The 114077-nt window shown below is 62.0% G+C and carries 108 protein-coding genes and 15 pseudogenes (2 of these 123 running past the window's edge); 71 read left to right on the top strand and 52 right to left on the bottom strand.

Going from position 1 to position 114077, the window contains the following annotated elements; translation table 11 throughout:
- Positions 1–739 carry the start of a glucose/sorbosone family PQQ-dependent dehydrogenase gene (locus G5575_RS04980; protein WP_164533334.1) on the bottom strand. Its footprint begins 1178 nt before the window's first position, so 739 of the gene's 1917 nt are visible here — the first part of the coding sequence; its start codon is at positions 737–739; its stop codon lies off the left edge, out of view.
- 657 nt (positions 740–1396) lie between these two features.
- On the opposite strand from G5575_RS04980, the gene G5575_RS04975 reads away from it, so the two are divergent.
- Genes G5575_RS04975 through G5575_RS04965 form a run of 3 tightly spaced genes read left to right on the top strand, consistent with a single transcriptional unit; the run spans position 1397 to position 4358 of the window.
- Positions 1397–1948: a molybdopterin-dependent oxidoreductase gene (locus G5575_RS04975; RefSeq protein ID WP_164533333.1), complete on the top strand. Its 552-nt coding sequence runs from the start codon at positions 1397–1399 to the stop codon at positions 1946–1948.
- Between the two features lie 14 nt (positions 1949–1962).
- Entirely contained in the window at positions 1963–3327 is a 1365-nt protein-coding gene (locus G5575_RS04970; protein WP_164533332.1) for a sensor histidine kinase, read from the top strand.
- Positions 3324–4358, top strand: a complete 1035-nt coding sequence (locus G5575_RS04965) for a response regulator (RefSeq protein WP_164533331.1) — start codon at positions 3324–3326, stop codon at positions 4356–4358. Before G5575_RS04970 ends, G5575_RS04965 begins: the two co-directional genes overlap by 4 nt.
- Here G5575_RS04965 and G5575_RS04960 read toward each other — a convergent pair.
- On the bottom strand, positions 4355–4540 hold the full coding sequence (locus tag G5575_RS04960) for a hypothetical protein (protein WP_164533330.1): 186 nt from the start codon (positions 4538–4540) through the stop codon (positions 4355–4357). The genes G5575_RS04965 and G5575_RS04960 overlap by 4 nt on opposite strands.
- 326 nt (positions 4541–4866) lie before the next feature.
- Here G5575_RS04960 and G5575_RS04955 point away from each other — a divergent pair, with 326 nt between their 5' ends.
- Positions 4867–5019, top strand: a complete 153-nt coding sequence (locus tag G5575_RS04955; protein WP_164533329.1) for a DUF1127 domain-containing protein — start codon at positions 4867–4869, stop codon at positions 5017–5019.
- A gap of 7 nt (positions 5020–5026) precedes the next feature.
- Positions 5027–5167 (top strand): hypothetical protein, encoded by a 141-nt coding sequence (locus G5575_RS04950; RefSeq protein WP_164533328.1) that lies wholly within the window; start codon positions 5027–5029, stop codon positions 5165–5167.
- Between the two features lie 47 nt (positions 5168–5214).
- Here G5575_RS04950 and G5575_RS04945 read toward each other — a convergent pair whose 3' ends face one another.
- A complete protein-coding gene (locus tag G5575_RS04945; RefSeq protein WP_164533327.1) occupies positions 5215–6966 on the bottom strand; it encodes a hypothetical protein in 1752 nt (583 codons plus the stop codon).
- 132 nt (positions 6967–7098) lie between these two features.
- Between G5575_RS04945 and G5575_RS04940 the strand changes: the two genes are divergently transcribed.
- Together G5575_RS04940 and G5575_RS04935 are read left to right on the top strand one after the other, a co-directional pair.
- Entirely contained in the window at positions 7099–7731 is a 633-nt protein-coding gene (locus G5575_RS04940; RefSeq protein ID WP_164533326.1) for a class I SAM-dependent methyltransferase, read from the top strand.
- A 90-nt stretch (positions 7732–7821) separates the two neighbouring features.
- Positions 7822–8391, top strand: coding sequence for a transglycosylase SLT domain-containing protein (locus G5575_RS04935; RefSeq protein WP_164533325.1), 570 nt, complete (start codon positions 7822–7824; stop codon positions 8389–8391).
- 3 nt (positions 8392–8394) lie between these two features.
- Here G5575_RS04935 and G5575_RS04930 read toward each other — a convergent pair whose 3' ends face one another.
- The gene (locus tag G5575_RS04930) at positions 8395–8784 is read right to left on the bottom strand and encodes a response regulator (RefSeq protein WP_328765850.1); all 390 of its coding nucleotides are present in this window, start codon (positions 8782–8784) and stop codon (positions 8395–8397) included.
- Positions 8785–8994: 210 nt separating this feature from the next.
- Between G5575_RS04930 and G5575_RS22125 the strand changes: the two genes are divergently transcribed.
- From G5575_RS22125 to G5575_RS04915, 4 genes are all read left to right on the top strand, one after another.
- Positions 8995–9921: a 5'-3' exonuclease gene (locus G5575_RS22125; RefSeq protein WP_407924842.1), complete on the top strand. Its 927-nt coding sequence runs from the start codon at positions 8995–8997 to the stop codon at positions 9919–9921.
- The gene (polA, locus tag G5575_RS04925) at positions 9840–11912 is read left to right on the top strand and encodes a DNA polymerase I (protein WP_407924841.1); all 2073 of its coding nucleotides are present in this window, start codon (positions 9840–9842) and stop codon (positions 11910–11912) included. The genes G5575_RS22125 and polA overlap by 82 nt, the downstream gene beginning before the upstream one ends.
- A 59-nt stretch (positions 11913–11971) precedes the next feature.
- Positions 11972–12682 (top strand): DUF5343 domain-containing protein, encoded by a 711-nt coding sequence (locus G5575_RS04920; RefSeq protein ID WP_164533324.1) that lies wholly within the window; start codon positions 11972–11974, stop codon positions 12680–12682.
- 167 nt (positions 12683–12849) lie between these two features.
- On the top strand, positions 12850–13260 hold the full coding sequence (locus G5575_RS04915; RefSeq protein ID WP_235935595.1) for a Swt1 family HEPN domain-containing protein: 411 nt from the start codon (positions 12850–12852) through the stop codon (positions 13258–13260).
- Positions 13261–13409: 149 nt separating this feature from the next.
- On the opposite strand, the gene G5575_RS04910 is transcribed toward G5575_RS04915, so the two are convergent.
- Positions 13410–13703: a GIY-YIG nuclease family protein gene (locus G5575_RS04910; protein ID WP_328765849.1), complete on the bottom strand. Its 294-nt coding sequence runs from the start codon at positions 13701–13703 to the stop codon at positions 13410–13412.
- A gap of 500 nt (positions 13704–14203) precedes the next feature.
- Positions 14204–14530 carry a hypothetical protein gene (locus tag G5575_RS04905; RefSeq protein ID WP_164533322.1) on the bottom strand — a complete coding sequence of 109 codons (327 nt, stop codon included), beginning with the start codon at positions 14528–14530 and terminating at the stop codon, positions 14204–14206.
- A gap of 446 nt (positions 14531–14976) precedes the next feature.
- Here G5575_RS04905 and G5575_RS04900 point away from each other — a divergent pair, with 446 nt between their 5' ends.
- Positions 14977–15135 carry a hypothetical protein gene (locus G5575_RS04900; protein WP_164533321.1) on the top strand — a complete coding sequence of 53 codons (159 nt, stop codon included), beginning with the start codon at positions 14977–14979 and terminating at the stop codon, positions 15133–15135.
- Complete coding sequence (locus G5575_RS04895) at positions 15119–15571, top strand: DUF1810 domain-containing protein (RefSeq protein ID WP_164533320.1); 453 nt, start codon at positions 15119–15121, stop codon at positions 15569–15571. Before G5575_RS04900 ends, G5575_RS04895 begins: the two co-directional genes overlap by 17 nt.
- Here G5575_RS04895 and G5575_RS04890 read toward each other — a convergent pair whose 3' ends face one another.
- The 4 genes from G5575_RS04890 to G5575_RS04875 all read right to left on the bottom strand — a co-directional run bounded on the left by G5575_RS04890 (position 15572) and on the right by G5575_RS04875 (position 19550).
- Positions 15572–15790, bottom strand: coding sequence for a hypothetical protein (locus tag G5575_RS04890; RefSeq protein ID WP_164533319.1), 219 nt, complete (start codon positions 15788–15790; stop codon positions 15572–15574).
- 45 nt (positions 15791–15835) lie between these two features.
- Complete coding sequence (gene tsaE / locus G5575_RS04885; protein ID WP_235935593.1) at positions 15836–16264, bottom strand: tRNA (adenosine(37)-N6)-threonylcarbamoyltransferase complex ATPase subunit type 1 TsaE; 429 nt, start codon at positions 16262–16264, stop codon at positions 15836–15838.
- A gap of 146 nt (positions 16265–16410) precedes the next feature.
- Positions 16411–18792 (bottom strand): sensor histidine kinase, encoded by a 2382-nt coding sequence (locus tag G5575_RS04880; RefSeq protein ID WP_235935806.1) that lies wholly within the window; start codon positions 18790–18792, stop codon positions 16411–16413.
- Positions 18793–19175: 383 nt separating this feature from the next.
- On the bottom strand, positions 19176–19550 hold the full coding sequence (locus G5575_RS04875; RefSeq protein ID WP_164533316.1) for a hypothetical protein: 375 nt from the start codon (positions 19548–19550) through the stop codon (positions 19176–19178).
- 307 nt (positions 19551–19857) lie between these two features.
- Between G5575_RS04875 and G5575_RS21515 the strand changes: the two genes are divergently transcribed.
- The gene (locus tag G5575_RS21515; protein WP_164533741.1) at positions 19858–20349 is read left to right on the top strand and encodes a DUF1236 domain-containing protein; all 492 of its coding nucleotides are present in this window, start codon (positions 19858–19860) and stop codon (positions 20347–20349) included.
- A 33-nt stretch (positions 20350–20382) separates the two neighbouring features.
- Here the strand turns inward: G5575_RS21515 and G5575_RS04865 are convergent, their stop codons facing one another.
- The 9 genes and pseudogenes from G5575_RS04865 to G5575_RS04840 form a co-directional block, all read right to left on the bottom strand.
- Positions 20383–20718, bottom strand: coding sequence for an MgtC/SapB family protein (locus G5575_RS04865; protein ID WP_235935591.1), 336 nt, complete (start codon positions 20716–20718; stop codon positions 20383–20385).
- 213 nt (positions 20719–20931) lie between these two features.
- The gene (locus G5575_RS04860; RefSeq protein WP_164533315.1) at positions 20932–21744 is read right to left on the bottom strand and encodes a glycosyl hydrolase 53 family protein; all 813 of its coding nucleotides are present in this window, start codon (positions 21742–21744) and stop codon (positions 20932–20934) included.
- A gap of 192 nt (positions 21745–21936) precedes the next feature.
- A complete protein-coding gene (locus tag G5575_RS04855) occupies positions 21937–24213 on the bottom strand; it encodes a glycosyltransferase family 4 protein (protein ID WP_164533314.1) in 2277 nt (758 codons plus the stop codon).
- Positions 24210–25304: a zinc-dependent alcohol dehydrogenase gene (locus G5575_RS21510; RefSeq protein WP_328765848.1), complete on the bottom strand. Its 1095-nt coding sequence runs from the start codon at positions 25302–25304 to the stop codon at positions 24210–24212. The genes G5575_RS04855 and G5575_RS21510 overlap by 4 nt, the downstream gene beginning before the upstream one ends.
- A 6-nt stretch (positions 25305–25310) precedes the next feature.
- Complete coding sequence (locus G5575_RS21505) at positions 25311–25955, bottom strand: Gfo/Idh/MocA family protein (RefSeq protein WP_328765847.1); 645 nt, start codon at positions 25953–25955, stop codon at positions 25311–25313.
- A gap of 122 nt (positions 25956–26077) precedes the next feature.
- Positions 26078–26284 (bottom strand): annotated as a pseudogene (locus G5575_RS21500) (Gfo/Idh/MocA family protein); the annotation flags it as partial.
- Positions 26281–27384 carry a glycosyltransferase family 4 protein gene (locus G5575_RS21495; protein ID WP_328765845.1) on the bottom strand — a complete coding sequence of 368 codons (1104 nt, stop codon included), beginning with the start codon at positions 27382–27384 and terminating at the stop codon, positions 26281–26283. The pseudogene G5575_RS21500 and the gene G5575_RS21495, both read right to left, overlap by 4 nt.
- On the bottom strand, positions 27381–29594 hold the full coding sequence (gene glf / locus G5575_RS04845) for a UDP-galactopyranose mutase (RefSeq protein WP_207633043.1): 2214 nt from the start codon (positions 29592–29594) through the stop codon (positions 27381–27383). The genes G5575_RS21495 and glf overlap by 4 nt, the downstream gene beginning before the upstream one ends.
- Positions 29595–29709: 115 nt before the next feature.
- Positions 29710–30726 carry a glycosyltransferase family 4 protein gene (locus G5575_RS04840; RefSeq protein ID WP_235935589.1) on the bottom strand — a complete coding sequence of 339 codons (1017 nt, stop codon included), beginning with the start codon at positions 30724–30726 and terminating at the stop codon, positions 29710–29712.
- Between the two features lie 160 nt (positions 30727–30886).
- On the opposite strand from G5575_RS04840, the gene G5575_RS04835 reads away from it, so the two are divergent.
- The 4 genes from G5575_RS04835 to G5575_RS22110 all read left to right on the top strand — a co-directional run bounded on the left by G5575_RS04835 (position 30887) and on the right by G5575_RS22110 (position 34941).
- A complete protein-coding gene (locus G5575_RS04835; protein WP_164533311.1) occupies positions 30887–31387 on the top strand; it encodes a response regulator in 501 nt (166 codons plus the stop codon).
- Between the two features lie 124 nt (positions 31388–31511).
- Positions 31512–33020: a PAS domain-containing protein gene (locus G5575_RS22120; protein ID WP_407924840.1), complete on the top strand. Its 1509-nt coding sequence runs from the start codon at positions 31512–31514 to the stop codon at positions 33018–33020.
- A complete protein-coding gene (locus G5575_RS22115) occupies positions 33017–33379 on the top strand; it encodes a PAS domain S-box protein (RefSeq protein WP_164533310.1) in 363 nt (120 codons plus the stop codon). The genes G5575_RS22120 and G5575_RS22115 overlap by 4 nt, the downstream gene beginning before the upstream one ends.
- Positions 33280–34941, top strand: coding sequence for a response regulator (locus tag G5575_RS22110; RefSeq protein ID WP_407924839.1), 1662 nt, complete (start codon positions 33280–33282; stop codon positions 34939–34941). Before G5575_RS22115 ends, G5575_RS22110 begins: the two co-directional genes overlap by 100 nt.
- Here G5575_RS22110 and ahcY read toward each other — a convergent pair.
- From ahcY to G5575_RS04780, 9 genes are all read right to left on the bottom strand, one after another.
- Positions 34916–36316 carry an adenosylhomocysteinase gene (gene ahcY, locus G5575_RS04815; protein WP_164533309.1) on the bottom strand — a complete coding sequence of 467 codons (1401 nt, stop codon included), beginning with the start codon at positions 36314–36316 and terminating at the stop codon, positions 34916–34918. The two genes, G5575_RS22110 and ahcY, sit on opposite strands and share 26 nt — an antisense overlap.
- 172 nt (positions 36317–36488) lie before the next feature.
- The gene (locus tag G5575_RS04810; protein WP_164533308.1) at positions 36489–37004 is read right to left on the bottom strand and encodes a DUF2937 family protein; all 516 of its coding nucleotides are present in this window, start codon (positions 37002–37004) and stop codon (positions 36489–36491) included.
- A 16-nt stretch (positions 37005–37020) separates the two neighbouring features.
- Complete coding sequence (locus G5575_RS04805; RefSeq protein WP_164533307.1) at positions 37021–37395, bottom strand: VOC family protein; 375 nt, start codon at positions 37393–37395, stop codon at positions 37021–37023.
- A 40-nt stretch (positions 37396–37435) separates the two neighbouring features.
- Positions 37436–37744, bottom strand: a complete 309-nt coding sequence (locus G5575_RS04800; RefSeq protein ID WP_164533306.1) for an HPr family phosphocarrier protein — start codon at positions 37742–37744, stop codon at positions 37436–37438.
- A gap of 3 nt (positions 37745–37747) precedes the next feature.
- The gene (locus G5575_RS04795; RefSeq protein WP_164533305.1) at positions 37748–38146 is read right to left on the bottom strand and encodes a PTS sugar transporter subunit IIA; all 399 of its coding nucleotides are present in this window, start codon (positions 38144–38146) and stop codon (positions 37748–37750) included.
- 142 nt (positions 38147–38288) lie between these two features.
- A complete protein-coding gene (locus G5575_RS04790; protein ID WP_164533304.1) occupies positions 38289–38756 on the bottom strand; it encodes an HPr kinase/phosphorylase in 468 nt (155 codons plus the stop codon).
- A gap of 9 nt (positions 38757–38765) precedes the next feature.
- Complete coding sequence (locus G5575_RS20060; RefSeq protein WP_235935587.1) at positions 38766–39476, bottom strand: sensor histidine kinase; 711 nt, start codon at positions 39474–39476, stop codon at positions 38766–38768.
- Positions 39473–40543, bottom strand: coding sequence for a stimulus-sensing domain-containing protein (locus tag G5575_RS20055; protein ID WP_328765844.1), 1071 nt, complete (start codon positions 40541–40543; stop codon positions 39473–39475). Before G5575_RS20055 ends, G5575_RS20060 begins: the two co-directional genes overlap by 4 nt.
- A 5-nt stretch (positions 40544–40548) precedes the next feature.
- Positions 40549–41259, bottom strand: coding sequence for a response regulator transcription factor (locus G5575_RS04780; RefSeq protein WP_164533303.1), 711 nt, complete (start codon positions 41257–41259; stop codon positions 40549–40551).
- Positions 41260–41501: 242 nt separating this feature from the next.
- On the opposite strand from G5575_RS04780, the gene G5575_RS20050 reads away from it, so the two are divergent.
- Positions 41502–42251 (top strand): phosphoenolpyruvate carboxykinase (ATP), encoded by a 750-nt coding sequence (locus G5575_RS20050; RefSeq protein WP_235935585.1) that lies wholly within the window; start codon positions 41502–41504, stop codon positions 42249–42251.
- Positions 42146–43093 carry a phosphoenolpyruvate carboxykinase (ATP) gene (locus G5575_RS20045; RefSeq protein ID WP_235935583.1) on the top strand — a complete coding sequence of 316 codons (948 nt, stop codon included), beginning with the start codon at positions 42146–42148 and terminating at the stop codon, positions 43091–43093. Before G5575_RS20050 ends, G5575_RS20045 begins: the two co-directional genes overlap by 106 nt.
- A gap of 184 nt (positions 43094–43277) precedes the next feature.
- On the opposite strand, the gene G5575_RS04770 is transcribed toward G5575_RS20045, so the two are convergent.
- Both G5575_RS04770 and G5575_RS04765 read right to left on the bottom strand, forming a co-directional pair.
- On the bottom strand, positions 43278–44177 hold the full coding sequence (locus G5575_RS04770) for a cell wall hydrolase (RefSeq protein ID WP_164533302.1): 900 nt from the start codon (positions 44175–44177) through the stop codon (positions 43278–43280).
- 455 nt (positions 44178–44632) lie between these two features.
- A pseudogene (locus tag G5575_RS04765) lies at positions 44633–45102 on the bottom strand (HAD family hydrolase); the annotation flags it as partial.
- Positions 45103–45255: 153 nt separating this feature from the next.
- On the opposite strand from G5575_RS04765, the gene G5575_RS04760 reads away from it, so the two are divergent.
- The 8 genes and pseudogenes from G5575_RS04760 to G5575_RS04725 all read left to right on the top strand — a co-directional run bounded on the left by G5575_RS04760 (position 45256) and on the right by G5575_RS04725 (position 55537).
- The gene (locus G5575_RS04760; RefSeq protein ID WP_164533301.1) at positions 45256–46665 is read left to right on the top strand and encodes a protein adenylyltransferase SelO; all 1410 of its coding nucleotides are present in this window, start codon (positions 45256–45258) and stop codon (positions 46663–46665) included.
- Between the two features lie 9 nt (positions 46666–46674).
- A pseudogene (locus G5575_RS04755) lies at positions 46675–47225 on the top strand (gamma carbonic anhydrase family protein).
- 163 nt (positions 47226–47388) lie between these two features.
- A pseudogene (locus tag G5575_RS04750) lies at positions 47389–49994 on the top strand (bifunctional diguanylate cyclase/phosphodiesterase).
- Between the two features lie 178 nt (positions 49995–50172).
- Complete coding sequence (locus G5575_RS04745) at positions 50173–51768, top strand: ABC transporter substrate-binding protein (RefSeq protein ID WP_164533300.1); 1596 nt, start codon at positions 50173–50175, stop codon at positions 51766–51768.
- A gap of 175 nt (positions 51769–51943) precedes the next feature.
- Positions 51944–52951, top strand: a complete 1008-nt coding sequence (locus G5575_RS04740) for an ABC transporter permease subunit (protein ID WP_164533299.1) — start codon at positions 51944–51946, stop codon at positions 52949–52951.
- Position 52952: 1 nt separating this feature from the next.
- The gene (locus tag G5575_RS04735; protein WP_164533298.1) at positions 52953–53855 is read left to right on the top strand and encodes an ABC transporter permease subunit; all 903 of its coding nucleotides are present in this window, start codon (positions 52953–52955) and stop codon (positions 53853–53855) included.
- A 3-nt stretch (positions 53856–53858) separates the two neighbouring features.
- A complete protein-coding gene (locus tag G5575_RS04730) occupies positions 53859–54704 on the top strand; it encodes an ABC transporter ATP-binding protein (protein ID WP_164533297.1) in 846 nt (281 codons plus the stop codon).
- Positions 54704–55537: a dipeptide ABC transporter ATP-binding protein gene (locus tag G5575_RS04725; RefSeq protein WP_164533296.1), complete on the top strand. Its 834-nt coding sequence runs from the start codon at positions 54704–54706 to the stop codon at positions 55535–55537. Before G5575_RS04730 ends, G5575_RS04725 begins: the two co-directional genes overlap by 1 nt.
- Here G5575_RS04725 and G5575_RS04720 read toward each other — a convergent pair.
- Positions 55534–56568 (bottom strand): Gfo/Idh/MocA family protein, encoded by a 1035-nt coding sequence (locus G5575_RS04720; protein WP_164533295.1) that lies wholly within the window; start codon positions 56566–56568, stop codon positions 55534–55536. The two genes, G5575_RS04725 and G5575_RS04720, sit on opposite strands and share 4 nt — an antisense overlap.
- Before the next feature lie 77 nt (positions 56569–56645).
- Here G5575_RS04720 and G5575_RS04715 point away from each other — a divergent pair, with 77 nt between their 5' ends.
- From G5575_RS04715 to G5575_RS04700, 4 genes and pseudogenes are all read left to right on the top strand, one after another.
- Entirely contained in the window at positions 56646–57371 is a 726-nt protein-coding gene (locus G5575_RS04715; protein WP_164533294.1) for an SIMPL domain-containing protein, read from the top strand.
- 32 nt (positions 57372–57403) lie between these two features.
- Positions 57404–57955 (top strand): hypothetical protein, encoded by a 552-nt coding sequence (locus G5575_RS04710; RefSeq protein WP_164533293.1) that lies wholly within the window; start codon positions 57404–57406, stop codon positions 57953–57955.
- A pseudogene (locus tag G5575_RS04705) lies at positions 57927–58866 on the top strand (aldo/keto reductase). The gene G5575_RS04710 and the pseudogene G5575_RS04705 overlap by 29 nt, the downstream one beginning before the upstream one ends.
- Positions 58867–59023: 157 nt before the next feature.
- Entirely contained in the window at positions 59024–60175 is a 1152-nt protein-coding gene (locus G5575_RS04700; RefSeq protein ID WP_164533292.1) for an ROK family transcriptional regulator, read from the top strand.
- Here G5575_RS04700 and G5575_RS04695 read toward each other — a convergent pair.
- On the bottom strand, positions 60166–60480 hold the full coding sequence (locus tag G5575_RS04695; RefSeq protein WP_164533291.1) for an HU family DNA-binding protein: 315 nt from the start codon (positions 60478–60480) through the stop codon (positions 60166–60168). The genes G5575_RS04700 and G5575_RS04695 overlap by 10 nt on opposite strands.
- Positions 60481–60656: 176 nt before the next feature.
- Here G5575_RS04695 and rirA point away from each other — a divergent pair, with 176 nt between their 5' ends.
- Both rirA and G5575_RS04685 read left to right on the top strand, forming a co-directional pair.
- Complete coding sequence (rirA, locus tag G5575_RS04690) at positions 60657–61148, top strand: iron-responsive transcriptional regulator RirA (RefSeq protein WP_164533290.1); 492 nt, start codon at positions 60657–60659, stop codon at positions 61146–61148.
- A gap of 233 nt (positions 61149–61381) precedes the next feature.
- Positions 61382–63192, top strand: a pseudogene (locus G5575_RS04685) (ABC-F family ATP-binding cassette domain-containing protein).
- A 68-nt stretch (positions 63193–63260) separates the two neighbouring features.
- Here G5575_RS04685 and G5575_RS04680 read toward each other — a convergent pair.
- Both G5575_RS04680 and G5575_RS04675 read right to left on the bottom strand, forming a co-directional pair.
- Entirely contained in the window at positions 63261–64229 is a 969-nt protein-coding gene (locus tag G5575_RS04680; protein ID WP_328765906.1) for a LacI family transcriptional regulator, read from the bottom strand.
- 114 nt (positions 64230–64343) lie between these two features.
- Complete coding sequence (locus G5575_RS04675) at positions 64344–64598, bottom strand: hypothetical protein (RefSeq protein WP_164533288.1); 255 nt, start codon at positions 64596–64598, stop codon at positions 64344–64346.
- Positions 64599–64802: 204 nt separating this feature from the next.
- Between G5575_RS04675 and G5575_RS04670 the strand changes: the two genes are divergently transcribed.
- A complete protein-coding gene (locus G5575_RS04670; RefSeq protein ID WP_164533287.1) occupies positions 64803–65015 on the top strand; it encodes a hypothetical protein in 213 nt (70 codons plus the stop codon).
- 36 nt (positions 65016–65051) lie between these two features.
- Here G5575_RS04670 and G5575_RS04665 read toward each other — a convergent pair whose 3' ends face one another.
- From G5575_RS04665 to G5575_RS04650, 4 genes and pseudogenes are all read right to left on the bottom strand, one after another.
- The gene (locus G5575_RS04665) at positions 65052–65249 is read right to left on the bottom strand and encodes a hypothetical protein (RefSeq protein WP_164533286.1); all 198 of its coding nucleotides are present in this window, start codon (positions 65247–65249) and stop codon (positions 65052–65054) included.
- A gap of 77 nt (positions 65250–65326) precedes the next feature.
- Positions 65327–65893: a phosphonate metabolism protein/1,5-bisphosphokinase (PRPP-forming) PhnN gene (gene phnN / locus G5575_RS04660; protein WP_164533285.1), complete on the bottom strand. Its 567-nt coding sequence runs from the start codon at positions 65891–65893 to the stop codon at positions 65327–65329.
- Positions 65890–66995: pseudogene (locus G5575_RS04655) on the bottom strand (alpha-D-ribose 1-methylphosphonate 5-triphosphate diphosphatase). The gene phnN and the pseudogene G5575_RS04655 overlap by 4 nt, the downstream one beginning before the upstream one ends.
- Positions 66996–67013: 18 nt before the next feature.
- Positions 67014–67703, bottom strand: a complete 690-nt coding sequence (locus G5575_RS04650) for a DUF1045 domain-containing protein (protein WP_164533284.1) — start codon at positions 67701–67703, stop codon at positions 67014–67016.
- 121 nt (positions 67704–67824) lie between these two features.
- Between G5575_RS04650 and G5575_RS04645 the strand changes: the two genes are divergently transcribed.
- Both G5575_RS04645 and G5575_RS04640 read left to right on the top strand, forming a co-directional pair.
- Positions 67825–68184 carry a VOC family protein gene (locus G5575_RS04645; protein WP_164533283.1) on the top strand — a complete coding sequence of 120 codons (360 nt, stop codon included), beginning with the start codon at positions 67825–67827 and terminating at the stop codon, positions 68182–68184.
- Between the two features lie 70 nt (positions 68185–68254).
- Positions 68255–69193 (top strand): Gfo/Idh/MocA family protein, encoded by a 939-nt coding sequence (locus G5575_RS04640; protein ID WP_164533282.1) that lies wholly within the window; start codon positions 68255–68257, stop codon positions 69191–69193.
- Positions 69194–69298: 105 nt separating this feature from the next.
- Here G5575_RS04640 and G5575_RS22105 read toward each other — a convergent pair.
- From G5575_RS22105 to G5575_RS21480, 3 genes and pseudogenes are all read right to left on the bottom strand, one after another.
- A pseudogene (locus G5575_RS22105) lies at positions 69299–69919 on the bottom strand (DUF1365 domain-containing protein); the annotation flags it as partial.
- Entirely contained in the window at positions 69916–70869 is a 954-nt protein-coding gene (locus tag G5575_RS04630; RefSeq protein WP_328765841.1) for an NAD(P)/FAD-dependent oxidoreductase, read from the bottom strand. The gene G5575_RS04630 and the pseudogene G5575_RS22105, both read right to left, overlap by 4 nt.
- Before the next feature lie 127 nt (positions 70870–70996).
- Complete coding sequence (locus tag G5575_RS21480) at positions 70997–71263, bottom strand: FAD-dependent oxidoreductase (RefSeq protein WP_328765840.1); 267 nt, start codon at positions 71261–71263, stop codon at positions 70997–70999.
- A 143-nt stretch (positions 71264–71406) separates the two neighbouring features.
- Between G5575_RS21480 and G5575_RS04625 the strand changes: the two genes are divergently transcribed.
- Genes G5575_RS04625 through G5575_RS04615 form a run of 3 tightly spaced genes read left to right on the top strand, consistent with a single transcriptional unit; the run spans position 71407 to position 73146 of the window.
- A complete protein-coding gene (locus tag G5575_RS04625; protein WP_235935580.1) occupies positions 71407–72075 on the top strand; it encodes an RNA polymerase sigma factor in 669 nt (222 codons plus the stop codon).
- Positions 72072–72719 carry a ChrR family anti-sigma-E factor gene (locus tag G5575_RS04620; protein ID WP_164533281.1) on the top strand — a complete coding sequence of 216 codons (648 nt, stop codon included), beginning with the start codon at positions 72072–72074 and terminating at the stop codon, positions 72717–72719. Before G5575_RS04625 ends, G5575_RS04620 begins: the two co-directional genes overlap by 4 nt.
- A 7-nt stretch (positions 72720–72726) precedes the next feature.
- Complete coding sequence (locus G5575_RS04615) at positions 72727–73146, top strand: DUF2177 family protein (protein WP_164533280.1); 420 nt, start codon at positions 72727–72729, stop codon at positions 73144–73146.
- On the opposite strand, the pseudogene G5575_RS04610 reads toward G5575_RS04615, so the two are convergent.
- Positions 73132–74170, bottom strand: a pseudogene (locus tag G5575_RS04610) (Ldh family oxidoreductase). The gene G5575_RS04615 and the pseudogene G5575_RS04610 sit on opposite strands and share 15 nt — an antisense overlap.
- Before the next feature lie 124 nt (positions 74171–74294).
- On the opposite strand from G5575_RS04610, the gene G5575_RS04605 reads away from it, so the two are divergent.
- The 8 genes from G5575_RS04605 to G5575_RS20030 all read left to right on the top strand — a co-directional run bounded on the left by G5575_RS04605 (position 74295) and on the right by G5575_RS20030 (position 81780).
- Positions 74295–75761: an MFS transporter gene (locus G5575_RS04605; protein WP_235935576.1), complete on the top strand. Its 1467-nt coding sequence runs from the start codon at positions 74295–74297 to the stop codon at positions 75759–75761.
- A 142-nt stretch (positions 75762–75903) separates the two neighbouring features.
- Entirely contained in the window at positions 75904–77397 is a 1494-nt protein-coding gene (locus tag G5575_RS04600; protein ID WP_164533278.1) for an ABC transporter substrate-binding protein, read from the top strand.
- A 246-nt stretch (positions 77398–77643) separates the two neighbouring features.
- On the top strand, positions 77644–78591 hold the full coding sequence (locus G5575_RS04595) for an ABC transporter permease (RefSeq protein ID WP_328765905.1): 948 nt from the start codon (positions 77644–77646) through the stop codon (positions 78589–78591).
- Positions 78588–79436, top strand: a complete 849-nt coding sequence (locus G5575_RS04590; RefSeq protein WP_164533277.1) for an ABC transporter permease — start codon at positions 78588–78590, stop codon at positions 79434–79436. Before G5575_RS04595 ends, G5575_RS04590 begins: the two co-directional genes overlap by 4 nt.
- Positions 79433–80134, top strand: coding sequence for an ABC transporter ATP-binding protein (locus G5575_RS04585; protein WP_328765839.1), 702 nt, complete (start codon positions 79433–79435; stop codon positions 80132–80134). The genes G5575_RS04590 and G5575_RS04585 overlap by 4 nt, the downstream gene beginning before the upstream one ends.
- Positions 80135–80237: 103 nt before the next feature.
- Complete coding sequence (locus tag G5575_RS04580; protein ID WP_164533276.1) at positions 80238–80999, top strand: ABC transporter ATP-binding protein; 762 nt, start codon at positions 80238–80240, stop codon at positions 80997–80999.
- The gene (locus tag G5575_RS20035; protein WP_235935575.1) at positions 80996–81298 is read left to right on the top strand and encodes a hypothetical protein; all 303 of its coding nucleotides are present in this window, start codon (positions 80996–80998) and stop codon (positions 81296–81298) included. The genes G5575_RS04580 and G5575_RS20035 overlap by 4 nt, the downstream gene beginning before the upstream one ends.
- Positions 81295–81780 carry a DUF1684 domain-containing protein gene (locus tag G5575_RS20030; protein WP_328765838.1) on the top strand — a complete coding sequence of 162 codons (486 nt, stop codon included), beginning with the start codon at positions 81295–81297 and terminating at the stop codon, positions 81778–81780. Before G5575_RS20035 ends, G5575_RS20030 begins: the two co-directional genes overlap by 4 nt.
- 5 nt (positions 81781–81785) lie before the next feature.
- On the opposite strand, the pseudogene G5575_RS04570 reads toward G5575_RS20030, so the two are convergent.
- From G5575_RS04570 to G5575_RS04535, 8 genes and pseudogenes are all read right to left on the bottom strand, one after another.
- Positions 81786–83683, bottom strand: a pseudogene (locus tag G5575_RS04570) (glycoside hydrolase family 127 protein); the annotation flags it as partial.
- A 21-nt stretch (positions 83684–83704) separates the two neighbouring features.
- Complete coding sequence (locus G5575_RS04565; protein WP_164533275.1) at positions 83705–84760, bottom strand: ABC transporter ATP-binding protein; 1056 nt, start codon at positions 84758–84760, stop codon at positions 83705–83707.
- Positions 84757–85583 (bottom strand): annotated as a pseudogene (locus tag G5575_RS04560) (carbohydrate ABC transporter permease). Before G5575_RS04560 ends, G5575_RS04565 begins: the two are co-directional and overlap by 4 nt.
- A complete protein-coding gene (locus G5575_RS04555; RefSeq protein ID WP_164533274.1) occupies positions 85580–86482 on the bottom strand; it encodes a carbohydrate ABC transporter permease in 903 nt (300 codons plus the stop codon). Before G5575_RS04555 ends, G5575_RS04560 begins: the two are co-directional and overlap by 4 nt.
- A 72-nt stretch (positions 86483–86554) precedes the next feature.
- Positions 86555–87784, bottom strand: a complete 1230-nt coding sequence (locus G5575_RS04550) for an ABC transporter substrate-binding protein (protein ID WP_164533273.1) — start codon at positions 87782–87784, stop codon at positions 86555–86557.
- 111 nt (positions 87785–87895) lie between these two features.
- Positions 87896–88947 (bottom strand): annotated as a pseudogene (locus tag G5575_RS04545) (LacI family DNA-binding transcriptional regulator).
- 60 nt (positions 88948–89007) lie between these two features.
- Positions 89008–89904: a sugar phosphate isomerase/epimerase family protein gene (locus G5575_RS04540; RefSeq protein WP_164533272.1), complete on the bottom strand. Its 897-nt coding sequence runs from the start codon at positions 89902–89904 to the stop codon at positions 89008–89010.
- On the bottom strand, positions 89901–90947 hold the full coding sequence (locus G5575_RS04535) for a Gfo/Idh/MocA family protein (protein ID WP_164533271.1): 1047 nt from the start codon (positions 90945–90947) through the stop codon (positions 89901–89903). Before G5575_RS04535 ends, G5575_RS04540 begins: the two co-directional genes overlap by 4 nt.
- A 157-nt stretch (positions 90948–91104) precedes the next feature.
- Here G5575_RS04535 and G5575_RS04530 point away from each other — a divergent pair, with 157 nt between their 5' ends.
- From G5575_RS04530 to G5575_RS04490, 9 genes and pseudogenes are all read left to right on the top strand, one after another.
- Positions 91105–92160 (top strand): LacI family DNA-binding transcriptional regulator, encoded by a 1056-nt coding sequence (locus tag G5575_RS04530; protein WP_164533270.1) that lies wholly within the window; start codon positions 91105–91107, stop codon positions 92158–92160.
- Between the two features lie 14 nt (positions 92161–92174).
- Complete coding sequence (locus G5575_RS04525; RefSeq protein WP_164533269.1) at positions 92175–93134, top strand: NAD-dependent epimerase/dehydratase family protein; 960 nt, start codon at positions 92175–92177, stop codon at positions 93132–93134.
- Between the two features lie 97 nt (positions 93135–93231).
- Complete coding sequence (locus tag G5575_RS04520) at positions 93232–93726, top strand: GAF domain-containing protein (protein ID WP_164533268.1); 495 nt, start codon at positions 93232–93234, stop codon at positions 93724–93726.
- Positions 93727–93785: 59 nt separating this feature from the next.
- Entirely contained in the window at positions 93786–95396 is a 1611-nt protein-coding gene (locus G5575_RS04515) for an ABC transporter substrate-binding protein (protein ID WP_164533267.1), read from the top strand.
- Between the two features lie 174 nt (positions 95397–95570).
- The gene (locus G5575_RS04510; protein WP_207632991.1) at positions 95571–96617 is read left to right on the top strand and encodes an ABC transporter permease; all 1047 of its coding nucleotides are present in this window, start codon (positions 95571–95573) and stop codon (positions 96615–96617) included.
- On the top strand, positions 96614–97510 hold the full coding sequence (locus G5575_RS04505; RefSeq protein ID WP_164533266.1) for an ABC transporter permease: 897 nt from the start codon (positions 96614–96616) through the stop codon (positions 97508–97510). Before G5575_RS04510 ends, G5575_RS04505 begins: the two co-directional genes overlap by 4 nt.
- A pseudogene (locus G5575_RS04500) lies at positions 97507–98342 on the top strand (ABC transporter ATP-binding protein). Before G5575_RS04505 ends, G5575_RS04500 begins: the two are co-directional and overlap by 4 nt.
- A gap of 2 nt (positions 98343–98344) precedes the next feature.
- Complete coding sequence (locus tag G5575_RS04495) at positions 98345–99064, top strand: ABC transporter ATP-binding protein (RefSeq protein ID WP_207633038.1); 720 nt, start codon at positions 98345–98347, stop codon at positions 99062–99064.
- An 83-nt stretch (positions 99065–99147) separates the two neighbouring features.
- Positions 99148–99447 carry a hypothetical protein gene (locus tag G5575_RS04490; RefSeq protein ID WP_164533264.1) on the top strand — a complete coding sequence of 100 codons (300 nt, stop codon included), beginning with the start codon at positions 99148–99150 and terminating at the stop codon, positions 99445–99447.
- 99 nt (positions 99448–99546) lie between these two features.
- Here the strand turns inward: G5575_RS04490 and G5575_RS04485 are convergent, their stop codons facing one another.
- Positions 99547–100479 (bottom strand): phytanoyl-CoA dioxygenase family protein, encoded by a 933-nt coding sequence (locus G5575_RS04485; RefSeq protein WP_164533734.1) that lies wholly within the window; start codon positions 100477–100479, stop codon positions 99547–99549.
- Positions 100480–100670: 191 nt separating this feature from the next.
- Between G5575_RS04485 and G5575_RS21475 the strand changes: the two genes are divergently transcribed.
- From G5575_RS21475 to G5575_RS04435, 12 genes and pseudogenes are all read left to right on the top strand, one after another.
- Positions 100671–101114, top strand: coding sequence for a cupin domain-containing protein (locus G5575_RS21475; RefSeq protein WP_328765835.1), 444 nt, complete (start codon positions 100671–100673; stop codon positions 101112–101114).
- Complete coding sequence (locus G5575_RS21470) at positions 101078–101479, top strand: AraC family transcriptional regulator (RefSeq protein WP_328765834.1); 402 nt, start codon at positions 101078–101080, stop codon at positions 101477–101479. The genes G5575_RS21475 and G5575_RS21470 overlap by 37 nt, the downstream gene beginning before the upstream one ends.
- A gap of 104 nt (positions 101480–101583) precedes the next feature.
- The gene (locus tag G5575_RS04475) at positions 101584–103644 is read left to right on the top strand and encodes an ATP-dependent helicase (RefSeq protein ID WP_164533263.1); all 2061 of its coding nucleotides are present in this window, start codon (positions 101584–101586) and stop codon (positions 103642–103644) included.
- 664 nt (positions 103645–104308) lie between these two features.
- Positions 104309–106287 (top strand): annotated as a pseudogene (locus tag G5575_RS22100) (N,N-dimethylformamidase beta subunit family domain-containing protein).
- A 62-nt stretch (positions 106288–106349) separates the two neighbouring features.
- Positions 106350–106517 carry a hypothetical protein gene (locus tag G5575_RS04465; RefSeq protein WP_164533262.1) on the top strand — a complete coding sequence of 56 codons (168 nt, stop codon included), beginning with the start codon at positions 106350–106352 and terminating at the stop codon, positions 106515–106517.
- Complete coding sequence (locus tag G5575_RS04460; RefSeq protein WP_164533261.1) at positions 106463–107314, top strand: ABC transporter substrate-binding protein; 852 nt, start codon at positions 106463–106465, stop codon at positions 107312–107314. Before G5575_RS04465 ends, G5575_RS04460 begins: the two co-directional genes overlap by 55 nt.
- A gap of 203 nt (positions 107315–107517) precedes the next feature.
- On the top strand, positions 107518–108225 hold the full coding sequence (locus tag G5575_RS04455) for an ABC transporter permease (RefSeq protein ID WP_328765832.1): 708 nt from the start codon (positions 107518–107520) through the stop codon (positions 108223–108225).
- Positions 108222–108488 (top strand): annotated as a pseudogene (locus G5575_RS20015) (ATP-binding cassette domain-containing protein); the annotation flags it as partial. The gene G5575_RS04455 and the pseudogene G5575_RS20015, both read left to right, overlap by 4 nt.
- 53 nt (positions 108489–108541) lie before the next feature.
- Positions 108542–109012, top strand: coding sequence for an ABC transporter ATP-binding protein (locus G5575_RS20010; protein ID WP_235935569.1), 471 nt, complete (start codon positions 108542–108544; stop codon positions 109010–109012).
- A 92-nt stretch (positions 109013–109104) separates the two neighbouring features.
- On the top strand, positions 109105–109434 hold the full coding sequence (locus G5575_RS04445) for an ArsR/SmtB family transcription factor (protein ID WP_164533259.1): 330 nt from the start codon (positions 109105–109107) through the stop codon (positions 109432–109434).
- The gene (locus G5575_RS04440; protein WP_164533258.1) at positions 109431–109910 is read left to right on the top strand and encodes an SRPBCC family protein; all 480 of its coding nucleotides are present in this window, start codon (positions 109431–109433) and stop codon (positions 109908–109910) included. Before G5575_RS04445 ends, G5575_RS04440 begins: the two co-directional genes overlap by 4 nt.
- A gap of 18 nt (positions 109911–109928) precedes the next feature.
- The gene (locus G5575_RS04435) at positions 109929–110339 is read left to right on the top strand and encodes a GFA family protein (RefSeq protein WP_164533257.1); all 411 of its coding nucleotides are present in this window, start codon (positions 109929–109931) and stop codon (positions 110337–110339) included.
- 13 nt (positions 110340–110352) lie between these two features.
- On the opposite strand, the gene G5575_RS04430 is transcribed toward G5575_RS04435, so the two are convergent.
- A complete protein-coding gene (locus tag G5575_RS04430) occupies positions 110353–111648 on the bottom strand; it encodes a cation:proton antiporter (RefSeq protein WP_164533256.1) in 1296 nt (431 codons plus the stop codon).
- 178 nt (positions 111649–111826) lie between these two features.
- Here G5575_RS04430 and G5575_RS04425 point away from each other — a divergent pair, with 178 nt between their 5' ends.
- Both G5575_RS04425 and G5575_RS04420 read left to right on the top strand, forming a co-directional pair.
- Positions 111827–113962 carry a M48 family metallopeptidase gene (locus G5575_RS04425; protein ID WP_164533255.1) on the top strand — a complete coding sequence of 712 codons (2136 nt, stop codon included), beginning with the start codon at positions 111827–111829 and terminating at the stop codon, positions 113960–113962.
- A gap of 14 nt (positions 113963–113976) precedes the next feature.
- Positions 113977–114077, top strand: partial view of a hypothetical protein gene (locus G5575_RS04420; RefSeq protein ID WP_164533254.1) — the start only. It continues 709 nt past the right edge of the window; only the first 101 of its 810 coding nucleotides appear in the window; the start codon lies at positions 113977–113979; its stop codon lies beyond the right edge, outside the window.

Below are 114077 nucleotides of genomic sequence, written 5' to 3'. Positions count from 1 at the left end.
TGTGGCTCTTGACGCCATCGATCTCAGGATTGTCTTCCGGGATCGAGCCGTCGAGCTCGAGCCGCAGGATCTTGCCGGCATAGGTGTGCCAGTCTTCCGCGGCAACCTCTTCCGCTGTCGGCAAGGCCTGCGCGAGGTTTGGCAGGCGGAAGTTGCGGCCGAAATTGGCGCCCTGCTCGCCGATCGAATAATAAAGCTTCATATCCGGGCCGATGACAACACGCCCGGCATTGTGGTCATTGCCGCCCGGCAGACCCTCGATCAGGATTTCGGGCGAGCCGAGCTGGCCGGTCGCTTCGTCATAGGTATAGCGCACGATTTGCGCTGAAGCGTCGGGCTCGGTTTCGGTGCCGATATTGATCGTATAGCCAATGTAGACGAAGTCGTTGCCGGTGCCTTGGCCGATCTCAGGATGCAGCGCCATGCCCAGAAGGCCCTCATGCTGCGGGCCGGTATAAACGTCATCGAGCGTCAGGATCACCTGCTGCGCGCCGGTCTCGGGGTCGACCTTGGTAACTTCCCCGCTTGTGCGCTCGGTCAGCCAAATCTGGCCATCCGGACCCCAGCGCATGGCCCAGGGATTGCTCAGAGCCGTCGTCAAAACACGCGACGAAAACAGATCGTTCTGCCCGCGCTCGATCTCGACCGGCGTTTCCTGCGCAAAGCTTGCGGGGATCGCCAGCAACAGGGACGCGGCGGCAACGCCCGCCAAGAGCCCGGTCCTCGTGACATGTGCCATCTGCTCATCCTAACAGTTTTATAAAAATAACAGTGCCGCCCGAAGACGCGCTTCTCCTCAGCGAACGGCTCTCGGCGACAATGGTTTCAGCACTTTGCAAAGCTGTGACGACGGTGATGCAACGACAAAAAAGCCGCCCGGCAGAAGCACGGGCGGCAAGTTCTGGAGGTCAGGGCGCCGTGGCAAAACGGCGCTGATAACCCTTCCTTAATGGACGTTAACGCGCTCTTCCCCACCCGTTTGAGGGGTTGGAGAACAATTTCCCTTTCGGCGCCAGGACTGCAGCAGCAGAACGGCGATCGAGAGCGGAAGCATTGCGGCCAGAATGGCAAATCCCAAGACCATCGTGGTCTTCAAACCGACGATTTCACGCCCGACAAAAAAGAACGCGATGAGCCCATAGGTGGGAAGCGACAAATCTTTTTGGCAGCAGGGTATGATTGGGCTCCTTTCGATAACGAAGCCCCGGTTTCCCCCAGCCCATCCTGTTCGTCGCCACCCGTTTGTGTGGGTGGGAGCATAGCGCATTGCCCAAGTTCTCCCTTGCGCGCAGATTCACCACTTTTGATCGGATTTGTGTTGCGCAAGCGCTGGACCTAAGCAACACCGCACAGCAATATGGTTTTCGTGCTCCAGCCTGCTCTGGACCATGGGGGAATGCTTTACGATGTTTGCGAGCACTTTGCGGTTTGCTGGATGGAAAGCTTTGGCGCGGCTCCTGTTGATTGCCACCGCCACTCTAGGCGGCCTCGGCCAGGCTCTGGCGCTCGACCCCTGCCCGAGCCGACCGGTCCGATCATTCTCACCGTTTCTGGCGCAGTCGAGATCACCAACAGCGACGATGGCGCCGATTTCGACCGCGAAATGCTTTACTCGCTCGGCCTCACCGATCTGGTCACCACCACCGCCTGGACCGATGGCCCGCAGACTTTCCGCGGCGTGCTGCTGAAGACCGTGATGGAACGCGTCGGCGCAAAAGGGACGACCATCAAGGCGACTGCGCTCAACGACTTCACGACCTCTATTCCTGCGGAGGAAGTAAGCAAGTACAACATCCTCCTCGCCTCCGAAATGAACGGCGCCGAAATGAGCCGACGCGATCGCGGCCCGCTCTGGATCGTTTATCCACGCTCCGATTTTCCCGAACTGCAGGCGCCCGAATATAACGATCGCTGGGCCTGGCAATTGCGGACGCTTGAAATCCAATGAGCCTTCGGCCGTGGATGACGAGGCGGTTTCTCGTGGCGCTGGTCGCCATGGGGATCCTTTTCGCCCTGTTGATCGCGGCGAGCGTCCGCCTGTTGCAGAGCGAAACCCGCACCGTCCATTATATCAGTGAAGACATGGTCTGGCTCTCGAGCCAGGGCCAGTATGAAGCCATCCGCTATGCCGATGCCCTTTCGAGCTTTGCCCGCGGCCAGGCCACGATCGACGAACCACAGTTGCGGCTCGACCTGTTGAGCAGCCGCATCACCGTGCTCGAAGATGGCGAAACTTATCGGCAGATGGAGGCCCTCGGCTATGCCGATGAGCTGGTCGAATTTCGCACCATTGTCGACGACGCAGTCGGCCGCATGGTCGGCCTCCAGCCCAGCCACGTCGCCGAAATCAGCGCCCTCCATCGCGAGGCGCAGGCGCTTGCCGCCGACCTTCGCGACGTCGCCAATGCGGCCATGTTTGCCAAGCGCGATCGCGACCGTGAAACCCGCGACGAGCGCCGCCACACCCTGTTCGAAGTGCTCGGCACCCTGGTGGCCACCATGGCCGCCGGCCTCCTCATGGCCGCAGTGCTGGTGCGCGACCACCGCAACATGGTCAGCGCCGAATCCGCCCTCGAACGCGAGCGGCAGGTGTCGCGCCTCCATCGCGCCTTCATTTCCGTCGTCTCGCACCAGTTCCGCACACCGCTTGCCATTATCGATGCCAGCGCCCAGCGCATGATCCGCCGCGGTGCGCAGATGGATGTCGCCGAAATCGTCCAGCGCGCCGACAAGATCCGTGCCGCCTGCCTCCGCCTCACCCGGCTCATGGAGTCAACGCTCAACGCTGCCCGGCTTGAAGAGGGCGAAATCACCCTCAACATCCGCGGCTGCGATCCGGTGGCGCTCCTGCGCAATGTCATCGACGGCCAGCCCGAGCAGGACCAGAAGCGCATCGAGCTGCGCATGGAAAATGTGCCCGGCTGGATCGAGGCGGACCTCACCCTTATCGAACAGGCGGTGCAGAACCTCGTTTCCAACGCCCTAAAATATTCGACCGATGGCCAGCCCGTCGTGATCATGGCCCGCCGCCAGGGCAGCGACATCCTGATCAGCGTCACCGACAAGGGCGTCGGCATCCCGGCGGACGAAATGGAACAGTTGTTCCGGCGCTTTTTCCGCGCCCGGACCTCGGAAGGCATTCCCGGCACCGGCATCGGCCTCAGCTTTGTAAGCCAGATCATGGAGCTCCACCACGGCAAGGTGGAGGTCCGCAGCGTCGAGGGCCAGGGCTCGACCTTCACCCTGCGCATGCCGATCACCCAGCCGGTGCCCGAAACCGGCACCAAGCTTTCCTTCCTTCCTGCAGCAGCCACGGCACCATCATGACCGCCTCCATCCTTTGTGTCGAAGACGAAGCCGACCTGCGCAGCGACATTGTCGAGGAACTGGTCGCCGCCGGCTACGAAGTGGACGAAGCCGGCAATGGCCTCGAAGCGCTCGAGCACCTCAAAAAGCAGCGTTACGACCTGGTCCTGTGCGACATCACCATGCCGCGCATGTCCGGGCTCGAGCTTCTGGCGCATGTGCGCAAGCAGGCGGAACTCGCCGACCTGCCCTTCATCTTCCTCACCGCCCTGGCCGGCCGCCGCGACATCATTGCTGGCAAGGAAGCGGGAGTCGACGACTACCTCACCAAGCCCATCGACTTCGATCTGATGCTGATCACCATTGCCGCCCGGCTCGATCAGGTGCGCCGCATTAAAGGCGCCAAGCCCGCGGAAGACGAAGGCGAAAGCCAGTCGCTGCGCGCCGCTCTCCTCGGCGCCGACGAAGCGCTCAATCGCATCGCCGTGGGCGTCTTTCTGCTCGACAGCGACCGCAAGGTCATTTCCCGCAATCGCCGCGCCGACGAGTTGCTCGACGAAGCCGACGGCATCAGCCTCTCGCGAGAAGGCCTGTTGCGCGGGGAAAAGCCGCAGCAGACCCAAGCACTGCGCGACATCGTCGACATCGCCATTGCCCGCGTTGCCGAAGGCAATCGGCAGGGCAGCGAAGCCGTAGGCCTTACGCGCGACAGCGGCAAGCGCCCCCTGATCGCCGTGGCCTGCCCCCTGGGCAAAGGCCCTGCCGCTCCGGGCGAGCCGGTGGTCGGCCTTTTCGTTACCGATCCGGAATGGCGGTCCTCGGACGCGGCTAGTGCCGTCGCCCAGCTTTATGGCCTTTCGCCCGCCGAAACGCGGCTGGCTTTGGCCCTGGTGCGCGGCCTGAGGCTCGACGAGGTGGCCGATGAATTCGGTCTTTCGCGCAATACGGTGAGCTACACGCTCAAGAACCTCTTCCGCAAAACCGAAACCGACCGGCAGGCCGATCTCATCAGTCTGTTCTTGTCCAACCCGGTTTCGCTGGAACGAAGTTAAGCTGCCCGCCGCCGCGTCGCGGTCCAATCCGAGCGCGCCGGACACTTGCGCGCCGATTTTGGCCGAAAGGCCGGATCGGCCGCAACAAGCGAGGCGATCGCCAGATCGAGCCCGCGGAACACGCCGCCGAGTTCGGGAAAATCGGCTTCGTTGAAGCCGGCGCCGTCGGGCAGGTGTGTCATCGCTTCTCTCCTCGTCGGTCTTACTGCATCAGCCCATAGGGCAGGATCAGCATGGCAAGGCTGACCGCATAAAGGCTCGAAATCATCAGGGTGCGCCGCATGGCGGGCCTCCGCATCTGGTGTGAAAGGATCAAGGCAATTGCATCGCCATTTACCGGCTTTCAACATGCCCGAGCCCTGCGCCGCACCCTCCGTTTGAGTGGGCATCCTCCCAATTCTCGTGACCTTCGGTTGACACCCGGAAAAAATATTGGGCCCACCCAAACAAGGGGTTCGGCCGGGTTTCGCCGCCCCTAGAGAGAGCCCACCAAACAAGGAGAGCTTTCATGAACATCATCGACACCTGGCTGGAAAAGCGCCGCAACCGTTCCACCTACCGCCAGCTCGCAACCCTCAGCGACCAGATGCTGGGCGACATCGGCATCACCCGCTACGACCTCGACAAGCTGCGTCGCGGCCGCCCGGCAAACGATCGGTGATCGGGCAATGTATATGCAAACTCGCGTCCGCCGACGCCTTAAACGTAGCGGCGAAGTCTTCACCGTCCTCCTCGCCGCCTTCGTCGTCCTCGCCCCGCGCCTCGACCAATGGGGTATGCTCGAGCAGCTGGTAAACAGCTTTGTCTGATCGCGCTCGTCCGGCAATGTGGTGCAAGTCTTGCCGGACGCTTGCGGTTACGACGATCGGCTCAAATCGATCGCATAGATTTGGAGTGGCGCTTCGGGATCACTGATCCGCGTTAGCCACGGCCAGGTGGGCTCGTTAAAATCGGGCAGGCCTGCCAAGCCGTCGGTGGCGGGAATGCCCCGGCAGAACACTAGGTAATCGAGCCCGCGCTCATGCACCACGGCTTGCGCCTCTGCCTCTCCGTCCCGATAAAACCGCACCATATCGCGCAAGCCTTGCTCGTTGCGATGATAGCCGGCAGACACGACCTGATGCGGCGTTTGCAACAGCAGTGACGGACCGATCAGAAGATAGCTCATGACCCTGCCCGGCGGCAGTGCGGCCAAGGGTTCATAGGCTTGAGGCTCAAGACAAGCCGTCCAGCTTAGCGACGATTGCGCTGGCGGGCCAGCGGGCGGAGACAGCAGCCCAAGCACAGAAACATGCGCTGCACCCGAAAAAGCCATTAGAGTAAAGCCAGCCACAGCGGCGGTAGCAATGGTTTGTCTTGCCCTGAACCACGCCCACGCCTCCGCAATGATCCAGGCCGCGCCTGGGATCACAGCTACCGTCAGCAGCCTGAAGCCACGGATCTGGAGACAGAACACAAGGAAAAGGGCAAACGAGAAGCCGCTCAGCACCAGCCAGCGCCAGCGTTGCTGTTTTGGCGCCAGGACCGTGGCAAGGAAGACCGCCAGCAATCCTAGCGTGGGGGTCAAGATTAGCGAAAGCTCGCTACGCATCTGAGCATTCCAGTCCCAGATCGGTTGCGCCTCGCCTATCGTGGACAACAGGATCACCGCAAGATCGGCATCGAGATCGCCATAGGGCCCCGCTCGGCAGGCTGGGAACATTGAAAGCAGCCCCAGGAGGACCCCACTCCCGAGCACCGCCAGTACAGCCAGGCGCAGCGCTGGATGTTTGAGCCAGGCCGTAAGCGATACCGCGATCAATATCGCAGCAGCATACCCGACTGCCGCCACGCCATAGGTAGCGGAAAGAGCATCGCAGGCAGGAACCAACCAGGCGTTCGGATCGGTCGTCGTCAGCAAAAGCAGCAGCACCGCCATGGCAAAGCTTGCCGCGAATGCGAGCACCGCTGCTCTGCTGCGCTGCGGATCGACTACCCAGTAAAGCGCAAAACAGATCAGCACCGTGATGACGGAGACCAAGGCTTCGGTACCGATCGCGAGGCCCGTCGCTGCCGCCGCAGCCGCGACAACAGCCCATTTCGGGTCGGCGCGTCCTTCAATGCTCGTCAGCATCATCAGAAGCGTAAGCGCGATCTGAACGTTGTGGTGATCGACGCGGCCGGGGATAAACTCAGTGTATACGGCGAGGCACATTGCCAGAAGCGCCAGCGCCGGCAGACGTGCCCCTTCGCCGGCTACGCGTTCGGTCACCGCAGCGACAAGCACGACGACGGCCAGGAGCACGAGAAGAGGCCAGACGAAAGCTGCCCAGAGCGGCGCCGATGCTCCCACGAGAGGTGTAAATAGGGCCATTAGTGCAACCAATGGTGCGTCGATCAGCCGGGACCAGTGCATCGGCGCCCCAAAAGGCGTGTTGTCACGGTGTTGCATGGTGTCAAACCATGACTGACCGTTGAAAAGGTCGATCGCCCCAACCAGTCGCATGGCGTCGTCGCCGGTAACTCTGGGCGCATTGCCGAGCCGGACCGCCGCGATCGATAGAGCTGCCACAAGCACAAGCCAGATCAGGCCGATCTGCACCCACTTCCGCTCCAACCAGCCCATCACGTCTACCCCGCCCCGTTGGTAAACATCTATCGCGACGAGCTTAATTAGCCCTGAAAGGCGAGGCTCAGCAGCTTGGTTGGCGACGCGTTAACTAAGATTGGCTAGAATAGATCCAACGAAATGGGGTTCCCGATGCATCTGGCCAAAGCCGCCCTCAATGCCGCGCATGACACGGTAGTGTTCCGGCGGCGCGTCACGGTGCTTTCCAGCCAGCTTGCGCGTGTTTTGCCCGAGAGCGGCACGGTGCTCGATGTAGGTTGCGGCAATGGCGAGATTGCGCAGGCGATCATGGCCATCAAGCCTGGTCTGCGGTTAGAGGGCATCGATGTCTTCTTGCGGCCGCAGGTCGCTATCCCGGCCCAATGCTATGACGGCGTGACTTTTCCCTATGCCGACCAGTCGGTCGATTGGGTTACCATCGTCGATGTTCTCCATCACACCGACGATCCCGCCTTGGTTCTGCGCGAGGCGGCGCGCGTTGCCCGAGCAGGCATCGTCATCAAGGATCACCTGCGCGAAGGCCTGGCTGCCCGCGAGACCCTGCGGCTGATGGATTGGGTCGGCAATCGCGGGCACGGTGTGCGTCTGCCCTATAATTACTTGGCCCGTGCCGAGTGGACCAAGATTTTCGAAGACGTGGGACTGCGCACCTCCTCCTGGCAGGAGGAGCTCGGGCTTTATCCGTTTCCGGCCAGTGCCATCTTCGAGCGCAAGCTTCACTTCATCGCAACGCTCAGCCTGGCGGGACAGCCTGCCCATGCCTGATGACTTGCAACCCAGCCCCAATTCCGCCATCGTCGTGCCGCGATTGACGGTTAACTCCCGCAAATACGGGGTTTCCAGAGAGGAAAACGCATGACAGCTCGGCCGCTTTCCATTGCCGGTTCGCTGGCCCTTGCCCTTGTGGTTTCCGGCTGCACCGTTGCCGGCATCAAGCCTTTGCCCGGCAATCGTACGGGCGAAGCCGCTACCGCGGCAATCGCGTCCCTGGCCCCCACGCCGGCCGGTCACGTTCCGGACGCTGCCGCCGTGCCGGCCGCAGCCAGCGGGCTCCTTGCCTATGCCGGTAGCGATGGCAGCCAATATGATGGGCTGATCGCCCATTATTCGCAGGCCTACAATGTCCCGGAAGCCCTGGTCCGTCGTGTCATCGTGCGCGAAAGCGGCTATAATGCCGGCGCCCGCAACGGACCCTATTACGGCCTCATGCAGATCAGCCACGCGACCGCGCGCGGTATGGGTTTTTCCGGCAGTGCTTCAGGCCTGCTCGATGCGGAAACCAACCTGCGCTACGCCGTGCGTTACCTCGCCGGCGCCTATGTCACCGCTGGTGGCAATGCGGACCGCGCCATGCAGTATTACGCCCGCGGCTATTACTACGATGCCAAAAAGCTCGGCCTGCTCGACCAGAGCGGCTTGCGCTAGTCGCTAGTCGGTTCCACCGACATTGAAGAGGCTCGCGATCCGCTGGGCCAATTCTTCCTGCCGAAACGGCTTTTCGAGCCGCGGCAGGTCGGTCGGTGCATCGTCCGGCAATTCCGCATAGCCAGTTGCCAAAAGGATCGGCAGGCCGGGGCGCAGAGCGCGCGCGGCTTCCGCCAGCTGCACGCCATTCATGCCAGGCATGGAATAGTCGGTGATCAGCGCGCCGATATCGTCACGCTGCTTGAGGATCGACAGCGCCTCGGCTGCCGAAAAGGCCTCGACCGGCGAATGACCGAGATCGGCCAGCTGGTCCACGGTATTGAGCGTGATCAGCGCATCGTCGTCGACCACCAGAATGGTGACGCCTGAACCCTGGGTCGGACGGACTTCCACAGATCGATCCTTTGGCGCTACGGCCCTTAGCAGGTGCTCGCATTATCGCCGCTTACCCACTTTTCCCGATACCGGCCAACTGTGGCAAAACAAGGTCAGGTCCTTGATCCTGCGACCGAAATCAGTGCTGACAGGCTCTGGCAAAATGGGGTGCCATCCTGGCGCTCTAGGCGATAAAGTCGCCCGGCACGAACTTTGGGAATCGTCCTCATGCATTTGCTGCTCGTCGATGGCTCGGGCTATATTTTCCGCGCCTTCCACGCCCTGCCCCCGCTTAATCGCAAGTCCGACGGCCTGCCCGTCGGCTGCGTCCAGGGGTTTTGCAACATGCTGTTCAAGCTGACGCAGGACATGGATATCGACGAGCCGCCCACCCATGTGGCGGTGATCTTCGATCACTCCAGCAAAACCTTCCGCGACAATATCTATTCCGAATACAAGGCGCATCGCCCGCCCGCGCCCGAAGAACTCGTGCCGCAGTTCCCGCTCACCCGTCACGCCACCCGCGCCTTTTCCATCGCCTCGATCGAGCTGGAAGGATGGGAGGCCGACGACATCATGGCGACCTATGCCTGCCAGGCTAAGTCGCGCGGCTGGAAGGTCACCATCGCTTCCTCCGACAAGGACCTGATGCAACTGGTCGAAATGGACGGCTCGATCCGCCTCCTCGACACCATTCCCCGTCCGGGCCAGCCGCCGCTGCGCTGGATCGGGCCGGACGAGGTCTTCACCAAGTTCGGCGTCACGCCCGATAAGGTCATCGACGTGCAGGCGCTTTGCGGCGACAGCGTCGACAATGTTCCCGGCGTCCCCGGCATCGGCGTCAAAACCGCGGCCGAGCTCATCAACCAGTATGGCGATCTCGAAACGTTGCTGGCCCGCGCCGAAGAGATCAAGCAGCCGGCCCGCCGCCAGAAGCTTGTCGACAATGCCGAGCTTGCGCGCATTTCGAAGCAATTGGTGACGCTGGAACAGGCCGTGCCGCTCGAGATCGATCTCGATGGCCTCGCGCGCCAGCCAATGGCGCCGTCGGCGCTGTTTCCTTTCTCAAGGCGATGGAATTTGCCACCATCACCAAGCGCCTCGCCGGCATTCTCGACGCCAACCCGGATGATTTCGAGCCCGATCCGGATCTGAAGGCCGGCGGCAACAAGGATATCGGCGCGCCGAAAAAATCTGCCGACCTCTCCGTCGCCAAGGCCAAGCTCGCCGCCAATGTCGTGCCCGGCACCGGCCCCGCCCGCTTCGCCGCCAGCGAACACGCGCGCATCAAGGCGATCCCGATCGACTACGACGCCTATCGTACGGTCACCACGGCCGAAGATCTGAGCGCCATCATTGCGCGCATCTACGCCCGCGGCCACGTCGCCATCGACACCGAAACCACCGGGCTCGATCCGCAGCAGGCCGATATCGTCGGCATCTGCCTTTCCACCGAGATCGGGGAAGGCTTTTACGTGCCCGTCGGCCACGCCAAGGCGGGCGACCTTCTTGCCGGTGGCGGGCTCGTTGAAGGCCAGCTGCCGATCCGCGACGTGCTCGACGCGCTCAAGCCCGTGCTCGAAGACCCTTCGATCCTCAAGATCGGACAAAACAGCAAATATGACATGGAAGTGTTCGAGCGCTACGGCATCGCCATGGCGCCGATCGACGACACCATGCTCATGAGCTACGCCCTCGATGGCCCGCAGTACAACGGCCTCGACGTCCTCGCCAAACATTGGCTCGACCACAAGACCATCACCTTCGGCGAGCTGGCCGGCACCGGCAAGGGGCAGAAGACCTTCGACCAGCTCGACATCGCTCCCGCCGCCCGCTATGCGGCCGAAGATGCCGATGTCACCATCCGCCTTTGGCATGTGCTCAAGCCGCGCCTTGCCGCCGAAAACGCCACCGCGCTTTATGAAACGCTGGAGCGCCCGTTGGCCCCGGTCCTGGCCCGCATGGAAGCGCGCGGCATCACCGTCGACCGGCAGATCCTCAATCGCCTTTCCGGCGATTTCGCCCAGCGCGCCGCCGCGCTCGAGGCCGAAGCCTATGAGCTGGCCGGACAGAGTTTCAACCTCGGCTCGCCCAAGCAGCTGGGCGAAATCCTCTTCGACAAGATGGGGCTCGAAGGCGGCACCAAGACCAAGACCGGTGCCTGGTCGACCGGCGCCGACGTGCTCGAAGATCTTGCGCTCAAGGGCGTGCCGCTCGCCCGCACCATCGTCGATTGGCGCCAGCTCACCAAGCTCATGGGCACCTATACCGATGCCCTCCCCACCTATATCAATCCGCGCACCGGTCGCGTCCACACCTCCTATTCGCAGGCCTCGGTGCTCACCGGGCGCCTGTCCTCGAACGAACCGAACCTTCAGAACATTCCGGTGCGCACCGGCGATGGCCGCAAGATCCGCACCGCCTTTGTCGCGGCGCCGGGCAAAATACTGATTTCGGCCGACTATTCCCAGATCGAGCTGCGCCTCCTCGCCCATATCGCCGATATCGGCGCGCTCAAGGACGCCTTCGAGGAAGGCCTCGACATTCACGCCATGACGGCCTCGGAAATGTTCAACGTCCCGGTCAAGGACATGCCGTCGGAGGTCCGCCGGCGCGCCAAGGCCATCAATTTCGGCATCATCTACGGCATTTCCGCCTTCGGCCTTTCCAACCAGCTCGGCATCGAGCGCTCGGTCGCCGGCGAGTATATCAAAACCTATTTCGAGCGCTTTCCGGGCATCAAGGACTACATGGACAGCCAGCGCGCCCGTGTCAAAGTCGATGGCCACGTCACCACGATCTTCGGCCGCAAGATCCAGTTCCCCAACGCTAATTCCGGCAACCCTTCGGAACGCAGCTTCGTCGAACGCGCCTCCATCAACGCCCCCATCCAGGGCTCTGCCGCCGACATCATCCGCCGCGCCATGATCCGCATGGAACCCGAACTCAAGCGCCTCGGCGTCGAAGCCGACATGCTGTTGCAGGTGCATGACGAGTTGATCTTCGAGGTCCCGGAAGGGACGGAAGAGACGGCCATGGCGGCGATCAAGACGGTGATGGAAGGCGCATCGGAGCCGGCCGTGCGGCTAACCGTGCCGATCCAGGTGGACGCGCATGCGGCGAAGAATTGGGATGAGGCTCACTAACAGGCTAGACTTTTAAGAACTTCTGAGAAGTATTCTTGTGCAGCAACAGGGGGACTTCTATGACAGCGGCAGCTGAAAATCCACAAACGACTGATGAAGGCAAAAGGGAGACTTCGACAGAACAAGCCGCGTCTCCACGCAAAATACCTGGAAATCTTCCCTATATCTCAACGCCGGGAACTCTTAAACGCGTCTTGGAGAAGCTGGTCGAAGCGCAGCGCCCAGATAAGTTCACCGCAGACTTTCTAGCTAATGTTCTAAAGATGTCAGGCGGCGGCGCTAGATCTACGATACCAATGCTAAAGAAGATGGGGTTTCTGAGCTCGGAGGGCGTACCAACCGACCTCTACGGCAAATTCCGAACGGAGGCAGGCCAAGGTGCTGCAGCCTTACAAGGGCTACGGTCTGCCTATGCTGAGATTTTCAAGCGCAGCGATTATGCTCACGCTGCCGACGAAGCAAAGATCAAAGACATCATCGTTGAAATTACCGGCTTAAAGAGCAACGATGCCGTCGCGGGCCTCATACGCAGTACATTCAACGCTATCAAGAGTTTCGTTCCTCAGGATATAGACGTTGCAAAATCGACTGCTGGCCCTGACGAAAGAGAGGTGCCGGACCGCGCGCCTCCTCCAACACCAGAACTGGATAGATTGGATACCGCCCCACTCCGTCTAGCGTACAATATAAACATAGTTCTTCCAGAGACGTCTGATCTTAATGTTTTGAACGCGATTTTCAAAAGCATCAAAGAAAACCTGATGCGATGATATATGTTGATCGGATTGAGCTATTCATTCTAAAGTGTGCCTCTGTTAAATTAGCTCTCGACGAGCGCATACCTCAACCCGCGCGCAAGATTGACTTAGCGCATGAACCTGTCACACGCAGTTCAATCGAGCAGTTCTCGAGTAACCTGCGCGAGCAAGCCGACCGAATGGCAGAGTACTACCGGCTGTTCTACATGCTGGAGAATGACATCCGTCGATTAATCGACGACACCCTAACAGAAGCACATGGCGTAGGGTGGTGGGCAGCGCATGCACCAAACTCTGCAAAAGAAGAGTGCAGGCAAAATCAGCAGCGTGAGCGTGAAGCTGGGGTAACTAGTAGATCAGATAATGAACTGGATTTTATTTCGTTTGGGCAACTAGGGGACGTCATCAGACATAACTGGGTTTTGTTTGGAGGCATGTTGAGCAATGAGAAAGCCTTAGGTCGTGTCATGTTTGCTCTGAATACGCTTAGGGGCCCTATCGCTCATTGTGGTGTGCTAGCTGAGGACGAAGTCGATCGACTGAAGCTGGCAGTCAAAGACTGGTTCAGATTGTTGGAAGGTCCCAAGTAGCAGATCGTTTGACACTCACCAGCGGTCACAAGCCTACTTTGAGGTACCTGTTCAAAGCATCGACGTTGCGGCTCCTTTCCGAGCTGGGCCCCGGGTCAAGCCCGGGGTGACATGCGGTGGATGCGATAAGCGGAGTGCTTCAACCACCCTCACTCGCGCTGCCCCGTGATTTCCCACCAGAGATCGTTCCAGTCGGGGTTTTGCTCTTCGATCAGCCGCACCTTCCACGCTCGCAACCACCGCTTGATGCGCTTTTCCCGAAGAATGGCCTCGCTTATGTCATCGTGCGTCTCGTACCAGACCAGCCGCTTGCAGCCATTGGTCTTGGTGAAGCCGGGCGCTAGCCCCTCTCGATGTTCATAGGTGCGGCGCACAAGGTCATTGGTGACGCCGGTATAGTCCGTACCGTTCTTGCGATTGACCATAATGTAGACGAAGTACACCGGCGCTCCCGCAGTGCTTCAACCGAGGCACAATGCAATAAAACCCACCGGCTGTCACCCCGGCGAAGGCCGGGGCCCATCCTGAGGTGGTTGTGCGGGGCATAGAGGTTGCGGCGCGCTCCGTAGCTGGGCCCCGGGTCAAGCCCGGGGTGACAGCTGGTGGTTGTGGGATCATCTAGCGAACACCCTCTTTATTCGCCCAACTTCACCCACTTCCAAGTCTGGCTTGCGATTGACCATGATGTAGACGAAGCCCCCGCAGTGCTTCAACCTAGGCACAATGCAACAACACCCACCGGCTGTTACCCGGCGAAGGCCGGGGCCTATCTTGAGGTGATTGTTTAGGGCATAGAGGTTGCGGCGCGCTCCGTAGCTGGGCCCCGGGTCAAGCCCGGGGTGACAGCTGGTGGTTGTGACACCCTCCCGCCCTGCGAGCGCAGCTCTCCGGGCCTAGCCTGCTAAAATCGCTCCACTGGAGCGATTTTGCGTGCCGCCGCAGGCTAGTCACCCAGCTTCACCCACTTCCACGTCTGGATCTGCCGTACCTCGCCCGGTCGCCGCACCATGAGCACGCCATAGTCCCAGGTCGTTGGATAGGTCAGCGTCACGCGGACCCAGCCGTCCGGGCCGCAATTGGCGCAGCCGAAGGGTGGGTCGAGGGCGTCGCGGCTGGGGGCGAAGAACTGGATGAGGTCGGTTGCCAGGTACCGCACCTCGCGCTTGCACAGGCCGCATTTGCAGATGACGATCTGCCCGTCATCGGCCGCATGCTTGAGCGTCCATTCCTTGCCCGGATAGGGCCGTTCTCCGCGATAGGGTTGGGGCATGAATCAGTCTCCGTCGCGACACAGTAGCACGAGAACGAAACAAGAACGATCACACCTCTTTTTCCTCCCCCGCCTGCGGGAGAGGAAAGGTTTGTCCCGCTTATCCCCGTGCCAAAAACCCGCGCTATTCTCCCCGCATCAGCCGGGTGGAGATGGGGTTGCAACGATCAACCGTCCGGCGACAGTCGGGAGGGCTCTGAATCGTTCCGGAGTCTGGGTCCGCGGACGGGGAGGCGTAATCCTCCCCTAAGACGCTGCCTGCCAGAAAACCCGGCGCCTCGAGACGGTCTTTGTCTCAACACAAAACTACTCAAGAGGCGAAAACCGTCTCGGGGCACCATCATCTGCCGCACACCCGGAGGCGTCCCGCCGTCCGGCGCGTCTGCTCGCCTCCGCGCAACCGCCGCCCGCTTGCGCCGTTCCCCAAACACACAAGGAGATGCGCCATGCCCCGAACCGAAAAGCCCGGCAATGCCAAGCAGGACGACGACACCAAGTCGCTCAACGATACGCGCGAAGACACCGAACAGCCGGCCGGCGAGTTCGCGAAAGAGGACGACGCCGACAAGATCGGCAAGAAGGATCCTCATGGCAATCGCCGCTGAGCCCCAAGGCGCGCTGGTCGCAAAATTCCTTAGGGCGCAGGACCGGGTCTACCCCGAAGCCGTGGGCGAGCTGCGCGCTGGCCAGAAACAGAGCCATTGGATGTGGTTCATCTTTCCCCAGCTCGCCGGGCTCGGCCACAGCGAGATGGCGCGTAACTATGCGCTCCAAAGCCTCGACGAAGCCCGCACCTTTGCCGCCCATCCGGTGCTCGGCGCGCGCCTGCGCGAATGCACCGAAGCGGTGCTGCTGCATGCGCCCGATGGGGCCGCGCCGCGCGATCTCACTACCATCTTCGGCACGCCGGACGACAAGAAGTTCATTTCCTCGATGACGCTCTTTGCCCGCGCCCTTCCCGACGAGTCTCTCTTTCCGAGAGCCCTCGGCGCTTTCAACCGTGGCGAAGAGGACCAGCGCACGCTGGCCCTCCTCGGCTGATCACTGGCTTTGCGGATGGTCGGCCGGCGGCTCGACATTATCGGGGAAGGACTTTTGGCCCGGCGGGAAATCCGGCGCCTTGCCGGGGCTGTCGGGCTCGAGCGGAAAGTCTTCGTTGTCGGGCCGCGCCGTCCCCGGACCCATCGGCGGCACGGCGCCGGGCTGGGTGTCGTCGGGCAGGGTCGGAATGGTCGGCTGGGTCGGGTTGTCGATGCTCATGAAACTTGTCTCCTTGTCGCTGGAAGCAACAGGAGAGCGCCCCGATCAGTTCCGCCGCACCGCGGCCAGCCGCCCTTCCCCGCCAGGTGGAATGCCGAGCGTGACCGTCACGGTCACCGCCGCCACCACCTGTGGCGCCCGGTTCGCCCACTCGACCAGGACGATGGCGTCGGGATCATCGAGCAGCCCCAGTTCATCGGCTTCCGAGGCATCGGCCAGCCGATAAAGATCGGCATGCAGCACGGCGCCGCCGGTCGTCTCATAGGGCTGGATGATGGCAAAGGTCGGCGACGGCACTTCGAGCGCCGGATCTTTTGCCAGCGCCTGGATAATCGCCCGCGCCAGCGCCGTCTTCCCGGCGCCGAGATCGCCCTCGAGGCTGACGATGTCGCCGGGAACGAGGGTCGGGGCTAAGCTGGCGCCAAAGCTCGCGGTGGCGTCGTCGTCGGAGAGGAAGGTTTGGGTATCGGTCATCATCGGCGCCTGTTGCTTCTACCCCCACCCGGCCTCCCCCTTCAGGAGGGGAGGAGCCATCTGGTGCTTTTGACACGATCTAGTCAGGAACCCCGGCCGAACTCCTCCCCCTCCTCAAGGGGGAGGCGGGGTGGGGGCCTTAGGCTCTACTCCGCCACCCCGGCCATGGCGCTGTCGCGCGGCAGGTTGACGATGATCCGCGATCCTTTGGGTTCGCGGCGTTCGGCGGAAATGGTGCCGCCATGGAGGTTGACGAAGGTGCGCACGATGGAAAGCGCCAGCCCTGCCCCGCGCTGCCGCCCGCCCGATTGCGGACCGTCGAGCCGCGTGAGGATGGCCGATTTCATTTCATCGGTGAGGCCTGGGCCCTCGTCCTCGATGATAAACAGCATGCGATCGGCGCGATGCGACACCGAGAGCCGGATTTCCCCACCCGGCGGCGAGAAGCGCGCGGCGTTGGAGAGGAGATTGTAGAGCACCTGCACGATGCGGGTACCGTCGGCGATAAAGGGCGGCAGGTCCGGCTCGAGCGCAACCACGAGGTTCGGCGGCTCGCCCGAAACTTCTGGGAAAGTCGCAGTGATGCCGGCGCGGGCCTTGTCCACCAGCGTCGCAATATCCTGCGGCTCGGGATTGAGCTCGGCAATGCCGGCATCGACCGAGGCGAGGTCGAGGATGTTGTCGATCAGAACGCCCAGCGTCACCGATGAGGCGCGGATGTAGTCGATATATTCGCTCTGCCGCTCGTTGAGGCTGCCGCCTTCGGTGCCGGCCAGAAGATCGGCAAAGCCGATGATATTGGTCAGCGGCGAGCGCAGTTCGTAGGAAACGTTTTCGACGAAGGCGTCCTTGAGCCGGTCGGCGGCCACCAGCGCATCGTTGCGTTCCTTGAGCACCTTGGAATAGCTAGCGCTTTCGGTGACATCCAGGAAAGTCATCATCGTCTGCCCGTCCGGCAGGCGGGTGATGGCATAATCCACCAGCCGCCCGTCGGAGCGGTTGATGCGCCCGGTCTGGTCGGTGCGCGTGGGATTGAGATCGATGATGCCGCGCTTCAAATCGCGCCAGATGGTCGACCCATCCTCGGGGATCGCCCGGCCCGAGGCTTCGGCCAGCTGGTCGATATGCGGATTGGTCTCGAGGAAATTGGTGGGCACTTTCCAGAGCTTGGAAAGCTGCGGATTGGACAGCGTCAGCCGCCCATTGGTGCCGAACACGGCAACGGCTTCGGAAAGCGCGTTGATGGTTTCGCGCATGACATTGGTGAAGGCCTTGTTGGCACTCTCCAATTCGAGCCGCTCGGTCATGTCCTCGAAGACATAGATGACCCCGCCTTGCGCCCCGGACGGCGCCGAGATTACCTTGATGGTGCGGCCATCAGGCAGGTGCCACGGGTCGGCTTCGAACGGGGTCTTGCGGCTATAGCTCTCGAGGTGCTTGGTGCGCCAGGTGTGATAATCGACCTGGTTGGGCAACTGCCCCTCGGTCCGCAACTTGTCGAGAATGGCACGCTCGTCGAGGCCGAGCGTCAAAAAGCTCGGCTCCAGGCCCCAAAGCTCGGCATAGGCCTCGTTGAACTGCACCAGCTCGCGGCGGCCATTGAAGATGGCGATGGGCGTTGCGAGGGCATCGATGACCCCACCGATATGGCTGAGCCCCGGCTCAGCCCCGGACACGGCGCGCGGCGCGTCGCTCAGGGCGCGCAGATAGCCGGCGCGGCCGCCGGGCACCGGGAATTCGACGATCTCGAACTTGCCCTTTGCGCCCAGGTCGACGGCGAGCGTGACCGGCTCCGTACTGGTGCGGCACGACTTGAGATGAGCGGCAATACGAGCGGGGTCGAGCAACTCGGCCGGGCTGGTTTCGGAAACCGGTTTGCCAAGCGCCGTGCAGAGCGCGAGATAAGCCGGATTTGCATAGACCAGACGGTCATTGTCATCGCGCAGGAAAGCCGGCTTGGTCAGTGCGCGCAACACGGCGCGCACGCCCTGTTCGCTTCCCGGAGCCGCCGCGGTCTCACCGGGCTGCTCGAAGGCGGGGCGGAGGCGGAGGGCAACAGCGCCGCCGGTCACCCAGCCAGTGGCGCGCACCAGCCGTTTGTCCAGCGTCACGAGACTCGTCGAAAAGGCACGCCCATGCATGCGCAGGTCTTCGACCAGAGCGGCCATGCGGTTACTCTCGGCAGCACCGAGCCAGGAATGAAGATTGAGCACGCTCTTGGGCTCGCGGCCTTGCGGCAGCACCGAGGCGGCATGACCCAAAAAGCGCGGCGCGTCCTGGCCGGTCCAGAGGACGGTCAGTTCATGGCTGCCGGCAACGAGATTTTCGTATTCATCAACCATGGCCCGGAGTGCGGCGACCTGCTCGGCTGCGCGGCGGCGGGTGGCCTTGTTGTCGACCAAAAGGGTACGCAACACGGCCATGGAGAGGAGCGCAAAACCGCCCGCGCCCAAGGCGACGGCGATCGGCGCAACGCCACTCATGCTGACGGGAAGAACGCCTTGTGCGCTGGCCGGGACTGCCGACATCAAGGTCAGGGTGCTGCGGCAAGCGTCGCAAATCCCCAATGCTTCCGGAATAGATCCGGCGCCATACCAGCCCTCTTTCGCTCTGTTGCGCTGCCAATCCGGCCAGGTTGCCGGTACGCTCTGCACTCAAAAGAAGGCTGCCAACGCAGAACCGCACCCCGGCTCCGGCAACCTTCAGAGCCTGCGTGTCCCCCGCATGCCCGAATCACACAGACCATACCGGCCACCGATTCCAGGCAAAAGAGTCTTCGTGGCTGTGCGTTGCGGGCAAATCCGCATCTCTCCCCTTGACCCATGAACGAAACAGAAACCTTTACAAACCGTGAAAGCGCGTCGGGGTTTGATCAAGGGTTTTTTATCGGTTCGGAGGGGCCAACCGGCCTTCACCGATCCTCGGACTCACAGCCGATCCCGTCGCCATCCTTGTCCAGGTTAAAGATATCGGCTCCGGCCAGCGCGACTTCGCCGGCGAAGTTGTCGCAATCGAGGTCCGCTGACGATGTCACCATGGGTTCGGGAAGCGGCGCCGAATAGATGACCTGGGTCGAGACCGGCGGCAACGGCGCGCCGGGCATGGCGAGAAAGGACGGCAGACCTTTCACGGGCACAAAGCTCTGGGGCGAGGTGGGGAAGACGTAAACTACAGTAGTCTGGCCACCGCTGGTAACGATGGTGGGCACCACCTCGTCGGCAAACGCCGGGGAGGCAGCGGCAAGAGCGGCTGCGGCGATCAGAGGCAAGGCTTTGGTCAAAGTCATGATGAACTCCATTGCTGCCCCACTGGCCCCGACAACGCAAATTTCTGCCGTCGGGTCCCGCGGCATTTGCTTCAAATGCCGGCTAAGCCGTCCCGGAGATGGACGGGATGACAACAGCATTACCGCTGCTGTAATCGAAATGTAATAGCAATAACAAATACTTAGGTGGAACACTGCGGGGTGAGGCGCGTTCTTCTGGCATTGCAAACCAAGGAGGCGGCCCTCAGGGCCGTAAGGATATGCGCAACAAGCTCTCTACCGCTCTCGCCGTGATTTTGGCTCTCAGCTCGTCTGCAGCCATGGCGCAATCGTCGACGTCGACCACCACAACCACCGGTGGGGGCGCCGCGGCGCAGACCGATCGACCAGCACCGATGCCAGCGCGACCACCGGGTCCAAAACCAGCACAACGACCGATTCCGGGTCTACTGACGACAATGCAACAACCAGGACCGACGCCAATGCTGAAACCACCACGGAAGCTGGTGCCGATGGCGCCGCTGCCGCAGACGCCAATGCAAGCACCGACGTAAACGTCGAGGTCACGACCGAGCAGCAGACCGAAATCCGCACGGCGATAACTGAAGTTCAGGTTCAGCCCGTCACCGTCTCCTCGATCGACTTCGACATTTCTATTGGCGTTGCCGTGCCGCAGCGTATCACACTGCAGCCGTTGCCGGTCCGCATCGTCGAGCTCGTTCCGGCCTATGAAGGTTATCTTTTCTTCCTGCTCGATGATGGCCGTATCGTCATCGTCAACCCTGATAGCCTCAAGATCGTTTTGATCATCAACGCTTAAAATGTTGAAGGCCCGGCAATGCCGGGCCTTTTTCTATTGGGGGTCGCTGTCCCCAGGCTTTGTCGGCAGCACGATCGGCACTGCGGCCAGGATGATCAGTATGATTGCTGCCGAGAGCACGGCCGTCGCCTCCAGCCCGAGGCCAGCGATGACGCCGATGCCTGCCGTCGCCCAGATATTGGCCGCCGTTGTCAGCCCCTCGACCTGGTTCTTGGCCGTCCGCACGATGATCGCACCCGCGCCCAAAAAGCCGATGCCTTGCACGATGCCCTGCAGCACGCGCGACAGGTCGCCGATCGACATGCCCGCCTGGCTTGGGCCGATCACGAAAAGCGCAGCGCCGACAGCCACCAGCATATGGGTGCGCATGCCGGCGCTACGCCCCTTGCGCTCGCGTTCATAGCCCAGGATGCCCCCAGCAAGGCGGCAAGCGCAAGACGCATGGTGATGCGCGTCAGTGTTCCCACATCGGGCACGTCGGAAAATTCGCTCACGGCCGTGGACCAGACTTCGTTCAGCATGCCAGGGTTCCTCATCGCTGCCGGTTCTGGAATGGCATTGCCGGCCTGCGCATGCAATCGGCTAGGTGACTTGCTCCAGCAAAGCAGTGGATAGCGCGGGATCGACCCCGCCATCCTTGCGGATCAGGCCATGGCTCCAGCGATTGCGCGAATGCGGCCGCTGCCAGGGCGGGCAGTCGATGATCGGGTACCAGCAGATGCCGGCCATCTCGACGCCCTTTGCCTCGGCCTCTGCAACCTGGGCTTGCACATGATGGAGCCAGGCCGCCTTGTTGAAGCCGGGATGGCGCTGATGGTGGATGCGATGACCATCGTGCCAGCTGGTTTCGGCAAGAAGGATCGGCTTGCCGTAGCGGCGCCAAGTCTTGAGCAAGACCTTGAGCAGCGAGGTCCGTGCGGTATGCGGGTAATAGTTGACCCCGACCACATCGACGAGACCCGCCTGCACCAGCCGGTCGGTGGCCGCAAACTGCCGCTCGCCGATGCCGGTGATCGGATCGGTGGACAGCACGCGGACGTCGGGGTGATGATCCTTGGCGACGCGCGCCATGGTGATGGCGAGATCGGTTGCGTGCTCCCAGGCCATCCCGGCCAGCATCGGATAGATCATCGGCTCGTTGACCGGGCAGATCCAGAAAGGCTGATCGTGCCTTGCCGCCTCGGCACAATGTCGCGCATGCCCGACCGGATCAGGTGGCGGATCGTAATGGTTGAGGTCCCAGATGATCTGCAGCCCGGCCGCCCCAGCCATCTGCAAGCGCGGCGCCGGGTCATGACGCCAGGGCAGACCGTCGCGGCCGGCAAGGAGGCCATGGCGCCGCGCCAGGGCGTAATGCTCGCTCATGCGTTCGTGCGGCAGGTGCTTTGTGGTCACCAGAAGATCATGACCATTCCAGCCCAGGAACCCGCATTCAAAGCCCGCGAGGAGCTTCGACGCAAAGCCCGGGCGAGGCGGCGGCGCCTCCAGCGCATCGAAATAGTCAAAGAGATCGGTCTGCAGGACGGAAAGAATCGCTATTGCTCCTTAAGCGGAACAAACAGCGAAACTATGCGTCTGCCAAGTACTCTATTGCCGCTGCCACTTCACGATCGGCTTGCTCGACCCTGGGCCGCAGATGCGCGTCGTGTATGCGTTGCCCCGTGCCAGCTCGTCGGCAAGCGGCTGATAAACGCCCCGCCGACCGTTGGTCCATTGCTGTTCCAGCAGACCGTTTTGGCATGGCCGGTCGTCGTCCCAGCCGAAGTGGTTGAGCACGGGGTAAAGGCAGAGCCCTTCCATGGGCACGCCCTTGGCGCGGGCCAGTTCCAGCTCGGCCGCGACATAGGCCAGCCAGGCCGGGCGCCGGTCGAACTCGATGCCGGTCTCTGCCAGAAGGATGGGCCTGCCGTAGCGGCCGTGGATTTCCATCAACAGGCGATGAAGCGAGCGATAGAGCGGGTGGCCGATATCGATCGGCGGGCCGCCATGGATCCACTGGTTGTTGAAGTAGTAGTTGACGCCGACGATATCGAGCAGGTCCGGCTGGCCGCCCAGTTGCGGCCAAGCGTGTCCCGCGATCATGTCCCAGGATTGATACTGCGCTTGACGATGCCCTTCGGCCGCCCAGAATTCATGGCGCCGGCCAGGATCGGTGATGACATTGATGGCCGGATCGGCATGCACGAAGCGGGCGCGCGGATCGACATCGCGGATGGCATGCATGGCCGCGATCGAGGCGCGCACCAGCTGCACCTTGAGTTCATAGCCGCGGCCATTGGCGAAGGGATTGAGATAGCCCGCATCGCCGCCGCCCCAGGCCGAGAAGGACACCTCGTTGACCGGGCAATAAAAGGGCACGTCGTCGCTCTGCTCACGCACCCGCCGTGCCGCAGCGTGGGCAAAGCGGGCAAAACGATCGACGAATTGCGGGCGCCAGATATCGATGTCGTCTGGCCAGCCATAATGGAACAGGTCCCAGATGACCTGCGTACCCGCATTCTTGGCGGCGCTGAGCATGGGATCGATGCTGGACCAGTTGTAGCTTCCCGGCGTGCTCTCGATCAGGTGCCAGCGGAAACCGTCGCGGACCGTACTAATGCCGAGCTTGCCGAGTTGCCGATAGTCGGCTTCGGCATGAAGGTCGTGCTTGCTGGAGTCGATGATATCGAGCCGCCGGCCATGACGCAGCCGGTGGGTCGAACACTCGAAGCCACCCTGCCAATAGGAGCGAAAGATCCTTGGCGCCGGTGCCGGCACCCGCTCGGCCATGACGGCGTCAAAAAGCTCGGCCCATTGCGGTAGGACAGCCGGGATACTGTACCGTGTTTCGACCGAGCGGCGTAGCGCGCTGCCGAGCTGGTGGCGTAGCTTGGAGCTGTCGAGCAGCCGCAGCATGGCCTTGGCCACGTCCTGCGGGCTTTCATGCGGCACAAAGAGGCCGGACACGCCCTCTTCGATCTGCTGCAGGGCGCCATTGTCGGGCGTCGCGATCACGGGCAGGCTCGCTGCCCCCGCTTCAGCGATCACATGCGGCATGCCTTCGCCGCGCGACAGCCAGACAAAAATGTCGAGCGCCATCAAAATCGCCGGGACGTCGGATCGGTCGCCTAGAAAGCGCAGATTGGCTTCGAGTTTACGCTCATGCGCCAATGCACGCAGTTGGTCGGCATAGTGCGGCATGAAGGCGTCTGGGCCGCCGACTATGAGGAACTGCGCTCCTGGACGTTGTTGATGAACGATTGCAGCGGCCTCGATGAAGTCTTCGACGCGCTTCTTGCTGTCCAGTCGACCGACCCAGCCGATCAAGGGAACATCGTCGGCGATGCCCAATTCGGCCCGTAAGCGGCTGCGATCTTGGGCGTGAAAGGCACCGAGGTCGACCATGGAGGGGATTTCTAGCGCATGGTGTTCGCGGCCGGCCAATTTGCCGGCAGCGGCATCGCGAATGGTCTTGCAGACGCCCACATAGCGATTGGTGAAATGCTTGGGGCCCGCCAGCGCTTCGGAAACGAGCCCGCCATGTTCGATCAGCGGCGGACGCAGATGCGCCCGCTCGAGTGCGGGATAAATGTCGGCCACGTTCTGGCAGGAAACGACGATGTCGTAATCGGCCACCTTGCGCGACAGGTAGTTGATCGTATCTTCGAAGGAGAGCCCATAAGGCACCGTATCGACATCGACGCCAAGATGGCGGAGCTGATCGTGGCTTTGCTCCGGCATGCCGTCCTTGCGGAAGCAGGCGACCACATCGATGCGGTATTTCGCGCGATCGAGATGCTCGGCAAGGAGCCGCACTTCAGTCTCCTCGCCGCCAACGACGAGCCAGGCAAAAACGAAAAGGATGCGCGTCGGTTCGCTGCTCACTCGGCCACCTGGAAGACGATCTGCATGAATTCGGGGCGGCGCTGCACCAGTTCACCCAAAAATGCCGGCCCATCCTCGAAGGGCACAATATGGGTAATCACCTCGCGCAAGACGGTCGGCTGCTCCTTGCGCAGCATAGAAACGGTTTCCGCTCCGAGGCGGCGCCGGTCCCACAGGTGACCGAGCCCACGCGGCACGCGATTGATCTGCGCGCAGCGAATAGCCAGGCCGTTGTGGTGGAATTCTTCGCCGAGGCGCAGGTCGTCGGCGCCGCCCTGGTAGAAGGCCAGATCGATCACCGTGCCCTGTGGCCTCAGCGCACGCAGCGCGGAGTGAAGGCTGCCGGAATGGGCGCGGGTCTGGAACACGAAGTCCGCGCCACGCTCGCCGCCGCTGTGCCAGTGGGTGCGGGCATAGTGCCAGGCGTCGTCCTCGTGCATGGCGAGGAAACCCATAGCCTCGAGTCGCTCGCGACGCCAGGGCGAAGGATCGGCGACCAGTACTTCGGAGGCGCCGGCCTGGCGCGCGAACAGGGCTGTCATCAGCCCTACGGCACCGGCGCCGATCACCAGCACCGGCTTATCACTCAACGATTGGCCGAGGCGCGTCACCTGGGTGCCGAAGTGTTCGGCATCGGCATGAAGAATGCCATTGGCAGCGATCGGGCCCATCTGCGCGACAAACACGCCGAGCACCGGGTCTAGGTCGTCGGGCATCGGGATCAGGACGTCGCGGCTGGGGTCGGCCGTGTGGCCGGTCTTGTGGCCGAAGGTGGTCGCCAGGATCTGGCCGCGATGGAAAGCCGGGTCGCGGCTATCAACGACGCGTGCGACTTCCATATAGCCCAAGAACGGGACCGGGTAGTTAAGGCTCGGCTCACCGGGCACGAAGACCCCGCGATCGCCATCCCAGCGGGAATGGAAATAGGGGTTGGTGTGCTTCATGAAGGTCAGCTCGGTGCCAGCCGAAAATCCGGTATAGAGGGTTTCGAGCCGCACATGACCATGCGCCGGATCCCCTTCATTATAGGAGATGATCGAGGCCTGGCCCTCGCGTTCGATGCCGAGGGAGCGGATTAGTCGTTCGGACATCTGGGCCTACTTACCGGCAGGAATGTCGATGGCGCGGCCTTCGCGGGCGGACTGGTTGATGGCCAGTGCCACGCGATGGGTCTTGAGCGCTTCGCCGTATGAGCAGCGGATGCGATTGGGCTCGCCGCGTACCGCATCGATGAAATCGCGATCTTCGCGCCAGACCGGATCGCCCTGCGCGTGCTGCACCGGCCGACCGGCGCCGACATCGATCATGATGTCATGGTCGGTCAGTTCCAAAGCCAGGCCTTCACCGAAGACATGGAGGCCGACGCGGTGGCCCCAGTTGAGGAGGCAGGTGGAGGCAAGATTGCCGATGGCACCATTGGCGAAGCGCAGGCTTGCCGTGCTGGCCGTCGCGACATCGAGGCCCGGAAACTGCTCGCGGTCCTTGTGCCCGGCAAGGCCAAAAACCTGGGTCACGTCGCCGGCAAGATAGCGTGCGAGATCGATGATATGCGTCGTCTGCTCGACCATCTGGCCGCCGGACTGGTCCTGATGCCACCACCATTGCGGCGGCGGCGTCGAATCGAGCCAATAGCCGGACAACAGCTGTGGCGGGCGGTCGGCGAGGCGCCGGCGGGCTTCCTCGACGGTGTCGATATAGCGCCAGTGATAGCCGACGGCGGTGACGAGATCGGCCGCTTCCACTTGCGCGGCGACGTCCTCGGCGACGTCGATCTCGAGCGAGAGTGGCTTTTCGACAAGAAGGGCAGGCCGCGCGCAATCGCCAGGCGCTCGGGTTCGCCATGGGCAAAAGGCGGGATGCAGATGTAAACTGCGTCAAGATTTGGATCGTCGAGCAACTCTGCGAAGTTTTGGTAAGCACGTGCCCCAAAGCGGCTCGCGGACTGCACTGCGCGGTCGACATCGGGATCGGCAAAGCCTACCAGCTCGACATCGTCGAATTGTTCGAGCACGCCGAGATGGCGCTGGGCGATGCCGCCCGCGCCGATAAAGCCGAGACGTGTCTTGTTCATAGTTCTGCGCCTCGTTGTCCGGGTCGTTTGATCAATGTCTGGTAGATGGCTGAGGTCTCGTCCGCCATGCGCTGCGCCGTGAACCGCTCGGCAAAGCGGGCCTGTGCGCCCTCCCCTGCCGTCTTGGCACGCGCTGTGTCCGTCAGGGCGTCGATGATGCCGGCGCTGAGGGCCTCCGCATCATTGGGCGCAACCAGGAAGGCATGCTCGCTACCCAGCGCCTCCACATTGCCGCCAGCCGTCGTCGCGACGATCGGCAAGCCGGCAGAAGCCGCTTCAAGCAGCGCCAGCGACAGGCCCTCGAAATGCGATGGCAGCACGAAAACGTCGGCTGCGGCCAGGAGGTCTGCCACGTCGGAGCGGTGACCGAGAAGTTTTACCCGCTCGGAAAGCCCAGCCTCACTAATCGCTGCTTCGATTGCGGCGGCTTCGGGTCCGGTCCCGACCAGAGCAAACCTGGTCTGCGGCTCCTGCTGCAACACCGTAGCCGCTGCCTCGACCAGGAGGTCATAGCCCTTTTGCGCCGTAAACCGCGCGATGGTCAGCACCAGCTTTTCACCGTCACCAACGCCAAGGCCGGCACGAACTTCGTCCCGCCCCTGCGTCGCAACCTTCGGCGTCACCCCGTTGCGCACGGTGCGAATAGCGCCCCTGCCTTTGCCGGCATGCGTTTGGGCCACGGCATTGGACACAGCGATACGGCTATCGACCGACAGGAGCATGGCGCGATACTCGGCCTGCTGCACAACATCGGTCAAAAGATACGGCAGATGCTCGGTGCGCACCACCGGCGCGCCGGCCGCATGCGCTGCCCGCACAAGGCCATGACCTTCCCAGCCGATCCCGGCATGGACATGGACGAGGTCGGGTCCGTAGCTCGCGAGCCAGTTCCGAAACGCATCCATTCGCCCCAGGTCGAAGCGCTTGATGCGAAGGCCAAGCCCGGCCGCTTCGCGCAGCAGTTTGTCACCACCTTCCCCTTCGGGTGCGGCGACGAGGATGTCGAAATCGGCAGCAAGCGCGGCGCCAAGTGTCAGCATATGCGCGCCCATGCCGGATGGCTCGGTGCTGTCGGTCACCAGAACGATTTTCTGCGTCACGCCGTCACCGCCGCCTGTTCGCGCGCTTCGGTCGCGATGCTCATGCGCCGATAGGTGGCGAGCGCCTGGCCCACGACCTGGTCCATGTTGTAGTAGCGATAGGTGCCGAGGCGGCCGACAAAGGTAACGTTGCCCTGCTCCTTGGCCAGCGCCTCATATTGCTTATAGAGCGCAGCGTTTTCGGGCCGCGGAATGGGGTAGTAGGGGTCGCCATCGGCCTGCGGGAACTCGTAGGTGATGGACGTTTGTTCGTGCACCTGGCCGGTCAGGTGCTTGTATTCGGTGATGCGCGTATAGGGCACCGAAGGATCGGGATAGTTGACCACGGCCACCGGCTGGAAGCGGCGCTGGTTCAGCGTCTCATGCTGGAAGCGCAGGCTGCGATACGGCAGCTTGCCGAAACGATGGCCGAAATATTCGTCGATCGGGCCGGTATAAATGATTTGCGGCGCCATCTGGTCGGCCGCCAGATCCTTGTAGTCGACGCCCAGCGCCAGCTCGATATTGTCGTGGTCGACCATGTTCTCGAACATGGCCGTATAGCCATGGAGCGGCATGGCTTGGAACGTATCGAGGAAGTAGCGGTCGTCATCGTTGAAGCGCGTCGGCACGCGCGCTGTCACCGCCTTGTCGAGTTCGCTGGGGTCGATTCCCCACTGCTTGCGCGAATAGCCCTCGAAAAAAGTGCGATAGAGTTCGCTGCCGACCTGGTTGATCACCACGTCGCGTGAGGTGCGGATGGTTTCGATCGGCTCGGCGCGCGACCGGAGGAACGCTTCGGTATCCGCGTCGGTGCGCAGATCAAGACCGTAAAGCGCGTTCAGCGTCGTGCGGTTGATGGGCATCGGCACGCGCTTGTCGCCGACCTGCGCCAGCACGCGATGCTCATAAGGACGCCAGGCGGTAAAGCGCGACAGGTAGGTGACGATGTCGTCGCTGTTGGTGTGGAAAATATGGGGCCCATATTTGTGCACCAGCACGCCCGCCGCGTCGCGGTGATCATAGGCATTGCCGCCGATATGGGGGCGACGATCGCAGAGCAGCACGCGCTTGTTCGAGCCGGCCGCCAGCCGCTCGGCCAAGACGCTGCCGGCAAAGCCAGCGCCGACGATCAGAAAATCATAGGGACCTTTGCGCCCCGGGCGATGCACGACCGGCGCGACCGGCACGTTTTCCCGTCGCTCGATCGCTTCATCCAAAAGGTCATTCATGCGGCGATGGGTCTCGTCCCAGCTCATGGAGGCTAGTTTGCGATCGACTTCAGGCAGGAGCGGCGCCATGTCGGTAGCGAGCGCCGCTTCGCAGGCCGCGACGAAAGCTTCGGCGGTATCGGCAATATGTACTGCCTCGACATCGCCATAGGTGGCGATCACGTCGACGATCGGCGTCGAGACGATCGGGAGGCCGGCCGCAAGATATTCCGGCGTCTTGGTGGGGCTGATAAAGCGCGTCGCCTCGTTGATCGCGAAGGGCATCAGCGCCACGTCCCATGCGGCAAGGCAGGACGGCAGATCGGCATAGGCTCGCGGGCCGACGAAATGAAGGTTGGGCGCCTGCGGCAGGTCATGCTGGCCGATCTTGGCCAGCGGCCCGACCATGACGATCGACCAGTCCGGTCGCGAACGGGCAAGCTTTGCCAAGAGCGGCAGGTCGATACGCTCATCGATCACGCCATAAAAGCCAAGCTTCTTGCCAGGCAGCGCCACCATCCCCGCTTCGGGCACGATATCGCCGCGCACGGTGCGGAAATGGCCGAGCTCGACGCCGGAGGGGAAGAGGTGGATGTTGTCATGCTGGTTCTTGCGGGCCTGGTAAAGGCTCGATCCGCCCGTCAGCACAAGATCGGCGCGCGCCATAAGCTCGGCTTCCAACTCCTTAAGGCCCGGTGGCGCGAAGCGGAAATTGGCCAGCTCGTCCATGCAGTCATAGACCACAGCGGACGCATCGACATGGCGAGCAAAGGTGAACATCTGCGGGCTATAGAACCACAGGATCGGCTTTGAGACGCGATTGAGCCGCAGCAGCAGATCGAGCAGGTGCTTCAACCCGTCATTGCGCTGCGCTTCATCCCACCAGTGCGGAATACGCGGGCGGACGGAGACGATCTCGGTGCCGGCATAGGGGTGGTATTCGAGATAGGGCGTGTGGTGATCGGTCGGGATGAATTCTTCGAAAAAGAAGATTTGCCGCGTGCGGCCGAAACGGTTCATCAGGTGCTGCGGGCGCTGCAGCACGAAATCCCAGCGCAGATGCGAAAAACAGATGAGCGGGATGCTGTCGTTGCAGTCGAGGGATGAAGGCAAAACTTGCACGTTCATGGCGATCTCATACGAGCTCGAGTTGTGCAGGCTGGCTCTGACGCGCTCGGGATGATGCGATCAGCTCAGCAAGCTTGGTGATAGAATGCGGCCAGGTCCAGAAGTCGAGGACCGCTTGACGTGGAGCAAAGTCGCTCCGCTCCAGCGCCTCGATGATGCCACTCTCGAACTTGTCGCCGGGCACCGCAAGCCCGGTCTCAGGCAGGATATATTGAAGGCCGCAGCGGAGCGCGGAATTGGCGACCACCGGCAGGCCCGCCAGCATATATTCGGTGAGAATAGCAGGGGCACCGTCGTTGACGCCACAGACCACGCCCACGCGGGCGGCGTTCATCAGCCGGTTGACCTCGGCATGCGACACGCCGGGCGGACCGACGAACTCGACATCGAGCCCCCGCTCGGTTGCTTCGTGCCGCAGGCGATCGCTTTCTTCGCCATAGCCGATAACGCAAAGCGCCTTCAGTGGACGCGGCGCGCGCGCCAGTGCATCGAGCAAGATGTCGTGCCGCTTATAAGGCTGGGCCGCCGCCACATAGATGACGTCGAAGCGCTTCTCGATCTCGGGGATCGGAAAAAACGTTTCCGGCGACGCAAATTCGGGGCCGATCGGCATGATCACCGTTCGCATGGCGGGATGGCGCGCCTCGACTTCATCGCTCTGCCACTGCGCTCCGGTAATCACCAGATCGAAATGGCGGCTGACTTCGGGGGGCACGCGCAGCGACGGCGCGTCGATGGAATTATAGATGATGAAGCTGTCGCGGCAGGCTTCGAGCATGGCTTCCGAAACGCCGAGGCCCCACACGGCCAGGATTTTTGGCGCGCCATGTGAACGCACGAAGTCGATCATGGCGTCGGAGTGGAAGGGCGCATCGCTGTGCATGGGAAAGCTGCGGCGGGTGAGCACATCGCTTTCACGCCGTGAGGCTGGTTCGGCGCCGCGATGATGATGCCAGATTTCGGCAAAGTCGACCAAGCCGTGGTGCACGGCCGCCAGCGGCAAGCGCTCCAGATATCCACCCAATACCCGAGCGTTCCGGGCGATCTTTGATCCAGGTGAAAAAGGAGGCTGTTGTGAAGTGGTGTAAGCGGGGTTGGGGCGGGGCTCGACGAAGTCGCTGATCACGACGATCGCATTCGAAAGACACGCCTCAGACCCCAAAACTCAGCGCTCCCAACACAGAATGAAAGGCAAATCCATCCATAGCGCCAATCCAATGGCTCAAGGTCGTATTCGTTCCGGTCAGTGTAACCTGAATTTTATTCCCGTTTTTCGATCTGACAAAGAGCCGACGGAACTAAAATCGGGACGCCTCATTCCGATGAGTTGGTTGCTGAAGGATCGCGTGTTGATTTTAGTTGTCGAAGACGAAGCCATGGTCGCCATCTTGATCGAAGAGGCGCTCACCGATGCCGGCTATGAAGTTGAGCTGGCCTATAGCGGTCCTGCAGCGATGCAGTCTTTAGACAAGAAAATCGATGCCATGGATGCTCTCATAACCGACGTCCGGCTTGGGGGCCCATCAGCGGATGGGACGTGGCCAAGCATGCCCGCGAGCTCGCCCCTGAAGTCCCCGTTATCTACGCCAGCGGCGACAGTTCAGGGGATTGGTCCCGCCACGGGGTCGAGGGCAGCATTATGCTGGCAAAACCCTATTCCATGGATCGAATTCTGGCCCTTGTGACCCAGCTTATGTCCAGCGTTCAAAGGCAGATGCCGCAGGCCATCAACTGACACCAGAAGGGTGACTGCTCCACCCGCGGCGCGCCGAAAACACCAATTCTAAGGCTCGCAAAGGAGCCTCTCCCGTGAATGACCTGACCCCGCTGCATCGTATTTTTCCTGGTGACAGCGAGATGGCGCAATTGATGCGCGCCAAGGATTGGAGCACGACCTCGCTCGGCAATCCCGAAGATTGGCCGCAGGCGCTCAAGGTCGCGATCGGCATTCTTCTCACCTCGAAATTCGAGATGTGGCTTGGTTGGGGACCAGAAGTCGCTTTTCTCTACAACGACGCCTACCGGCCAACGCTGGGCATCAAGCATCCGGAGTCGCTCGCCAAGCCGACCAAGGAACTTTGGGCCGAAATCTGGGATGATATCGAAGGCCGCATCCGCACCGTCTACGAAGATGGCAAGGCCACTTGGGACCGGGCGCTGCTCCTGATCATCGAGCGCTCTGGCGTACCGGAAGAAACCTATCACACCTTTTCCTATAGTCCTGTTCTCGGAGAGGACGGCAAGACTGCCGGCTTGCTCTGTGCTGTCTCGGAAGAAACGCATCGCGTCATCGCCGAACGGCGCATGGAAACGCTGCGCATGCTGTCGCAAAACCTGGCCGGCGCGACCGATAAGGCCTCCGTGATCAAGGCGGCGCGGTTGGCGCTCAGCGACAATCTCCGCGACCTGCCATTCACGCTGATCTATCTGTTCAACGAAGACGAGACCCCACTCGCTTTCTCGACCGGCGTGCCGGACGGGCATGACCTGCTTGGCCCGCAGCCGCTGATCAACCTCGACAGTCGCGCGCCGCAGGATGTCAGCCGCATGTCCCTACCCCGCGGCGCGTGGGACCGGCAGCCAGACAATGCCATCGTCGTGCCCCTGGTCGGCCAGGGCGGCGAAGCGGCCCTCGGCGCCATGGTCGTCGGGGTCAATGCCCTGCGGCCCTTCGACGACGACTATTATGGTTTCCTGAAGCTCATTGCCGGTCAGATTTCGGCAGGCCTATCTGGCGCCGAAGCCTTTGAGTCCGAAAGGCGCCGCGCGCTTGCCTTGAGCGACGCGTTGCGGATGCGGCAGGACGCTGCCGAACTGCTCGAGCAAACCAATGCCCGCCTCAGCTCCGAAGTCGATCAGCGCACCGCCGAGCGCGACCGGCTTCGCTCGCTGTTCCAGCATGCGCCAAGCTTCATGTGCGTGCTCAGCGGTCCCGAGCACGTGTTCGAATTCATGAACGAGGCCTACCTGCAACTGGTCGGGCATCGCGATCTTGTCGGCAAGACGATCCGCCAGGCCCTTCCCGATGTGCAGGGACAGGGCTATTTCGAGATCCTCGACCAGGTGTATCGATCGGGCGAACCCTATATCGGCCGCGACATGGCCGTTTCCGTGCAACGGAGGCCCGACGCGGCACCCGAAGAGCGGTTCGTCAATCTCGTCTACCAGCCGATCGTCAACGACACCGGCGAGGTCACCGGCATCTTTGCCGAAGGCTATGACGTCACCCATCGCAAACGCGCCGAAGAAGCACTTCGACGCCTCAATGAAAGCCTCGCCTCCCAGGTCGAGGCGCGCACACGCATGAGCGCGATATGACCTGGCGGATCAGCGAGGACCTGATCGTGGTCTGCGGCCTCGACGGCTTCTACCGCAGCGTCAATCCGGCTTGGACGACGGCTCTTGGCTATACCGAAGCAGAGCTGATCGGCATGCGTTCGGATACGCTGGTGCATCCGGAAGACCTTTTGGGCCTGACTGACCAGGGGAGCGTCTTCTTTCGGGCGAAACGCTGCGCGATTTCGACCTCCGCATCCGTGCCAAGAATGGGGAATACCGCTCTTATTCCTGGACCTGCGTGCCCGAAGGCGACCAGTTTTATGGCGCCGGTCGCGACGTCACCATGCGCAAGAACCTCGAAGAGCAGTTGCGCCGCTCCCAGAAGATGGAAGCATTAGGCCAGCTCACCGGCGGCGTCGCCCATGACTTCAACAATCTGCTGCAGGTGATCAGCGGAAATCTGCAGCTCCTCAACAAGGAGATCGCCGGCAACCAGCGCGCCGAAACGCGGGTGCAGAATGCCCTGATGGGCGTGACGCGTGGCTCAAAGCTTGCCTCGCAACTTCTTGCCTTCGGCCGGCGGCAGCCGCTCGAGCCCAAGGTCATCAATGTGGGGCGTTTCCTCCAGGGCATGGACGACATGCTGCGCCGCACGCTAGGCGAAGAGGTCGAGCTCGAGACCGTCGTCTCGGGCGGCTTGTGGAACACGCTGATCGATCCCAACCAGATCGAAAACGCCGTCCTCAACCTTGCCATCAATGCGCGCGACGCCATGGAGGGCCAGGGCCGGCTGACCATCGAGGCGACCAACGCGTCGCTTGACGACGTCTATGCCTGGAGGAACGACGCGACGCCCGGGCAGTATGTACTGATTGCCGTGACCGATACCGGCTCCGGCATCCCGCCCGATGTGCTCGACAAGGTGTTCGACCCCTTCTTCAGCACCAAGCCGGAAGGCAAGGGCACGGGCCTCGGCCTCTCCATGGTCTATGGCTTGGTCAAGCAATCGAACGGCCACATCAAGCTTTATAGCGAAGTCGGCCACGGCACGACCGTCAAGATCTACCTGCCGCGCTCCCATGAGGCGGAGGACGTCGTGCTCGATCTACGCGCTGCGCCGGTCCAGGGCGGCACCGAGACGGTTCTCGTGGTCGAGGACGACGATGCCGTCCGCGAAACCACCGTTTCGCTCCTTACCGACCTTGGCTATCGCACGCTGCGCGCCCGCGATGCCGCCAGTGCCCTCACCATTATCGAAAGCGGCGCCGAAATCGACCTGGTCTTTACCGATGTGGTCATGCCCGGCCCCGTTCGCAGTCCTGAACTGGCGCGCAAGGCCAAGGAGCGCCTGCCGGGCGTCGCGGTGCTCTTTACCTCCGGCTACACGGAAAACGCCATCGTTCATGGCGGCCGGCTCGACGCCGGCGTCGAACTGCTGCCCAAGCCCTATGCGCGCGAAACCCTGGCGCGAAAGATCCGCCACGTGCTCGGCAACCAGCAGCAGCGCAATGCTGCCACCAAAGTTCGCGTGCCGGAAGCAGCCGCGCCTGCCGAGCGCAAGGCATTGCGCATCCTCTTGGTCGAGGATGACGCGCTGATCCGCTACAGCACCGCGGACATGCTCGAAAGCCTCGGTCACACAGTGGTCGGCGTCGGCACCGGACGCCAGGCCATGGAGGCCCTATCCGGCGAGATCGACCTGTTGATGACAGATCTCGGCCTGCCCGACATCAATGGCCTCGACCTCGTCAAGGCCTGCCGCGACCAGAGGCCGGATCTCCTTGTCGTCCTGGCCACCGGCGACCATCGGGCCAGCGAGGAAGCCGACGGGTCCGTCGCCGTCATCAAGCCCTATACGAGCAACGATCTCGAACGCGCCATCAAGACGCTGACCAGGACCTGGAAAAAGCCCGGCGGACCGGGCTTTTTGTTTCCTAGTAGCGATAGTCGGCCGACTTGAATGGCCCTTCGGGCGTCACGCCGATATAGTCGGCCTGGTCCTTGGTAAGCTTGGTGAGCTTAGCGCCCAGCTTGGCCAGATGCAGCTCGGCGACCTTTTCGTCGAGATGCTTGGGCAGGACATGCACCTTCTTTTCGAGCTTGTCGCCATTGGTCCAAAGCTCGATCTGCGCCAGCGTCTGGTTGGAGAAGCTGGCCGACATCACAAAGCTCGGGTGTCCGGTGGCATTGCCCAGGTTCACCAAGCGGCCCTCGGAAAGGAGGATCAGGCGCTTGCCATCAGGCTTTTCGATGAGGTCGACCTGCGGCTTCACATTGGTCCACTTGAAGTTGCGGAGGCCTGCAACCTGGATCTCGTTGTCGAAGTGACCGATATTGCAGACGATGGCCATGTCCTTGAGGTTGCGCATGTCGTCGAGCGTCAGCACGTCCTTGTTGCCGGTCGCGGTGACGACGATGTCGGCGCGCGGCGCAGCATCTTCGAGCGTCACGACCTCGAACCCTTCCATTGCCGCCTGAAGAGCGCAGATCGGGTCGACTTCGGTCACCAGCACGCGGGCACCGGCGCCGCGCAGCGACTCCGCCGAGCCCTTGCCGACATCGCCATAGCCGCAGACCACGGCGACCTTGCCGGCCAACATGACGTCGGTGCCGCGGCGGATGGCGTCGACCAGCGACTCCCGGGTGCCATACTTGTTGTCGAACTTGGACTTGGTCACCGAGTCATTGACGTTGATGGCCGGGAACGGCAGCTCGCCCTTGGCGTGCAGCTGATAGAGGCGCATGACGCCCGTCGTCGTTTCTTCGGAAACGCCGCGGATCGCCTGCTTGATCTTGCTGAAAAAGCCGGGGCTCTTTTCAAGACGGCGGCGGATGGTGGCAAAGAAGATTTCTTCCTCATCGTTGCCGGGCTTATCGAGCACCGAAATGTCCTTTTCGGCTTTTGCGCCGGTCAGGATATACATGGTGGCGTCCCCACCATCGTCGAGGATCATGTTGGGCGTCGAGCCCGGCCAATCCATCATGCGGTCGGTAAAATCCCAATATTCCTCGAGCGTTTCACCCTTGTGGGCGAAAACCGGAATACCGGCGGCGGCGATCGCCGCGGCAGCATGGTCCTGGGTTGAAAAGATGTTGCACGACACCCAGCGCACTTCGGCGCCGAGCGCGACCAGCGTCTCGATCAGCACGGCGGTCTGGATGGTCATGTGGAGCGAGCCGGCGATACGGGCGCCCTTGAGTGGCTGCGACGCCGCATATTCGGCGCGGATCGCCATCAGGCCCGGCATTTCGATCTCGGCGATATCGAGTTCCTTGCGGCCGAAATCGGCGAGGGAAATGTCCTTGACCGCATAGTCGGTCGAATTGGTGGGCATGGCGTGCTCCGGAAATGATCAATTGCCCCTCCTATACGAGAGGCGAGGGTTCGGATCAATCAAGGATATAAAGCTTTGTTTATATCCTTCGCGGCGTGTTCGAAGGACAAGCAGCGCCGGTGGCGCTGCGCAAGCGACGAAGGCCACAAGAGCTATGCTCGAATGGACCTGACTAAATTCTGGAAACCCTTATGCGATCGCGCCGCCGCTTGAACGGCATGGTGCAAAGCCGCACTAGAGCAGACAGCACAAGGTAGCCAAGGATGAATCCGGCGCCGGCATATAGGACGCCTTCCACCGTTACCGGCACCGCCGGCCGGTAGTTTTCCAGCGTTCGGCGTCCGATATCGCTATCGAGATAGGCGGGCAGCGACTGTAAGCGCTCGGCCGGCCCGGCATTCTGGATCTGCGCCAGCGTCGTGCTCAGCTGCTCGAAGCGCTGGAAGGTCGCGGTCATCGAGGTGCCGCGGCCCGCGAGAAAATCGTCATTGGAGGCGTTGTAGCGTTCAAGCGCCTGCGTGCGATCGAGCCCGCCAAGCTCGGCCGCACGGTCGAAGTCGGTGGTGATGACGCGCAGCTCATCGACGGCGCCGCCAAGGCGCTGGGTATATTGCTGAGCGTATTCGGGGAACTGGCTGAAGGCTGTCGCCAGCGCCACCCCTCCGATCGCTGCAATCCACCTGCGCATCAACCCGCTTCTCCTGCTACTTGGTGGCGCGCGTGCGGGCACAAAGCTTGTTGCCGTCTGGATCGCGGAGATAGGCGACAAAGGCGCCGTTGGGTCGCTCGTTGGGCGGGTTTTCCACCGAAGTGCCGCCATTGGCGACACCGGCGTCATGCCAGGCCTGGACCTGTTCTGCCGTGGGCGCCAGAATGCCGATCGTACCGCCATTGGCATGCGTTGCCGGCTTGCCGTCGATGGGCTTGGTGACCATCAGCCGGCTGCCGTCGTGCGCATAGACCAGCCTGCCACCCGCATCGGTCACGCCCTTCTCGCCGCCAATAGCGAGGAAGGTCGCATCGTAGAAGCGCTTGGACTGGTCGAGGTCATTGCTGCCGATCATGACATGGGTGAACATGCTGCTTCTCCAGGTTTATTGTGTCAGCGCGGCGACGAGCCTATTCCGACCCGTCGACGTCTTCGTCAAAGCCATTGTTGACGAGTTCGGCGATCGCTTCCAGCGCTTCGCGCGCCTGCTTGCCGGTGGCTTGCACCAGAATGGTGGCGCCCGGCCCCGCCCCCAGCATCATCAGCCCCATGATGGAATTTCCAGCCACGGACGTGCCGTCGCGGATCACCGAAATGTTGGCGTCAAAGCATTCCGCCGTGCGCACGAAGCGGGCCGAGGCGCGGGCATGAAGGCCCTTGCGGTTGACGATGGTCAGTTGTTGGGCGAGGGCCCGGCCGGCATTGGGAGCGCCGTCCATTGCTTAGCTCCCCAAGAGGGAATTAGCGACGGTGATGTATTTCTTGCCGGCCGCTTCGGCGATGGCCACCGCCTCGGCAATGGGCATGTCGGCCCGGACGCGGCCGAGCTTGACCAGCATGGGCAGGTTCACCCCGGCGATCACTTCCACCGAGCGGTTCTGCATCACCGAGATGGCGAGATTAGACGGCGTCCCGCCGAACATGTCGGTCAGGATGATGACGCCATTGCCGCTATCGGCACGGTCGATTGCTGCCAGGATGTCATCGCGGCGGCTTTCGGCATTGTCTTCGGGACCGATGGCGATGGTCTCGATATAGTCCTGAGGTCCGACCACATGTTCCATCGCCAGCTTGAATTCGTCAGCCAGCGCGCCATGGGTTACGAGAACCAATCCGATCATGCACTTTCCCCAGACGGCTGAAGCGAACCGGAACGGTCGCCGCGACAGCACTCTAAGCCCCCTGCCTTCCCTGCCGCCGGGTGAAGGCAGGCAAGCGGCCTTAGTCTTGTCCCCAAGGCGCCCGGTTGCAAGGGATAATTTGTCACGGCAGAGGATGATGCCCGCTTGCGCGCAACGCTTCAAGCACCAGCAGTTCCTGGTGACCCAGACTCACGGTGCCTGATTGCGGTACCGGCGCCCGCGCCAGGACATGCCCCAGGAGCTCGGTTTGAAACTCGTGAGGCTCTATCAGGCGCACAAGATCGGGCACCAGGTCGATCACGAGATCTAGCCTTGCGTGCTCTCTGCAGGGCCGGCTGACGATGCCGCGCCCGCGCAGTTCGATCAGCCCGGAAAGCCGGGGCGGCGGCGCCATGAAGAGGCCTTCAGGCTCCTCCACGAGGTCGACCCGGTCATCGGCGACAAGAGCAGCCGGGAGACCGCGGCTTTCCCAGCGGTCGAGCAAAGCAAGGCACAGCAGGGATTTGCCGGTGCCGGACGGTCCGCGCAGCAACAAACCGCATTGGCCGAGGACCAATCCTGTCCCGTGCACATTGACTGGCTTGCTCATGCCCAAATTCTATTTGCGGGCGCGAGGCAGGACAAGGGTGAAGAGCGCGCCGGAACGGTCGGTGCGGTTCTGCGCCTTGATCGTGCCCTTGTGGGCATCGACGATCTGCTTGGAAATCGACAGCCCGAGCCCCGAATGATTGCCGAAGCTCTCGCCTTCCGGCCGGTCGGTATAGAAGCGCTGGAAGATGCGGCCAGCATCGCGAATGCCCGGACCTTCGTCACTGACAGTCGCCGTGATGTTATCGCCTTCGGTGGAAATGGCGACGGTCACCGTCCCGCCCGGAGGCGAGAAGGAGACGGCATTGTCGATGAGGTTGGCAAAGACCTGCGCCAGCCGCGACTCGTGACCGCTGACCAGGGTGGTGCCGCGACCGCTGCGCTTGCCCATGACCACGGCGACGTCGCGACCGGCAGCGATATCCTTTTGGATCGCCACCATGGCCTGGGCCAGCGTTTCGACATCGACCGGCTCGGCCGTTTCGCGTGCCAGTTCGGCATCGAGCCGGCTGGCGCTCGAGATATCGGTGATCAGGCGATCGAGCCGGCGGATATCGTGCTGGATGATTTCGTTGAGCCGCGCCTTGTCGGCTTCACGCTTGGCCAGCGGCAGCGTTTCGACGGCAGAGCGTAGCGAAGTGAGCGGGTTCTTGAGCTCGTGCGCAACGTCGGCAGCAAAACGCTCGATCGCTTCGATGCGGTTATAAAGCGCGTCGGTCATGCGCCGCAGCGCCCCGATAGATGGCCAATCTCGTCAGGGCGATCGCTGAGGTCCGGGATTTCGGCGCGGGCATCGCCCGCCGTCTGCACCCGCTCGGCCGCCGCCGACAGTCGCCGCATCGGTCCGGCAATGGTGCCGGCAAGAAGCAGCGACAAAACGATCTGCACACCGGCCGCGATCATGGCGATGCGCAGAATGCTCCAGCGCTCCTGCGCCACTATGGAGTCGATATCGCCCGGCGCCGTGGAAAGGAGGATCGAGCCGACCACCGCGCGCAGGCGCTGCACTGGTACGGCTACGGAAACCACAAGCTGGTTTTGCGCATCGACGCGTACGAAATCTGCCGGCGCGCCCTTGAGAGCCGAGGCGACTTCAGGATACCGCGTGCCTTCGTCGGCCTGATACTCCTGATAGGTCGGGTAATTGTCGCCCGGCGCCCAGGAAATCAGCGCATTCCACCAATCGGCAAGAAAGAACGAGCTGCCTTTTGAGTCATCGATGGTCTGCCGCAAGACTTCGCCGCGCGCATAGATATTGTCGCTATCGAGGATCAGCAGCCCCTGCCCGTCATAGATGCGGGCCCTGGTGCGGGTCGGGGTGATGAGATTGCGAAGAAGCGGCGCCACGCGCTCCGGATTGATCGGGAATTCGAGCGTCGGATCGAAATAGGAGAAAGGTGACACGCTCCCCGACTGCGTATCGAGCAGTCGATCGGGATTGACCGAGATGATGTCGCTATCGACGGTCGCCGAAGCTGCAATAGCGGCAGCGATAATTTCGCCCTGCACGCGCAGCGACTGCACGCGTGCGTCGATCAGGCCGGCGCGCCACTGGTTGAGGTAGAGGATCCCCACCACAAGGACGAGCAGGCCCGCCATGTTGAGCACGACGATGCGGCGGGTAAGGCTCGAGAAAATCGTAAAATCGACAAAGCGCCGAATGGCATCGAAGACCTTGCCGAACGGGGTCAGCACCATGCGCCATCCGCGGCGGGAGCGTGGCGCAGGCTCGCCCTTCGTCTGGCTTTCAGACGCAGGCTGGCTGAACTGTTCGTCGAGCGTTGCCACGCTGCCTATTGTTCCTTGAAGCGATAACCCACTCCGTAGAGGGTTTCGATCATTTCGAAGTCGTCGTCGGTCTGCTTGAACTTCTTGCGTAGGCGCTTGATGTGGCTGTCGATGGTGCGATCGTCGACATAGACCTGGTCGTCATAGGCCGCATCCATCAGCGCGTTGCGCGACTTGACGACGCCGGGACGCAGCGCCAGGGCCTGGAGGATCAGGAACTCGGTGACGGTCAGCGTCACGCGCTGGCCCTTCCAGGTGCAGGTATGGCGTTCTTCATCCATCACCAGCGAGCCGCGCTCGATCAACGCCTTGCTCGGCGTCGGCTCGGCGCTGCCGGGCGCACCCGGCTCGCGTGGGGCAGAGCGGCGCAGAATGGCTTTCACGCGCTCGACCAGAAGGCGCTGGCTGAACGGCTTGGTGATGAAATCGTCGGCGCCCATCTTGAGGCCGAACAATTCGTCGATCTCTTCGTCCTTGGAGGTCAGAAAGATCACCGGCACATCGGATTTCTGCCGCAGGCGACGCAGCAGTTCCATGCCGTCCATGCGCGGCATCTTGATGTCGAGGATCGCCAAGTCCGGCTTGTCGGAGGTCAGTCCGTCAAGCCCCGAAGCACCATCGGTATAGGTCGCGACCTGATATCCTTCGGCTTCCAGGGTCAGCGAGACCGAGGTGAGAATATTGCGGTCATCGTCCACCAGGGCGATCTTTGGCATGAGGTGCCTTTCTTTGTGACGCTTTGTTTTTGTTCGATCCGGGGATCGCTTAAGGGCGACGTTGCAGGCGACAAATATGCATTAAATAAGGCGGGGCCAAGTTGTGGCGCCTCTACCGCCTCGAACTCCGGGCCATTCTACTTCCGTCTTAAGACCGATTGCCGGATGGTTCGAGGCCTCCCTCGCCTCCTATTTTGCGCGCCAAAGCTGCCAGTTTCCGGCGGCGATGGAGCCCATAGCCAATGTCGCAGTTCAACCACCAAACTCTTCGGGACGAGATCGTCGGCGCTGCACCATCAGTTAGCCATAACGCTGGCGTTCCGACACTGGTTGCCGCAGCGCTCGCGGCCGGCGGACCGGTGCTCACGGCGCATGGCGCGATCTCGGTCGAGACCGGCGCCTTCACCGGCCGCTCGCCCAAGGACAAGTTCATCGTGCGCGACGCGCTGACGGAAGGCAGCGTCTGGTGGGACAATGCCGGCGCCATCAGCACCGCCCAGTTCGATCTTCTGCTGGCCGACGTCAAGGCACATCTGGCTGGCGGACCACTCTACCGCCAAGAGCTGCTTGCCGGCGCCGATCCACGTCACCAATACGAGGTGACCGTCCTTACCCCCAGTGCCTGGCATGCGTTGTTTATCCGCAACCTGCTGATCCGGCGCGACGAAGACATTGCCGCTTCCCCAAGCGCGATGCCCGTAACCATCGTCCACGCCCCACTTTTCAAGGCTGATCCAGCCCGCCACGGCTCGCGCACCGACACCATCATCGCGCTCGACATGAGCCGCAATCTCGTTGTCATCGCGGGCACGCTTTATGCCGGCGAGATCAAGAAGTCGGTGTTTTCCCTCTTCAATTTTCACGCCCCCGCCACGACGTCTTGCCCATGCACTGCTCGGCAAACCTTGGGCCGGAGGGCGAGGCAGCGCTGTTTTTCGGGCTTTCCGGCACCGGGAAAACGACGCTTTCGACCGATCCCAACCGCCCGCTGATCGGGGACGATGAACATGGCTGGAGCCGCGATGGCGTCTTCAACCTCGAAGGCGGCTGCTACGCCAAGACCATCAACCTCAGCCAAACAGCTGAGCCTGAAATCCATGCCGCAACGCAGCGTTTTGGCACGGTGCTCGAAAATGTCGTGCTCGACGATGCTAGCGTTCCGACCTTTACCGATGTGTCGCGCACCGAAAATACCCGCGCCGCTTATCCGCTTACCGCACTGCCCTCGATCGCCAAGGGCGGCACGGGCAAGACGCCAAAGACCGTGGTGTTCCTCACCGCCGACGCCTTCGGCGTGCTGCCGCCGCTGGCAAAACTGACGCCGGAACAGGCGGTCTACCATTTCCTCTCCGGCTACACCGCCAAGGTTGCCGGCACCGAGCGCGGGGTCACCGAACCGCAGGCGACATTCTCGGCCTGCTTCGGCGCGCCCTTCATGCCACTTCATCCCAGCGTCTATGGCGAAATGCTGGCCGAGCGGCTGCGCGATAGCGGTGCACAGGCGTGGCTGCTGAACACCGGCTGGACCGGCGGCGGCTATGGTGTCGGCAAGCGCATCGATATCGCCTCCACCCGGCGCCTTCTCACGGCAGCACTGGATGGCTCCCTGGATAGCGCCGAGTTCCGGACTGACCCGCTGTTCGCTTTTGCCGTTCCGGCTGCCGTTCCCGGCATCGAGCCGCGCCTCCTCGACCCGCGCCAGACCTGGGCCGACGGCGACGCCTATGACGCGCAAGCCATCAAGCTGGTCGACCTGTTCCGCAAGAATTTTGCCAAGTTCGGCCCAGATGCCGATGCCGGCGCCGGCCCGCAGATGATGATGGCGGCGGAATAGGCGGACCGACAAGCTTTAGCATCGCGCGAGTGGCTCCACTCTACCCTCATTCCCTCCCCATCAAGGGGAGGGAGGCGATGACATCAGCCTTCGCATGAGATTGGACCGCAGTTCGGGCATCTTTGCTAAGCAGGCAACAAAAAAGGCGCCATAAGGCGCCTTTTTCATTCCATTCCAACTCGCCTCAATTGGGCGCGTAGAAGATGTGGCTATCGACGGCCGCCACGCGGCTAAACGTGTTGGCCCAGGACGGGTGCACGGCGCGGGTGTGATAATAGAGCGCCGAGCTTGGCAGGGCTCCGACATCTTCGCCCATCGCGTATTCGGCGTAGATTTCTTTTGCGAGGTTCTGCGAACTGGCCCAAGCGCGACGCTCGCCGGGCGCATCATTGCGGCCGTCGCAGGCGAAGGTGAACTGGCAGCGATAACGGCCCTTGTCGGCGTTCTGGTAGATCACGCCGCAGAGCGAACCCGGGAATTTGCCCGAGCGGGCGCGGTTGACGATGACGTTGGCGACCGCCAACTGGCCTTCCGAGGTTTCGCCGCGCGCTTCGTGGTAGATCGCCTGCGCCAGGCATTCGCGTTCGGTATTGGCATGCTCGACGCGAACCGGGGTGGGCTCGTAGCCATCCTTGACATAGGCGGCGACAACATCGGCGGTGACGCTCTTTTCGTCGGCAGGCTTATAAAGCGGTTGGGTGACGCTAGCGATAGCCGAAAGGGCGTTGTTGTTGCCGCCCAGCGAGCCGCGGGCGATGTAGCCCATCAAGAGGTCGGGCGTCAGTTCCGGCTGCGGACCTGCCAGGGTCACGTCGACCGAGCGAAGTTCCTGCTGCCGCTTGACGTAGTTCTCGAGCAGGGCCGCAGTCAAAGGCTGCTGGCCCGGAGCCACGGGCTCGGCCTTGAAGCCCAGTGCCGGTTGCTGGCGCAACTGGGCGACGGCTTCGGGCATGACGACTGGCATCGTGAGATCGGTATCGGCAAGAGCTGGTGACAGGGTCACGAACAGCACGAGTGCGGCGGCGCTGAGCGCCAGCACGGGTGAGACCACGCGCGCGGTTATCTGCTGCCAGCCTAGCTTCATGCCCCGTCCTTGCCCCTGAGCCAAACCGGTTCTCTCCCGGCGGCCTTCAGTCAGAGCCCTCCAAAGAGGCCCTGTTCTTCCCGTGGCGGCACACTAGCCAAGCTCATGCCGGGTGGGAAGCTCAAATTTACGTCGCATTAACCATAGCGGTTAGGGACTTAAATTACCGTTAATGGAGGTGGAGGTAGGTGGAAACCCTTGATATTTCTGCAGTTTGAACGTGCTGAACAGCGCCTTACCCAAAAGGGTAAGACTTTAAACATTACCAGCGATGGTTAACTGAACTTTTCGCGAGCCCGTCAGGCGGGATCGAAGGCTGCCAGGTGCACGTGGGCCAGGCTCTCCATGACGAAGATGCCCAGACCATGAATTTCAGCTGTGGGAACCACGATATCGGGCACCATGATAGTCTGCATGCCAGCGGCGTGGGCCGCCCTTACGCCGGCGAAACTGTCTTCCAGCGCCAGGCACCGGGTTGGCTCGACACCCAGACGCTTTGCCGCCGTGAGATAAGGTTCGGGATGCGGCTTGGGTTCACCACATCGTCGCGGGTGACGATGGTGTCGAAGAGGTCGAGCAGTCCAGCCGCACCCAGGTGATGCTGGGCATGGGGGTTGCGCGAGGACGTTGCCACCGCGGTCGGAATGCCGCGCGCTCGCAATTCCGTGATAAACTCCACCGCGCCGGGCTTTACCGGGACGCCTGCATGGCTCCGCTCCCGCATGGTGACGCGGCAGCGTTCGTCGAAAAGCGTATAAGGAAAAGCGACGCCATAGGACTCGACCAGCAATTGCTGCGTCCGCTCGTGGCTTGAACCGACCATGTTGTGGTGCACGGCATCCGTCATCTCGAAGCCGAGCTCGGTACAAACCTCGAAAACAATGCTGCGGAACACGGACTCGGTGTCGAGCAAAGTGCCGTCCATGTCAAAGATTGCGGCGTCGAACGGTTGGAGGCGGATGATCTCGGGCTGCTGCGTCATGAGGCGGCTATAGGACGATTTGGCCGCCCTCGCCAGACCATGCCGCGCAACGCCGCCTTGCACCGAACCCAAAACCCGTTTGGACGTTGCCTCGACATGACCAGCTTCATTCCAGCCCAGCGCCACCTCGATCTTGGCGATCAGTTCTTCGATCCCGTGCGGCCGGCCGATTTCCCGGAAACGATCTTGCGGCATCGCGATGGCCGCTGGGCTGATCGCCTGGGCCTCGGAACGCTCAGCGATGAGGAGTGGCTCCGTCATTTCGGCCGCTTTGAGCCTCTTGCCGGCTCTCTACCGCACCCTCTTGCCTTGCGCTACCACGGACACCAGTTCCGCAGCTACAATCCCGATCTCGGCGACGGCCGCGGATTTCTTTACGCGCAGTGCATTGACCCGGAAGACGGGCGGCTGCTCGATTTCGGCACTAAGGGCTCGGGCAAGACACCCTGGTCGCGCGGCGGCGACGGGCGGCTGACGCTCAAGGGTGGCGTGCGCGAGATTCTAGCGACGGAAATGCTTGAGGCGCTTGGCGTTTACACCTCGAAAAGCTTCTCGCTCGTCGAGACCGCCGAAGAACTTTACCGCGGCGACGAGCCTTCGCCGACACGGTCAAGCGTTCTGACGCGACTGAGCCACAGCCATATCCGCATCGGCACCTTCCAGCGCCTCGCCTACCTCGATGACACCAAAAGCCTCGGCAAGCTCGTCGACTATTCGATCGCGAACTATTATCCCGAGCTCGCCGACGCCGCAGACCGGCCGGCGGCCTTGCTCGAAGCGGTCGCCGCCAAAGTCGCTCGCCTGGGCGCGCAGTGGATCGCTGCCGGCTTCGTGCATGGCGTGCTCAACACCGACAATATCAACATCACCGGCGAAAGCTTCGACTACGGACCGTGGCGCTTCGTGCCCACCTACGACCCCAATTTTACTGCTGCCTATTTCGACGAAACCGGCCTTTATAGCTTCGGCCGGCAGCCCGATACGCTTGCCTGGAACCTCACGCGTCTTGCTGAATGCCTCGTGCCGCTGTCGTCAGTCGAGGCGCTGGAGCCGGCGCTTAACACGGTCTGGCCGGTCTTCCGCGCTGAACTCCCGCGCCAGATCCTGCGGCGTCTTGGCCTTCAACCAACCGATGTCGAGCGCGACGGCGCATTCATCACCGCGCTTTTCGGCTTCCTTCTCGAAAGCCAGGCGCCCTATGAGCAGTTTTTCTTTGACTGGCGCGGCGGTCTTCATAGTGCCGAACGCGCTGCGCGAAGCCCCAGCGCTGAACACTACATGGGCGAGACTTTCAGGCCCATCGCCGACCTTCTGGAAAGCTATGCGCTCGCTGCCGACTGCAACCTAGAACACCCCTACTTCGCCCGCCAGACGCCGCGAACCATGTTGATCGAGGACGTGGAAGCAATCTGGGCGCCCATTGCCGAGCGCGACGACTGGAGCCTTTTTCAAACCACTCTTTCCGAAATCGCGCAGATGCGCGATGCCTATGGGATCAAACCCTAGGAGGCGATCATGCCCATCTTTGCGCTCGATGGCGTCACCCCCATATTCACAACTCGGCCTGGATCGCGCCGAATGCGACCGTCATCGGTGACGTGGTGATCGGCGCCGATGCAGGATTTTGGTTCGGCGCTGTCGCGCGCGGCGATATCGAGCGCATTACCATTGGTGCCCGTACCAATGTCCAGGAAAACGCCGTGCTCCATACCGACCGCGGCTTCCCGCTAATTATCGGCGACGGCGTTACCGTAGGCCACTCCGCGATCGTTCATGGCTGCACGATCGGCGACAATTCCTTGATTGGAATGGGCGCCACCGTCCTCAACGGTGCTCATATCGGCCGCAATTGCCTGATCGGCGCCAATGCGCTCATCACCGAAGGCAAGGTCATTCCCGACAATTCGCTCGTCATGGGCGCGCCCGGCAAGGTCGTTCGCGAGCTCGATGCAACGGCGATCGAGGCGCTCAGAGCATCAGCGGAGCGCTATGTGCAAAACGCGCGGCGCTTTGCCACGGGATTGCGCCCGGCCTCGACCGAAGATCCCGACTTCGAACCGGCCTGATTTGCGCTTCATTTACCAAGCGGCCACTTAGGTAGAACCGTTTAGTTCTGGGTCATTCTCGCTGACCTAAACTGCTGCCAAGACATAGAACATGTCTCTTGGGACGCGCAGCAGTATGACCGAGCCCTTAAGCAAGACGAAGCATAGCGACTGGCGCCGCACCATGATCGTGCCGGTTGTCGTAGCTCTCGTTATTGTCGTCATCGCCGGTTTCCTGATCGATCGACAAAACCAACAGATCGCCGAGACCCGCCTGCGCGCCCAGACTTTTGCCGATCTTTCGGTGATCCGCGCCAAGCTCGAGGGTAATATTTCGGGCAATGTCCAGCTGGTGAAAGGGCTGGTCTCGGTGATCGCTACCGAACCCGACATGGACCAGGCCCGCTATGGCGAGTTGGTGCAGAACCTTATCGTCGAAGATAGCCAACTCCGCTCGGTCGCCGCCGCGCCGGATCTCGTCATCAGCATGACCTATCCGCTTGAGGCAAACCGCGCTGCCATCGGCGTCGATTACCGCAACGTGCCGGCACAGTGGGATGCCGTCCGCCGCGTGGTCGAAACGGGTGAATTGACCATTGCCGGCCCGGTCGACCTTGTCCAGGGTGGGCGCGGCTTCGTGGGCCGCTTTCCGGTCTATACCCTCGAAGATGGTGAGAGACGGTTCTGGGGCGTGATCGCTGCGGTCATCGATCTCGAGCGCCTTTACGCCGATAGCGGCCTTTATGACACCGAGCTTGAAATCTCGATCACCGGCCAGGATGGCACCGGCGCTTCGGGCACGCTCTTTACGGCCCCGACCTCAGCGGCGCCGATCCGGTTACGGCGCGCGTCATGCTGCCGTCGGGCAGCTGGCTGCTGTCCGCTACCCCCAAGAACGGCTGGGCCCCGGACCCGCTCGCGACTTGGGCCCTGCGAGCACTGCTGCTTGCCGCCGGCGCCCTGATCCTTCTGCCTATCGTCATCACCGCCCGCATGATTAGCGAGCGTCATCGACACATCCGCGAACTCGATCTGCGCGAGGCCCAGCTCTCCCGCCTGACCCGGCGGCTCAATCTGGCGCTGGCCGCCTCCCGCGTCGGCGTCTGGGAAATGGAGCTCGAAAGCGGCGCCGAAACCTGGGACAACCGCACCAACGAGATCTACGGCCTGCCGCAGGATGGGGGCCCGCGCGATCATGCCCAGTGGAAGGCTGTGGTGCACAAGGACGACCTCGACCGCGTCCAAACCATTTTCGAGCGCGATATCCGCAAAGGCAGCTACCAAGCCGATTATCGCGTGGTTCTCGCTGACGGGCGGATCCGTCATGTCCGCTCCATCGGCGCTCTCTTCAGCGAACCGGGACAGCCCGACAAGGTTGTCGGCGCCAATTGGGACATGACCGCCGATGTGGCGATGACGGAAAATCTCCGTCAGGCGCATCAGATCGCCGAGGCTCGCAATGCCGAACTTGAGGCTGCGCGCAGTCGCATCGAGCACAATGCCCTCCACGACAGCCTCACCGGCCTTCCCAATCGGCGTTATCTCGACGAAGTCCTCAAGCAACACGCCGCCGATGGGTTTCATGGCAGCGGCTCGATCGCGCTTCTTCACATCGACCTCGATCGCTTCAAGCAGATCAACGATACGCTGGGCCATGCCGCAGGCGACGCCATGCTGGTGCATGCCAGCAAGGTCTTGGGCGCCAATTGCCGCGAGACTGATTTCGTCGCTCGCATCGGCGGCGACGAATTCATCATTGTTTCGAGCGCCGGCTCAACCGATGACCGCCTCAATGCGCTTGCCGACCGCCTGGTCAAGGAAATGCGCAAGCCGACCATTTATGAAGGCCATGAATGCCGGTTTGGCGTCTCGATCGGCGTCGCCGTGCGCCGCTCCGCCGACATCGACGTCAAGCAGCTCCTGATCAACGCCGACATCGCGCTCTACAGGGCCAAGGCGCGCGGCCGCAACCGGCACGAATTCTTCTCCGAGGCGCTGCAGGCGGAAGTGATCAATACCAAGCGCGTTGCGGACGACATTCTGACCGCGCTCGATACCGATGCCTTTTTTCCCTTTTACCAGCCGCAGTTTTGCGCCCATTCGCTCGATCTCGTCGGCGTCGAGGCCTTGGCGCGCTGGCAACACCCCACCGAAGGCCTCAAGACGCCCGACCGTTTCATGGACATTGCCGAAGAGCTCAATGTCATGGCGCAGATCGACGGGCTGATCCTCGACAAGGCACTAGCCGATCTCACCCGGTGGGACCGCGCGGGCTTCGATGTGCCGCGTATTTCGGTCAATGTGTCGCTGCGCCGGCTTAACGACGAAAACCTGATCTCGAGCCTCAAGACCCTGCCGCTTTCGCCTGGCCGGGTCGCCTTCGAACTCGTGGAATCCATCTATCTCGACGAAAACGAAGGCCTCGTTGCCTGGAACATAGACCAGATCAAGGAACTCGGCATCGAGGTCGAGATCGATGATTTCGGCACCGGCTATGCTTCGATTGTGTCGCTGCAAAAGCTGCATCCACGGCGGCTCAAGATCGATCGCCAGCTGGTCATGCCCATTCTCGCCGAGCCAGCCCAGCGCCAGCTCGTGGCCTCGATCGTCGATATCGGCAAGTCCATGGATATCGAAATCGTCGCCGAGGGCGTCGAGACTATGGAACATGCCGCGATCCTGCGGGATCTGGGCTGCGACATCCTCCAAGGCTATGCCTTTGCCAAGCCGATGAGCCGCGATGCCTTTGAGCGGTTTTTGGGCGAGAAGTCCTGGCGGCAGGCAAGCTAAAGCCAAGCGAACGGCTTTACGAAAAAGCGTCCATTCTTGTGGATAGGTCTTCTGGCTGTCACACGCTTGACCAAATGGTCAACGTTTGCAGTTGCGCTGCCCCCATTCTAGGCTTTCTTGTGGCCAAGCCTCCGGTTGGGAACGCCGGAGAGCAAGACTTGTTCGGGAGACAAAAACAATGAAACTGATGACGACCCTGTTGGCAGCGTCCGCCCTGGTAGCCCTGACCGCCGGCGCCGCACAGGCCAAGCAGCTGGTTTACTGCTCGGAAGCTTCGCCAGCCCACTTCGACCCCGGCCCGCTGACCGGCGGCAACGACTTCGACGCTTCGTCGCACACCATCTATAACCGCCTCGTCGACTTCAAGCCCGGCACCACGGAAGTCATTCCGTCGCTCGCCGAGAGCTGGGAGATTTCGGAAGACGGCCTTGAATACACCTTCAAGCTGCGCCCGGGCGTCAAGTTCCACACCCAGCCCTACTTCACCCCCACCCGCGACCTGACCGCTGAAGACGTCGTCTTCTCGTTCGAGCGCCAGATGGATGAAGAGAGCCCCTGGTTCAATTATCTCGAAGGTATGACCTGGGACTATTTCCAGGGCATGGACATGCCCAAGTACATCGCCTCGATGGAAGCGGTCGATGACCTTACCTTCAAGCTGACGCTGACCGAGCCGAACGCCCCGATGCTGGCAAACCTTGCCATGGATTTTGCGGCCATTGTCTCCAAGGAATATGCAGACCAGCTCGAAGCGTCGGGCGATCTCGCGGCCTTCTCGACCCAGCCCGTGGGCACCGGCCCGTTCCAGCTGGTCGATTACCAGCTCGACACCGTCATTCGCTACCAGGCCTTTGCCGACTACTGGGAAGGCAAGCAGCCGATCGACGACCTGATCTTCGCCATCACCACCGATGCTTCGGTGCGCGCCCAGCGCCTGATCGCCGGCGAATGCGATATCATGCCCTACCCCGCTCCGGCTGATCTGGAAGCACTGCAGGCTGATGAAGACCTCACCGTTGTCGAAGGCGAAGGCCTCAACATCGGCTACATTTCCTACAACACCACCGAAGCGCCGTTCGACAATCCAGAGGTCCGCAAGGCTCTCACGATGGCAATCGACAAGTCGGCGATCATCGAGGCGGTCTACCAAGGTGCTGGCCAGGACGCCAAGAACCTGATCCCGCCCACCATGTGGTCCTATGACGATGCGACCGAAGCCGACGTCTATGACCCCGAAGAAGCCAAGCGCATCCTCGAGGAAGCCGGCGTCACCGACCTGACCACCGATCTCTGGGCCATTCCGGTTTCGCGCCCCTACAACCCGAACGGTCAGCGCGTTGCTGAACTGATCCAGGCTGACTGGGCTGCTGTCGGCGTCACCGCCAACATCGTCACCTACGAATGGACCGAATATCGCGAGCGCGGCAAGCAGGCCGACCGCAAGGGCCCGTTCATGATCGGCTGGACCGGCGACAATGGTGATCCGGACAACTTCTTTGCGACCCTGTTCTCCTGCTCGGCGATCGGCGTTTCCAACTATTCCAGCTGGTGCAACGACGACTTCGAAGCTGCGATCCAGGCCGCCAAGACCACTTCGGACCAGGAAGAGCGCATCGAGCTCTACACCACGGCCCAGGAAATCTTCAAAGCTGAAGAGCCTGCGATCACCCTGGCACACTCCAAGGTGTTCATGCCCATGAAGAAGACCGTGCTTAACTACACGCTGAGCCCGCTCGGCACGCACAGCTTCCGCTACGTGGACGTCCAGGAATAATCCTGGTCTAAAACCAACGCTCAGGAGCCCCGATCCGCAAGGAACGGGGCTCCCCTTTTATAGAACGAGCCTCTACCGCATGGCGCACAAGCGTCCGGAACAAGGGGCCGCAACAGGAAACGGCATGTCGAACCGCCTCACGCGGCGCGGCATCCATGGGTGAAAGACCCGGCACATGCTGAACTTCGTTTTGCGCAGGATTGCGCTCCTGATACCGACCATTATCGGCATCTCCATCTGCGCCTTCGCTTTCGTGCGCGTCCTGCCAGGCGACCCGATCCTGGCCATGGCCGGCCAGCATGGCGTCTCGCCCGAGCGCTACGAGGTGCTGCGCGAGCAGTTCGGCTACAACCTGCCGATCTGGCAGCAGTATTTCAATTATCTGGGTTCGGTGCTGCAGGGCAATTTCGGCAATTCGCTCGCCACCAAGCGCCCGGTCATCACCGAATTCATGACGCTCTTCCCAGCTACGGTCGAACTCGCCTTCTGCGCGCTGTTCTTTGCCGTGATCATCGGCATTCCCGCCGGCATCTTTGCCGCCATCAAGCGCGGATCCTGGTTCGACCAGGCGGCGATGGGCGTGGCGCTGACCGGCTATTCCATGCCCATCTTCTGGTGGGGCCTGCTGCTGATCATCTTCTTTTCCGGCTATCTCGGCTGGACCCCGGTTTCAGGCCGCATCGCGCTGAGCTTTTTCCTCCGCCCGATCACCGGCTTCATGCTGATCGACACGCTGCTTTACGGCAATTGGCCCGCCTTCGTTTCGGCGCTGCGCCACCTGATCCTGCCGGCAATCGTGCTCGGCACCATCCCGCTCGCCGTCATCGCCCGCCAGACCCGCTCGGCCATGCTCGAAGTCCTGGGCGAAGACTATGTGCGGACCGCCAAGGCCAAAGGCATGTCACCGCGCCGCGTCGTCAACGTCCACGCCCTGCGCAATGCGCTGATCCCGGTCATCACCACGATCGGGCTTCAAATCGGCCTGCTGCTCGGCGGCGCCATCCTCACCGAAACGATCTTCACCTGGCCGGGCATCGGCAAGTGGATGATCGATTCCATTTTCAAGCGCGACTATGTCGTCGTGCAGTCCGGCCTCTTGATCATTGCGCTCATCGTCATGGCGGTGAACCTGATCGTCGACCTGCTCTACGCGCTGATCAATCCGCGCATTCGGGTGAAGTAACATGACCATCCCCGTCGAACCCGTCGCCACCACCACCAAACCGATCTCGGGCCTGCGTGAATTCTGGTATTATTTCTCCGTCAATCGCGGCGCGCTGATCGGTCTTACCGTCTTTGCCATCCTGGTCTTGATGGCGATCTTTGCGCCGCTGATCGCCCCCTATTCGCCCGATATCCAGTATCGCGATGCGCTACTGAAGCCGCCGAGCTGGGACATCAACGGCGATCCGCGCTTCTTTCTCGGCACCGATCCGGTCGGCCGCGACATTCTTTCGCGCCTGATCCACGGCGCCCGCTATTCGCTGTTCATCGGCTTCTTCGTCGTGGTTGGGGCGCTCTTCGTCGGCGTGATCCTTGGCGCGCTTGCCGGCTATTTTGGCGGCTGGGTGGATGTCGTGATCATGCGCATCATGGACATCATCCTCGCCTTCCCCTCCTTGCTCCTGGCCCTTGTGCTCGTCGCAATCCTCGGGCCGGGGCTTTTCAACGCCATGATTGCCATTGCCATCGTGCTCCAACCGCATTTCGCGCGATTGGTGCGAGCGGCAGTGATGGCCGAGAAAAATCGGGAATATGTGACCGCGGCCAAGCTCTCCGGCGCCGGCCACCTGCGCCTGATGCTGGTCACCATCCTCCCCAATTGCCTTGGGCCGATCATCGTCCAGGCGACGCTGAGCTTCTCCAACGCAATTCTCGATGCTGCGGCGCTCGGCTTCCTCGGCATGGGCGCGCAGCCACCGACGCCCGAATGGGGCACGATGCTCGCCACTGCGCGCGAGTTCATCCTCAAGGCACCATGGGTCGTCACCTTCCCCGGCCTTGCCATCCTCATCACCGTTCTTGCCATCAATCTGATCGGTGACGGCCTGCGCGATGCGCTCGATCCCAAACTGAAGCGGAGCTGAGCCATGCCCCTTCTCGACATCAAGAACCTCACCGTCGGCTTCGACACTTCGGCCGGCCTGTTCAAGGCTGTGGACGGCATCGACATTTCGGTCGATCCCCGTGAAGTACTGGCCATCGTTGGCGAAAGCGGCTCGGGCAAGTCCGTGGCCATGCTCGCGACGATGGGCCTCCTGCCCTCGACCGCTACTGTCACCGCCGATCGCATGACCTTTGAAGGCCGTGACCTCCTCGGCATGTCGGCTGCCGAAAAGCGCAAGATCATCGGCAAGGATATCGCCATGATCTTCCAGGAGCCGGTGGCGAGCCTCAACCCGTGCTTTACCGTCGGCTTCCAGCTCAGCGAAGTGCTGGGCAAGCATCTTGGCCTCACCGGAAGGGTGGCGCGCGACCGCTCGATCGAGCTTTTGCAACTGGTCGGTATCCGCGATGCGGCCGACAAGCTCGGCGCCTATCCGCACCAGATGTCGGGCGGCCAGTGCCAGCGCGTCATGATCGCCATGGCCATCTCCTGCAATCCGAAACTACTGATTGCCGATGAGCCGACCACGGCGCTCGACGTGACCATACAGAAGCAGATCCTCGATCTCCTGGTCCGCCTCCAGGCCGAGACCGGCATGGCGCTGATCATGATCACCCATGACATGGGCGTGGTCGCCGAAACGGCGGACCGCGTCATCGTCCAATACAAGGGTCACAAGATGGAGGAGGCCGACGTCCTTTCCTTGTTCGAAAACCCCAAATCCAATTACACGCGCGCCCTCCTGTCTGCCTTGCCGGAAAATGCGGTGGGCGATCGTCTGCCCACCGTGTCCGACATGCTGTTTGAAGCCGCGCCGGGAGTTCGCTAATGAGCACGCCCGTTCTTGAAGTGCGCAACCTCAAGCGCGATTACGTTTCTTCCGGTGGCTTCTTGCGCCCGGCAAAGGTCGTCCATGCCGTCAAAGGCGTGAGCTTCACGCTCGAAAAGGGCCGGACCCTCGCCGTCGTCGGGGAGTCTGGTTGCGGCAAGTCCACGCTGGCGCGCATGATTACTCTGATCGACGAGCCGACCGCGGGCGAAATTCTGATCGATGGCATTCCCGCCAGCGCTGCCCACGTCACCAAGGAACTGCGCCAAAAGGTGCAGATTGTTTTCCAGAACCCTTATGGCTCGCTCAATCCGCGCCAGAAGATCGGTGACGTCCTGGCCGAGCCCTTGGCTCTCAACACCGACCTTTCCGCTGCCGACCGGCGCGATAAGGCCATGGCCATGTTGACCAAGGTCGGCCTCCAGCCCGAGCATTTCAATCGCTACCCGCACATGTTCTCGGGCGGGCAACGCCAGCGCATCGCCATTGCGCGTGCATTGATGCTCAATCCAAGCTTCCTCGTGCTGGACGAGCCGGTTTCCGCCCTCGACCTTTCGGTGCAGGCGCAGATCCTCAACCTCCTCAAGGACCTGCAGGATGAGTTCGGCCTCACCTATGTCTTCATCAGCCACGATCTTTCCGTGGTGCGCTACATCGCCGATGAGGTCATGGTCATGTATTTTGGCGACGTGGTCGAGCATCGCAGCCGCGAGGCCGTGTTCGCGGCACCCGAGCACGAATATACCCGCACCCTTTTCGCTGCGACGCCGCAGGCCGATGTCGAGCACATCCGCGCCCGCATCGCCCGCAAACGGGAACTGGCGGCGGGCTAGACGTCGACCCGCCGACCCTCGCGGCCGGACCAGATCAGCGCATCGATCAGCCGGTGCACCTCGAGCGCTGTCCTTCCGGTAGACACCGGCTGACGCTCAAACGTCACCGCGTCGGCGAACTCGGCAATCTGGGCCATGTGCCAGTCGAACGGGAATGCCATCGGGTCGGCGCCGCCACCGGAAGCGCTTTGCTCGCCTTCGGTCTCGACGCGCCCATCGTGCCAATGCACCGTCAGCGTGCCGCCCGTTAGTACGGCGCTGGCCCCGGCAAAGTTCAGCGTCAGCGATTCTGCGCCACCCGGGAAATTGGCGGTCGTTGCGATTAGCCCGCCCACCGCGCCATTGGCGAATTCCAGGCCGCCGGCGACAAGATCTTCCGTTTCCATCTGGTGCAGGCCCGTGGTTGCAGCGAGCGCGGTGACTGCTTTGACCGGTCCGGTGAGGCTCAGCATCAGGTCCAGCGCGTGGATGGCCTGGGTGATCAGCACTCCGCCGCCATCCTGCGCGAGGGTGCCGCGGCCGGGCTTGTCGTAATAGCCCGCTTGCGGACGCCACCAGGGCAAGACCAAATGGACGGCACGCAGCGGGCCGAATGCGCCGCCTCTCACCTTCTCCGCCAAGGCCATGGATGCCGCGCGAAACCGATGCTGGAAGATGATGCCCAGCGTTACATCAGCGCGTTCGCAGGTCTCGACGATGCGGAGGGCCGCGCCCGTGGTGCGCTCCACCGGCTTTTCCATCAGCACATGCTTGCCGGCAGCAGCCGCCGCCGCCACCAGTTCTTCGCGTGCATTGGGCGGCGTCAGGATCAGCACGGCGTCGATGTCCGGGTCGGCGAGCAAGGCCTCATAGCTCTGGGCGACGGAAAAATCGTATTGGGCACAAAACGCATCGAGCGCCGCGCGGTCGCGCCGCCAGACGCCGCGCACGTCGATTCTGTCCCGCAGTGCGTTCAATGCGAGCGCATGGGGCTTGGCGGCCATGCCGGCGCCGACCACGCCGAGCCCGAAACGTCGCTGTTCATTCGCCATTCAGCCGCATGCTCCTATGCCATGGTTGCGCCCTAATCACGGCGCGGAGTGCCCTTGGGGCTCATTGGGGGATTATCATGAAATTCGTCGGCGTTGTTGCAGCGCTTTGTGTTGCCGTGGGCATTGCCCTGGCCGGTTGGTTCGTCGGCACGTCGCTGGTGGAGTCGCGCCAGCCGCTGCGGACCGTCACCGTCAAGGGTCTCTCCGAGCGATCGGTTCAGGCCGATCTCGGCTTCTGGCCGATCCGCTTCGTCGCCACAGGCGCAACGCTTGAAGCCGCGCGGTCCGCGCTCGAACGTTCGGAAAGCTCGGTTCGCAGCTTCCTCACGGAACGCAACTTTACCGATGAGGAAATCCAGGTCCAAAACGTCTTGGTGGAAGATCGCGCCGCTGGCTACAATGCGGGCTCGACGCCGGACGAATACCGGTTTGTCCTGACCGAAGACATGCTGGTCACCACCGATCGCGTCACCGATCTGGCAGAAGCCAGCCGCTCGGTCGCCGATCTGTTGCGGCAGGGCGTGGTGTTCTCCTCGGACGCCTATAGCGCCGGCGCCAGCTTCGTCTTTACCGGCATCAACGATCTCAAGAGCGAAATGCTGACCGAAGCGACGCAGCGCGCCAAGGAAACAGCCGAACAATTCGCCAGTGAATCCGGCGCTGCCGTGGGCGACATCCAGACCGCCAATCAGGGCGTGTTCGAAGTGCTGCCTGCCGTCGAGATTCCCAATGATCGGCCGGAAAAGCAGATCGACAAGAAGGTGCGCGTGGTCTCGACCATCACCTATTTCCTGGTGGATTGACGGCGAATGCGCGCGGCGGTCACCATAGGGAAATGAACCGTCCGCTCCCCATCATTGTCCTCGCCCTTTTGACCAGTCCGGCACTCGCCATTGAGCCGGGTTGGCACATCTCGCCTCTATCCGGCGAAGGAGATCGCGCGAGCCTTGGCTGTGACCGCGATGCCACCGACAGCGATTATGCCTGCCTCGCCGTGCGCTGCGAGGACGACTATTCGGTGGGCGTCCATGTCTATACGACGCGCCTGGGCGGTGATGCCGGTCGCTGGACCATGACCATGGACCGGGAAAACCGGATCTTTGAGACCACCGACGATCCCTCTCCCTATGGCGCACGCCTCGCCGATCCGGACGGCATGCTGCTCGATCGCATCCGTCACGGCACCTTTATCTACTTCCAACATGCGGACGACCCGCACGCGCCATTTCGCTATATCGATCTTGGCGGCTCTTTCCAGTCCATCGCCGAGGCACTCTATTGGTGTGCGCCGCGCGTGCCACCGAGCGAACAAAACATCGCGCCAGACGTTGATCCGGACAACGAAATGGAGAAACGCCATGAACCGTCGCCCGCTGGGACGCAGTGAACTCGTCATCGAACCGCTTGTTCTGGGCGGCAACGTCTTCGGCTGGACCGTCGACGAAAAGAAGGGCTTCGACATCCTCGACGCCTATGTCGCCGAAGGTTTTACCGCCATCGATACGGCCGAGGGCTATCCCAACTGGGTGCCGGGCAATCCGCCGGGCATGAGTGAGACGATCATCGGCAAGTGGCTCAAGGAGCGTGGCAATCGCTCCGATGTGCACATCTTCACCAAGGTCAACTCTGCCAAGACGCCGGGCGGACTCAAGGCCGATGCCATCAAGGAAAGCATCGAAGCCTCGCTCAAGCGCCTCCAGACCGACTATATCGATCTTTATTTCAGCCACTGGCCGGATGCCGAAACCAGCCACGAGGAAACGCTCGAGGCCTATGACGTACTGATGCGCGCAGGCAAGGTGCGCACCATCGGCGCCTCCAACTTCACCACCCCAATGCTCGAAGAAGCGCAGCAAACCGCGGTCATCAAGTCGCTGCAGCGCTACGAGGTCACCCAGCCGCGCTACAATCTTTACGATCGTGCCGAATTCGACGCCCTGCGCGATTACCTCGTCACCAACGAGGTCGGCTCCATCGTTTACTATAGCCTCGCCTCGGGCTTCCTTACCGGAAAATACCGCAGCGAAGCGGACTTCGGCCAGTCGCCACGTGGCAGCGGCGCCCAAGCAGTATCTCGATGACAAGGGCCACAAAATCCTTGCCGCGCTCGATCAGGTTGCTGGCGAACTCGACGCGACACCGGCGGAAGTCGCCCTCGCCTGGCTCGTGGCGCAGCCCGGCGTCAGCGCGCCGATCGCTTCGGCAACGTCGGTCGATCAGGTCAAGAGTCTCGGGCGTGGCGTTCGCCTTGAGCTTAGCGAAGAGGCCAACCGCGTGCTGACGGAAGCGGGGAAATAGGCCGCGAGCTTACGGGAGCCTGACGCGTGCACTTGGCGAGACTTGCGAGTCTTGCCAAGATGGCGCTCCCTTCCGACCGAATCAGAAAAGCCAGTCCCGTGTACACATCTGCCCCAGGCACATCGGCAGCACGGAAACGCAGCACGGTTGCGGCGCAATGACCGCAACCGAAGAGCCGACACGCGATATTTTCGATACTGGCGGTCGCGGCCTCCGGCACCAGGGCCTGCGGCGTGCCAATGAAAAGGCTGTATTGACGGTCGTCGGCTTCAATGCCGGTGTGTCCAATGCCGAAATTGCGCGACTGTCCGGTCTTGCGCCGCAGACTGTGTCGGCCATCCTCATCGATCTTGAGCAGTCAGGCCTTATCGAGCGCGGCGAAGTGCTGCGCGGGCGGCGTGGGCAGCCGGCGACTCCGATCCTGCTCAAGGCGCGAGGCGCCTTCGGCATCGGCATCGAGATCGGCTGGACGCATCTGGATGCCGTTCTGATCGGCATGCATGCCCAAGTCATAGGTCACCACCGCATCGACTACCCATACCCGGATGCCGGGACGATCTTCGAGGCGATCGCCGCCATCGTCGCCGACTTCAAGACCCTTTTGTCGCCTCCGGAGCAGGAGCGGCTGCTCGATATCGGCCTCGCCATGCCTGGGCGACTGGCCGACAATCTCGATGTGCTCGATGCCCCTCCGGAGCAGGCTGCGCTCTGGCGCGAGCTTGACCCGGTCGCCTTGCTGCAGGAGGCGACGGGGCTGGAAGTCACGCTTCTCAACGACGGCAATTCGGGGTGCTGGGCCGAACTCATCGCGCTGCAGCGCCCGCGGCCTGCCAATATCATCTATTTTCTGGTGTCCCATTACGTGGCTGCCGGCGTGATCGGCGATGGCGCCCTCTGGGAGGGCGCGAGCCGGCATGGCGCCAACCTTGGCTCCATGCTGGTGCAATTTGGGAGCGACGGGCCACGCCAGGCGCATCACATTGCATCGGTTTCAGCGCTAGAAGCCAAGCGCGCACAGAACCAGCAAACGTCAGATGCGGATCTGGTCACATCCTGGATCGAGGACAGCGCCAGGGCCCTCGCCCGCGTCGCCTACAACACCATGACAGTGGTCGAGTCGCCGATGATCGTGATCGATACGGTTTTGGAGCCCGAGATCACCGAGCGCCTCGCCGCGCGCTTTACCGGGGAATTGACCGCATTGCCGTCGCGGGACTTCGGCCCGCCGCGCGTCGTTTGCGGAAAGTACGGCCGGCTCGCACCGGCGATCGGCGCAGCAGAGCTGCCGATGTTCCGGCGTTATTTCTGAGTTTTGTCCGGCGTCGCTAGCGCTTCGAGACCCTTGCGCAGCTTGGCGCTGGGGATCAGCACGACGGTGCGATGCGGCGTGATGCGGTGTTCTTCCCCGGTGCGGGGATTGCGGCCGACGCGTTCGGCGCGCGAACGCACCTGCAACGATCCAAAACCGGTCAGCTTGACGCTTTCACCTTCCATCAGCGCTTCGCCGACGAGGTCGAACATGCGTTGGCAAATTTCAGCAGCATCGGCGCGCGGGATGCCAGCTTTTGCAGCGGCCTGTTCGCCAAGCGCGGCGCGGGTAACAGTCTTGTCCAAGGCACCACCTCCTCTTAAGTTCGTAATCCGAAACTAAATAGCTGTCCAGTGCGAGAAAACCTGATCGCAGGCTTCATGATTGTTGACTTATTTTAGAATGGTTATAAGTTGCGGCCATCATATGAGGTGACGCGGAGCTTGCCATCCGCTGTTCCGCGCATAAGGAAATCCCGCTCTTGCGACTGACCCGCCAATCCAACTACGCCATTCGCACCCTGGTTTATTGCGCGGTCAACGAGCCGGGCCTGAGCCGTGTCGCCGAGATCGCGCGTGCCTATGGCATTTCCGAGCTATTCCTCTTCAAGCTGATCAAGCCGCTGGTCGAAACCGGTCTTCTGCAGACTGTGCGCGGCCGTCATGGCGGCATTAAGCTCGGCAAACCCGCGGACCAGATCACGCTGCTCGATACCATCCGGCTCACCGAAGAAAATTTCGCCCTGGCGGAGTGTTTCGAGGAAGGCGCCGATTGTCCGCTGATCGGCGAATGCGACCTCAACGGCGCCCTGCGCGAAGCACTTGGCGCCTTTTTCGAAGTGCTGAGCCGGCATACCATTGCCGACCTTGCCAGCAAGAAGCGCTCGATCCGCGAGCGACTGGGTCTCAGCACCACTGAGGCGGTCAATGCCAACCAGGCCGGCGACATCGTCAACCTGATCCCCGCCGAATAGGCAGCAATTTCAAATATGAGTTTGACAATCATCTTTAAAGATGATTGATGGTCGCCATGGCGCTGCGACCCCTTGGGGCCTGTGGGTCCAGGCGCCAAATGTGACGGAGGCTTGCTGCTACCGTCTCCCCTGGCCGGTTAGGATCCTCAACGTCCTGACCGGCCTTTTGCTTCCCCGCATTGATATCACGTCGCCCCTATGCTCTATCCGGGCCGACTTTTTCCGGAATACCAATGGCCGCGCCCCCGCTTCTTTCGCTTCAGGATATCCAGCTTACTTTTGGCGGCACGCAGCTGCTGGAAGCGGCCGAACTGATCGTTTCGCCCGGCCAGCGCATCGCCCTGGTCGGCCGCAATGGCTCGGGCAAGTCGACCCTTCTCAAGATCGCTGCCGGCATGGTGCAGCACGATAAGGGCCTGCGCTTTGCCGAGCCCAGCGCCACCATCCGCTACCTGCCGCAGGATCCGGACCTCAGCGGTTACGCCACGACCCTGGCCTATGTCGAAGAAGGCCTGCAGTCGGGCGATGATCCTTATCGCGGCCAATACCTGCTCAACGCGCTTGGTCTCACCGGCGAGGAAGATCCCAAGACCCTCTCCGGTGGTGAAGGCCGCCGCGCCGCCCTGGCCCGCGTTCTGGCGCCGCAGCCCGACGTTCTGCTGCTGGACGAACCGACCAACCATCTCGATCTGCCTGTCATCGAGTGGCTGCAGGAGGAGCTTAACTCCATGCGCTCGGCCATGGTCATCATCAGCCACGACCGGCGCTTCCTGGCCGATCTCTCCCGCTCCACCGTCTGGCTCGATCGCGGCCTTACCCGCCGGATCGAGAAGGGGTTCTCGGCCTTCGAGGAATGGCGCGACGAGGTGCTGGAGCAGGAAGAAAAGGACCGCCACAAGCTCGACCGCCAGATCGTGCGCGAAGAGCATTGGCTGCGCTATGGCGTCACTGCCCGCCGCAAGCGCAATGTCAGACGCCTCGAGCGTCTCGCCGGCCTCCGCCAGGATCGCCGCGAGCAGCGCCGCGTCACCGGCACGGTCACGATGGCGGTCAGCGAAGGCCGCACTTCGGGAGCGCTGGTAGCGGAAGCCGAGAATATCTCTAAGAGCTTCGGCTCCCGCACCGTGGTCCGGGATTTTTCAACCCGCGTTCTGCGCGGCGATCGCGTTGGTATTGTCGGTCCCAACGGCGCCGGCAAGACCACGCTGATCAAACTGCTTACCGGCCTGCTCGAACCCGATAGCGGCACCATCAAGCGCGGCGCGGCGCTTGAACTTGCCATGCTTGACCAAGGCCGTGCGCGCCTCGATCCCGACACGCGTCTTCGCGATGCCCTCACCGGCGGTGGCAGCGACACTCTCAAAATCAATGGCGAGCCCAAGCATGTCGTGGGCTATATGAAGGACTTTTTGTTCACCCCGAACAGGCCAATACGCCGATCGGCAAGCTTTCGGGCGGAGAGCGCGCCCGCGTCGCGCTGGCTCGGGCATTGGCGCTTCCGTCCAACTTCCTCGTGCTGGACGAACCGACTAACGACCTTGATCTTGAAACGCTCGACCTGCTCGAGGAAATGGTTTCGGACTATTCCGGCACGGTGGTGGTCGTCAGCCACGACCGTGACTTTCTTGATCGCGTCGCGACCTCGGTAATCATGGCGGAAGGCGATGGGCGCTGGACCGAATATGCCGGCGGCTATTCCGATATGGTCAGCCAGCGCGGCTCCGGCGTTCTGGCGCGCAGCGTCGACAAGGGCGCCAAGATGGCCAAGACCAAGTCCGAAGCGTCAGTGCCCACCCCGCAGCCCAAGGGCAAGATGAGTTTCAAGGACAAGCACGCCCTTGAAACCCTACCCAAGGACATCGCCAAGCTCGACACCGAGATCAAGACGCTCAACGACGCGCTATCGGCTCCCGGCTTCTACAGCAAGGACCCGAACGGCTTTGCCACCAAGTCCAAGGCGCTTGAGGCGGCCGAAGGCAAAAAGGCTGCAGCCGAGGAACGCTGGCTGGAGCTCGAAATGCTGCGCGAGGAGCTCGAGGGCTGAGCTAGCGGTAGCAGCCCCCGACCTCGTGGTTCGACAAGCTCACCACGAGGTCTCATTCAATGCTGGGGTTAGCTGTCCCACTCGAACTCCGGCGTTGAAATATACTGCAGGTCCTCGGTCTCGCCGTTGATGCGGCGCAGCAGCGTTCGTCCAAGGTTCCGCCCGGCTTCGGCGAAGTCCTCGTGCACCGTTTCCGCTGCCGGCTGGAACTGCTTGAACATCGAGGTCGACTGCTTGGTCACGACATGGGTCTTCTCGCCCACCGCGAGCCCGGCATCGTTGAGGGCGCCGATCACTGCCAGCGCCGAGACTTCCGAGGCACAGACATAGCCGTCCGGCGGGTTGGGCCGCCGCGCGCGCTTGGTCACATAGTTGCGGATGGCGTCGGTCGCGCTACCAAGATTGATGTCGGCGGCAAATTCGTAGGCGATGCCGGCCTCTGCGGCCGCGCGCGCCATGCCGGACTTGAGGTGCTCGGTATAGGTCAGCGCGCTATCTGGCAAAACGATCGAGACTTTCTTGCAGCCCTTTTCGGCCAGCCTCTTGGTCGCGCCATAGGCATAGGCCTCGTTGTCGAAATCGACAAAGGCGTGCTGTTCTGGCCATTGGCTGCGCCCGTGGCTGACAAAGGGAAAGTCGTGGTCGAGCAGGAAGCGGATGCGTTCGTCGAAGGTTTCGGCCTTGGAAAAGATCACGCCATCGGCCATCCGGTTGCGCACGATGTGGCGGATCGGCTCGATCGGCTCGACATTGCGGAACAGCGGCGTGATGACGAGGTGATAGGCCGTGTCGCGCAGCGCCTCGGTAATGCCGTGCACAAGATACGTGCCAAACCCATAGATCTGCTCGTCCGGCTCGAGGATCAGCGCCACCACATTGGTGCGCCCGGTCTTGAGGCGCAAAGCCGCGCGATCCGGCAGGTAGCCGATTTCGGCGGCAATCTTTTGCACCCGGTCGCGGGTGTCCTGCGCTAGCTCGGGTGCATTGTTGAGGGCCCGCGAAATCGTCGTCACCGCAAGGCCGGTCATCTGCGCGATGGTCTTGAGCGTAGGCTTGCCGGACGGCTTGACCCCCGCTTGCCGCGCGTGGCTGGCGGATCTTCGGGCTCTGACAACTCGTTATTCCCCTCAAAACCCGCTTCGGCGGGATCATTAAGCGCGCAACTTCACCAGATCGGCGGGTCCGACGCAAGCGCGATGCATCCTGTGATAAGCAAGGGAACGCTCCGGGCATAGCGTGCTCACCCTAAAGTCGAGCAGGACTTTTTGCTTTTTATCGTCGTTTCGCGATGAAGTGTACTGGCGGAGCAGGAACGGCTTCGCTATCTTGTCATTGCTGCTGGATGACCGCGGCGACAAACGCTCAACACTCGCAAGGAGAGGAATGCCGATGCCGACATCGAACACCTTCACGATCCATGCTGCGTGTATGACCGTAGTACGCTCCAAACATTGCGCCAAAAGTTGGCAAGGGACCTGTCGATCGAAACGAATGTGACCTCCGTCACACCACCGTCTCACTCATCGAATAGATCCTGCGTCGCTGGTCCGAGGCGTTCCTTCTAAGGGAACAGCGCCTCCGTCTTCGACGCGCAAGTGGAGAATCCACCCATGCTGGAAAACAATCTGAATCGGGCCGAAAGACTGAGGCCTATCGTCATCGAAGTCGGAGGTGAACCGCAGGGCGTCGTCGTGCAGGATGCCGAGGGCTATCGCTTCCTCGCAGTCAAGCTCCCCGCTTTCGCGATCGACGGGCAGCGTTTTGCCAATGTCGAACTGGCGCATTCCGCCGTTCGCGACGCGGTCCTGGCTTCAGAAGCATAAAAGCCGGTGGTTCAACCACCGGCCTCTTTCTTCCGTTCAATCGTCATTGGTGGAATTGAGCTCTGACGGACGCTTGCCTTCGCTCAAAGGCGTCGTCGGCTCGATTACCTCTTCCACCGCTTGCGCAAGGGCATCGACATCGATGCGGCTGGCACCGGTCTGAGCCTGGCGGTCGATCTCTTCGGTCAAGGCGGTGGCGATAGCGTCGTGACGCTGGTCGTTTGCTGGTTCCATCGATCGAATTTCCCTGTCGTCGACGCGCGCAGAATCGCGTCTCTGGAAAGGATGCAACGCAGCAGTCCGAGATCAGTTCACTCTTCTGCGATGCGGCGCAGGGTCATGACGAAGGCGGTCACGCCGATCCCGACGGAGCTCGAATTATCGATGACGATGGGCTGCACGTCGGCCGGCAGGGCCGCGCCTTCGCGCGCCAGCCGCGCCACGATCTGATCCTGGTTTTCGCGGCCACGCTTGGCAAGGCGCGATGCCCGCAACGAAATTTCGGCCGACACCTGCACCACGCGGCAGAGCGGATATTTCCCGATCGCCATAGGCACGGCGTGGCGGGAAATATTGGCGACAACGACGCGACCCAATGCGAGATCGGTGTCGACGCCGATCGGCAGGGCATAATCGAGCCCATGGGCCTGCCAAGTGAGCGCAAAACGCCCGGCTGCATCTGCCTTGGCAAATTCTTCGGCATCAAGGCTCACATGATCTTCGAGGTCGATATCGGCGGGCCGGGTGACGAGCCGACGCACGAAGCTGAAGCGCTTGTCGCCATCGAGCGCGACGCGAGCGCCACCGATCAACGTGTCCTTGCCGACCCCCGAGGGGCCAACGACCAGAACCAAAGTCCCAGGTGGCCTGTCGCTCAACTGACCCGTTTTCCTTCCCGCCAAACGCCGCGCACCACCGGCAGGGGCGCGTCGGCCGCGACCCGCACCAGATCGGCCCGCTTGCCGACGGCGATTTCGCCCCGGTCGTCGAGCCCTGCGGCGCGCGCCGGATTGGACGTTACGGTAGCGAGCGCCCGGGGAAGGTCAAGGCCTTCCACCCGGCTGGGCAAAAGGAACACGGCCTGCAGCAGCGCATAGGGCACATAGTCCGAGGAAAGAATATCGAGAAGGCCGGCGGTCACGAGGTCCGTCGCCGAAACATTTCCGGAATGCGACTTGCCGCGCACGACGTTTGGCGCGCCCATTAAAATCGCTAGCCCGGCATCATGCGCGGCAGCTGCCGCTTCAAGGGTGGTCGGAAATTCGGCAATGGCGACGCCGTCGCGCTCGGCTTCCTCGACATGCTCGATCGTCGCATCGTCGTGGCTTGCCAGCGCAATGCCCATGCTCCGGGCGCGCTCGACCAGCGCCTGGCGATTGGTCGCCGAATAGCGATTATGCTCGGCAAGCCGTGCATCGACATAGGCCTGCATTTCGGCTTCGCTCTTGCCCATCTTGGGCGCATAAAAGCGCAGGTAGTCCACCATGTTGCGGAACTGGCGCTGCCCCGGCGTATGGTCCATCACTGAGGCGAGCCTTGTGGATGGATGATCGGCTAAGGCATCGAAATGCGCGACCACGTCGTGGCTCGGCAATTCGCAGCGCAGGTGGAGAAAATGCTCGGCGCGCAACCAGCCCGCCTCGCTTCCCGAGCGCACGGCATGCACCAGTTCCTGCGCATGCACCAGCATATCGGGCAGATCGACATCGGAGCCGATGCGCACGGCATCGAACACCGTGGTAATCCCCGATCCCGCGATCTGCGCATCATGGGCATGGAGCGCCGCCAGCGGATCCCAGAACACGCCGGGCCGCGGCCGATAGTGATTTTCAAGATGATCGGTATGAAGCTCGACCAGGCCCGGGATCAGGTAGTCGCCGCCAAAATCCTCGCCGGTCGTGCCTTCCCCGGATCGATGGCGCTGATGCGACCGTCTTCCACGAGGACGCTGCCGGTGATGATCTCGTCGGCCAGCACGATCCGGGCATTGCGAAACCATCATTGGCCGAGCCTGAAGTCGCCGTGCCGGACAAACAGCGTGCCGCTCTCAGCTTCGGAATAGAGCACCAGCCGGTCCAGCGTCACCGGCTCTTCAAGCACGGGACCAAACCAGGTCTGTGCAGCGCTTTGGAGCTCTTCGCGATCTTCTTCGGCGAGACGATCGGTCAGCGTCATGTGGAAGCGGAATTCGTCGAAGACGTAAGGGTAGCCATAGGCTTCGAGCAATTCCTCCTGCCGTGGTGTAAGCCCCTTGGCGAGGCGGGCAGCGAAATCGCGCGGGCTGAGCGGCGCGCGCAGGGGCTCGAAACTTTCTACCACATGGGCGGCAAAATCCTGGAGCGCAGTGTTTTCCCGATCCGGCACCAGGGCAAGAAAGCCATCGAGATCGGCAAGGCGGAGGCGGCCAAGCTCGACCGGCTGCTGGGTCCTGGCAAACTCGGCGAGGGCATCCTCAAGGTCTTCCACGGTCGCGCCAGCCGCCAGGGCCATCGGTGGCTTGAGCGTTGCGTGAAAGCCATAGCGGCTGGCCGATTGGGTGAGGTTCAACAGCCGAGCACGCTCGATGCCCGCGACCGTACCCTCGAAGAACTCGCCGCTTGCCGGATCGCGGCCCAGCCAGGCGGTGGACCGATCCCAGAGCGGGTCGGACGTGGAGGGAGCGTAGTAGATGGCGAATCTTTGCGGCATGGGACCTCTCGCGGGTTGGCTAGAGAAGCTATGTGTCCCCCGTTTGACAAGTCGCTTGTGCTGGACAAATTGCGCCACTCTGCTCAAATCGGCCCGCAAGCAGCGCTTGAGGAGGCCTGGAATGGCAAAGGCGATCGGTATCGGCGGCGTGTTCTTCCGGGCCAAGGACAATAAAGCCTTGGCGCAATGGTACCTGACGCATCTGGGCATCGAAGAGTTCTGGACGCAGCAGGCCGGCTTCACGGTGTTCTCGCCGTTTAAGGAAAGCTCCGATTACTTCTCGGCCGACAAGCAGTGGATGATCAATTTTCGTGTCGATGACCTCGATGCGCTGATGGACCAGCTGCGGGAAGCGGGCATCGAGATCGAGACCAGGGCCGAGTGGGACACGCTCGAGACCGGCCGTTTTGCGCGCATCCACGACCCCGAAGGCAATCCTATCGAGCTTTGGGAGCTACCGCCACCGGCGCCGACAGCGTAAAATCATACTTTTCCCTTGGCAGCGAGGCCTCCGGTCTGCTCTATACCCGGCGCATTCAAGGAGTGGGGCCATGGCCAAGCGTAAGATCGCGGTAATCGGTGTCGGCAAGATCGCACAGGACCAGCACCTGCCGGTGATCGATGCCTCGGACGACTTCGAGCTCGCGGCCACTGTCTCGAGCCGCGGTGTGGGCCATAACGGCCTCCCGGTGTTTCGCACCGCCGCCGAGCTTTACGCCGCCATGCCGGAAGTCGGCCTCGTCTCCATCTGCACGCCGCCCGGCGTCCGCCATACCCTGGTGCGCGAAGCACTGGACGCGGGCAAGGACGTGATGATGGAAAAGCCGCCCACCACCACGATTTCCGAACTCGACGACATCGTTGCCCATGCCGCCCGCCTCGACCGCGTGCTGTTCCAGACCTGGCACAGCCAATACAATGCCGCCGTCGATCAGGCGCAACGGATCATTGCCGAGCAGAACGTCAAGTCGGTCCGCATCGACTGGCGCGAAAGCGTGCGTAAGTGGCATCCTGGCCAGGATTGGGTCTGGGAGCCCGGTGGCTTCGGTGTCTGCGATCCGGGCATCAATGCGTTCTCCATCTTCACCAAGATCATGCCCTTCCCGGTCTTTGTGGAAAGCGCCAAGCTGACCTTCCCGGCCAACCGGCAGACCCCGGTCGATGTCGAGACGCGTTTCAAGTCCGGCCAGCCGCATCAGCCGGAATTGTCGGCCGGCTTCAACTGGCTCGAGGAGAGCGGGGAAGTCTGGACCTTCACCATCGTCACCGGCACAGGCGACGAGCTCAAGCTTGAACGCGGCGGCCGCACCCTGCGTGTCAATGGCGAGATCGTGCTGGAGCATGGCGATCGCGAATATGCCGGCATCTATGACCGCTTTGCCGACCTGCTCGATGCCCGCGAAAGCGATGTCGATGCTGCCCCGCTGCGGTTGATGAGCGACATCTTCTTCCTTGGCGTCCGCGAAAACGGTCCGGACTTCGAATGGTAGATCAGGCTTTCGTCGCCCGATCGGCGTAGCGGCGGAGCTTGATCCCTTTGAGCAAAAGCCGTAGTGCCCCCAATGGATGGCGGCGGTGACCTTGAGCGTCATCAGCGGATGCGTGAAAAACAGCGCCAAGAGCGTTCGGTCCGAAAAGGGCCGAGCCTGGCCGGCGAAAGACGCATAAAGCAGCGGCTCGCCGCCTTGCGTTTCGTTGATGGCGACGCGAATACGTTCGCCGGGCTGGTTCAGGCGAAACTCGTAGCGGCAATCGGGATCGATAAAGGGCGAGACGTAGAAGGTCTTGTCCGCCGTCTGTTGCCCCTCGGCCGGCAAGACATAGCTGTGGCGCTCGCCAAAGGTGTTGTGGACCTCGTAGATCGTCGCCAGCGGCTGCCCCTGGGCGTCGTCGCAAAACCAGACGGTGAGCGGATTGAACACATAGCCCAGAATGCGCGGGTAGCAGAGCAGCCGGATGCGCTTGGGCTCCGGCAGGCCCTGGTCCCGCAGTTGTGACGCCACCCAAAGGCGCATGTCGCCGCCATCGGCGTGGTCGCGATCGAGAAGCGAAAACAGGGCCCCGCGGTTGTGGCCGAAGAGGCGGAGCTGATCGAGGCGTGGCAGATCGTCGAGATCGATCAGAATCGAAAATACGCGGTAGCGCAGGCGGTGCCTCTTGGGCCGATGCCGCTGGTGCACGACGTGGCCGACATAGATGGCCGAGACCCGGCTCATGCCGCAAGCGCTGCCGGCGGCGCGAGGGTAATCCTGCCCGATGGATCGCGCACGCTCCAGGGGCGCGGTAGCGATCCCATGGCTTCAGCTGCAGCGAGCCCTGCTTGCAACCCATCCTCGTGGAAGCCGCGCCCGAAATAGGCGCCAGCAAACCAGGTTCGGTTCTGCCCCTGGATGCGCCAGAGGTTTTGCTGCGCCGCGATGGCCTTGGCGTCAAAGACCGGATGCGCATACTGGAACCGCGCAATCTCAAGCTGCGGCGCCTGCGGCGGGTTGAGCGTCACAAAAAGATCACGGCCTTCCAGCCCATGGAGCTGGTTCATCCAGTAGCTGACGCAAAGCGGGTGGCGCGGGCCGGCCTGGTCGAGGGCCATATAGTTCCAGGAGCTCCACGCCCGCCGGCGGCGCGGCATGTATCTGGCGTCGGTATGAAGCACGGCGGTGTTGTTCGTAGAGGCGAAGGCACCAAGGAGGTCGCGTTCGTCGCTGCTTGGTTGCTCAAGCATGCGCAAGGCCTGGTCGGCATGGCTCGCGACCAGTACCTGATCGAAGCGATCTGGGTTTCCCTTGGCGTCGAGGACGGTAACGCCGCCTGCGTCTCGCTTAATCGTCGCAACCGGGGTCGAAAGGCGCACGGTTCCGGCGAACTGCGCCATCAGCGAACTGATATACTTGCGACTGCCGCCCTTGACCGTGCGCCATTTCGGCCGCTCCCAGAGCTGCAAGAGATTGTGGCTCTCGAAGAAGCGGACAAAGGCCAGAAGCGGGTAGGAGCGGATTTCCGATGCCGAAGACGACCAGATCGCGGCGGCAAGCGGCAGTAGATGACCGTCAATAAAAGACTGGGAATAGCGCTGCGCCAGGAGATATTCGTCGAGCGTCAACTGCTGCAGATCGGGACGCGCCAGCACGTCGGGCGCTTCCCGATAGAAGCGGAGCACGTCGCGCACAAGCGCCCAGAAACGCGGGCGAAACGCATTGCGCTTCTGCGCCAGAAGGCCGCCCAGCCCTTCGCCGCTATATTCGAAGCCTCCCCATCGAGCGATGCGGAAAAGGACATCTTGGTCGCAAGGCTTTCTACCCCGAGAGGTGGGACATCAGCGCGGAAAAGTTCGGGTAGTTTTGCTCATTGTAGACGATGAAGCCGGTGTCGACCGGGCCCGTGCCCGGCACGTCCACCGTATTGGCGTGACCACCCAGGCGGGCGTCGGCTTCGTAAAGAACGATGTCGTTGGTTTGCGCCAGGAGCCATGCCGCCGACAGGCCGGACACGCCGCTGCCGATTACCGCGATACGCTGCCGCAAAGGTTCTGAACCGGAAAAACCGGCAGAAGCGTGAAACATAAAGCCGACCCCTTGAGCATCGCACCTACACCAATTAGGGGCTAACATAGATCAAAAGGAGCCGCTAAAAACTTTCGCTGCCGGCGCCTCGATATTTCGCGCCAAGGCTGATCCGGCCCCTAACAGGCGCCGTAGTTTTGGGCATGACACTTGCGATTTACCCATCCAACGGACCATGCGAGGATACGGCTCGACCACCGCGCCGTCGCCTTGCCGTGCCTGCGCAGATCAAGGGCATGCCCGTGATGGAAAAGCGCAGTCCTTCGCCCGGCGAAGACATAGGGGCGAGGATCGTCGCCATTGCTGCTTCTGCGGACATGGACGCCTATGAAGCGCTTTTCCGCGATTTCGGGCCGCGCATCCGCGCCTATCTCATCAAGATGACGCGCGACGCACAGGTGTCGGAAGACCTGATGCAGGAGACCATGCTCGCCATCTGGCGCAAGGCCGGCCAGTACGATCCGGCGCGGGGCCCGGCCTCGGCCTGGATCTACACCATCGCCCGCAACATCTGGATCGATGCCTGGCGGCGGCAGCGCCGGCCGGCAATCGACCCCGACGATCCGGCCCTCAGCATCGAGCCCGAGCCCGATGCACCCAAACAGATCGAGGCCCGGCAAAGCCAGGAAGCGGTGCGCCGCGCTATGGAGCGGTTGCCAGCCGAGCAAATCGACATTATTCGCCTCTCGTTTTTCGAGGAGGCGTCCCACAGCATGATCGCGGCCAAGCTTGGCCTGCCGATCGGCACGGTCAAATCCCGGCTCAGGCTGGCCTTCGGGCGGCTACGCGCTGCGCTGGACGAGCAACAATGACGATACGCCACCATCTCAATGATGACCTGCTGATTGCCTATGCGTCCGGCAATCTGTCGGAAGGCTGGTCGCTGGCGGTGGCGACGCATCTGGCCATGTGCAGCACCTGCCGCCAGAGCCTTGCCGTTGCCGAAGCAGCAGGCGGCGCGCTTTTGGAGGAAATCGAACCTGTCGGAAGCGATGAGGGGGCTTGGGAAGCGCTCAAGGCGCGGCTCGGACGCGAACCAACGCCGCCCGTCCAACCAAAGGTACGGCCCGCGAGCGCCGTCATTCCGGAGCCGCTGCGATCTTATCTCGGCGCCGATCTCGCAGACCTCAAGTGGCGCAGGGTGGGCACCGCCCACCAGATCCGGGTCAAGACAGAGGACCAGGAAACCCAGGTTCGCCTGCTGCGGATTCCGGCCGGCAAGCCTGTCCCCGAGCATAGCCATGGCGGGCGCGAGCTGACCGTGGTGCTGACGGGCGCCTTTCACGACGAGATCGACGAGTTCGGGCCCGGCGACATCGAGGATGCCGACGGCAGCCTGACCCATCAGCCGGTGGCAAATCCGGAAGAAGACTGCATCTGCCTTGCCGTCACCGACAAGCCTTTGCGGTTCACCAGCCGATTGGTGCGGCTCGTGCAGCCACTCCTCGGCATCTAGGCGCGAAGTGGCTGCAACGCATCTTCCCACGATCCTCGCCGCTTATGGCGGCGCGGCTCTGGTGTTCTTGGCGCTCGATTTCGTCTGGCTGGCTATAATTGCGAGGCGCTTCTACCAGGCCGAAATTGGTCACCTGCTGCGTGATAAGGTCAACTTCGTCCCAGCCGACATATTTTACCTCGTCTATGTCGCGGGCATTGTCGGCTTCGCCATTATCCCGGCTCTCGCCGCCCAATCCTGGCTGTGGGCGTTTGTGGCCGGCCTTGCCCTTGGCCTCGTTGCCTATGGCACCTATGACATGAGCAATTTGGCAACGCTGCGAAACTGGTCCACCAAGCTCTCGATCGTCGACATGGCATGGGGCAGCCTGCTCACGGGCCTCGCCGCATTGAGCGGTTTTTGGCTCGCGAGCCTAGTCCAGCCCTAGAAATCGCGCCGTATCGGGATCGATCGGGACGCCTTCGCGATCTCGCCGATCGGCTTCCGCCCATTCGCGGTCACCGGGCGCCATGATCGGGCCTCCCCGGTCTCGCGGCCGCGCCGCGCAGTGATGCGAGATAGCCCAGTATAGCCTGCCCGAACAGGGCGCCACCCACGAACTTGTCGGGATCGATCACCAGAACGAAGTGCCCCATATTGCGCGGCTCGTGGATGTTGTCGGTGCCGTACATGGGAATGAAATCGGGATCGAGCGTCGTCCCGGTCAGCAGCGCCGAAAACATGGTCGCAATACCGGCCAGGCCGGCACCCTTGTAGCCAAACGCTTCGCCTCCGAGCGGCAGAAGCATTTCGGCGGCATAGGGATCACTCGTCGGGTTACCTAAGCCATCCGCCGCGACGCCTTCGGGCAATGACTTGCCGAGCGAGCGGTGCAAAAGGACGCGGTTCATCGGAATGGACGAGGTTGCCATGTCCAGGAGCCATGGCCGGCTCCCAGGCACAGGCGCGGCAAAGGCGAGCGGATTGGTGCCGTGAAAGCGCTCGGCGCCATCGAACAGCGCCACCATGGAGTCGGTATTGGTGGTTGCGAAGGTGATGAAGCCGTGCTCGGCACCGGCGACGGCGTAAGCGCCCGCGGCGCCAAGATGGGAAGAATGCTCGATACCGACGGCCGCGACACCGGCTTCGCGAGCGATGTCCATGCCGATCTCAACGGCATGGTAGGCAGCGTAGTGTCCAAGACCATCGTCGCCGTCGACCATGGCGCTGCCCGAAGCGGTTCGGCGCACCTTGAGCTCAGCATTCTTGTTCAGCCGACCGCCGCCCAGCATGCGGCAGTAATGCTCGACCAGACGCACGCCATGGCTGTCGACGCCGACGCGCGACGCATGCATCATCGCGCGGACGGCAGCCTCGGCAGATCGGGCGCTGGCGCCGGCAGTGCGTAGAGCATCGAGGACGCGCCGCTCCAGCTCGGCACCCGGAATCAAAATCTGATTGTCGCTGCGCATCACTTTTCTCGTCTCTATCGGCAGGCAGCATAACGCCTCGGCGCAGCCTTCGTGACAAGCAAATTGGAGCCGTGCGCTACTCGCGCTGCTTGGAACGCGGCTTATGCTCCTATACTCAAGAGGGATGAGCACCTATTCCCCAGCCCAGCGCCGGCGCATCCTCTTTGCGGCAATCACGGCCTCGTCGATGGGCTTTATCGATGGGTCGGTGATCTCGATCGTTTCGCCCGCCATCCGCACAACGCTCGGCGCCAGCCTCGCCGATGTGCAGTGGGTCTCGAACGCTTACCTCCTGACGCTGTCTTCGCTGCTGCTGCTCGGCGGCGCCGCAGGCGACCGCTTCGGCCTGCGCAATGTTTTTGCGGCTGGCATCGTGCTCTTTGTTGCTGCGTCGCTGGTCTCGGCGATCGCCCCCAATCCTGCCCTCCTTATTGCCGCCCGCGCCTTTCAGGGGCTGGGCGCTGCCTTCATGGTGCCGGGCAGTCTCGCCATCATCGCCGAAGCCTATCCCAAGGAAGAGCGCGGCGGCGCTATCGGCATCTGGGCGGCCGCATCCTCGCTGACCACGCTGCTGGGGCCGGTGCTGGGAGGCGCGCTGCTGACCTGGCTCGGCGACGCAAGCTGGCGCTGGGTCTTCGGCATCAACCTGCCCCTGGGCCTCGTTGCGCTCGCTCTGCTTTGGGGCACGCCAAGCCCAATCAAGCCCGACCGCAAGCCGCTCGACCTTGTGGGCGCCGTCCTAGCCATTCCCATGCTGTTCCTGGTCTCGTGGGCTTTTATCGACGCTTCGGGATGGTTCTGGCTCTATCTCGGCGCCGGCTTGATCGCGCTTCTCGTCTTCCTTTGGTGGGAACACCGGACGGCGGCGCCTATGCTGCCGCTGTCCCTGTTCGCGGACCGCCGCTTTTCCGGTGCACAGGCAGTCACCTTTCTAATCTACTTCAGCCTTTCGGGCGTGCTTTTTTACCTCCCCATGGTGATGATTGCCGCTTGGTCGGTTACCCCGGCCGAAGTGTCGCTTAGCATGCTTCCCTTCGGCATCGTCCTGACCATGTTATCGACGCCAGCCGGCAAGCTCACCGATCGGCTCGGTCCGGGGCCAGTTATTGCAGTTGGCTCGCTGATTGTGACCCTAAGCCTTCTTGGCCTCGGCCTCACGGCGCCGCTTCACCAGGTCTGGTTTGCCATCGCACCGCTCATGGCGCTTTTCGGCATCGGCATGAGCGGCGTGGCCGGGCCGATCTCGACGGCGGTAATGGGCGCGGTGTCCGACGGGGAAACGGGAACGGCATCGGCCATCAACAATGCCGTCGCTCGCGTCGCCGGCCTTATCGCCGTCGCCTCCATGGGTGCCCTGGCCATCTTCGTCTTCAACCAGGGCGTGCCGATCGGATCGGCCGAGTTCGGCGTCGCCCCATCTAATGACGCTTCGGTTGCAACCGACGCGGCGCGCATCGCCGGGACAGACCAAGCCTTCGCCGTGCTCTGCTATGGCGCAGCCGTTCTGACCCTCGCCGGGAGCGTGCTCAGCTGGCTGCTGCTGGCCCGAACGTCCCAAACGCAGCCCGGGAACAAAGTACCTCCCGGCTGACCGCGACCGGGAAGGCTTTTCAGGGCATCGATCCAGAGCGAACGAAAACTCTACCCTTGCAGTGGAGCCAAAGCCTTCGCGACGCTATTTTGCTTGGGACGAGCCGGACCGGTGCCGGGCTCAACCATGATAGGGCTTTTCTATGTCTCCCCAATTGCGTCGCAATCTGCTTGTTGCTGCCCTCCTTGTCGGCAGCGCACTTTCCCCTGCTGCCTTTGCGCAGGAGGTCAATCCCGACGCTTCGATCCGCATCGGCTCGCTCTATGAGCCGCAAAATCTCGACAACACTGCCGGCGCTGGCCAGGGCATCAACGAGGCCTTCAACGGCAACGTTTATGAAGCGCTGTTCCAGCTGACCGATGCCGGTTCGGTCGAGCCCAAGCTCGTCGACAGCTACGAAGCCAGCGAAGATGGCCTCACCTATACGTTCAAGCTCAAGGACGGCGTGACCTTCCATTCTGGTGAGCCGCTGACCGCAGCCGATGTGAAATATTCCATCGAGCGCGTTACCGCCGAAGCCTCGCAGAGTTCGCGCAAGCGCAGCCTGTCCACCATCACCGGCATCGAAACGCCGGATGACCAGACCGTGGTCATTACGCTCTCGGCCCGCTCGATCTCGCTGCCCTATAACCTGTCCTATGTCTGGATCGTCAACGACGCCGCCACCGACATTACCGCCACCGAAGACGGCACCGGCCCCTATTCGCTTGCCGAATGGCGCCGCGGTTCGGCCCTCGCGCTCGAGCGCTTTGACGGCTATTGGGGCGAAGCCCCGAGCAATGGGGAAGTGGTCTATACCTACTTCACTGACGCGACCGCGCTCAACAATGCGCTCCTGACCAACGCCGTCGACATCATCACCTCGGTTCAGAGCCCCGACTCGCTGGCCCAGTTCGCCGGCAATTCGTCCTTCACCGTCACCGAAGGCGCGTCGACGACCAAGGAATTGCTCGCCTACAACGATCGCGTTGCGCCCTTCGACAATGTGCTGGTCCGCAAGGCCCTGGCCCGCGCCACCGACAAGGCCCGCCTGCTCAACTCGATCTGGGGCGACTATGGCACGCTGATCGGCTCCTTCGTGCCGCCGACCGATCCGTGGTATGTCGATCTCACCGGCGTCGATGCCTATGATGTCGAAAGCGCCAAGGCGCTGCTTGCGGAAGCCGGCTATCCCGACGGCTTCGAGTTCACCCTCGATACGCCCGACTACGATCCGCATCCGATCGTCGCGCAGTTCCTGCAGACCGAGTATGCCAAGATCGGCGTGACGGTGAACATCAACATCATCACCGCCAACGAGTGGTACACCAAGATCTATCAGGAGAAGAATTTCGAGGCGACGCTGCAGGAGCACGTCAACCACCGCGATATCGTCTTCTACGGCAATCCCGACTTCTACTGGGGCTACAACAACCCCGAAGTCGTCCAGCTTGTGGCCGATGCGGAAGCCGCTTCGTCGGAAGACGAACAGACCGAAAAGCTGCGCCAGGCCAACGAGATCATTGCCGAGGATGCTGCCAGCAACTGGCTCTACCTCTATCCGCAGATCGTCGTTTCCGCCGCCAATGTGACCGGCTACCCGGTCAACGGCCTCAACTCGCAGTTCTTCGCCTACGATATCGAGAAGTCGGAATAGTGCTTTAGAGACCTCATCCTGAGGTGCTCGCCAAAGGCGAGAATTCAAGGACGGGGTCGGGCACTCCGCCGCCTCTACTCTCCCGACCTCGTGGTTCGGGGCCGCGCTTTGCTTCGCACCTCACCATGAGGTCTTTAAAAACGTGAACACACGACCACCGGCTCCTCAGCCGGTGGCTTTACTTTAAGCTCACCGCTATGTTGCGCCGACCATCGCGCAAGGATCGTTCCTATTTCTGCCTACCTTATCCGCCGCACGCTGATCCTTTTCGCCTCGCTGTTCCTTGCAGCCGTGGTGCTGTTCGTGTTGCTGCGCCTCCTGCCCGGCGATCCCGCCAATGCGCTTCTGGGCGTTGGCGCCACCGACCAGCAGATCGCGGCAGCGCGCGCGCAGGTCGGCTCCGACCAGCCGCTTTATCTCCAGTTCACGTCGTTTATCGCCAATCTTTCCCGGCTCGACCTCGGCACGTCCTTCGTGAGCCGCGCCTTGGTTCTGGACGAGATCGGCAACCGTATGTCGGTCACCCTGCCCCTGACTTTCCTCGGCTTCCTCGTTGCCCTCCTGCTCGCCATCCCTCTCGGCGTGCTCTCCGCGGTGCGCTCGGACAAATGGTATGGCTCGGCAATTTCGGTCGTGTCGCAGCTGGGGATCGCCATCCCCGTCTTTTGGGTCGGCATCCTCTTGGTCACGCTGTTCTCGATCAACCTGCGCTGGTTGCCGTCTGGCGGATTTCCTCTGCGCGGTTGGGGCAATTTCGGCGAAGCCGCGACCGGCATGATCCTCCCGGCGCTCACCATCGGCCTCGTCATGGGCGCATCCCTCCTGCGCTATGTGCGCGCCGCGACCCTCGATGTTCTCGACAGCGATTATCTGCGTACCGCCCGCGCGCTCGGCTCGAGCTTCCCCGAAGCGCTTTTGCGCCACGGCCTGCGCAATGGCGCCGTTCCCGTGATCTCGATCCTTGGCATCGAGCTTGCCAGCACCTTTCTTGGCGCCGTGGTCATCGAGCGCGTCTTCTCCCTGCCCGGCCTTGGCTCCATGCTGCTGCTTGCCATCCAGCAGCGAGACTATCCCAATGTGCAGGGCGTCTTGTTCATTTCGACCCTCCTAGTCCTGCTGATCGGCTTTGCCGCCGACATCGCTCAGCGCCTGATCGACCCCCGCCTGCGCAATAAACTGAGGGTCGAGGCATGACCCCTGCGGCCATCACCGCGGCACCGGACCATTGCCGCCCCTCGCTAATCCTCTGGGCCGGTATCGTCCTTGTCGGACTCCATGTCCTTGTCGGGCTCCTGAGCCTGGTCTGGCTCCCATATGACCCAACCGCCATGGCCGGTGGCCGGCTCGAGGGTCCAAGCCTGCTCCACTGGATCGGCACGGACCGGCTCGGGCGCGATCTTCTTACCCACCTGATGATCGGCAGCCGTATCGCCCTGATCGTCGGCCTTGGCGCCGTCGCCATCGGCGCAGCGCTCGGCGTCACCCTTGGCCTCCTTGCCGCTTTTGCCAGCAAGTGGCTCGATGACGCGCTCGCGGCGACGCTCGATATCCTTATCGCCTTCCCAACACTGCTGATCGCCATGCTGGTGGTTGCCGCCAGCGACACGGCAAACCTCTGGTCCGCTATCATCGCCCTCGGCATTGCGCTTTCCGCCATCGTTGCGCGCCTCACCCGCATCCTCGCCAAGCGCGTGCTGGTGATGGACTACATCACGGCGGCGCGGACTTCCGGCAGTTCCTGGCCCAAGATCGTCGCCATTCACATCCTGCCCAATATCTGGCCGACGCTATCGGTCAATTTCGCCCTACAATTCGGCCTCGCCGTTATCGCCGAGGCCTCGCTCTCCTATCTTGGCCTAGGCGCGCCGCCGCCCAATGCCTCGTGGGGTCGGATCCTCCAGGAAGCCCAGGGCACCGTCTATACCGCTCCGCTCGGCGCTATTGCGCCAGGTCTCGCACTGGTGTCGCTTGCCATCGGCGTCAACCTTCTGGCCGACGGGTTGCGCGACACTATCGATCCGACGAGGCGCGCCCGATGACCCCGGTGCTCGCTCTCGACAATCTCTCCATCGCCGCTGGCAGCAAGCTGTTGGTCTCGAACCTTTCTTTCTCACTGGCCCGTGGTGAGCGGCTTGGGCTTATCGGCGAGTCTGGCTCCGGCAAGTCGCTCACGGCGCTTGCCGCCACCGGCCTTCTTCCTGCGGGACTGTCGCCGGCAGGTTCGGCGAAGCTTGGCGGCACCGAGGTCATTGGCACGCCCAATCGCGCGCTCGACCGGCTGCGCGGCACCGCTGTTGCCATCGTCTTCCAGGAACCGCTCACCGCGCTTGATCCCTTGATGCGGATCGGCAAGCAGGTGGCCGAGCCCCTCGCCCGCCGCGCCAAACGTGACGACGCACCGCTGTCGGGCGCGGCGCTGAAGCAGGCCGTGCTTGCGCTTCTGGCCGAGGTTGCCCTCCCCGAGCCCGAGCGCATCGCCCAGGCCTACCCGCATGAACTCTCCGGTGGCCAGCGGCAGCGGGTCGCCATCGCCATGGCGCTGGCCTGCAAGCCTGACCTTCTGATCGCCGACGAGCCCACCACCGCTCTCGACGTCACCACGCAGGCGGAAATCTGGGTCTGCTTGACCGGTTGGTCCGCGAGCGCAACATGGCATTGCTTTTTATCAGCCACGACCTGCCCGTTGTCGCCAACACCGTCAGCCAGGTCGTGGTGCTCCGACAGGGCGAGGCCGTAGAAGAAGGGCCCGTCGCCGAAGTGTTCGGCGCGCCGAAGCACGACTACACGAAGAGCCTCTTGGCCGCCGCCCGCAGCTTTGACCAGGCGCTCGGGGGCCGGCCATGACCCTGGTACGCGTCCAAAATGTCAGCTTCGGCTATTCCGCCGATCGCCGCATCCTCGACGATGTCTCGCTCGATATCGCCGTAGGCGACACGATTGGCCTTGTCGGTGAGAGCGGCTCAGGCAAGACCACCCTGCTGCGCCTGCTGCTGGGTCTCGCGCGTCCGGATAGTGGCACCATCAGTTTCGATGGCCAAAAATTAGACCCAAGCAATCGCGCCTTCATGCGCGATTTCCGGCGCCAGGCGCAGGTTGTCTATCAGGATCCTTATTCCTCGCTCGATCCACGCCAGACAATCTTTTCCATCATCGCCGAGCCGCTGCGCTCTTTGAAGATCGGCGGCGATCACGCCAAGCTCGTCGGTGACGCGCTTGAGGCCGTCGGGCTCGACCGCGATGTCGCCGCCCGCTACCCGCATCAGTTCTCGGGCGGCCAGCGGCAGCGCATTGCCATTGCCCGCGCCATCGTCCCCGGACCGCGCCTGCTGCTCGCCGATGAAGCCGTGAGCGCGCTCGACCTCACCACCCGCACCCGCATCGTCGACCTCTTGTCGCGTCTCAGCCAGGACATGAGCCTGCTCTTCGTCTCGCACGATATCGGCGTCGTTGCCGCGCTTTGCCGCCGCATCGTCATTTTGGAAAAAGGCCGCATCGTCGAGGCCGGCGACACGCGCCAGGTGCTTGCGCAGCCACAACATCCCTACACGCAGCGCCTGCTTGCCAGCGTGCCGCGTCTTTCGCTCACCCAGGAACCGTCATGACCGACTACCCAACCCAATATGCCGATTGGCAGAGCCGCCGCCTCGAAGCGCTCAAGGCACCCAATGGCTGGCTCAACATCATCGCCCGCGTCTGGCTTTCCGAGGGCACGGTCACCGTCGGGGCCACCCAGGACAATGACATCGTCCTTTCCGCCGGGCCTGACCATGTCGGCAGCCTGACCCAGGATGCGAAAGGCCAGGTCACCTACACGCCTGCCGATGGCGGCACGCCGCAGGTGCTGAAACTCTCAAATACAAGCCGCCGCAGTTCAACGCCGGCAACCTGCTGCTCGAGGTGACCTCGATCAACGGCGAAAACGCGTTGCGGGTCCGCGACACGGCTTCGAAGGCGGCCGACCAGCTGCCGCCGCTGCAATATTTTGCGCTCGACCCCAGCTGGCGCATCACGGCCGACTGGATTGCACTCGACGCACCGAAAGGTCTTACCATCGACACGTCGAAGTCGATCCCGACCAATGTCGAAGCGACCCACAAGGCGGTTTTCATCCGCGATGGCGTGACCTACGAGCTGCTCGCCACGCATGGCACGCCCGAGGCGCCACAATTCGTAATCCGCGACCAGACCTCGCGCGACACCACCTATGCCGCCTGCCGCTTCGTTTTCGGCGAGGACGTGACCGACAAGACCATCGTCCTCGACTTCAACAAGGCCATCAACCCGCCCTGCGCCTTCACCGAACACGCAGTCTGTCCGCTGCCACCGGCAGAAAACGTCCTGCCGATCCGGATCGAGGCTGGCGAGAAGCGCTTGGAGCACTAAGCGCTTCAGCCCACCGCTTCAGGCACCCACACGACCATCGATCCCTGCTCGCGATTGGCCCAAAGGAAATACGGCACGGCGGTGAGGGTCGACGGCGTTTCCTGTGGCGGGTCGGTGCGATAAAGCTGGCGGAAGTCGGCTTCGTCGATTGCGGTGGCGTCCGCCTTGAGCGTGACGATGCCGTCGAAGAGATCGCTCTTTTCGGTTCGCAGCTGCGCATGACGCGGGAGTTTCAGCCGCTGCACCTTGCCGCCGGGATTGTCGGTTTCTTCGAGACAATAGACCAGCGGTCCGCGCTTCAGCGCCACGCGACCGGCATCCATGATGACGCCGGGATGGGCATAGAGACGTACCGGCGGCATGGGCAGATCGAGGCTGATGACGTCGCCTTTCTGCCATTCGCGGTTGATCGTCAGATAGCCCTTTTCGGCAGTGGAAAGATCGATGGTTTCCCCGTTCACCGACACGCCCGCACCTTCGCACCAGTCCGGAATGCGGAGTTTGACGTCGAAGGTAGCCGGCGTCTCGGGATCGACATGGATCTTGATGTCGCCTGACCAGGGATAGGTCGAGACTTCGCGCAGGGACACCTTGGTGCCCGCAATGTCGACATTCGAAGCAATGCCGCCATAGAGGTGGAAGGCGACACCGTCTTCCGCGGTGGACAGGAAGTACTGGCCGACCGACGCCACTAGGCGCGACACGTTCATGGTGCAGCAGGGGCAGGTGTGCCATTCCCAGCGCGTCGGCGTTCCGTCGCTCTCGAGCGGATTGGCATAGAAATAATGTTCGCCATCGCGGCTGAGGCCGGAGAGCGCGCCGTTGAACATGGCGAGTTCGAGGATATCGGCATATTTGCCGTCGAGATCGAGATGCAGCATGCGCTGCGCCCAAAAGATCAGCGCCACCGAGGCACAGGTTTCGGCATAGGCGGTCTGGTTGGGCAGGTCGAAATCGTGGGTGAAGCCTTCGTTGTGCGCCGATGGGCCAAGACCCGCTGTCACATACATCTTTGTTTGCATGACATCGTCCCACAGCACTTCGCAGGCGCGCTTGAGCTCGGGATCGTTGAGCTCGGCGGCGAGGTCAGCCATAGCGGTATAAAGATACATGGCGCGCACGGCGTGGCCGACGACCTTGTCCTGATCGCGCACCGGCTTGTGGGACTGCGAATATTCGTAGTTGCCGTGGACATAGGGTTGACGCGTGTCGCCACCCTCGCGCCGCTCGCGCTCGATGTCGAAATAATGCGGCGGCTGCTGGCCGCGCTCGTTGATTATGTAGGTGGCGAAGTCGAGATGCTTGCGCTCGCCCGTGAGGTAATAAAGCTTCATCAGCGCCAGCTCGATTTCCTCGTGCCCGTCATAGCCGCGACGCTGGTTGGGACCGGTGCCGAAGGTGGCGTAGATGTGGTCCAGATAGCGCTCCATGATGTCAAGGAAGCGCCGGCGGCCCGTGACCTGGAAGTAGGCGACGGCGCCTTCGAGCAGGTGGCCGGCGTTATACATTTCGTGGTTGTCGCGCAGGTTGGTCCAGCGCTTGTCGGGCTCGCGGCCGAGATACCAGCAGTTGAGATAGCCATCGGGCGCCTGCGCCTTTTCGAGATCGTCGATTGCCGCCTCAATCTTGGCCTCGATATCGTCGTCGCGGCGATGCGCGAGCGCATAGCTCGCCGCCTCGATCCACTTGCCGACGTCGCTGTCCCAGAACACCTGGACGGTAAAGCCATTGGCGTGGCGCGGAAAGCGCAGCGGCGGTGGCGGCTGGGGAGTTTTAGGGAGTCGAGGATGCCGTATTCGCCCAGCTTCTTGTGCTGGCTGGGCACCGTGCGGGCAAGGACGGTATCGAGACGCTCGTGCCAGAACTGGCCTTCGAGCTTGACCTCGGGAAACGGAACGGGGCGTAGCGGGACATGGGTGCGGCCTTAAAGTGCGATACCGGTCGTCGGATCGAAAAGGTGGACATGGGCTGGATCGATGCGCAGGCCGACGCGGTCGACGGCGGCAAGGTCGGTGCGCTCGGACTGGACGAGCTGGAAGCTGCCATCTTGTGAGGTGAGATAGGTTGCCGAGCCCGTGGACTCGACCGTTCCGACATCGAGGTGGAATGTCGCCGCATCTTTGCTGACAACAAGGTGCTCCGGCCGCACACCGGCGATCACCGCCCTGCCCGGCTCGAGCCTGCGGGCCAGCGGCAGCGTGCCACCGGCATCGAGCAAAACGGCATCGCCACTCTCGGCAATCTTGCCGGCCAAGAAGTTCATGGCCGGAGAGCCGATGAAGCCGGCAACGAAGCGGTTGACCGGCCGATCGTAAAGATCGAGCGGCCTGCCCTGCTGCTCAATAATGCCATCGCGCATGACCACGACCCAATCGGCCATGGTCATGGCTTCGATCTGGTCATGTGTCACATAGACCGAGGTGGCGCCGAGCCGATCATGCAGGGCGCGGATTTCCTTGCGCATCTGCACGCGCAGCGAGGCATCGAGGTTGGACAGCGGCTCGTCGAACAGAAACGCCTTGGGATTGCGGATGATGGCGCGGCCCATGGCGACGCGCTGGCGCTGCCCGCCCGAAAGCTGGCGCGGATAGCGGCCGAGCAGTTGCGTTAGCCCCGTGGTTGCCGCGACCTCGGCCGCCTTCTGCCTGGCCTCTGCCTTGCCGACGCTATGGAGCCGCAGCGAATAGGTGAGGTTTTCCTCCACCGTCATGTGCGGGTAAAGCGCATAGCTCTGGAACACCATGGCGATGTCGCGGTGACGCGGCGGCACGCCGGTCATTTCCTTGCCGGCAATGCTCATACGGCCTGAAGAAATGGTCTCGAGCCCGGCAATGGAGCGGAGCAGCGTGGACTTGCCGCAGCCCGAGGGTCCGACAAGGGCGACGAAGCTCCCCTTGGGGATCGTCAGCGAGATGTTCTTGAGCGCGTGGAAGCTGCCGTAATGCTTGTCGATGCGGTCGAGCTCGATCTGGGCGGTCATTTGAGGGCTCCCGAGGTGAGGCCGGAAACGATGCGGCGCTGCAGGATGACGAAGGCGACAAGGATCGGCGTCACATAGATCGCCGAATAGGCCATGATGGCGTTCCAGTCGGTGGAATTGGGCCCCAGGAACCCGGAAAGTCCGACGCTGGCGGGCTGTTGCGAGGGGTTCTGGATGATCGACTTGGAATAGATGTATTCGCCGAAGGCGCTCATGAAGGTGAGGATGGCGCAGACCAAAATGCCGTTGGCGCCAGCGGCAGGACGATGTTGAAGAAGGCCCCGACGCGGGAATTGCCATCCACCAGCGCCGCTTCCTCGAGCTCGCGCGGCACGCTCATGAAGGTGGCGCGCACCAGGACGACGAAGAAGGGCATGGCCTTTGCGGCTGCCGCCAGCACCACGGCGGTGCGGGGAAAGTTGAGCAGGCCAAGCTGGTTGAAGCCGACAAAGAGCGGCGTGATCATCACCGAGGCCGGCAGCACTTGCAGCATCAGGATGGCGAAGAGGCCGACGTCGATCCAGGGATTGCGATAGCGGGCGAGCACATAGGCGCAGCCGGTGCCAAGCACGACGGTGATGAGCGTCACGCCGCCCGCAATCAGCACCGAGTTCCAGAGATAGGTCGGCATGGTGCGCCGGGTCCACACATCAGCGAACACGCCGAGATTGGGCGAGACCGGCCAGAAAGTGGGCGGATTGGCAAAAATCTCCGAGCCCGATTTGATGGAGGTGACGTACATCCAGTAAAGCGGGAAGAGGTAGATCGCGGCCAGTGCCAGCGCCACGACCAGCAGCAGCCAGGGGGTATAGGTCCTTGTCATCCGCGCACCTCGTGGCGGGTCGAGCGCACATAGATGACCGAGGCAAAAAGGACGAGCAGGAACATCATCACCGAGACGGTGGCGCCCTTGGCGAAGTCGTAAAGCTGGAAGCTCAGCTGCCAGGACCAGTAGCCGGCCACGTTTGAGGTGTTTGCCGGACCGCCTTCGGTGAGCGCGGGAAAAAGATCGAACTGCTGCAGCGTGCCGATCAGCCCCAGCGAAAGCACGGCGCCGATGGTCGAGCGCATCATGGGCAAGGTGATGGTCCAGAAGCGCTGAAAGGCATTGGCGCCATCGAGCTCGGCGGCTTCATAAAGATCGCGCGGAATAGCGGCGAGCCCGACCGAGAGCAGCAGCATGTTGAACGCAAGGCCGAGCCAGATATTGGCGATGATTACGGCCCAGATGGAAAAATTGGGATCGGACTTCCAGAAGACGTTGGAGCCGATGATGCCGAAACTGCGCAGGATGACGTTCAGCACGCCATAGTCGCCGGCCAGGATCAGGCTCCAGATGCCGCCGACCACGAGGCCCGGCATGACCCAGGAAACAAGGAAAAGGCCGCGAATGGTCGAGGCGCCCGGGAAGTTCTGCGCGAAGAAAAGGGCTAGGGCAAAACCCAGCACGAACTGGCCGGTCATCGAGCCGAAAACGAAGATCAGCGTGTTGCGGGTGACGAGCCAGAATTCGGGCTGCTGCACAACGGCGACATAGTTGTCGAAGCCCACAGCGGGGCGGAACAGCGAGCCCAGGGTGAACATGTCCACCTGCTGAAAACTCATCAGGACGTTGTAGACCAGCGGCGCGCCGGCAAGCGCCAGAAGAAAGAGCAGAGCTGCGCCGACCAGGATGATATCGAAACCGATACCGTCCCTGAGCCCGCTGAAATATCGCGACACCGAAAGCCTCCGTGACCTTGCCTGAGAAAAATGCCGGCCAGAGCGAACTCCGGCCGGCCCAGTCAGGGAGGACTACTGCTTGAAGATGGTGTCGATGGTGGCCTGCGCCTGGTTGAGCGCGTCCATGGCCGGCATCTGGCCGGTCAGGGCCTGCTGCTCGGCATCATAGATGGCCTTGGAGATCTTCTGCCATTCCGGGTGCGGGCCGCGCGGCTGCGCGTATTGCAGCTGGTCCTGGAAGACGACCAGTGCCGCATCCTTCTTGGCTTCGCCGGTGACCGGCAATTCGATATCGCCGCGCGCCGGCAGGTTGCCGAATTCGGGGAAGATGCGGTCTTCCTGTTCGACGAAATATTCAAGCAGGCGGAAGGCTTCGTCGGGGTGCTGGGTGTTGGCCATGATGCCCCAGTTGAAGCCGCCTAGTGCCGAAGACTTCTGGTCGTCTTCGTTGATGGTGGGGAGCAGCGCCACGCCCCAATCGAACTTGGCGTCTTCCACCATGCGGTCGATTTCCCACGGGCCGGAAATGGCCATGGCGGCATTGCCCGAATTGAAGACGCCGGTCGAATCCCACTGGCCAAGGCTCAGCACGTCGCGGCTGGCATAACCGTTGTCGATGAGGCCCTTCCAGATATCGAGGACCTGCGCTGCGCCCTCGGTATTGACCTTGTTGGCGCCACCGCCCGACATCTGGATGATGGGAAGGAACTGGAACGTGCCTTCTTCGCCGGCACGGGCGGAGAAGGTCACGCCATAGACGTTGTTGGCCGGGTCGGTGAGCTTGGCGGCATCTTCAGCCAGCTCGGCCCAGGTGCTGGGCGGCTCGGTGATGCCGGCCTTGGCGAAGAGGTCCTTGTTGTAGAAGAGGCCGATCGTGTCGGTATATTTGGGCAGACCATAAAGCTTGCCTTCCCAGGTCACGGAATTGAGCGGGCCTTCGAAATACTCGGCCTTGCTGATAATAGGCGAATTGGCGACGCGATCGGTGATGTCGAGCATGGCGCCGCGCGACGAGAAGAGAGCGAAATCAGGGTTGTCGAAGGAGACGATGTCCGGCGCATTGCCGGTGGCGAAAGCGCGCAGCGTTTCGTTAACGATCTCGTCGAACGGGATGGCGCGATATTCGACGACGATGTCGTCATTGGCCTCATCGAATTCCTTGGAGAACGTGTCGGCGATGCCGGTCCGGTCGACACCGTCGATGGACCAGACCTTGAGCGTCACCTGTGCATAGGCGGGCGTAGCCGCGACCAATGCGCCAAAGGCGAGACCGGCCAATAGACCGGGCTTGGTAAACTGCATTATATCCTCCCTTGCGGCCTTGGCCGCGTCCTGTGCCGTGTTGGATTTCCTCTTTCCAGACGGCGCTTTCCTCCGCTGCCATGGGCACGCCAATGCCTGTGGCAGCACTCCCTAAACCTCCTGAAGCACCTCTTCTTCGGCGCGGTTCGCGACGCGGTCGCTTCCGCAGGATTGGCGCAACACGAGCTTGCATGGCAGCGTGCGGATGCCCGGCTCGACCGGCTGCCCTCGGCAAGGTCCAGGATCAGGCGTCCGGCCTCGCGGCCGAGTTCCTTGAGATTCATGTCGATCGTAGTGAGCGGCGGGCGCGTAGCCGCCGAGACGATTTCCCAATTATCGAAACCGACCACCGAAACCTCGGCAGGCACGTCGACGCCGCGCTCGCGCAGCGCGTCGACGACGCCGCGGGCAATCTGGTCATTCCCGCAAAAAATGCCGTCTGGCCTATTGGGCTGCGCCCAAAGTTTGGCGACTGCCTCGTGCCCCCACGCCTCCGACCAGGCGCCATGCAGCACCATCGCGTCCTGGCCCGCCGAAGCTCGGAACGCCTCGGCGCGGTTCTGGACGGAGGCGAAGCTATCCGGCCCTGTGACATGGACGAGGCGGCGACGGCCATGAGCCAGCAGATGCTCGGTCGCCTCCCGCGCTCCTTGCCTGTCGTCGGAAACCAGCGTCACCGCATCCGCCGGCCCTTCGGTAAAGGCATAAACCACCGGCACGGGGAGATTGGACAAATCCACCGGCAGGCGGCGATCGATGCGCTTGCCAGTGGCGATGATGCCATCGACCTGCTTATCGAGCATGGCATCGACATGGATCTTGCCGAGCGCCGCATCGTCCTCGATGCCGCAGAGGAACACCGATACACCCTGGTCGACCAGCGCTTCGTTGATGCCGGCCATCACCGGCAGGGTAAACCGGCCGTAGGTGTCGTTGGTCAAAAGCCCGATGGTGAAGCTGCGCTGGCGGGTCAGCGCCCGGGCCATGGCATTGGGCCGAAACCCCAGAGCGGCCGCCGTCTGCTTGACGCGGGTGCGCGTCGCCTCGGTCATCCTGCCGGTATCATTGAGGGCCTTGGAGGCAGTCGCAACACTGACGCCAGCCACGCGGGCGACGTCATAGATGCGAATGCGCTCAGCCTTAGCCACGTCAGCATACCTCAAAGGAAAACCCTTTTCTCACCCTAGGTAAAACGGTTTCTCAGCTTTCGTCAATAGTCATACTTATACGTGGACAAAACTGCCGCCGCGGGCGTTCTGGAGGTGCTTGAGTGCGTAAAGCTGCCCTGTCATTTCCAGATCGTCGCGATAGACCGGATCGTGCCAGCCCTCGATGTCGATCGATCCCGACCAGCCAGCCAGACGCAGTTCGGAGATGATGTCGGTCCAGTTGCTGTCGCCAAAACCGGGAGTGCGCATGAAGACAAAGGGCAACTTGCCGAAAATGCCATGCTCGCGAATGACGTCCCAGCGGATGGTCGCGTCCTTGCCATGCACGTGGAAGATCTTGTGCGCCCATTTGCGAATCTGCGGCAGCGGATCGATCAGGTAGACCATCTGGTGGCAAGGCTCCCATTCGAGCCCGATGTTGTCCTGCGGGGTTTCGTTGAACATCAGCTCCCAGGCATCGGGATTGTGGGCGATGTTCCAGTCGCCGGTCTGCCAATTGCCGTCCATGGCACAATTTTCGAAAGCGATGCGAACGCCCTTGTCGGCGGCGCGCTGCGCCAGTTCGGTCCAGACCCTTTTGTATTGCGGCAGGCTATCGGTCAGCGGCTTGCCCCGTACCCGGCCGGTAAAGCCGGCGACGCAGGTGGCGCCGAAGTGGTGGGCATTGTCGATGCAGTCCTTCCAGCCCTGGAGGGTCTGGCGATCCATTTCTCCATCTTCCAGCGGATTGCCAAACATGCCGATGGTCGAGATGGTGATGTCGCGATCCCCGATCGCATCGAGGCTGCGCTTGCCCAATTCGGCGATGTTCTGGCCATTGGTGGTCTGCCAGAAGAACGGCTCGAAGCTTTCAAAGCCCTGGTCAGCGATCTCGGCAATGCGCTCGGCCGCCTTGCCGGACGAGGCCGAAATCATGGTGCCGATGCGGATGGATTTTGCGGGATCGCTCACGTGCTTGGTCCTAAATCGATAGTGACGCGCTGGCCGGTTTTTGCGCTTTCGATCGCGGCAAAGACCATGGCGAGGCTCTTGATATTGTCCGTAGAAACTGTTTCCGGCTGACGACCGCTTTCGATGGCGCCGAGAAACTCGGCGATGACGCTGGCATGGCCGTGCGTCTGGTCCTCGTCTACCGGCGGCGGGACGTCGACCGTTTCGAGCTCGCGGAAAAAGCCGGTGTCATTGGCGACGACCTTGGCATCGAAACTTTCGTCTCCATCCCACAGCAACGTGCCCTTGCTGCCGACGACGCGCCATGAGCTCTCCCAGGACGTCTTCGCGCCTTCCGCAGCCCAGGAGCCGCGATAGTTGAAGACGACGTTGTCGGAGAACTCGAAAATCGCGTTGGCGGCGGCGCCGTGGCGGTACCAGGAGCCGGGCGGATTGGTCTCAAGGCAATAAACGGCCTTGGGTACCTTGCCGGACATGAAGCGCGCGGCGTCGAGCGTATGGATGGCCATGTCGAGCAGCAGCACGTTTTCCATCTTGTCGCGAAAGCCGCCGAAATGGGCGCCGATGAAGAAGTCGCAGTTGAGGCTTGCGAGCTCCCCGATAGCGCCGCTTTCGATCAGCCGGCGAATGCGCCGCACGCCCGAGATGAAGCGCCGGTTCTGCACTACGGCATGAATGAGCCCGGCCGCCTGGGCCTCGGCGATCATCTTTCGACCCTCGTCGAGGCTCGTCGCCATCGGCTTTTCACTGAGCACGTGGCAGCCATGGCGCAGGCCGGTCGCCACCACACCGGCACGAGCCACCGGAATGACCACATCGAACAGGAGATCAGGCCTGGTCTTCTCGAGCACGGCATCCAGGTCGGTCCCGACCACCGCGTCCGCCAAGCCGAACTCCGCTGCCCGGGCTTCCGCTGTCGCGCGATCGAGATCGACAAGCCCGACGACCTCGACCCGCCCCTTCAGCAGCGGATGTTCGGAAATGGCCGACAACCAGCCTTTGGACATGCCGCCGCAACCGGCAAGCACCGCCGTAAATACCAAGATTTCCTCCCTGGGCCTTGTGTGCCTGCCGTCTATCGCAGCTTTCGGCACACTGTCCCGTAAACGTTTACGACGCTATTCTTGGCGGACCAGACGTGTCAATACGAAATCGTAAACGTTTCTGGAGCCAACCAGAACGGTGGAGATCCTTGTGGAAATGACCGGCATCAGGCGTCTCGCGCAGGAGCTGAACGTCTCGATCGGCACGGTGTCGCGCGCCCTCAACGGCAAGCCCGACGTCAACGAGGAAACCCGCAAGCGCGTGCTCGAAGCTGCCGCCGCCATGGGCTATGTCGCCAACCAGGCCGGCCGTGCCCTGCGCAAGGGCTCGACGGGCGTGATCGGCTTCATGATGCAGACCGGGCACGAAATCACCGGCGAAGGCGATGTCTTCTTCATGAGCGTCTTCGATGGTGTGCAGACCGTCTTCGCCCGCCACCAGCTCGATCTCGTCGCGCTCCTGTGCTCATCGGAAGAGGATCCGGACGCCTATATGCAGCGCGTCGTCGCCCGCGGCTTTGCCGATGCCCTGATCATCTCGGCGACCAAGCGCGAGGATCATCGCATCGATTTTCTCGCCAAACGCAATATCCCTTTCATCGCCCTCGGCCGTTCCAAGACCGATGCCGGCCATCCTTGGCTCGATCTCGATTTCGAGGGCATGGCCGAAATCGGCGTCAGCCGCCTGATCGAGAAAGGCCATCGCCGCATCGGCGTTTTCGCGCCGCTCGATGACACTAATCTGGGCTTTGTCTTCGTCGATGCCTACCAAAAGGCACTCGCCCGGCATGGCGTTACCTTCGATCCCGACCTAGTCTTCCGTGCCCATCCCAATGAGCGCGGTGGCCATGCCATTGCCTATGCCATCGCGGCCATGCCGGCCGACCGCCGCCCCACGGGCTTCGTTTTGACCAACGAAGTCATGTCGCTCGGCCTTTATAACGGCCTCTACGAAGTCGGCCTGCCGCCGGGCCGCGCCATTGCCGTCATCGGCCGCGACAGCCCGCAGGCGCATTTTCTCGTGCCAAAACTCACCTCGTTCCGCCTGTCACTGCGCGACCTCGGCATCGAACTGGCCGAGTCGCTGCTTGCGACAATGCCGCTCTATGCCGAGCACTACCCTTTGGGCATCGTGCGCAAGCTGGTAGGGCTCGATCTCATCGAGGGCGAGAGCGACGCCGTGCCGTTTCGTGAAATGACGCTCGGCGCCTGAATTTGGAGAAAGCGATGACTGTTGCGGTTCTGGGTGGCACCGGCTTTATCGGCTCGGCAATCGTCGAAAGCCTGGTGCTGCGCGGCCTTTCACCGGTTGTCATCGCACGCGGCGAGCATCCAATCGTGCTTCCGGACGGCGCCGTGTTCGAAGCTGCCGACCGCATGGACCGCGAGCGGCTGTCATCCATATGCGACAAGCACGGCATTACCACCGTCATCGACATCTTCGCCCTCGGCATGCTCAACACAGCGCCGGTTTTAGCCGCTTTGGAAGATGCCGGGCGGCGCTACGTGCTGCTGTCCTCCGTAGACGTGTACAGCAATTACGGCGGGCTGCTGCGCCGTGAAGAGCCTGCGGTGCAACATCATCCGGCCGTCGAAACCGATCCGCTGCGCAGCTTCCGATATCCCTATCGCGGCAACGCCCGGCGGCCGAAAGGCGTCGACGATGCGCTCTTTGACGATTACGACAAGATCATTATCGAAGAAACAGCGCTGGCCGACCAGCGCTTTTCCACCACCGTCATCCGCGCGCCGATGATCTTTGGACCCGGCGACAAGCAGCATCGCTTCGCCTGGGCGATCGAGGCCATCCGCGCCGGCGGCACGATCCGCCTGGACGAACGCGCCGCCCATTGGCTCAACTCCTACGGCTATGTCACCGACGTCGCCGAAGCCATCGTCGTGGCCGCACTCGACCCGCGTGCCGCCGACCGAACCTATAATGTCGGCCAGTCCTTCGTGCGCACACCCGTCGAATGGCTCCATCGCTTTGCCGAAATCATGGGCATCAGTATCGACATCGAAACCGTCCCGGCATCCGAACGTGGTCTCCTTTGGGAACGCGCCGAAGCGTCGGACCTCCGCTATCCTTTGACCCTCGACACCAGCCGCATTCGTGCCGAACTCGGCTTTTCCGAACCAACCAGTGAAGACGCAGCCCTGCACAAGACCATCGCGGCCGGCGGCTGAACCTTGTTGACACCGGTTCAAACAGGGAATCTAGTATCGCCGAAATGACTTGGGGCGGGCTTTTGGAACTGCAAACCAATAGCGTCGATCTGCCCGTATGAGCGCCATCGACCGGGCCTTTGCCCATGACCTTGCCAGCAGCCTTGCTGCCGGGCCTCAGCAAGTCATCGCGCTCGTCAACAGTGTTGTCCAAGCCTTGTCCGGCGTCCGCACGGTCACCTGGCTTGCCGTCGCGCCTGACCATTCGGTCACTCACCGCATCGGCACGTCCGACAAGGTGAATTTCCCCATCGGCGGCTTCGACCCCATCGATGACGGCGCCTGGAACCGGCGCATTTTTGGCGACAAGCGCGCTGTGGTTGGCAACACGCCCGAGCAGATGCGCCAGTTCATCCCGGAAACCGATCAGCTCGTCGCCATGGGCTATGGCGCAACGCTTTGCGCACCCATCATCATCGGCGGCGAGGTGCGCGGCGTGCTCTGTGCCCTGGGCGACGCAGGCATCCTGACGCCAGACCTCCTTGCCGAAATCGACACGATCCTACCCATTGCCGCACTGGTCTTCACCTTCAACGGGATCAGTGAGCGATGATGCTGCCAACACCAGCCGGCGAGGGCCGGCCGCATAAAATCACAAACAGGGAGACTGCCATGCGTTTGTACAAGACGCTCGTTGCGGCCGCTCTCGGCACGGTCATGTCCGTGTCGGGCGCCTTTGCCGAGACACCCGCCGACACGCTCGTGATCGCCGATGCGATCGACGACATCATCACGCTCGATCCGGCCGAAGTGTCCGAAGTCGGCGGCGTTTTGATGAGCCAGCAGATGTATCAGCCGCTGGTCACCTTCGATCCCGCCGATCCGACCAAGATCGTCGGCGTTCTGGCGGAAAGCTGGGAAGTCTCGGAAGACGGCAAGACTTTCACCTTCACCATGAACCCGAATGCCAAGTTCGCCTCGGGCAATCCGGTGACGGCCAAGGACGCTGAATATTCGCTGCAGCGAGTCATCCTGCTCGATAGCCGCATTTCCTTCATCCTGACTCAGTTCGGCATCACCAAGGAAAACGTCGCCGAAAAGATCAAGGCGATGGACGATGCAACGCTGGTGATCGAAGTCGACCAGAAATACGCGCAGAGCTTCGTGCTCTACGTTCTCTCGTCCTTCACCGGCGGTATCGTCGATAGCGTCCTCGTCAAGGAACACGAAGGCACCCGCGAAGACGGCAGCAATGACTATGGCAATGCCTGGCTGAAGGCCGACAATTCTGCCGGTTCCGGCCCCTATGTGCTGACCAAGTGGGACCCCAAGGTCTCGATCCTGATGTCGCGCAACGAAAACTACTGGGGCGAAGCGCCGGGCGTCGAGCGCATTTTCCTTCAGCACATGCCGGAAAGCGCGACCCAGCGCCTGGCGCTCGAAAAGGGCGACATCGACATTGCCAACAAGCTTGGTCCCGACGATATCGGTGCCGTCGAGGGCAATGGCGACATCCAGGTGCTCGAAGGCAATTCCTCGACAATCTACTACATGGGCGCCAATGTCCGTGATGAGGCCTTGAGCAATCCAAAGGTCATCGAAGCGATGAAATATCTCATCGACTATGATGGCATTGCCGAAACCATCGGCCGCGGCACGATCAAGGTGCACCAGACCATGATCCCCGATGGGTTCTTGGGCGGCAATATCGACTACAACCCCTATTCCTTCGACCTCGAAAAGGCCAAGGCGCTGCTCGAGGAATCCGGCGTCAGCTTGCCTATCACGCTCGACACCGTGGTGTGGAACGTGCCGCCCTATCCCGATTATGCCCAGGCCGTTCAGGCCACCATGGCGCAGGCCGGCATCAACCTCGACCTCCAGGTCGTCGATGGCGGCCCGTGGCTCGATCGCTATCGTTCGCACGATCTCGATATCTGGGTGGGTCTGTGGGGTCCGGATTATCCGGATCCACATTCCAACGCCAAGGCCTTTACCGTCAACGATCCGACCGATCCCGATGGCGCAAAGGGCAACCTTGCCGATCGCTTCGGCTGGAATTCGGGCCCGTTGTCCGATCAGGTCCTGGCCGCCGTCCAGGAACAGGACACGCAAAAGCGCGCCGAAATGTATGACGAGATCCAGCGCGCCCATACCGACAGCTCGCCGTTCCTCTACATGTTCCAGGACAGCCGCCGCGTCGCCATGCGCTCCGACGTCAAGGGAGTCGTCCTCGGCATCACCTTCTCGGACGACCGCTACGGCGCCGTGACCAAGGAATAGTTGGTCCACCTAGTCGCGCAGTCGACACCCTCCCCCTCGCGGGGAGGGATCAAGGGTGGGGGTCTTATGCCCCAACGAGCGTAAGCCCCACCCCCTCCCAACCTCCCCCGTCAAGGGGAGGTGTAGTTCGGTGATTGCTGCCGGATCGCGTTCGAACCAACAGGCCAAACGTTTTTGCCCGCCACGACCAACCGACCGCTGCGCCTCTTCATCGATATCGGGCTCTGGCTGCTTACCGTCGCCATCACCCTGCTCGGTCTGGCGGCATTGACCTTCTTTATCGGCCGCATCCTGCCTATCGATCCGGTGCTCTCGATTGTCGGCGAAAAGGCACTGCCCGAGGTCTACCAGCGTGTCTATCTCGAGCTCGGCCTCGACAAGCCGCTCTGGCAGCAGTTTATCGACTACGTGATCAAATTGCTGCGCGGCGATTTCGGCACCTCGTTCTCCACCTCCCGGCCGGTGCTGACCGATCTTCTTAACTTCTTCCCGGCCACGCTCGAACTCTCGACCATCGGCCTCCTGATCGGCGTCGCCCTTGGCGTCCCCATGGGTGTGGCCTCGGCCTATTGGCACGAGAAATGGCCCGACCACCTGATCCGCATCATTGGTCTTGTCGGCTATTCCGTGCCCGTTTTCTGGCTCGGCCTCGTTGGGCTTTTCGTCTTTTATTACCTGCTTGACTGGGTGGCGGGTCCGGGCCAGCTCGACGTCTTTTATGTCGGCGTTGTCGACCGCGTGACTGGCATGATCCTGATCGACAGCGCTCTGGCCGGCGAGTGGGACATCTTCTGGAACGCCGTCAGTCACATGATCCTGCCGGCACTGCTTCTGGGCTATTATTCGCTGGCCTACATCTCGCGCATGACCCGCTCGGTGATGCTGGACCAGCTGAGCCGCGAATATGTGCTCACCGCCCGCCTCAAGGGCGCCAGCGAGTTCCGCGTGGTGATGGGCCATGCCCTGCGCAACGCGGCCATCCCCCTTGTCACCGTCATCGCCCTTTCCTATGGCGGCCTGCTCGAAGGCTCGGTGCTGATCGAGACCATCTTTTCCTGGCCCGGCATCGGCAACTACATCTATTCCTCGCTTTTTGCCGCGGACATGAATGCCGTCCTCGGCGGCACGCTCCTGGTCGGCATCGTCTTCGTGCTCCTCAACATGCTGAGCGACGTGCTTTATCGCGTGCTCGACCCACGCTCGCGGGAGCTCGCCAAATGAGTTTGGAAAACCAGATTGACACGCGAACTGCGCTCCGCGCCGCGCGCATCACCGAGTTAAAGCGCTTCGCTGCCCGGTTCATGCGCAATCCGCTCGGTGTGCTCGGGCTGATTATTGTTCTACTGCTGCTGTTCACAGCCGCTTTTGCCCCGTTTTTGGCAACCCATGATCCGTACCTACCGACGCTCTCGGCCCGCCTTTCCGCGCCGAACGCAGAATTTTGGTTCGGCGCCGACGAGTTGGGCCGCGATATCTATTCGCGCCTCATCTACGGCTCGCGCCTCACCCTTCTCATCGTAGGGCTGGTAATCGTCACCTCTGCCCCGATCGGCTTGGTCATCGGGGCCGTCTCGGGTACGGCCGGCGGTTGGGTGGATGCAGTCTTCATGCGCATCACCGACGTCTTCCTGTCCATCCCCAAGCTCCTGCTGGCGCTGGCCTTCGTTGCCGCGCTCGGCCCCGGCATTGTCAATGCGGCGCTCGCCATTACCCTCACCGCCTGGCCGCCCTATGCCCGCCTCGCCCGTGCCGAGGCGCTGGTCATCCGCAATTCCGACTTCGTCAACGCCGTCCGCCTCGCCGGTGCCAGCGAAGCCCGCATCGTCTTCCTTCACATCATCCCGATGTGCCTGTCCTCGGTCATCGTGCGCATGACCTTCGACATGGCCGGCATCATCCTCACCGCCGCCGGCCTTGGTTTCATCGGCCTTGGCGCGCAACCACCTCTGCCCGAATGGGGCGCCATGATCTCGACCGGCCGCAAGTTCATCTTCGACCAGTGGTGGGTCGCCACCATTCCCGGCGCCGCCATCTTCGTTGTCTCGCTCGGCTTTAACCTCTTGGGCGACGCCCTGCGCGACCTGCTCGACCCGCATCTGAGGCAGCGCAATTGAGCAACCTGGTCGAAATCGAGAACCTCCATGTCGCCTTCCGCAATGACGAGGGCGAGCTCAAGGACGCCGTGCGCGGCGTTTCCTTCACCCTAGGCCGCGAAAAGCTCGGCATTGTCGGCGAAAGCGGTTCGGGAAAAAGCCTCACCGGCCGCTCGCTGCTCGGCGTATTGCCGGCCTATGCGAAAATGAGCGCAGAAAAGCTCGTTTTCGATAACATCGATCTGGCAAAAGCCTCCCCCGAACGCGCCGCGCGCTACGCGGTGGCCGCATGGGCATGATCCTCCAGGATCCCAAATTCTCGCTCAACCCGGTGATGCGCGTCGGCGACCAGATCGTTGAAGCCATCCGCATCGGCGACCGCCGCATCAGCCGCCGCGACGCCCATCGCAAGGCCATCGAGATGCTGGAACAGGTCCAAATCCGCGAGGCCGCACGCGTCGCCCAGCTTTACCCGCACGAACTTTCCGGCGGCATGGGCCAGCGCGTCATGATCGCCATGATGGTGGTACGCGAACCCGATCTGCTGATCGCCGACGAACCCACGTCTGCGCTCGATGTCAGCGTCCGCATGCAGGTCATGTCCATCCTCGACGAACTGGTGGCCCGCCGCGGCATGGGGCTGATCTTTATCAGCCATGATTTGAAGCTCGTGTCCAAATTCTGCGACCGGGTCATCGTCATGTATGCCGGCCGCATCGTCGAAACCATCGAGGCCAAGCGCCTTCACGAGGCGACGCACCCCTATACGCGCGGGCTTTTGTCCTGCCTCCCCGAGATCAACGGGCCCCTCGAGCCATTGCCCACCCTCCAGCGCGAGGCGAGCTGGGCATGAGCATGATCGGCATCGAAAACCTCACCGTCCGCTATGGCGGCAATGCCGTGGTCAAGAACGTGTCCTTCAGCGTTGCAGAAGGCGAGAGCTTCGGGCTCGTTGGCGAAAGTGGATCGGGCAAATCCACCATCCTGCGCACCGTCGTCGGCTTGGTTCCAGATTGGTCCGGCAGCATCAGCGTTGCCGGCCTTGATCCGCACAAGACCGAGCGCAAGCAACTCGCACGCGTGGTGCAGATGGTGTTCCAGGACCCCTACGCTTCGCTCCATCCGCGCTATGTCATCGGCCACCAGATCGCCGAGCCGATGATCATCAACGGCATCGACAACCCTCAGCGCCGCGCTGCCGAACTCCTCGACCTTATCGGCCTGCCCGCGGCCTTCCAGTTCCGCTACCCGCACGAACTTTCCGGCGGCCAGCGCCAGCGCGTCGCCATCGCCCGCGCCTTGGCACTATCGCCGCGCGTGCTGTTGCTCGATGAGCCGACCTCGGCCCTCGACGTCTCGATCCAGGCCGAAATCCTCAACCTTCTCAATCGCCTCCGGCGCGAGCTGGGCCTCACCTTCGTGATCGTCAGTCATGACCTCGCCGTCGTGTCTTATATGTGCGAACGCCTGATGGTGCTGCGCAATGCCGAAACGGTGGAGGTTCTTACCCGCGAGCAGCTACGCTCGGGCACGATCGCCGATCCCTATACGGAGGCGCTGCTGGCGGCGAGCTGAACACCCGTTTGGGTGGGGACGGTCAGGCCCGGTATTGGCAAGGAGGGGCGATCAAGCATTGCCCAACCAAGTCTGTATCCGACATGCACAAAACCGTCTTTTTGCTCCTCGCTACCCTGCTGCCAACGATGGCCGCGACCGCGCAATCGCCCACGCAATATCTTGCACAAGCGGTCAGCACCATGCAGGCCACCAATGCCAAATGCGGCTTCGGCCTCAGCGACGAGGCCATCCTTGCCGGCAGCGCAAGGCTTGGCGCGCAGCCCGCCGACCCCGCCTTCGTCTCAGCCGTTGCCCAGCAACGCCAAGCCTTCGAAGCCAACCTCGCCTACCTGACCCCGGACTGCTCACCGACCTCTGCCGCGAAAGCCGCGCCCTGCTAAGTGAAATTGGGCTCTAGCAGGAAAAAGTTGAGGCCACGACGGATTGCCGCTCGTTAATTTAACGTGGCGAAAACCCGCTCCGGAGAGCGGGTTAGCTGACTACCACTGAGAGAGGCCGAGCAGTTTTTCCCCGAGCGGGGTGAGCTTGGCCGTGGTGGCATTGTGCTTTTCCCAGTTGCGAGGATCGCCCGGGAAGGCGTCGCGCTTTGGGCTGTCGAGTTCGCGCCAGAGGCGGATGCGCTCCTGCCGTTCTTCCTCGTTGTCGAACTCCGCTGGATGCATGGAAATATATTGCGCCATGCGCACCCGGTTGTCGGAATGGTTGGGCCGCACGCCGTGCGCCAGGAGCGAATTAAAGATCATCAGGTCGCCCGGTTCGAGATCGACATTGACGGTCGAGAGCCCGGTCATGTCCGGATGCATCGGATCGCGGTCCGAAGGCTGCGTCTTCACCCACTCGTCGAAATGCTCGAAGAGATAGGGCACGCTCTGGAAGCCGCCGACATCGCCGTCCTGCTTTTTAAGGCTCAACACGCCCTGCACGCCGATCGGGGGTGGCGCGATCGAAGTATCGACATCCCAATGGATAAAACCGTTCGGGCTGCCCTTCACCTTTTTCGGCGGGTTGAGATTGGCGCGGTCGATCGTGACCCAAAGGTCTTCGCGATCCCAGATGTCGACAAAGGCGTCGTAGACGCGCTGCTCCATCCGGTTATCCCAAAGATACTGGTGATTGTAGATCTCCAGCATGCCGGTATTGTTGAGCTCCTTCATCTTGTGCTCGCGCCGCTGCGGCGCGTACCAGGTGCTTTGGTCGGCAGGGTTCTTCTCGTCAAACTTCCAGAGCAGATCGACAAGCCGCTCCACATTTTCCGCAGGCACGGCCTGCCGGACGATCACATAGCCCTTGGTGATCCAGTGCTGCCAATCGTCCTCCGACAAGACCCGCAGCGGCAAAGTCTTTCGGATATCCTTGAGCTGCGTCGTCGCGTTGGTCGTCGGATGGCTGTCGCGTCTTACTGCCGTGGCCATGGTCTGCATCAAAAACTCCTCCCATTGTTCCAAATCCCGTTTTGTGGGTGAAACGAGCCTAGCGAAGAGCAAGCGACCGTGTTGTCGGCGCGGGGACAATTCCGATACTATTCTGGCGCTCAGACCATGCAGGTTGCCAGATCAAGCCCTATCTTGAAAAATTGCGCACCGACGAGGGCTCATCCTGGGCCATGCTCAACCGTCGCCTCGAGGGCGGCATTCCGTTTCAGTGGCATCATCATCCCGAACTCGAACTGACCCTGACGCTCAACTCGCGCGGCCAGCGCTTTATCGGCGATCATGCCGGCACCTATGACGATGGCGACCTGGTTGTGGTGGGCGCAAACCTGCCCCACACCTGGCACTCCACAGAGAGCATCGATGCCGGCGCGCCCCATGTTGCGCTGGTGCTGTGGTTTGGGCAGGATTGGCTGACCGATCTCGCAGATAGCGCGGTGGAATTGCGTCCTTTGCACGACCTCGTTGCGCGCTCCCGCACCGGCCTGCGTTTTTCGACAGACCTGTCAAATTCCATCCGACCGCGATACGAGGCTCTTTTTCCCAACCGCCCGAGACAAGGCTGTTTGGATTGCTGCACGTGCTGCTGCAGCTTGCTCAGGACAAGGGCGCCATAGGGCTCGCATCGGCGCATGAGATATCTCCGTCGGGCTCGCGCGACCGTATCGACCGCGTGCTCGATTACCTGCACGCCCACTATACCGAGGATCTGCGCCTCGAAGCGCTAGCTGGCATTGCTGCCCTCAGTCAGTCGGGACTTCATCGCCTCTTCCGCAAGCACACCCAATCAAGCGTTTCCGACTATCTCATTCGCCTCAGGATCGCCGAAGCCTGTGCCCGGTTGTCAGGCACGAGCCAGCCGATCCAGCACATCGCGGCCGATGTCGGTTATGGCGCCCTGGCCAATTTTAATCGGCATTTCCGGCGACTGAGAGGCATGACGCCGCGAGACTATCGCAAGCACTTTTCCCGGAGGCGATAGAGGCTGAAACGGTCCACTTCGACCGTGCTACGCTACCTGCCTGAACAACCCTTGCGAACAAACCAAGAATACGGTCCTTTAAACACTTCTTCGAGGACCGATTCATGCCTGTCGACACCGCCTTTCTTGATGCTCTCAACCCGGAACAGCGCCGGGCCGCAGAGCATGGCGTCGGCACGGCGGCGGGCCCGCTGCTGGTGATTGCCGGCGCCGGTTCGGGCAAGACCAATACCCTCGCTCACCGGGTGGCCAATCTCATGGTCCATGGCGCGGACCCGCGACGTATCCTGCTCCTGACCTTTTCGCGCCGCGCCGCTGCCGAAATGAGCCGACGCGTGGAGCGCATCGCCTCGCGCGTCCTTGGCGTCGGCTCGGGCGCGGTCAGCGACGCGCTCACCTGGGCCGGGACGTTTCACGGCATCGGTGCCCGCCTCCTGCGCGAGCATGCGCACGAGATCAGGCTCGATCCCGCTTTCACCATCCATGACCGCGAAGACTCTGCCGACCTCATGAACCTCGTGCGGCACGAGTTGAGTTTCAGCGAAAAGGCCACCCGCTTTCCCACCAAGGGCACATGCCTTGCCATCTATTCTCGCGTGGTCAACGCCCAGGGCGATTTGGACGAGGTGCTAAAATCGGTCTTTCCCTGGTGCGCCATGTGGTCAGGGGAGCTACGGCAGTTGTTTGGCGCCTATGTTGCGGCCAAGCAGGCGCAGAACGTCCTCGATTACGACGATTTGCTGCTTTATTGGGCCGGCATGATGAGCGAGCCGGCTATCGGGGCACAGGTCTCGAGCCGCTTCGACCATGTGCTGGTCGACGAATATCAGGACACCAATAGTCTTCAAGCCGCTGTCCTCCTTGCCATGCGCCCTGATGGTCGGGGGCTGACCGTGGTGGGTGACGATGCCCAATCGATCTATTCCTTCCGCGCCGCAACCGTGCGCAACATCCTCGACTTTCCCGGTCATTTCAGCCCCAGCGCCGATATCGTGACGCTTGACCGCAATTATCGCTCGAGCCAGCCGATCCTTGCCGCCGCCAATGCGGTGATCGAGCAGGCCAGCGAACGTTTCACCAAAAACCTTTGGTCGGACCGGCAGTCGGAAGCCAAGCCCGTGCTCGTGACGGTCAAGGACGAGGCCGACCAGGTCGGCTATGTGGCAGATTGCGTGCTTCGCAGCCGTGAAGCGGGTACGCCGCTCAAGCAGCAGGCCGTGCTGTTCCGCACTTCGAGCCATTCTGGCCCGCTTGAAATCGAGCTCACTCGGCGTAACATCCCCTTCGTCAAATTCGGCGGTCTCAAGTTCCTCGATGCCGCCCATATCAAGGACATGCTGGCCATCTTGCGCTGGGCAGAAAACCTGCGCGACCGGGTTGCGGGCTTTCGCGTGCTGCAACTGCTGCCCGGCATCGGTCCGACAACGGCGGGCCGCGTGCTCGACGCCATCGGCAATAGTCCAAATCCGGCCTGGGCATTTTCCGAAGTTCCCGCACCCGCAAAGGCTGGCCAGTCCTGGACCGGGCTCGTGGACTTGATCGGCAAGCTCAGCAAGCGCGAGACCGCCTGGCCGCTCGAACTGGCCCAGGCCCGCCATTGGTACGAGCCGCTGATGGAAGGCCAATATGAAGATGCGGCCATACGGGTGGCCGACATCATCCAGCTCGAGCAGATTGCCGCGGGCTTTCCCAACCGCGAAAAGTTCCTGACCGAACTGACGCTGGATCCGCCGGATGCCACCAGCGATCAGGCCGGCGTTCCGCAGCGCGACGAGGACTACCTGATCTTGTCCACCATCCATTCCGCCAAGGGACAGGAATGGAAGTCGGTACACGTGCTCAACGTCGTCGACGGTTGTATCCCCTCCGACCTCGGCACCGGCTCGACACACGAACTGGAAGAGGAACGACGGCTGCTTTATGTGGCAATGACCCGCGCCAAGGACGAACTGCATCTTCTCGTGCCGCAGCGCTTCTATGTCACCCAACAGACGCGCAATGGCGACCGGCACATGTACGCGCAGCGAACCCGGTTCATCCCCCGCGAGATAAAAGCCCACTTCGAAGACATCCTGTGGCCGCCCGTAACCCCGATCCGCAGCGATCTCCTGCCGAAGGCGGGACTGTCGGTGGACCTCGCGTCCAGAATGCGCGGCATGTGGTGAGCGTCCAATGCTGACGTGGCCCAGCATCTTGGATGCACGATCGAAACGCGATGTAAGCCTGAAAGGAAATGGCGGAGAGAAAGGGATTCTCACCCGTTTTCCTGATAAGCTACTGCCCCGTCTGTGAAATAAGACAACTGTGACTCGCCACTGTGACGGTCAACTTTGACATTAGATGGTCATTTCCACGCCCGTAAGCCGCCTACAATGCGATAGCTGGGCCCCCACGGCGCGCCTCCTTTTCAACGCCGTGCGGCGCGCTGCATATGGGCGCTGAACCTGTCCGGTAGCCGTTAGTGCCGCAACAGATTTTAAAGCGGCATGCCGAGTGTATGCCAAGGCCGCCACGATTTAGGCTCCATGTTCACACCCATGGTAATGCGAACCCTCCGTTGGCTTTGCGCCGTCAAATCGAACGTTTAGAGCTTCTTTCGGTTACCTGAAAGCTGAGCCCTTTGGATGACGCTACGGCAAAAAGCGGTGAGAAGCGGACGGTCCGATGGTGGACAAATTGATGGGACAAGCAGTCGTCAAAACTTGCGTGGCGTAGCGCCAAAACGCTTGATCAGCAAAACGTTGCACGACGGACACTTTGTCAGCCATACGGTGCTGGCCCTTGCTTGAGTGGTCGGGAAGGTACAACTCCACGGTCGGGATCCAACTAATGCTGCGAACTGTTGATCATTCTTCCATGGCCATCACAGGCTTTGTCGAACCCTGGACCGGCAACGCCATCGAGCGGCTCGTCTCTTGTTCAAGCCTTGGCCCCATCGAGGCGGTCTGCGTCCGCGCCCTCGATCGCGACGCGCTTCCCGTGGTCGATTGGGCAGTGCGGCAGTTGGCAAACGGGCAGCATCGCTCCTTTTCGCAGGGAGCATATTTGTCCCTTAGTGCCCCTGCCAGTTTCTCTGGACTATCCTTCGAACTGCTGCTGACCCGAAATCCAGGCCGCCGCGTACTCCTAGACGCCGGCACCTTTTCGCTGTTGATCGAAGACAACGATCGGCTGGTCTATCGGGCTAATGGCGAGCCGATTCTGATCGGCATCCTGCCGACTAGCCGATGGCTGGCCATCAGTCTGGGCACCGAGAGTCTGACCGTGACGGGGCTAGATCCCACCAGGCCCTCTGCTCTGTCCTACCCTCTTACGGCGCCCCAGCCCGAACAGCTGGTTTTCTGCTCGGACGCGGCGGAAAGCCTGCCGACCCTGAACTGCCGTATCGCCAGGATCACGCTGAACAGCAAAGACGACACCGACGCCTTCGCCTTCCCGACCTTATTCACGGCTGGACCGCTCGTCTCTAGTGGTCTCAGCCTCGCCTTTCACAACAATCCGACCTTTTGCGTTCGATCGGCGCGCTGGGATGGCTCAAGCCTCGATCCGCGCCTGACGCCGACACATTACGATGCCATCCACTGCCACGACACCGACATGGCGGGCCTTGATTGGTCTGCCGATTTCACCATCGACATTCCTGCCGACGCCCGCTCCGGCGTATATGCCATCGAGCTGGTGAGCGCCGGTGCCGTCGAACGCCTTCCTTTTTCGTCTCGGCGCGACAACCGCGGTCACCGCTCTTATTCGTCGCTCCTACGGCGACCTACCTCGCCTATGCCGACGAACATCTACCGCCGCACCTGTACGAATGGATCGGCACCGATCGCGGCCACCAGTTCGCGCGCGATAATGATCTGCGATCACTCTACGATTATCACTCCGACGCCAGCGGCGTGTCCCTTGCCTCCACGCGGAGACCCAAGGCAACCCTTCGCGACGACTATCTTTATCCGCTTTGTGGCGCACCACACCTTTTGCCAGTGGACTTGCATTTCCTTCGCTTTGCCGCCCGCACTGGCATCTCCCTAGATATCGCGACCGATCACGACCTGCACCAGTCCGGCAACAGTCTGCTGGCTGGCTACAAGGGCGTCCTCACCGGCAGTCATCCCGAATATCTGTCCGTCGAGATGGAGTGGGCATATCGCAGCCATGTAGCTGCCGGCGGCCATCTTGCGTATCTGGGTGGCAACGGCTTCGCCGCCGCTGTCGCCTTCAAGGATGACTTGATGGAGTTGCGCCGCGGTCCTACACAGGTGGGCCGCACCTGGGATGGACCGCTGGCCGAAATGGCGCTCGCCCTTACCAACGAACCGGGCGGCTACCTGCGGGATCGCGGGCGGGGCGAGTTCAGCCTCACTGGCGTCGGTATAGCGCTCATGGGCTTCAGCACCGCGCTGCCTTTTGCGCGCACCGCACAAAGCTATGACGATGCCGTGTCCTGGATCTTCGATGGCGTGACCGCTACCAGTTTTGGCCACAGCGGTATCGTACTCGGCGGAGCGGCAGGATACGAGGTCGACAACACCAGCTCCTTCCTCGGCACCTCAGACGGCGTCGTAGTGCTCGCCACCGCCGTCAGCTTCCCTGATGATTATGTCGATGACCCGGGCCGTTGGTATGAAGGCGGCACGCCGGAGCGCGAAAGTCGGCGTGTTGCCGAGATGACCTATTGGCCATGGCCCTCCGGAGGAGCGGTATTTTCCGCCAGCTCCGTCTGCTTTATCGGCGCCTTACCCGGCCCGAACGAACAGAACGACGTGGGCCAGATCACCACGAACTTACTCTTGCACTTTTCAAGTTGAGCTAATCCGTCCATGTATGCGGCCAAGCGTGCTCGGAACCGCGTCACTAAAGGAAATTGCTCATGAAGTTTGCACCTGTTGCCCTTGCCTATCTTGCGCTCGCGGCCCTGGCAGCGCCCGCCCAGGCTGAAACCATCAAAATTGGCGTCCAGCCCTGGCTTGGCTATGGTCCGCTGTGGATCGCCGACCAGCAGGGTTTTTCGAGGACAATGGCGTCGATGTCGAACTGATCAATTTTACCTGGGACCAAGATGTCGCCGCGGCTCTGGCGAGCGGCAATATCCAGGTAATCTCAGCAGCCACCAATACCGTCATCCTCAACATGAACAACGGCGTCGATCTTAAGGGCTTCATGATCATGGACGGCTCTACGACGGCCGACGCGGTGCTTGCCGGCAACAGTATAACCTCAGTCACCGAGCTCAAGGGCAAGAAGGTCGCCTACGAACTTGGCTCGACCAGCGACCTGCTGCTCAACTACGCGCTGGGCGCCAACGGCCTCAGCATTGCCGATGTCGAGGCCGTGCCACTGGCTGCGGCAGACGCCGGCCTAGCCCTTATCGCCGGCCGTGTCGACGTAGCGGTGACGTACGAGCCTTATATCTCCGCCGCACTTGCTCAGGGTCCCGACTTCAAGGTCCTCTACACCGCCGGCGAAAAGCCGGGCCTGATCAGCGATGTGCTGGCCGCCGAAACTAGCTTCATTGCCGCCAATCCGGACGCGCTCGTCGGCATCATCAAGGCCTGGGACCAGGCCGTGACCTTCTTGCGCGATAATCCCGAGGAAGGTGGCAAGATCATTGCCGACGCCGTCGGCAGCCCGATTGAGGAATTCAATACCGCCTTTGCGGGCGTACACCTCTATGACCTCTCCGAAAACGCCGCCGCGCTGCAGGGCGATTTCCAAGCGACAGTCGAAGAGATCGGCGCCATTATGCAGACTGCCAATCCCGACGAAGTCAAGACCGTGCCTACGGGAGATGCTTTCCTCGACTTGGCGGCGATCAACGCGGCGGTCGCACAGTAACAATCAGGTGGCGCCTGCTGGCGCCGCTTGCCCACCTTCAAGCTAAGAACTTGCATGCCCAACATTCCGAGCATAGCCGAAACTACCGCTGCAGGCCGGATCGACCGCCGCACGCGTCGCAGCCGCGGCGGGCTGCTGCGGTTGCGCCAAGCCATTCAAATCGCGTCTTCAACAGCGCGGGTCTTGTCGTTCCGGGCCTGCTGGTGCTGGCCTGGTTGACCGTCACCGCGCTGGGCCTCGTCAAACCGCTGTTTCTGCCCAGCCCTCTCGCCATCATCGAGGAAGCTTGGCGCCAGATCACCACTGGCATCCTGTTGCAGGACGCCGCCATCAGCACCTATCGCATCGTAGTCGGCTGGCTGAGTGCGGCTGCACTGGCCATTCCAGTCGGTATCCTGATGGGCAACTTTCGCCTCTTTGAAGGCGCTCTAGAGCCGCTGATTTCGACCGTGCGCTACATGCCGGTCGTCGCACTAATCCCGTTGACGATTCTCTGGGCCGGCATCGGCAACGAGCAGAAGATCCTGATCCTGTTTCTCGGCACCTTCTTCCAGATGGCGCTGATGGTGATGGACAACGTCAAGACCATCGACATCAACCTCATTCGCGCTGGACAGACACTAGGCTTTTCCAACACCGAGATCTTGTGGCGCATCATCCTGCCTGCCGCGCTCCCGGCCATCTGGGACACGTGCCGTATCACTATCGGCTGGACCTGGACCTATCTTGTGGTTGCAGAACTTGTCGCCGCCCAGAGCGGTCTAGGTCGCCGCATCATGGATGCGCAGCGTTATCTGGCCACCGATACCATTATTTTCGGCACCTTGTTCATCGGGATACTGGGTCTGCTCACCGACTACGCGTTCAAGCGCACTGGCCGTTCGCTGTTCCGCTGGGCTGCCGACCGATGAGTGCTCCAAAGATTCTTATTGACGCAGTGGGCAAAATTTTCGGCGAGGGTGACGACGAGTTCCTCGCCATCGACCGCATCGACCTCAGCGTTGCGCCCAACGAGTTCGTCTCAATCGTGGGCACTTCGGGCTGCGGCAAGTCCACCCTGCTCAATATGGTGGGCGGGCTGACCGAACCAACCTTCGGCGAGATCACCATCGACGGCAAGCCCGTCACCGGGCCGGGCCGCGATCGCGGCTTTGTCTTTCAGGGCTATAGTCTTTTTGAATGGATGACAGTCGAGAAGAACATTCTTTTCGCGCTCGAAAAAGCCAGATGCAGAAGTCTGAAAAGACCGAAATCGTGCGCCAGTTTATCCACGAGGTGGGGCTGGCCGGTTTCGAAAACGCCCATCCACGCCAACTCTCCGGCGGCATGCGCCAGCGCGTCGCGATCGCCCGCGCGCTTGTTTACAAGCCCTCACTCCTACTGATGGACGAGCCCTTTGGCGCTCTCGATGCCCAGACCCGCGGCATGATGCAGGAGTTGCTGCTCAAGGTTTGGGAAGATCACAAGGTCACCGTGCTTTTCATCACCCACGATGTCGAGGAGGCCATTTTCTTGGCGGACCGTGTCGTCGTCCTCGCCTCCCGACCGGGGCTGGTCAAGCGCGAGATCGCCATTAACCTGGAGCGCCCGCGTCGCTACGATATTGTCACCAGCCCGCAGTTTTCTGAATACAAGCGCGCCATCCTTGCCGACATCCGCGAGGAAACGCTCAAAGTAATGGCCATGAGCGAACTTTAGTTCTCCCTGAACGACGTTTGGGTCAATGCCACCGACAACCGGTCAATTCAATAGCATTGACTAATCGATTAGCATCGGCTAATCGTTATGTCATGTTGGAAACCGAAGCTATCTCCCCTGTTATGCGAGCACTCGCCGACCCCACCCGTCGCGCGCTATTCGAGCGCGTGGTCGATGCCAATGAGATCACTGTTGTTGAGCTGACCCGCGCAAGTGCCATCACGCAGGGAGCGATCTCGCAGCACCTTAAGACCTTAAAGATGGCGGGACTTGTGAGCGAACGGCCAGAGGGTCGCAAGGTTTACTACCGCGCCAGACCTGAAGGCCTCGAGCCACTCGCCGAGTGGATGAACCACTACGGCGTGTTTTGGCGTGAGCGCTTCTCCGATCTACGCAAGCTCCTAAAGGAGATCGACCCGTGAACCAGACCATGCAGGCCAACAAGCAAGCTATAGTCCTCGACGAAGTCTTTCCCCATGCGCCGGCAGTGCTCTGGAAGGCTCTGACCACCCGGGCGCTGATCGGGCGTTGGCTCATGCCGGAGGAAGGATTCGAGGCTGCTGTAGGCAACCGCTTCACCTTCCAGACCAAGCCGGCAGGAGAATGGGACGGCACGATCCGCTGCGAGGTGGTCGAGGTCATAGAGAACCAAGCCCTGTCCTATACCTGGACCGGAGGTCATGGGGACAATGTAGGTTATGGATCGAAGCTGGAGACGCTGGTCACCATCACCCTGACCGCAGCGGAAGGCGGCACCCGCTTGCAACTGATCCATTCGGGCTTCCTGCTGCCCCAAAATGAAATCGCGTATCGTAACATGAGCGATGGCTGGAAGGTCGTCACCAGGCGGCTTGATCAGGTCGCTGCAGAAGACGCCGCCGAGCAAGCGCTCAACTGAAGTTGGAAAGCGTTATCGATGCCAAGGACATTTTCAGGAGGCTGTGCTTGTGGCGCCTTCCGCTACGAGATCTCCGGAGAGCCAGCTTCCATGCTGCATTGCCAGTGTCGGCAATGTCAGCGCGACAGCGGCACAGGCCACCAGTCGCATGTGACCTTTGTCAGTGCCCAGGTTACGTCGTCCGGAGAAATATCCCATTGGCAGAGCACGGGCGATGGCGGCACCGTAAAGCGCCGAGGCTTCTGCCCCACTTGCGGTTCGCCGGTTTTTCTGACGTTCCCGGCCATGCCTGAAGTGCTCATTGTTACGCCTGCAAGCCTCGATGACCCCGCTGTGTTTGAACCCGCCGCCGTGACATGGACGAGTGCTGGCTATGGCTGGGACCACCTTGACCCAGCGATATCAAAGTTCGAGCAAATGCCAACCTGAAGCGATAGGGAACTCAACTGTCTGCGGGACCCTGCAGCCCGGGTGGTGGCACGCCGTCCTTATCCAAATCCCTGCCCTGACTGCGGTCAAGCCAACGCATCACAGGGGTGACCGTCAGCCCGTGCATGACCACAGACATGATTACGACAAGGGACAGAATCGTCCAAAGCTGATCGGCATTCTCGAACTGACCGTGGTTGAGGCCATAGGCCAGATAGTAAAATGACCCCACGCCGCGGATGCCAAAGAAGGCGATTGTCAGCTTTTCGCCTTGTGTAGCCGGAGCGCCGATCATGCCAATAAGACCGGTGATCGGGCGAACGACGAAGAGGATCAACACGGCTGCCAGGACCTGTGCCCACCCAATCGGCGCGGGCAGGCCGGTGACCAGCGAGCCGCCGAAGGCGATCAGCAGAACCATCATGGCGATGCGTTCCACCTGTTCGGTGATGTCGTGCATGTCACGCTGGAACTCGTGATTGCGGTGGGCACTCCGCAAGGTTAGCGCGGTGACGAAAACGGCGAAGAAACCGTAGCAGTGGACCAGCTCGGAGACGCCGTACGAGATGAAAGTAGCGGCAATGGCGATGAGGCCGTCACCGGTTTTTGCCAAGGTGTCGCCAGGCATTTTGAAGGTCAGCCAACCAAAGAGCCGACCAATGAGCCAGCCGCACCCCATGCCGGCAACAATCTCCCAGATGACATTGTAAGTCACCCATTCCAAGAACCAATCCTGCCCCGTGGTCGAGGCCAGGCTGATGGCTATGGCGAGGTGCACAAAGGGAAAGGCGAAGCCATCGTTCAAGCCTGCCTCCGATGTCAGGGCAAAACGAACCGTGTCCTCGCCACCCTCCGTTGGCCCACCTACCTGCACATCGGCTGCAAGCACGGGATCGGTCGGGGCAAGGCTTGCTGCGAGGAGCAGCGCCGCCACCGCACCAAAACCGAGAACCCAGTGCGCCACCCCGATGATGGCAAGAATGCTCAGCGGCATTGTCACAAGGAGCAGCCGCCAGGCCATACCCCATTGCTTGAGTGAGAAGACGCGGTCGATCTTTAGGCCTGCGCCCATCAGAGCGATAATGACGACGAACTCGGTTAGTCGCTCGGTCACATAGGGATGCGCACTGGGTGACGGATCAATGCCGGTGTACCGCGTGCCAAAGAGCAGCCCGCCGATGGCGATGCAGACGATCGGCAAAGAGATGGGCAATCGCCTGAGGGCGAGCGGCAACCAGGCAACCAAGGCGATAAGTATGCCGGTCCCGGTCAACAGAACGATGTAAGGATCCGGCGACCAGTCGATCACGTGCTGCCTCTCTTGGGCTCAGCACCCAACGCATGAGGACTGTGACGGCTCCAACAGTGTGGAAGCTCAAGCTGCAGCACGCCAATGCACCAGCGTCCTATTTCCGGGCCGCTCTAGGCAATCTGCCCGAAATGCCGTAGCCATCCGTTGCGACACGATAAACCGTGGATAGGCCGGTATGCTGTTGAACTCGAAGCGGTTCCTTGTCGTCACTACCCTCGTTGTTCCGCTGCTGATCGCCGCGCTGGGATTTTGGCAGATCCAGCGCGGTGAAGAGTACCGCGATTTCGTCTTCGAGCAGCGGGCAGCGCTCAAGGCACAGCTGGTCGAAATGTCGGCGCTGCCACCGCCCGAATTTTCAGCGATCAACACCAATATCCAGTTCTCGGCAGACGGCAACACTTACGTCGGCGATCTGGCGCTCGAGAAAATGCAGGAGGCCATTGGCGGGCTCGATCTCGTGCTGGCCGTGGCGGACTACCGCCAAGTCTTGCCGCCGATCGTTCTGTTCGGCGGCCTCGCCGCCTTTGGGCTTGGCCTCACGATACTTCTGACCGCGATCGTTCTCAGCAATGTCGGCAGGCGATCGCGGCGAGCGCTGCTGCAAGGGTTTTTGGCAGTGCGGCGGCTTCTGCCGGGAGCCTTGGTAGCCTTGGTTGTTGTAATTGCGCTGTCGACAGTCAGCGTTGTTCTGTTTGAAGTGGCGCCGCTGTTGCGCCTCGACAATCTGGGGCGCGGCCAAGCCTATGTCCTCGCCATCGGCGCAGGCCTTGGCGCGATTGCCCTCGTTACCGCCTGGCAGGCGTTGGCGCGTCTGCGCACGATCTCGCACCTCTTTGAAACAGAGCCCTACGTTCTGATCGCTCAGCCAATCGACCGCAATGCCGCACCCGGACTTTGGCAACTGGTCGAAGATGCTGCCCGTCACCTCGGAGCGCCTGTGCCTGATACGATCGCTGTCGGCGTGGCTGAAGGGCTCTTCGTCATCTCGAGCGCGGTGAAGTTGCTTCCAGACAATGTTGTCGTCGAGGGCAACACCCTTCACGTGCCGCTGGGACATCTGGTCTTCATGGAGCCGGACGAGGTCATGACCGTGATCGGCCATGAGTTGGCGCACTTCGCTGGCGAAGACACCGACTATAGTCAGAACTTTCTCCCTATCTATAGGAGCTTTTCGAGCTCAATCAACGCCGTCGCCGCTGCCGGCCGGGCACAAGACGGATCGCTGTCGTTTCTTGCTTCCCCGGCACTGGCGCTAGGCTATTTCGTTGCCGATCGCTTCCACTACGCGGTGCAGCATTGGAGCCGCGTGCGCGAGCTTCAAGCCGACGCCAAAAGCGCAACGCTGACGTCAGCCGATGCGGCAGGCCGCGCGCTGCTACGCCACAGCGCTATCTCCGGGCTCATCAACGACATCATCCAGTACTTGTGGGCCACCCCTGGTCAGGCACAGAATGATGTTGTCCAACTGCTCATAAGCGCGGCAGCCGAACGGGGCCTCGACGATCCATCAGGGCTTCTGGAAAGCTCGGTCGCCCATCCAGCCGATAGCCATCCCGACAACCGAAAGCGCCTCGCTGCCTTCCAATTTGCCGTGAGCTCCGAGCGGCTCGCGACAGCGGCCAAGCTGCCCCGCGATCCGGCCGGTCTATTCCAGTACTTTGCCGACCCGTATGCAATTTCCCGCACAGTAACCAACGGGCTGACGGAAGCGTCGCGGCAGGCGAACCAACATCACCAAGAGACTTTACAAGCTACGGCGCGTGCTGTCAGCGACGACGCTGTCGAGCTCTTCGAGAACACCACGCCCATCGCCATTTTGATGTTCGTTATCGCTATTCCGATGCTGGCCGCTGCGGCATGGACGGCGCTCTTTGGCCTGCCCGGCTTCGGCAGCGAGGCGATGATCCTCGTCATTGCCTTCGGGGTCTGCGGCGGAATCATTTTCCTGTTCGGACTGCAGGCGCTGCGACGCGCCAAGACCCCGTATCTGCGCCTCTTTCCCGATCGCGTCGAACATATCAACCTTGACCAGCCGATCTATTGGGGTGACCTGCGAGACCTTTCAGTGGTGAACCAAGCCGGCACAATGGTCACCACCTTCCTTCTTAAGCGACCGGCGCTGGCGCCGAAACGGGTCGGCTTCGGCGGGCGTGGACGGATTATTCTCAATGCTGGCGCCGGGGCCGTCACCATCCGCTCGGTGCCACCGCGGCACTATAGGGCCGCCGGCTATATCGACCTCATCACGCGCTACGCCGATGCGGCTGCGGCACGCAGTGCTTTGGCCCCGACTGCCGATCAATCGGCCTGACTTCAAGGTAGATCATGACCTCTCCCGATGCTCTCTTCCCCGACCGCGACATCAAGATCAAACGTACGGGCGTTTGGCCGGGCCTCTTTCGATATCTGGGAGCCTTGATGCTGAT

Origin of the sequence: Devosia aurantiaca (assembly GCF_011058215.1) — a bacterium.
GTDB lineage: Bacteria > Pseudomonadota > Alphaproteobacteria > Rhizobiales > Devosiaceae > Devosia > Devosia aurantiaca.
The sequence above is the reverse complement of the archived record's forward strand: the minus strand, read 5'-3'. Positions and strand labels throughout refer to the sequence as shown.

Excerpts from the sequence above, each read along its gene's own strand:
- G5575_RS04625 (WP_235935580.1), top strand. The coding sequence starts at position 71,407 with ATGACACTTGCGATTTACCCATCCAACGGACCATGCGAGGATACGGCT.
- G5575_RS04955 (WP_164533329.1), top strand. The coding sequence starts at position 4,867 with ATGAACATCATCGACACCTGGCTGGAAAAGCGCCGCAACCGTTCCACC.
- G5575_RS04865 (WP_235935591.1), bottom strand. The coding sequence starts at position 20,718 with ATGCGCACCCATATGCTGGTGGCTGTCGGCGCTGCGCTTTTCGTGATC.
- G5575_RS22125 (WP_407924842.1), top strand. The coding sequence starts at position 8,995 with ATGCATTTGCTGCTCGTCGATGGCTCGGGCTATATTTTCCGCGCCTTC.
- G5575_RS04745 (WP_164533300.1), top strand. The coding sequence starts at position 50,173 with ATGAAACTGATGACGACCCTGTTGGCAGCGTCCGCCCTGGTAGCCCTG.
- G5575_RS04710 (WP_164533293.1), top strand. The coding sequence starts at position 57,404 with ATGAACCGTCCGCTCCCCATCATTGTCCTCGCCCTTTTGACCAGTCCG.
- G5575_RS04905 (WP_164533322.1), bottom strand. The coding sequence starts at position 14,530 with ATGCCCCAACCCTATCGCGGAGAACGGCCCTATCCGGGCAAGGAATGG.
- G5575_RS04600 (WP_164533278.1), top strand. The coding sequence starts at position 75,904 with ATGTCTCCCCAATTGCGTCGCAATCTGCTTGTTGCTGCCCTCCTTGTC.
- G5575_RS04590 (WP_164533277.1), top strand. The coding sequence starts at position 78,588 with ATGACCCCTGCGGCCATCACCGCGGCACCGGACCATTGCCGCCCCTCG.
- G5575_RS20050 (WP_235935585.1), top strand. The coding sequence starts at position 41,502 with ATGTCGCAGTTCAACCACCAAACTCTTCGGGACGAGATCGTCGGCGCT.
- G5575_RS04890 (WP_164533319.1), bottom strand. The coding sequence starts at position 15,790 with ATGAGCATCGACAACCCGACCCAGCCGACCATTCCGACCCTGCCCGAC.
- G5575_RS04935 (WP_164533325.1), top strand. The coding sequence starts at position 7,822 with ATGACAGCTCGGCCGCTTTCCATTGCCGGTTCGCTGGCCCTTGCCCTT.
- G5575_RS20045 (WP_235935583.1), top strand. The coding sequence starts at position 42,146 with ATGCACTGCTCGGCAAACCTTGGGCCGGAGGGCGAGGCAGCGCTGTTT.
- G5575_RS21475 (WP_328765835.1), top strand. The coding sequence starts at position 100,671 with ATGCTCAACCGTCGCCTCGAGGGCGGCATTCCGTTTCAGTGGCATCAT.
- G5575_RS04735 (WP_164533298.1), top strand. The coding sequence starts at position 52,953 with ATGACCATCCCCGTCGAACCCGTCGCCACCACCACCAAACCGATCTCG.
- G5575_RS04795 (WP_164533305.1), bottom strand. The coding sequence starts at position 38,146 with ATGATCGGATTGGTTCTCGTAACCCATGGCGCGCTGGCTGACGAATTC.
- G5575_RS04495 (WP_207633038.1), top strand. The coding sequence starts at position 98,345 with ATGATCGGCATCGAAAACCTCACCGTCCGCTATGGCGGCAATGCCGTG.
- G5575_RS04580 (WP_164533276.1), top strand. The coding sequence starts at position 80,238 with ATGACCCTGGTACGCGTCCAAAATGTCAGCTTCGGCTATTCCGCCGAT.
- G5575_RS04665 (WP_164533286.1), bottom strand. The coding sequence starts at position 65,249 with ATGGAACCAGCAAACGACCAGCGTCACGACGCTATCGCCACCGCCTTG.
- G5575_RS04650 (WP_164533284.1), bottom strand. The coding sequence starts at position 67,703 with ATGCCGCAAAGATTCGCCATCTACTACGCTCCCTCCACGTCCGACCCG.
- G5575_RS04800 (WP_164533306.1), bottom strand. The coding sequence starts at position 37,744 with ATGGACGGCGCTCCCAATGCCGGCCGGGCCCTCGCCCAACAACTGACC.
- G5575_RS04770 (WP_164533302.1), bottom strand. The coding sequence starts at position 44,177 with ATGAAGCTAGGCTGGCAGCAGATAACCGCGCGCGTGGTCTCACCCGTG.
- G5575_RS04950 (WP_164533328.1), top strand. The coding sequence starts at position 5,027 with ATGTATATGCAAACTCGCGTCCGCCGACGCCTTAAACGTAGCGGCGAA.
- G5575_RS04445 (WP_164533259.1), top strand. The coding sequence starts at position 109,105 with ATGTTGGAAACCGAAGCTATCTCCCCTGTTATGCGAGCACTCGCCGAC.
- G5575_RS04490 (WP_164533264.1), top strand. The coding sequence starts at position 99,148 with ATGCACAAAACCGTCTTTTTGCTCCTCGCTACCCTGCTGCCAACGATG.
- G5575_RS04585 (WP_328765839.1), top strand. The coding sequence starts at position 79,433 with ATGACCCCGGTGCTCGCTCTCGACAATCTCTCCATCGCCGCTGGCAGC.
- G5575_RS04725 (WP_164533296.1), top strand. The coding sequence starts at position 54,704 with ATGAGCACGCCCGTTCTTGAAGTGCGCAACCTCAAGCGCGATTACGTT.
- G5575_RS04620 (WP_164533281.1), top strand. The coding sequence starts at position 72,072 with ATGACGATACGCCACCATCTCAATGATGACCTGCTGATTGCCTATGCG.
- G5575_RS04805 (WP_164533307.1), bottom strand. The coding sequence starts at position 37,395 with ATGTTCACCCATGTCATGATCGGCAGCAATGACCTCGACCAGTCCAAG.
- G5575_RS04970 (WP_164533332.1), top strand. The coding sequence starts at position 1,963 with ATGACGAGGCGGTTTCTCGTGGCGCTGGTCGCCATGGGGATCCTTTTC.
- G5575_RS04670 (WP_164533287.1), top strand. The coding sequence starts at position 64,803 with ATGCTGGAAAACAATCTGAATCGGGCCGAAAGACTGAGGCCTATCGTC.
- G5575_RS04515 (WP_164533267.1), top strand. The coding sequence starts at position 93,786 with ATGCGTTTGTACAAGACGCTCGTTGCGGCCGCTCTCGGCACGGTCATG.
- G5575_RS21510 (WP_328765848.1), bottom strand. The coding sequence starts at position 25,304 with ATGTCCGAACGACTAATCCGCTCCCTCGGCATCGAACGCGAGGGCCAG.
- G5575_RS21480 (WP_328765840.1), bottom strand. The coding sequence starts at position 71,263 with ATGTTTCACGCTTCTGCCGGTTTTTCCGGTTCAGAACCTTTGCGGCAG.
- G5575_RS04465 (WP_164533262.1), top strand. The coding sequence starts at position 106,350 with ATGAAGTTTGCACCTGTTGCCCTTGCCTATCTTGCGCTCGCGGCCCTG.
- G5575_RS04530 (WP_164533270.1), top strand. The coding sequence starts at position 91,105 with ATGACCGGCATCAGGCGTCTCGCGCAGGAGCTGAACGTCTCGATCGGC.
- G5575_RS04965 (WP_164533331.1), top strand. The coding sequence starts at position 3,324 with ATGACCGCCTCCATCCTTTGTGTCGAAGACGAAGCCGACCTGCGCAGC.
- G5575_RS04520 (WP_164533268.1), top strand. The coding sequence starts at position 93,232 with ATGAGCGCCATCGACCGGGCCTTTGCCCATGACCTTGCCAGCAGCCTT.
- G5575_RS04485 (WP_164533734.1), bottom strand. The coding sequence starts at position 100,479 with ATGGCCACGGCAGTAAGACGCGACAGCCATCCGACGACCAACGCGACG.
- G5575_RS20010 (WP_235935569.1), top strand. The coding sequence starts at position 108,542 with ATGCAGAAGTCTGAAAAGACCGAAATCGTGCGCCAGTTTATCCACGAG.
- G5575_RS04505 (WP_164533266.1), top strand. The coding sequence starts at position 96,614 with ATGAGTTTGGAAAACCAGATTGACACGCGAACTGCGCTCCGCGCCGCG.
- G5575_RS04760 (WP_164533301.1), top strand. The coding sequence starts at position 45,256 with ATGACCAGCTTCATTCCAGCCCAGCGCCACCTCGATCTTGGCGATCAG.
- G5575_RS04645 (WP_164533283.1), top strand. The coding sequence starts at position 67,825 with ATGGCAAAGGCGATCGGTATCGGCGGCGTGTTCTTCCGGGCCAAGGAC.
- ahcY (WP_164533309.1), bottom strand. The coding sequence starts at position 36,316 with ATGCCCACCAATTCGACCGACTATGCGGTCAAGGACATTTCCCTCGCC.
- G5575_RS04565 (WP_164533275.1), bottom strand. The coding sequence starts at position 84,760 with ATGACCGCCCAGATCGAGCTCGACCGCATCGACAAGCATTACGGCAGC.
- G5575_RS04605 (WP_235935576.1), top strand. The coding sequence starts at position 74,295 with ATGAGCACCTATTCCCCAGCCCAGCGCCGGCGCATCCTCTTTGCGGCA.
- G5575_RS04730 (WP_164533297.1), top strand. The coding sequence starts at position 53,859 with ATGCCCCTTCTCGACATCAAGAACCTCACCGTCGGCTTCGACACTTCG.
- glf (WP_207633043.1), bottom strand. The coding sequence starts at position 29,594 with ATGAACCGTTTCGGCCGCACGCGGCAAATCTTCTTTTTCGAAGAATTC.
- G5575_RS22115 (WP_164533310.1), top strand. The coding sequence starts at position 33,017 with ATGACCTGGCGGATCAGCGAGGACCTGATCGTGGTCTGCGGCCTCGAC.
- G5575_RS20060 (WP_235935587.1), bottom strand. The coding sequence starts at position 39,476 with ATGACCGACGCGCTTTATAACCGCATCGAAGCGATCGAGCGTTTTGCT.
- G5575_RS04920 (WP_164533324.1), top strand. The coding sequence starts at position 11,972 with ATGACAGCGGCAGCTGAAAATCCACAAACGACTGATGAAGGCAAAAGG.
- G5575_RS04525 (WP_164533269.1), top strand. The coding sequence starts at position 92,175 with ATGACTGTTGCGGTTCTGGGTGGCACCGGCTTTATCGGCTCGGCAATC.
- G5575_RS04740 (WP_164533299.1), top strand. The coding sequence starts at position 51,944 with ATGCTGAACTTCGTTTTGCGCAGGATTGCGCTCCTGATACCGACCATT.
- G5575_RS04895 (WP_164533320.1), top strand. The coding sequence starts at position 15,119 with ATGGCAATCGCCGCTGAGCCCCAAGGCGCGCTGGTCGCAAAATTCCTT.
- G5575_RS04435 (WP_164533257.1), top strand. The coding sequence starts at position 109,929 with ATGCCAAGGACATTTTCAGGAGGCTGTGCTTGTGGCGCCTTCCGCTAC.
- G5575_RS04640 (WP_164533282.1), top strand. The coding sequence starts at position 68,255 with ATGGCCAAGCGTAAGATCGCGGTAATCGGTGTCGGCAAGATCGCACAG.
- G5575_RS04475 (WP_164533263.1), top strand. The coding sequence starts at position 101,584 with ATGCCTGTCGACACCGCCTTTCTTGATGCTCTCAACCCGGAACAGCGC.
- G5575_RS04700 (WP_164533292.1), top strand. The coding sequence starts at position 59,024 with ATGACCGCAACCGAAGAGCCGACACGCGATATTTTCGATACTGGCGGT.
- G5575_RS04780 (WP_164533303.1), bottom strand. The coding sequence starts at position 41,259 with ATGCCAAAGATCGCCCTGGTGGACGATGACCGCAATATTCTCACCTCG.
- G5575_RS04975 (WP_164533333.1), top strand. The coding sequence starts at position 1,397 with ATGCTTTACGATGTTTGCGAGCACTTTGCGGTTTGCTGGATGGAAAGC.
- G5575_RS04715 (WP_164533294.1), top strand. The coding sequence starts at position 56,646 with ATGAAATTCGTCGGCGTTGTTGCAGCGCTTTGTGTTGCCGTGGGCATT.
- G5575_RS04425 (WP_164533255.1), top strand. The coding sequence starts at position 111,827 with ATGCTGTTGAACTCGAAGCGGTTCCTTGTCGTCACTACCCTCGTTGTT.
- G5575_RS04900 (WP_164533321.1), top strand. The coding sequence starts at position 14,977 with ATGCCCCGAACCGAAAAGCCCGGCAATGCCAAGCAGGACGACGACACC.
- G5575_RS04550 (WP_164533273.1), bottom strand. The coding sequence starts at position 87,784 with ATGCAGTTTACCAAGCCCGGTCTATTGGCCGGTCTCGCCTTTGGCGCA.
- polA (WP_407924841.1), top strand. The coding sequence starts at position 9,840 with ATGGAATTTGCCACCATCACCAAGCGCCTCGCCGGCATTCTCGACGCC.
- G5575_RS20035 (WP_235935575.1), top strand. The coding sequence starts at position 80,996 with ATGACCGACTACCCAACCCAATATGCCGATTGGCAGAGCCGCCGCCTC.
- tsaE (WP_235935593.1), bottom strand. The coding sequence starts at position 16,264 with ATGACCGATACCCAAACCTTCCTCTCCGACGACGACGCCACCGCGAGC.
- G5575_RS04960 (WP_164533330.1), bottom strand. The coding sequence starts at position 4,540 with ATGACACACCTGCCCGACGGCGCCGGCTTCAACGAAGCCGATTTTCCC.
- G5575_RS04915 (WP_235935595.1), top strand. The coding sequence starts at position 12,850 with ATGGCAGAGTACTACCGGCTGTTCTACATGCTGGAGAATGACATCCGT.
- G5575_RS04835 (WP_164533311.1), top strand. The coding sequence starts at position 30,887 with ATGAAAGGCAAATCCATCCATAGCGCCAATCCAATGGCTCAAGGTCGT.
- G5575_RS04940 (WP_164533326.1), top strand. The coding sequence starts at position 7,099 with ATGCATCTGGCCAAAGCCGCCCTCAATGCCGCGCATGACACGGTAGTG.
- G5575_RS04790 (WP_164533304.1), bottom strand. The coding sequence starts at position 38,756 with ATGAGCAAGCCAGTCAATGTGCACGGGACAGGATTGGTCCTCGGCCAA.
- G5575_RS04720 (WP_164533295.1), bottom strand. The coding sequence starts at position 56,568 with ATGGCGAATGAACAGCGACGTTTCGGGCTCGGCGTGGTCGGCGCCGGC.
- G5575_RS04810 (WP_164533308.1), bottom strand. The coding sequence starts at position 37,004 with ATGCGCAGGTGGATTGCAGCGATCGGAGGGGTGGCGCTGGCGACAGCC.
- G5575_RS04880 (WP_235935806.1), bottom strand. The coding sequence starts at position 18,792 with ATGTCGGCAGTCCCGGCCAGCGCACAAGGCGTTCTTCCCGTCAGCATG.
- G5575_RS04875 (WP_164533316.1), bottom strand. The coding sequence starts at position 19,550 with ATGACTTTGACCAAAGCCTTGCCTCTGATCGCCGCAGCCGCTCTTGCC.